At 65.9% G+C, this 115,343-nt stretch carries 89 protein-coding genes, 3 tRNA genes and 15 pseudogenes (1 of these 107 running past the window's edge); 57 read left to right on the top strand and 50 right to left on the bottom strand.

Going from position 1 to position 115,343, the window contains the following annotated elements:
• From PWF70_RS00510 to PWF70_RS00500, 4 genes and pseudogenes are all read right to left on the bottom strand, one after another.
• Positions 1 to 1,423 carry the beginning of a non-ribosomal peptide synthetase gene (locus PWF70_RS00510; protein ID WP_286352805.1) on the bottom strand. Its footprint begins 3,407 nt before the window's first position, so the window shows 1,423 of its 4,830 coding nt (coding positions 1–1,423); its start codon is at positions 1,421 to 1,423; the stop codon falls past the left edge of the window.
• Positions 1,424 to 1,561: 138 nt separating this feature from the next.
• Positions 1,562 to 1,723: pseudogene (locus PWF70_RS00505) on the bottom strand (hypothetical protein); the annotation flags it as partial.
• 157 nt (positions 1,724 to 1,880) lie between these two features.
• Positions 1,881 to 4,850, bottom strand: a pseudogene (locus tag PWF70_RS24080) (AMP-binding protein); the annotation flags it as partial.
• Positions 4,851 to 4,930: 80 nt separating this feature from the next.
• Positions 4,931 to 14,044: a non-ribosomal peptide synthetase gene (locus PWF70_RS00500; protein WP_331271841.1), complete on the bottom strand. Its 9,114-nt coding sequence runs from the start codon at positions 14,042 to 14,044 to the stop codon at positions 4,931 to 4,933.
• 305 nt (positions 14,045 to 14,349) lie between these two features.
• On the opposite strand from PWF70_RS00500, the gene PWF70_RS00495 reads away from it, so the two are divergent.
• The 3 genes from PWF70_RS00495 to PWF70_RS00485 are packed head-to-tail and all read left to right on the top strand — an operon-like array spanning position 14,350 to position 17,020.
• The gene (locus PWF70_RS00495; RefSeq protein WP_006360570.1) at positions 14,350 to 15,318 is read left to right on the top strand and encodes a daunorubicin resistance protein DrrA family ABC transporter ATP-binding protein; all 969 of its coding nucleotides are present in this window, start codon (positions 14,350 to 14,352) and stop codon (positions 15,316 to 15,318) included.
• A complete protein-coding gene (locus tag PWF70_RS00490; RefSeq protein WP_035755435.1) occupies positions 15,315 to 16,169 on the top strand; it encodes an ABC transporter permease in 855 nt (284 codons plus the stop codon). Before PWF70_RS00495 ends, PWF70_RS00490 begins: the two co-directional genes overlap by 4 nt.
• Entirely contained in the window at positions 16,166 to 17,020 is an 855-nt protein-coding gene (locus PWF70_RS00485; protein ID WP_042377894.1) for an ABC transporter permease, read from the top strand. Before PWF70_RS00490 ends, PWF70_RS00485 begins: the two co-directional genes overlap by 4 nt.
• Here PWF70_RS00485 and PWF70_RS00480 read toward each other — a convergent pair whose 3' ends face one another.
• Both PWF70_RS00480 and PWF70_RS00475 read right to left on the bottom strand, forming a co-directional pair.
• Positions 17,021 to 18,913, bottom strand: coding sequence for a glycosyltransferase family 2 protein (locus PWF70_RS00480; protein ID WP_006360573.1), 1,893 nt, complete (start codon positions 18,911 to 18,913; stop codon positions 17,021 to 17,023).
• Positions 18,910 to 21,471, bottom strand: coding sequence for an alpha/beta fold hydrolase (locus PWF70_RS00475; protein ID WP_035755436.1), 2,562 nt, complete (start codon positions 21,469 to 21,471; stop codon positions 18,910 to 18,912). Before PWF70_RS00475 ends, PWF70_RS00480 begins: the two co-directional genes overlap by 4 nt.
• A gap of 229 nt (positions 21,472 to 21,700) precedes the next feature.
• Here PWF70_RS00475 and PWF70_RS00470 point away from each other — a divergent pair, with 229 nt between their 5' ends.
• Entirely contained in the window at positions 21,701 to 23,068 is a 1,368-nt protein-coding gene (locus tag PWF70_RS00470; RefSeq protein WP_286352804.1) for an FAD/NAD(P)-binding protein, read from the top strand.
• Positions 23,069 to 23,107: 39 nt separating this feature from the next.
• Here the strand turns inward: PWF70_RS00470 and PWF70_RS00465 are convergent, their stop codons facing one another.
• The 4 genes from PWF70_RS00465 to PWF70_RS00450 form a co-directional block, all read right to left on the bottom strand.
• Complete coding sequence (locus PWF70_RS00465; protein ID WP_006357324.1) at positions 23,108 to 23,542, bottom strand: hypothetical protein; 435 nt, start codon at positions 23,540 to 23,542, stop codon at positions 23,108 to 23,110.
• Positions 23,539 to 24,720 carry a globin domain-containing protein gene (locus PWF70_RS00460; RefSeq protein ID WP_006357323.1) on the bottom strand — a complete coding sequence of 394 codons (1,182 nt, stop codon included), beginning with the start codon at positions 24,718 to 24,720 and terminating at the stop codon, positions 23,539 to 23,541. The genes PWF70_RS00465 and PWF70_RS00460 overlap by 4 nt, the downstream gene beginning before the upstream one ends.
• A gap of 74 nt (positions 24,721 to 24,794) precedes the next feature.
• Positions 24,795 to 25,307, bottom strand: coding sequence for an RrF2 family transcriptional regulator (locus PWF70_RS00455; protein WP_006357322.1), 513 nt, complete (start codon positions 25,305 to 25,307; stop codon positions 24,795 to 24,797).
• Between the two features lie 106 nt (positions 25,308 to 25,413).
• The gene (locus tag PWF70_RS00450; RefSeq protein ID WP_279958298.1) at positions 25,414 to 26,130 is read right to left on the bottom strand and encodes a DUF72 domain-containing protein; all 717 of its coding nucleotides are present in this window, start codon (positions 26,128 to 26,130) and stop codon (positions 25,414 to 25,416) included.
• Positions 26,131 to 26,256: 126 nt separating this feature from the next.
• On the opposite strand from PWF70_RS00450, the gene PWF70_RS00445 reads away from it, so the two are divergent.
• Positions 26,257 to 26,856 (top strand): flavodoxin family protein, encoded by a 600-nt coding sequence (locus tag PWF70_RS00445; protein WP_006357320.1) that lies wholly within the window; start codon positions 26,257 to 26,259, stop codon positions 26,854 to 26,856.
• Between the two features lie 239 nt (positions 26,857 to 27,095).
• Positions 27,096 to 27,590: an FBP domain-containing protein gene (locus tag PWF70_RS00440; protein ID WP_006357319.1), complete on the top strand. Its 495-nt coding sequence runs from the start codon at positions 27,096 to 27,098 to the stop codon at positions 27,588 to 27,590.
• Positions 27,591 to 27,681: 91 nt separating this feature from the next.
• Here the strand turns inward: PWF70_RS00440 and PWF70_RS00435 are convergent, their stop codons facing one another.
• Positions 27,682 to 27,915: a hypothetical protein gene (locus tag PWF70_RS00435; RefSeq protein WP_230461872.1), complete on the bottom strand. Its 234-nt coding sequence runs from the start codon at positions 27,913 to 27,915 to the stop codon at positions 27,682 to 27,684.
• Between the two features lie 764 nt (positions 27,916 to 28,679).
• Between PWF70_RS00435 and PWF70_RS00430 the strand changes: the two are divergent.
• Both PWF70_RS00430 and PWF70_RS00425 read left to right on the top strand, forming a co-directional pair.
• Positions 28,680 to 29,004: pseudogene (locus PWF70_RS00430) on the top strand (arsenate reductase/protein-tyrosine-phosphatase family protein); the annotation flags it as partial.
• 64 nt (positions 29,005 to 29,068) lie between these two features.
• Positions 29,069 to 29,393: pseudogene (locus tag PWF70_RS00425) on the top strand (low molecular weight phosphatase family protein).
• Between the two features lie 8 nt (positions 29,394 to 29,401).
• Here the strand turns inward: PWF70_RS00425 and PWF70_RS00420 are convergent.
• Positions 29,402 to 30,067: a TetR/AcrR family transcriptional regulator gene (locus PWF70_RS00420; protein WP_035755443.1), complete on the bottom strand. Its 666-nt coding sequence runs from the start codon at positions 30,065 to 30,067 to the stop codon at positions 29,402 to 29,404.
• A gap of 121 nt (positions 30,068 to 30,188) precedes the next feature.
• On the opposite strand from PWF70_RS00420, the gene PWF70_RS00415 reads away from it, so the two are divergent.
• The 3 genes from PWF70_RS00415 (at position 30,189) to PWF70_RS00405 (ending at position 33,875) form a co-directional block, all read left to right on the top strand.
• Positions 30,189 to 31,760 carry an MFS transporter gene (locus PWF70_RS00415; RefSeq protein ID WP_006357313.1) on the top strand — a complete coding sequence of 524 codons (1,572 nt, stop codon included), beginning with the start codon at positions 30,189 to 30,191 and terminating at the stop codon, positions 31,758 to 31,760.
• A gap of 25 nt (positions 31,761 to 31,785) precedes the next feature.
• Positions 31,786 to 32,307: a PaaI family thioesterase gene (locus PWF70_RS00410; protein WP_006357312.1), complete on the top strand. Its 522-nt coding sequence runs from the start codon at positions 31,786 to 31,788 to the stop codon at positions 32,305 to 32,307.
• Between the two features lie 143 nt (positions 32,308 to 32,450).
• A complete protein-coding gene (locus PWF70_RS00405; protein WP_230461871.1) occupies positions 32,451 to 33,875 on the top strand; it encodes an adenylate/guanylate cyclase domain-containing protein in 1,425 nt (474 codons plus the stop codon).
• Positions 33,876 to 34,327: 452 nt separating this feature from the next.
• On the opposite strand, the pseudogene PWF70_RS24180 reads toward PWF70_RS00405, so the two are convergent.
• Positions 34,328 to 34,414: pseudogene (locus PWF70_RS24180) on the bottom strand (hypothetical protein); the annotation flags it as partial.
• 15 nt (positions 34,415 to 34,429) lie between these two features.
• Between PWF70_RS24180 and PWF70_RS24175 the strand changes: the two are divergent.
• Positions 34,430 to 34,510: pseudogene (locus PWF70_RS24175) on the top strand (hypothetical protein); the annotation flags it as partial.
• 26 nt (positions 34,511 to 34,536) lie between these two features.
• Here the strand turns inward: PWF70_RS24175 and PWF70_RS00400 are convergent.
• From PWF70_RS00400 to PWF70_RS00355, 10 genes and pseudogenes are all read right to left on the bottom strand, one after another.
• Positions 34,537 to 35,675, bottom strand: a protein-coding gene (locus tag PWF70_RS00400; RefSeq protein WP_085950464.1) for an IS3 family transposase whose coding sequence is annotated in 2 segments (ribosomal slippage) — positions 34,537 to 35,405 and positions 35,405 to 35,675 — 1,140 coding nt in all. Because the reading frame shifts where the segments join, the coding sequence is not laid out codon by codon here.
• Positions 35,676 to 35,873: 198 nt separating this feature from the next.
• Entirely contained in the window at positions 35,874 to 37,001 is a 1,128-nt protein-coding gene (locus PWF70_RS00395; protein WP_006357308.1) for a site-specific integrase, read from the bottom strand.
• 698 nt (positions 37,002 to 37,699) lie between these two features.
• A complete protein-coding gene (locus PWF70_RS00390) occupies positions 37,700 to 38,026 on the bottom strand; it encodes a helix-turn-helix domain-containing protein (protein ID WP_006357307.1) in 327 nt (108 codons plus the stop codon).
• Positions 38,023 to 39,069, bottom strand: coding sequence for a tyrosine-type recombinase/integrase (locus PWF70_RS00385; protein ID WP_006357306.1), 1,047 nt, complete (start codon positions 39,067 to 39,069; stop codon positions 38,023 to 38,025). Before PWF70_RS00385 ends, PWF70_RS00390 begins: the two co-directional genes overlap by 4 nt.
• 147 nt (positions 39,070 to 39,216) lie before the next feature.
• Positions 39,217 to 39,517, bottom strand: a pseudogene (gene nrdH / locus PWF70_RS00380) (glutaredoxin-like protein NrdH).
• Positions 39,518 to 39,648: 131 nt separating this feature from the next.
• Positions 39,649 to 39,846 carry a hypothetical protein gene (locus PWF70_RS00375; protein WP_006357305.1) on the bottom strand — a complete coding sequence of 66 codons (198 nt, stop codon included), beginning with the start codon at positions 39,844 to 39,846 and terminating at the stop codon, positions 39,649 to 39,651.
• Between the two features lie 195 nt (positions 39,847 to 40,041).
• A pseudogene (locus tag PWF70_RS00370) lies at positions 40,042 to 40,416 on the bottom strand (integrase core domain-containing protein); the annotation flags it as partial.
• Positions 40,417 to 40,690: 274 nt separating this feature from the next.
• Positions 40,691 to 41,146: a transposase gene (locus PWF70_RS00365; RefSeq protein ID WP_286352803.1), complete on the bottom strand. Its 456-nt coding sequence runs from the start codon at positions 41,144 to 41,146 to the stop codon at positions 40,691 to 40,693.
• On the bottom strand, positions 41,028 to 41,795 hold the full coding sequence (locus tag PWF70_RS00360; RefSeq protein ID WP_286352802.1) for an IS110 family transposase: 768 nt from the start codon (positions 41,793 to 41,795) through the stop codon (positions 41,028 to 41,030). The genes PWF70_RS00365 and PWF70_RS00360 overlap by 119 nt, the downstream gene beginning before the upstream one ends.
• A gap of 138 nt (positions 41,796 to 41,933) precedes the next feature.
• Positions 41,934 to 42,239 carry a transposase gene (locus tag PWF70_RS00355; protein ID WP_286352801.1) on the bottom strand — a complete coding sequence of 102 codons (306 nt, stop codon included), beginning with the start codon at positions 42,237 to 42,239 and terminating at the stop codon, positions 41,934 to 41,936.
• 59 nt (positions 42,240 to 42,298) lie between these two features.
• Here PWF70_RS00355 and PWF70_RS00350 point away from each other — a divergent pair, with 59 nt between their 5' ends.
• Both PWF70_RS00350 and istB read left to right on the top strand, forming a co-directional pair.
• Positions 42,299 to 42,634, top strand: a complete 336-nt coding sequence (locus PWF70_RS00350) for a Mu transposase domain-containing protein (RefSeq protein WP_040004363.1) — start codon at positions 42,299 to 42,301, stop codon at positions 42,632 to 42,634.
• 6 nt (positions 42,635 to 42,640) lie between these two features.
• Complete coding sequence (istB, locus tag PWF70_RS00345) at positions 42,641 to 43,384, top strand: IS21-like element helper ATPase IstB (RefSeq protein ID WP_155224889.1); 744 nt, start codon at positions 42,641 to 42,643, stop codon at positions 43,382 to 43,384.
• Between the two features lie 62 nt (positions 43,385 to 43,446).
• On the opposite strand, the gene PWF70_RS00340 is transcribed toward istB, so the two are convergent.
• Entirely contained in the window at positions 43,447 to 43,863 is a 417-nt protein-coding gene (locus PWF70_RS00340) for a hypothetical protein (RefSeq protein WP_035756068.1), read from the bottom strand.
• A gap of 265 nt (positions 43,864 to 44,128) precedes the next feature.
• On the opposite strand from PWF70_RS00340, the gene PWF70_RS00335 reads away from it, so the two are divergent.
• The 3 genes and pseudogenes from PWF70_RS00335 to PWF70_RS24170 all read left to right on the top strand — a co-directional run.
• Positions 44,129 to 44,848, top strand: a complete 720-nt coding sequence (locus PWF70_RS00335; RefSeq protein WP_286352800.1) for a Csf3-related protein — start codon at positions 44,129 to 44,131, stop codon at positions 44,846 to 44,848.
• Positions 44,849 to 44,897: 49 nt separating this feature from the next.
• Positions 44,898 to 45,263 (top strand): DUF302 domain-containing protein, encoded by a 366-nt coding sequence (locus PWF70_RS00330; protein ID WP_006358895.1) that lies wholly within the window; start codon positions 44,898 to 44,900, stop codon positions 45,261 to 45,263.
• 276 nt (positions 45,264 to 45,539) lie between these two features.
• Positions 45,540 to 45,872 (top strand): annotated as a pseudogene (locus tag PWF70_RS24170) (mycothiol-dependent nitroreductase Rv2466c family protein); the annotation flags it as partial.
• Here PWF70_RS24170 and PWF70_RS00325 read toward each other — a convergent pair.
• Entirely contained in the window at positions 45,828 to 46,706 is an 879-nt protein-coding gene (locus PWF70_RS00325; RefSeq protein WP_075863886.1) for an SDR family NAD(P)-dependent oxidoreductase, read from the bottom strand. The pseudogene PWF70_RS24170 and the gene PWF70_RS00325 overlap by 45 nt on opposite strands.
• A 404-nt stretch (positions 46,707 to 47,110) precedes the next feature.
• Positions 47,111 to 48,040 (bottom strand): IS3 family transposase, encoded by a 930-nt coding sequence (locus PWF70_RS00320; RefSeq protein WP_502876439.1) that lies wholly within the window; start codon positions 48,038 to 48,040, stop codon positions 47,111 to 47,113.
• A 23-nt stretch (positions 48,041 to 48,063) separates the two neighbouring features.
• Here PWF70_RS00320 and PWF70_RS00315 point away from each other — a divergent pair, with 23 nt between their 5' ends.
• The gene (locus PWF70_RS00315) at positions 48,064 to 49,371 is read left to right on the top strand and encodes an ISL3 family transposase (protein ID WP_155225270.1); all 1,308 of its coding nucleotides are present in this window, start codon (positions 48,064 to 48,066) and stop codon (positions 49,369 to 49,371) included.
• A gap of 14 nt (positions 49,372 to 49,385) precedes the next feature.
• On the opposite strand, the pseudogene PWF70_RS00310 reads toward PWF70_RS00315, so the two are convergent.
• Positions 49,386 to 49,729, bottom strand: a pseudogene (locus tag PWF70_RS00310) (transposase); the annotation flags it as partial.
• A 403-nt stretch (positions 49,730 to 50,132) separates the two neighbouring features.
• On the opposite strand from PWF70_RS00310, the gene PWF70_RS00305 reads away from it, so the two are divergent.
• From PWF70_RS00305 to PWF70_RS00255, 11 genes are read left to right on the top strand one after another with little or no spacing between them, the layout of a single operon-like run.
• Positions 50,133 to 50,840 (top strand): MlaE family ABC transporter permease, encoded by a 708-nt coding sequence (locus PWF70_RS00305; protein ID WP_006359633.1) that lies wholly within the window; start codon positions 50,133 to 50,135, stop codon positions 50,838 to 50,840.
• A gap of 10 nt (positions 50,841 to 50,850) precedes the next feature.
• A complete protein-coding gene (locus PWF70_RS00300) occupies positions 50,851 to 51,714 on the top strand; it encodes an ABC transporter permease (RefSeq protein ID WP_006359632.1) in 864 nt (287 codons plus the stop codon).
• Positions 51,715 to 51,722: 8 nt separating this feature from the next.
• On the top strand, positions 51,723 to 52,757 hold the full coding sequence (locus PWF70_RS00295) for an MlaD family protein (RefSeq protein WP_040004233.1): 1,035 nt from the start codon (positions 51,723 to 51,725) through the stop codon (positions 52,755 to 52,757).
• Positions 52,758 to 53,762 (top strand): MlaD family protein, encoded by a 1,005-nt coding sequence (locus PWF70_RS00290; RefSeq protein WP_155225536.1) that lies wholly within the window; start codon positions 52,758 to 52,760, stop codon positions 53,760 to 53,762.
• Positions 53,759 to 54,754, top strand: a complete 996-nt coding sequence (locus PWF70_RS00285; RefSeq protein WP_042378899.1) for an MlaD family protein — start codon at positions 53,759 to 53,761, stop codon at positions 54,752 to 54,754. The genes PWF70_RS00290 and PWF70_RS00285 overlap by 4 nt, the downstream gene beginning before the upstream one ends.
• Entirely contained in the window at positions 54,748 to 55,797 is a 1,050-nt protein-coding gene (locus PWF70_RS00280; RefSeq protein WP_006359628.1) for an MlaD family protein, read from the top strand. The genes PWF70_RS00285 and PWF70_RS00280 overlap by 7 nt, the downstream gene beginning before the upstream one ends.
• A 32-nt stretch (positions 55,798 to 55,829) precedes the next feature.
• Positions 55,830 to 56,192: an MlaD family protein gene (locus PWF70_RS00275; RefSeq protein WP_286352799.1), complete on the top strand. Its 363-nt coding sequence runs from the start codon at positions 55,830 to 55,832 to the stop codon at positions 56,190 to 56,192.
• Positions 56,189 to 56,833 carry a hypothetical protein gene (locus PWF70_RS00270; protein WP_286352798.1) on the top strand — a complete coding sequence of 215 codons (645 nt, stop codon included), beginning with the start codon at positions 56,189 to 56,191 and terminating at the stop codon, positions 56,831 to 56,833. The genes PWF70_RS00275 and PWF70_RS00270 overlap by 4 nt, the downstream gene beginning before the upstream one ends.
• Positions 56,834 to 56,859: 26 nt before the next feature.
• A complete protein-coding gene (locus PWF70_RS00265; protein WP_286352797.1) occupies positions 56,860 to 57,792 on the top strand; it encodes an MlaD family protein in 933 nt (310 codons plus the stop codon).
• Between the two features lie 49 nt (positions 57,793 to 57,841).
• A complete protein-coding gene (locus tag PWF70_RS00260; RefSeq protein WP_230461844.1) occupies positions 57,842 to 58,528 on the top strand; it encodes a hypothetical protein in 687 nt (228 codons plus the stop codon).
• Positions 58,529 to 58,555: 27 nt separating this feature from the next.
• The gene (locus PWF70_RS00255; RefSeq protein ID WP_006357955.1) at positions 58,556 to 60,199 is read left to right on the top strand and encodes a fatty acid--CoA ligase; all 1,644 of its coding nucleotides are present in this window, start codon (positions 58,556 to 58,558) and stop codon (positions 60,197 to 60,199) included.
• Between the two features lie 248 nt (positions 60,200 to 60,447).
• On the opposite strand, the pseudogene PWF70_RS00250 reads toward PWF70_RS00255, so the two are convergent.
• Both PWF70_RS00250 and PWF70_RS00245 read right to left on the bottom strand, forming a co-directional pair.
• Positions 60,448 to 63,557, bottom strand: a pseudogene (locus PWF70_RS00250) (MMPL/RND family transporter).
• A gap of 42 nt (positions 63,558 to 63,599) precedes the next feature.
• Entirely contained in the window at positions 63,600 to 63,941 is a 342-nt protein-coding gene (locus tag PWF70_RS00245; protein ID WP_006361213.1) for a DUF4873 domain-containing protein, read from the bottom strand.
• A gap of 133 nt (positions 63,942 to 64,074) precedes the next feature.
• Here PWF70_RS00245 and PWF70_RS00240 point away from each other — a divergent pair, with 133 nt between their 5' ends.
• From PWF70_RS00240 to PWF70_RS00215, 6 genes are all read left to right on the top strand, one after another.
• Positions 64,075 to 65,043 (top strand): AurF N-oxygenase family protein, encoded by a 969-nt coding sequence (locus PWF70_RS00240; protein WP_006361212.1) that lies wholly within the window; start codon positions 64,075 to 64,077, stop codon positions 65,041 to 65,043.
• A 213-nt stretch (positions 65,044 to 65,256) separates the two neighbouring features.
• Positions 65,257 to 66,723 carry a flavin-containing monooxygenase gene (locus PWF70_RS00235; RefSeq protein ID WP_286352993.1) on the top strand — a complete coding sequence of 489 codons (1,467 nt, stop codon included), beginning with the start codon at positions 65,257 to 65,259 and terminating at the stop codon, positions 66,721 to 66,723.
• A 39-nt stretch (positions 66,724 to 66,762) separates the two neighbouring features.
• A complete protein-coding gene (locus tag PWF70_RS00230) occupies positions 66,763 to 67,632 on the top strand; it encodes an SDR family NAD(P)-dependent oxidoreductase (protein WP_006361210.1) in 870 nt (289 codons plus the stop codon).
• Positions 67,629 to 68,699, top strand: coding sequence for a ferredoxin--NADP reductase (locus PWF70_RS00225; protein WP_035756060.1), 1,071 nt, complete (start codon positions 67,629 to 67,631; stop codon positions 68,697 to 68,699). The genes PWF70_RS00230 and PWF70_RS00225 overlap by 4 nt, the downstream gene beginning before the upstream one ends.
• Positions 68,700 to 68,703: 4 nt before the next feature.
• Positions 68,704 to 69,621 (top strand): alpha/beta fold hydrolase, encoded by a 918-nt coding sequence (locus tag PWF70_RS00220; protein WP_155225667.1) that lies wholly within the window; start codon positions 68,704 to 68,706, stop codon positions 69,619 to 69,621.
• Between the two features lie 78 nt (positions 69,622 to 69,699).
• The gene (locus tag PWF70_RS00215) at positions 69,700 to 70,452 is read left to right on the top strand and encodes a TetR/AcrR family transcriptional regulator (protein WP_035754026.1); all 753 of its coding nucleotides are present in this window, start codon (positions 69,700 to 69,702) and stop codon (positions 70,450 to 70,452) included.
• A 290-nt stretch (positions 70,453 to 70,742) separates the two neighbouring features.
• On the opposite strand, the pseudogene PWF70_RS00210 reads toward PWF70_RS00215, so the two are convergent.
• A pseudogene (locus tag PWF70_RS00210) lies at positions 70,743 to 71,138 on the bottom strand (ATP-binding protein); the annotation flags it as partial.
• A gap of 34 nt (positions 71,139 to 71,172) precedes the next feature.
• Between PWF70_RS00210 and PWF70_RS00205 the strand changes: the two are divergent.
• From PWF70_RS00205 to PWF70_RS00190, 5 genes and pseudogenes are all read left to right on the top strand, one after another.
• A pseudogene (locus PWF70_RS00205) lies at positions 71,173 to 71,469 on the top strand (transposase); the annotation flags it as partial.
• Between the two features lie 156 nt (positions 71,470 to 71,625).
• On the top strand, positions 71,626 to 72,189 hold the full coding sequence (locus tag PWF70_RS24075; RefSeq protein ID WP_353507326.1) for an IS110 family transposase: 564 nt from the start codon (positions 71,626 to 71,628) through the stop codon (positions 72,187 to 72,189).
• A gap of 84 nt (positions 72,190 to 72,273) precedes the next feature.
• The gene (locus tag PWF70_RS24070) at positions 72,274 to 72,729 is read left to right on the top strand and encodes a transposase (protein ID WP_286352803.1); all 456 of its coding nucleotides are present in this window, start codon (positions 72,274 to 72,276) and stop codon (positions 72,727 to 72,729) included.
• Between the two features lie 41 nt (positions 72,730 to 72,770).
• The gene (locus PWF70_RS00195; protein WP_286352796.1) at positions 72,771 to 73,733 is read left to right on the top strand and encodes an IS3 family transposase; all 963 of its coding nucleotides are present in this window, start codon (positions 72,771 to 72,773) and stop codon (positions 73,731 to 73,733) included.
• Positions 73,734 to 73,813: 80 nt separating this feature from the next.
• Positions 73,814 to 74,432: pseudogene (locus tag PWF70_RS00190) on the top strand (IS256 family transposase); the annotation flags it as partial.
• 327 nt (positions 74,433 to 74,759) lie between these two features.
• On the opposite strand, the pseudogene PWF70_RS00185 reads toward PWF70_RS00190, so the two are convergent.
• The 3 genes and pseudogenes from PWF70_RS00185 to PWF70_RS00175 all read right to left on the bottom strand — a co-directional run bounded on the left by PWF70_RS00185 (position 74,760) and on the right by PWF70_RS00175 (position 77,303).
• A pseudogene (locus tag PWF70_RS00185) lies at positions 74,760 to 75,403 on the bottom strand (DUF8020 domain-containing protein).
• Positions 75,404 to 75,638: 235 nt separating this feature from the next.
• Entirely contained in the window at positions 75,639 to 76,988 is a 1,350-nt protein-coding gene (locus PWF70_RS00180; RefSeq protein WP_155224887.1) for a lipase family protein, read from the bottom strand.
• A gap of 232 nt (positions 76,989 to 77,220) precedes the next feature.
• A tRNA-Leu gene (locus tag PWF70_RS00175) sits at positions 77,221 to 77,303 on the bottom strand.
• Positions 77,304 to 77,579: 276 nt separating this feature from the next.
• Between PWF70_RS00175 and PWF70_RS00170 the strand changes: the two genes are divergently transcribed.
• From PWF70_RS00170 to pknB, 7 genes are all read left to right on the top strand, one after another.
• A complete protein-coding gene (locus tag PWF70_RS00170) occupies positions 77,580 to 78,941 on the top strand; it encodes an FHA domain-containing protein (RefSeq protein WP_042378875.1) in 1,362 nt (453 codons plus the stop codon).
• Between the two features lie 252 nt (positions 78,942 to 79,193).
• Positions 79,194 to 79,658, top strand: a complete 465-nt coding sequence (locus tag PWF70_RS00165) for an FHA domain-containing protein FhaB/FipA (RefSeq protein ID WP_005200436.1) — start codon at positions 79,194 to 79,196, stop codon at positions 79,656 to 79,658.
• Positions 79,655 to 81,154 carry a PP2C family protein-serine/threonine phosphatase gene (locus PWF70_RS00160; protein ID WP_006361199.1) on the top strand — a complete coding sequence of 500 codons (1,500 nt, stop codon included), beginning with the start codon at positions 79,655 to 79,657 and terminating at the stop codon, positions 81,152 to 81,154. Before PWF70_RS00165 ends, PWF70_RS00160 begins: the two co-directional genes overlap by 4 nt.
• Positions 81,151 to 82,584 (top strand): FtsW/RodA/SpoVE family cell cycle protein, encoded by a 1,434-nt coding sequence (locus PWF70_RS00155; RefSeq protein ID WP_006361198.1) that lies wholly within the window; start codon positions 81,151 to 81,153, stop codon positions 82,582 to 82,584. The genes PWF70_RS00160 and PWF70_RS00155 overlap by 4 nt, the downstream gene beginning before the upstream one ends.
• On the top strand, positions 82,581 to 84,080 hold the full coding sequence (locus PWF70_RS00150; RefSeq protein ID WP_006361197.1) for a peptidoglycan D,D-transpeptidase FtsI family protein: 1,500 nt from the start codon (positions 82,581 to 82,583) through the stop codon (positions 84,078 to 84,080). The genes PWF70_RS00155 and PWF70_RS00150 overlap by 4 nt, the downstream gene beginning before the upstream one ends.
• A complete protein-coding gene (locus PWF70_RS00145; RefSeq protein ID WP_035753874.1) occupies positions 84,077 to 85,441 on the top strand; it encodes a protein kinase domain-containing protein in 1,365 nt (454 codons plus the stop codon). The genes PWF70_RS00150 and PWF70_RS00145 overlap by 4 nt, the downstream gene beginning before the upstream one ends.
• 69 nt (positions 85,442 to 85,510) lie before the next feature.
• On the top strand, positions 85,511 to 87,460 hold the full coding sequence (pknB, locus tag PWF70_RS00140) for a Stk1 family PASTA domain-containing Ser/Thr kinase (protein ID WP_006361195.1): 1,950 nt from the start codon (positions 85,511 to 85,513) through the stop codon (positions 87,458 to 87,460).
• Between the two features lie 69 nt (positions 87,461 to 87,529).
• Here the strand turns inward: pknB and PWF70_RS00135 are convergent, their stop codons facing one another.
• Positions 87,530 to 88,189 carry an aminodeoxychorismate/anthranilate synthase component II gene (locus tag PWF70_RS00135; RefSeq protein WP_006361194.1) on the bottom strand — a complete coding sequence of 220 codons (660 nt, stop codon included), beginning with the start codon at positions 88,187 to 88,189 and terminating at the stop codon, positions 87,530 to 87,532.
• Between the two features lie 160 nt (positions 88,190 to 88,349).
• Between PWF70_RS00135 and crgA the strand changes: the two genes are divergently transcribed.
• Both crgA and PWF70_RS00125 read left to right on the top strand, forming a co-directional pair.
• Complete coding sequence (gene crgA, locus PWF70_RS00130) at positions 88,350 to 88,640, top strand: cell division protein CrgA (protein ID WP_006361193.1); 291 nt, start codon at positions 88,350 to 88,352, stop codon at positions 88,638 to 88,640.
• Positions 88,641 to 88,757: 117 nt separating this feature from the next.
• Positions 88,758 to 89,264 (top strand): PH domain-containing protein, encoded by a 507-nt coding sequence (locus PWF70_RS00125; protein WP_035753877.1) that lies wholly within the window; start codon positions 88,758 to 88,760, stop codon positions 89,262 to 89,264.
• A gap of 27 nt (positions 89,265 to 89,291) precedes the next feature.
• On the opposite strand, the gene PWF70_RS00120 is transcribed toward PWF70_RS00125, so the two are convergent.
• Positions 89,292 to 90,008 (bottom strand): rhomboid family intramembrane serine protease, encoded by a 717-nt coding sequence (locus PWF70_RS00120; protein ID WP_035753878.1) that lies wholly within the window; start codon positions 90,006 to 90,008, stop codon positions 89,292 to 89,294.
• 215 nt (positions 90,009 to 90,223) lie between these two features.
• On the bottom strand, positions 90,224 to 90,745 hold the full coding sequence (locus PWF70_RS00115; protein WP_005200422.1) for a peptidylprolyl isomerase: 522 nt from the start codon (positions 90,743 to 90,745) through the stop codon (positions 90,224 to 90,226).
• 124 nt (positions 90,746 to 90,869) lie between these two features.
• On the opposite strand from PWF70_RS00115, the gene PWF70_RS00110 reads away from it, so the two are divergent.
• From PWF70_RS00110 to PWF70_RS00100, 3 genes are all read left to right on the top strand, one after another.
• Complete coding sequence (locus PWF70_RS00110) at positions 90,870 to 91,049, top strand: hypothetical protein (protein ID WP_035754030.1); 180 nt, start codon at positions 90,870 to 90,872, stop codon at positions 91,047 to 91,049.
• A gap of 543 nt (positions 91,050 to 91,592) precedes the next feature.
• Positions 91,593 to 92,219, top strand: coding sequence for a DUF4190 domain-containing protein (locus PWF70_RS00105; RefSeq protein WP_280073225.1), 627 nt, complete (start codon positions 91,593 to 91,595; stop codon positions 92,217 to 92,219).
• Positions 92,220 to 92,524: 305 nt separating this feature from the next.
• Positions 92,525 to 98,011: an ATP-binding protein gene (locus tag PWF70_RS00100; protein WP_006361187.1), complete on the top strand. Its 5,487-nt coding sequence runs from the start codon at positions 92,525 to 92,527 to the stop codon at positions 98,009 to 98,011.
• 67 nt (positions 98,012 to 98,078) lie between these two features.
• On the opposite strand, the gene rpsR is transcribed toward PWF70_RS00100, so the two are convergent.
• Genes rpsR through rpmB form a run of 4 tightly spaced genes read right to left on the bottom strand, consistent with a single transcriptional unit; the run spans position 98,079 to position 99,061 of the window.
• On the bottom strand, positions 98,079 to 98,333 hold the full coding sequence (gene rpsR, locus PWF70_RS00095; RefSeq protein WP_006361186.1) for a 30S ribosomal protein S18: 255 nt from the start codon (positions 98,331 to 98,333) through the stop codon (positions 98,079 to 98,081).
• A 22-nt stretch (positions 98,334 to 98,355) separates the two neighbouring features.
• Positions 98,356 to 98,661, bottom strand: a complete 306-nt coding sequence (rpsN, locus tag PWF70_RS00090; RefSeq protein WP_005200415.1) for a 30S ribosomal protein S14 — start codon at positions 98,659 to 98,661, stop codon at positions 98,356 to 98,358.
• Positions 98,661 to 98,825, bottom strand: coding sequence for a 50S ribosomal protein L33 (gene rpmG, locus PWF70_RS00085; RefSeq protein WP_005200413.1), 165 nt, complete (start codon positions 98,823 to 98,825; stop codon positions 98,661 to 98,663). The genes rpsN and rpmG overlap by 1 nt, the downstream gene beginning before the upstream one ends.
• A complete protein-coding gene (gene rpmB, locus PWF70_RS00080) occupies positions 98,825 to 99,061 on the bottom strand; it encodes a 50S ribosomal protein L28 (protein WP_035753882.1) in 237 nt (78 codons plus the stop codon). Before rpmB ends, rpmG begins: the two co-directional genes overlap by 1 nt.
• Positions 99,062 to 99,155: 94 nt before the next feature.
• Between rpmB and mrf the strand changes: the two genes are divergently transcribed.
• Genes mrf through PWF70_RS00060 form a run of 4 tightly spaced genes read left to right on the top strand, consistent with a single transcriptional unit; the run spans position 99,156 to position 102,393 of the window.
• Positions 99,156 to 100,535, top strand: a complete 1,380-nt coding sequence (gene mrf, locus PWF70_RS00075; protein ID WP_035753884.1) for a ribosome hibernation factor-recruiting GTPase MRF — start codon at positions 99,156 to 99,158, stop codon at positions 100,533 to 100,535.
• A gap of 31 nt (positions 100,536 to 100,566) precedes the next feature.
• Positions 100,567 to 100,815 carry a hypothetical protein gene (locus PWF70_RS00070; protein ID WP_006361183.1) on the top strand — a complete coding sequence of 83 codons (249 nt, stop codon included), beginning with the start codon at positions 100,567 to 100,569 and terminating at the stop codon, positions 100,813 to 100,815.
• Positions 100,805 to 101,638, top strand: a complete 834-nt coding sequence (locus PWF70_RS00065) for an SDR family NAD(P)-dependent oxidoreductase (protein WP_042378133.1) — start codon at positions 100,805 to 100,807, stop codon at positions 101,636 to 101,638. Before PWF70_RS00070 ends, PWF70_RS00065 begins: the two co-directional genes overlap by 11 nt.
• A 35-nt stretch (positions 101,639 to 101,673) precedes the next feature.
• On the top strand, positions 101,674 to 102,393 hold the full coding sequence (locus tag PWF70_RS00060) for a type 1 glutamine amidotransferase domain-containing protein (RefSeq protein ID WP_042378131.1): 720 nt from the start codon (positions 101,674 to 101,676) through the stop codon (positions 102,391 to 102,393).
• 6 nt (positions 102,394 to 102,399) lie between these two features.
• Here PWF70_RS00060 and PWF70_RS00055 read toward each other — a convergent pair whose 3' ends face one another.
• A complete protein-coding gene (locus PWF70_RS00055) occupies positions 102,400 to 102,969 on the bottom strand; it encodes a TetR/AcrR family transcriptional regulator (RefSeq protein ID WP_006361179.1) in 570 nt (189 codons plus the stop codon).
• Between the two features lie 76 nt (positions 102,970 to 103,045).
• Between PWF70_RS00055 and PWF70_RS00050 the strand changes: the two genes are divergently transcribed.
• Positions 103,046 to 103,612: a dihydrofolate reductase family protein gene (locus tag PWF70_RS00050; protein WP_006361178.1), complete on the top strand. Its 567-nt coding sequence runs from the start codon at positions 103,046 to 103,048 to the stop codon at positions 103,610 to 103,612.
• A gap of 68 nt (positions 103,613 to 103,680) precedes the next feature.
• Here the strand turns inward: PWF70_RS00050 and PWF70_RS00045 are convergent.
• The 9 genes from PWF70_RS00045 to dnaA form a co-directional block, all read right to left on the bottom strand.
• Positions 103,681 to 103,756, bottom strand: a tRNA-Ala gene (locus PWF70_RS00045).
• Between the two features lie 59 nt (positions 103,757 to 103,815).
• Positions 103,816 to 103,889, bottom strand: a tRNA-Ile gene (locus tag PWF70_RS00040).
• 67 nt (positions 103,890 to 103,956) lie between these two features.
• Positions 103,957 to 104,874, bottom strand: a complete 918-nt coding sequence (locus PWF70_RS00035) for a DUF3566 domain-containing protein (RefSeq protein ID WP_006361177.1) — start codon at positions 104,872 to 104,874, stop codon at positions 103,957 to 103,959.
• A gap of 103 nt (positions 104,875 to 104,977) precedes the next feature.
• Positions 104,978 to 107,467 carry a DNA gyrase subunit A gene (gene gyrA / locus PWF70_RS00030; RefSeq protein WP_006361176.1) on the bottom strand — a complete coding sequence of 830 codons (2,490 nt, stop codon included), beginning with the start codon at positions 107,465 to 107,467 and terminating at the stop codon, positions 104,978 to 104,980.
• 44 nt (positions 107,468 to 107,511) lie between these two features.
• Positions 107,512 to 109,575 carry a DNA topoisomerase (ATP-hydrolyzing) subunit B gene (gene gyrB, locus PWF70_RS00025; RefSeq protein WP_035753888.1) on the bottom strand — a complete coding sequence of 688 codons (2,064 nt, stop codon included), beginning with the start codon at positions 109,573 to 109,575 and terminating at the stop codon, positions 107,512 to 107,514.
• 345 nt (positions 109,576 to 109,920) lie between these two features.
• Entirely contained in the window at positions 109,921 to 110,508 is a 588-nt protein-coding gene (locus PWF70_RS00020; protein ID WP_006361174.1) for a DUF721 family protein, read from the bottom strand.
• A complete protein-coding gene (gene recF / locus PWF70_RS00015) occupies positions 110,501 to 111,715 on the bottom strand; it encodes a DNA replication/repair protein RecF (protein ID WP_006361173.1) in 1,215 nt (404 codons plus the stop codon). Before recF ends, PWF70_RS00020 begins: the two co-directional genes overlap by 8 nt.
• 37 nt (positions 111,716 to 111,752) lie before the next feature.
• The gene (gene dnaN, locus PWF70_RS00010; protein ID WP_006361172.1) at positions 111,753 to 112,922 is read right to left on the bottom strand and encodes a DNA polymerase III subunit beta; all 1,170 of its coding nucleotides are present in this window, start codon (positions 112,920 to 112,922) and stop codon (positions 111,753 to 111,755) included.
• Positions 112,923 to 113,710: 788 nt separating this feature from the next.
• Positions 113,711 to 115,243 (bottom strand): chromosomal replication initiator protein DnaA, encoded by a 1,533-nt coding sequence (gene dnaA, locus PWF70_RS00005; protein WP_006361171.1) that lies wholly within the window; start codon positions 115,241 to 115,243, stop codon positions 113,711 to 113,713.
• Between the last annotated feature and the right edge of the window lie 100 nt (positions 115,244 to 115,343).

The following is a 115,343-nucleotide window of genomic DNA, read 5'->3' as shown; positions in this document are numbered from 1 at the left end:
TCAGTCCGCGAGGTCGTCCGTGGGCGTCGAAGGTGTCCGCGAGCGTGAGGTGCAGGTCGAACTCGGCGACCTCGACGCCGTCGTCGATCACCTCGACCTCGAGGCCGGGCAGGGACAGATCCATCGAGCCGATGTTCTGGAACGACAGCGCCGTTTGGAAGACCGGGTGATGCGAGGTCGATCGCGGCAGGCCGAGTTCTCCCACGATACGGTCGAACGGCACCAGCGCGTTCGAGAATGCGTGCAGTGCAGACTCTTTGGATGCCGCCACCGCTTCCTCCACGGTCGCGGAGCCGTCGATGACCGTCCGTAGTGCGAGCATGTTCACGAACATGCCGGCAACCCGATCGAGGTGCTGTTCCCCGCGGCCCGCGATCGGGGTGCCGATGACGACGTCGCGGTTGTCCCCGAGCCGGCCGAGAAGGACGGCCAGTGCGGTGTGCGCAACCATGAACGGCGTGGCGTCGAGTCGGTTGGCCGCCTGGACGATCCGCGCGTGCAGGGCTGCGTCGATCGCGAAGTCGATCCTGGCTCCGTGACCGCTCGGGTGTGATGGCCGGGGCCGGTCGAGCGGCAGGTCGACGACCGGCGGCGCTCCCCGCAGTCGTTCCTGCCATCCGTGCAGCTGTGCGTTCGCGATCCCCTCGTCGAGGACGGCCCGTTGCCAGAGCGCGTAGTCGGCGTACTGCACCGACGGCGCGCCGATCGCCGGACCCACTCCGGCGTAGTCGCCGGCCAGCTCACCGGCCAGCATCACCATCGTCAGGCCGTCGGCGCAGATGTGATGGGCGACGAGGACGAAGACGTGCTCGTCGGGTCCCGCGCCTTCGACACGCAGCAGCACGGCCCGGATGGGCGGCTGTGCCGTGACGTCGAAGGTCGTGCGGGTGATGCCCCGGATGGCGCTGTCCAGGTCGTCACGACGGGCCGTGATCTTCTCGAGAACGGTCGGCGTCGAGTCGGCAGGCAGGACGACCTGATGCGGTCCGGCTGCGCTGTCGGGGTAGATCGTCCGGAAGACCTCATGCCGGGCCAGCAGCCCGTGCAGTGCGGCTTCGAAGGCCGGGACGTCGAGTTGCCCGGTCAGGCGCAGCACGATCGGGATGTTCTCGGTAAGTGCACCGGGATCGAACCGGTTGAGGAACCACATGCGCTGCTGGGCCGGTGACAGCGGGATCTGTTGGGGCCGGGGCAGTTCACCCAGTACCGGACCGGCGCGGCGCGGCGATGCGTCGAGTCGTTCGGCGAGCGCGTGGGCGGTCGGCGCGTCGAACAGATCGCGGACCGAGACTTCCCGTCCCGAACGCGCGCGGATGCGCGCGACGGCCTGCGCACCGATGAGCGAGTTGCCGCCGGCATCGAAGAAGTCGTCGGTGGCGCCCACCTGCTCGCGGCCGAGGAGTTCGGCGAACACCTCGGTCACCAGCAGTTCGTGGGCGGTGACGGGGGCGACCTGGGCGGTGACGGAGAACGACGCGGCCGGCAGCGCGCGCAGGTCGACCTTGCCCGCAGGGGTCAGTGGGATCGCGTCGAGTTCGACGATCGCCGCGGGGATCGCGTGGCCGGGCAGCGTTTCTCGTAGATGGTCGAGCAGAACGCGCGGGTCGACAGCGTCGATTGCCGGGACGATGTGCGCGACCAGGGTGGCGTTGCCGTCCGGTCCCGACTGTGGGGAGACGACAGCCGCCCGGACCTGCGGATGGGTGCGAAGGAGCGCCTCGATCTCGCCGGTCTCGATGCGATGCCCACGGATCTTGAGTTGCTGGTCGATACGTCCTCGGTGAACCAGTGCAGGACCGTCGGATTCGGCACCCGACCGCGACCTGCACGAAGTCGCCGGTGCGGTAGCGCCGCGATCCGGGCGGACCGTCGGGGTCGGCGACGAAGGTCGCCGCGGTCAGCGCCGCACGACCGTGATACCCGCGTGCCAATCCCGTTCCGGCCAGATAGAGTTCGCCGGCCACGCCAGGTGCGCAGGGCGCCAGCGTCGTGTCGAGGACCGCGATGCGGGTGCCGGTGATGCCGCGCCCGACCGACATCGGGTCGGTGTCGGCCTCGGTCATCGGGCCGGCGAGGGTTCCCATGATGGTCGACTCGGTGGGGCCGTAGGCGTTGAAGAACTGCACGCCATGGGCGATCCAGCGCTGCGCGGTCGCCGACGAGCATGCGTCACCGCCGACGACGACGGTCCGCAGGTGCGGGAGATCGTCGGGGTCGATGGTGTCGAGCACGCCCGGGGTGAGGAAGGCATGGGTGATGCGTTCGCGGCGAAGCAGGTCGGCGAGGTCGTCGGCTCCGTAGATGTCGGGGGGCGCGACGATGGTCGTGGCACCCGCGTCGGTCGCCATCAGCAACTCGAGCACGGCGGCGTCGAAGCTCGGTGACGCGAAGTGCAGGACGCGGCTGTCCCGGTCGACGCCGTAGCAGCGCTGTTCGGTGACGAACGACGCGACACCGCGGTGCGAGACCGCCACGGCCTTGGGTCGTCCGGTGGAGCCCGACGTGTAGATCAGGTAGGCCAGCTGATCGAGGTGGCGCGGTGCCCGCAGTTCGGCGTCGGCGATCGGATGGGATGGAAGCGCGGCGAGTTCGGCGACCGTGCGATGGTCGTCGAGAATCAGGAGCTCGGCACCCCGCCGGGCCATCTGTTCGCCGGAGCTCGCCGTGGTGACGATGATCGACGCGCCGGAATCGGCGAGCATGAACGAGATCCGGTCCGCCGGATAGGCCGGGTCGACGGGGACGAACGCGGCTCCCGCCACGGCGACCGCGCGCACCGCGACAACCGACCAGTAGGACCGCGGGAGGGTCAGCGCGACAACGGTTTCCGGACCGGCACCGCGAAGGATGAGGGCTCGGCCCAGCTGGTGGGCACGTCGTGCGACCTCGTCGGCGTCGAAGTGCCGCCACTCACCTGCCTCGTCATATCCGACCAGGCGGTAGTCCGGATGGCCGATCGCTTCGGCGAAGAAGACCGGTGCCGGGGCCTCGGGGCCCGACACCGCGGCCACCATGGTCCGCTCGCGATCATCGAGAAGATCCAGGTCGCGCAGAGGTGTTGCCGGCGTCGTCGTGACGGCTGTGATCGCGCGACCGAGTCGGGTGAGGAGGTCCGCGGCGGTCGAGTTCCGGTAGACGTCCGGCCGATGGATCAGCGCGAGGTCGAGGCCGTCGTCCGCGGTCGGGGTCGCGGTGAACTCCAGGTCGAACCGGGCGACCGGGATGTCGAGGCGTACCGCACGTGCCGACGACAGGGCGCTGTCGCGCGCGGCAGCAGGATGGTCGCCGTCGACGGTCAGGGTCGCCTGGATCAGCGGGTGGCGAGACCCGCTGCGTGACAAACCGAGGTGCTCGATGATCTCCTCGACATCGAGTTCGCCGTGATCGATCGCATCGACCACGACGTCACGCGACCGCGCGACCAGCGCGTCGAAACCGGTATGCGGGTCGACGTCCAGTCGCAGCGGGACCATCGTCACGAACATGCCGACCAGGTCTGCGACGTCCGCGTCGGATCGACCGGAGGCCGGCGTGCCGATGACGATGTCGCGACCTGGGCCGGACCGGCTGAGGGTGAGGGCGAGTGCCGCGTGCAGAACTCCGAAGACGGTACTGCCGGAACGATCTGCGAGGGTGCGGATTCGGTCGGCCTCGTCGGCTCCGAGCGTCAGGTGATGGACCTCGGGTGCGCTGCCGTCGGCGTCGGCTTCCGGTGCCGACAGCGCAGGCGCGTCCTCGAGCATCGACTTCCAGTGAGCGAGATGCGCTGCCAGCTGCGAGGCCGGGTCGTCGGCGGAGCCGAGCCGGGCCGCCCGGCGGACGACATGGTCGGCGTACTGGATGGGCAGCGGCGTCCACGCGGGGGCTCCACCGCTGAGGCGTGCGGTGAACGCCTCTTCCAGGTCACGGGCGAGGACGCGCAGCGACCAGCCGTCGGCCGCGACGTGGTGGATGGCGAGCACGACGACCGTCTCGTGCTCCAGTTCCCGGACAACGATCTTCAGGGGCAGATCTGCGGTGAGGTCGACGGCCGCGGACAGGGCGACGCGGACCGCGTCCGTCTCGGGCGAAAGACACTCGGCCACCGGGGTTTCGAGAATGGCGACCGCCTTGTCGAGGTCGTAATCGCCGGGCGCGAGGATCGTCTGCCGCGGGCCGTCAGAGCTCTCGGGGTAGACGGTCCGCAAGATCTCGTGACGCTCGATCACATCACCGACGCCCGCACGCAACGCATTCCGGTCGAGGGTCAGCGGGAGCCGGACCGGCGCGACGATGAGGTACTCCGACGACGTCGGGTCGATCCGGTTGTGCAGCCACATCTGCAGCTGTGCAGGTGCCAGCGGCAGAACATCGGGACGTTCGATCGCGGTCACCGGCGCCGCGGCGTTCTGGGTGGCGTCCGCGGTGGCGGCGATGGCGGCCGCGGTCCGGCCGTCGAACACCGCGCGTACCGGAACCCGGACGCCGAGTTTCTCGGCGATGCCGGCAACGACCCGCGTTGCGACCAGGGAGTTGCCACCCGCGGCGAAGAAGTCGTCGCCGACGCCGACATGGTCGCCGAGGATGTCGCGAATGAGGGTGAGCACAACGTCTTCGGCCGGTGTCCGGGCTTCGGTCTCACCGCCGAGCGCCGCGACCGGCGCCTCTGGTGCCGGCAGGGCGCGGCGATCGACCTTGCCACTCGTCGTCGTCGGCAGTGCGTCGGACACCAGGATGTGGGTCGGCACCATGTGTTCGGGCAGGTGCGTGGCGAGGTGAGCGCGAAGCTCGGCGGAGGTGGCCGACGCGTCGTCCTCCACCACCAAGTGCGCGACGAGCCGAGTGCCGACGCGCGGGTCGTCGTGGGTCACGACGACCGCTGCCCGGACCGCGGGATGCGCCGATGCGACGGCCTCGATCTCGCCGAGTTCGACGCGCTGACCACGGATCTTCACCTGGAAGTCGCTGCGACCGAGGTAATCCAGGACAGCCGCCGAGTCGTCGGCGGTACGACGCCGGCGCACCAGATCGCCGGTGCGGTAGAGGCGTTCGCCGTCGCCCCACGGGGCGGCGACGAATCGGGCCGCGGTGAGATCCGGCCGGGCGTGATAGCCGCGCGCGAGCTGCACCCCGCCGAGGTACAACTCGCCGTCACCCCGGCGGGCACGGGCCGCAGCCGGTGATCGAGGACGTGAACGGTGTTCCCGGCCATCGGGCGGCCGATCGGGATCGGGGTGCCGGCGGCGTTGTCGACCACCTCGACGGCCGTCACGTCGACGGCGGCCTCGGTGGGTCCGTACAGGTTGTGCAGCGCGGCGGTCGTTCGCGCGCGGACTGCTTGAGCCGTCGGAACCGACAGCGCCTCACCGCTGGTGAAGACCAGCCGTAGTGAACTCAGCACGGCCTCCACCGGCGCAGTGGCCAGGAAGGCATCGAGCATCGTCGGCACGAAGTGGATCACCGTCACCCCGTGCTCGGCGATCACCGCGGCGAGGGCTGCGGGGTCGCGGTGGGCATCTGGGTCGGCGAGGACGAGATCGGCGCCGCAGGCCAACGGCCAGAACAGTTCCCACACCGAGACGTCGAAGGTGATCGGTGTCTTCTGCAGGACGACGTCGCGGCCGTCGATCGGGTACTGCTGCTGCATCCACGCGAGTCGGTTGACGATGGCCTCGTGCGGAACGCTGACCGCTTTCGGGACACCCGTCGAGCCCGAGGTGAACAGGACGTAGGCCGGATGTCCGGTACGGAGAGGGCTGAGCCGGTCCGCATCGGTGATCGGGGTGTCACGGCGGTCGAGATGCAGGTCCGTCGGATCGAGGAGCCGATCGGCGAACGCGGCCGGCAAACGTTGCGCGACGTCCGGGGCGGCGAAGATCCGGACCGGATCGGTGGTCGCGAGCATTGCGGCGATACGCGGTGCGGGAGCCGCGGGGTCGATGGGTACATAGGCGCCACCGGCAGCGACGACGGCGTGGATCGCGACCAGCATGTCGATCGACCGCGGCACGGCGACTGCGACCGTCTGCTCCGGACCGACTCCGGCGTCGATCAGCGCGCGGGCGGTGCGAGCCACGCGATGCGCGAACTCGGCGGCCGAGATCGTCTGCTCGGCGTCGATGACCTGGCCGGCGGCGTCCCCGGCCAGTGCATCAGGAAGCGTGCGCACAGCGGGGTCGACGGGCGACGGTCCGCCGCTTCCCCACTGTTCGATGGCCCGGTCGAGTCGTGAAGCGTCGAGGAGCGTCAGATCGTGCACGCGCGAGTGTGGTCGCGTGACGAGCTGTTCCAGGATGTGCAGCAGGTCGTCGGCGAACCCGGCGACGGTGTCGCGGTCGAACAGATCGGTGACATAGGTCCAGCGCGCACGCACCGGCGCGTCCAGACCGTCGGTGACCGGCATGTCGACGGTCAGATGGAGGTCGAAGCGGGCCGTCGGCACGTCGATCGACAGCGGGGTCGCGGTGAGTTCGCCGCCGTCGATCGGTCCGGGGACCGGGTCTCCGAAGGCGAGCATCACCTGGAAGATCGGGTGATGCGCACCGCAGCGGTCGGATTCGTACTCGGCCGCGAGTTCGTCGAACGGGATCTCCGAATTTTCCAGTGCGGCAATGTCACCCGCACGAACCGTGTCGATCAGGGCCTCGACGGTGCGGTCCTCGTCGATCCGGGTGCGGAGTACCACGGTCTCGACGAACATGCCGACCAGGTCGTCGAGCAGTTCGCTGCCACGCCCCGACACGGGAGTTCCCACGACGATGTCCGAGGTACCCGAGAGTCGCGCGAGCAGAACGGCGAGGGCGGTGTGGATGATGTGGAACACGGTGGCGCGCCGGGTCTGTGCCACCACCGCGAGTTCCTTCGCCAGAGCGGGGTCGATACCGAACTCGACGGTGTCGCCGTGATGAGCCGGTTGCGCGGGTCGATTGCGGTCGACGGGCAGCGGGAGAGGTCCGGGCAGGTCCGTGAGCGTCTGCCGCCAATGGTCGCGCTGGCGGGTGATGCTCGGATGGGCGTCCCCCTCCCCGGTCTCGCCGAGAAGCGTCGACTGCCAGATCGTGAAGTCCGCGTACTGAGCCGGCAACGGTGCGCGGGTCGGCAGGATCCCCGCGGCGGCTGCGAGATAGCCGTCGAGCAGGTCGGCGACGAGCGGACCCATCGACCATCCGTCGGCGGCGATGTGGTGGACGACGATCACGATGACGTGCGACGCGGGTCCGGTGCGGAACACCGCGACACGGAACGGGATTCGACCGGCCAGGTCGAAGCCGCGATTGGCCACCTCGGCGATGTGCTCCTCGACGCCGCTGATCACCTCGGCATTCACGCCGTTGAGGTCGATCTCCGCGGTCTGCCGGGCCTCCTCGGTGGTCAAGACGTGCTGACGGGGTATCCCGGCCTCGGCGGGGTAGATCGTGCGGAGGACCTCGTGCCGGTCGACGACTCCGGTCACGGCGGTCCGGAGCGCATCGCCGTCGAGCGGACCGTCGACCTGAACGGCGAAGGGCAGGTTGTAGAGCGCGGTCCCGGGCGTGATCTGGTCGAGCAGCCACATCCGGCGCTGCGCCCGCGACAACGGCAGGACCGCGGGACGCGGCTGGACGGCCAGTCGGGGCCGTTCGGAGCACGCGGCCGAGTCGACGGCCTGCGCGAGGTCGGCGACCACGGGGAAGTCGAAGACGGCGCGAACGGGCAGGTCGATGCCGAGGACATCAGCGATCCGACCCGAGAGTCGCGCCGCGATCAGCGAATTGCCCCCGAGGTCGAAGTAGTCGTCGGTCGCGCCGATCACGCGATTCGCGTCGGCGGGCAGAAGGTCGTCGAGGATGCCGACGAGGATACGTTCGGTGGCGGTCCGCGGCGCGAGGTGCTCGCGCTCGACGCGCGGCGGTTCGGGCAGCGCAGTGCGGTCGACCTTGCCGTGGATGCCGCGTGGCAGTTCGTCGAGGACGATCGCGGAGACCGGGACCATGTAGGCGGGGATCCGGTTGCGCAGGTCGGCGAGAACCAAGGCCGGGTCGAGCACGTCCTGGTGGCCCGGTGCGGGAACGAGGTAGGCGGTGAGAGTGTCGCCGTGGTGGGCGGCCACCGCGGCCGCGGCGATCCGGCGATCGGCGGCGAGCGCCGACTCGATCTCTCCCAGTTCGATACGCAGGCCGCGGATCTTGACCTGGAAGTCGTTGCGGCCGTGGAACTCGAGCACGCCGTCGGGACGGATCCGCGCGAGGTCGCCGGTCCGGTACATCCGCTCGCCGGTACCTGCCGGGTCGGCGACGAAGCGGTCCGCGGTCAAGTCGGGGCGCCGCTCGTAGGCGGTCGCCAGCTGGACACCGCGCAGGTACAGTTCGCCGACGACGCCCAGCGGCGTCCGGTGCAGGCGCTTGTCGAGGACGACCGCGCCTGAATCGTCAACCGGCACACCGATGGCCACCGTTGGTGCCGGCGCGGTGTCGCACGCAACGGGGGTTGGCGTCCACTCGTGGTGGGTGATGCCGACCGCGGCCTCGGTGGGTCCGTAGAGATTGAGGACCCGCGCGCCGAGCACAGCGGCGGCACGCTCGGCCGTCGACGGTGCCAGCGCCTCACCGATGCACAGCAGCCGACCCACGGGATGCGCGGTTCCGCCCGTGTCGGCGATCGCGTCGAGGTGCGCGTCGAGCAGGGACGGCACGAAGTGTGCCGCGGTGACCGCGGTACGGCCAAAGAGATCGGCGATGTAGCGGGGATCGAGGTGACCGTGTGCGGTCGCGATGACCAGGCGAGCACCGTTGACGAGGGGCCAGAACAGTTCCCACACCGACAGGTCGAAGGTCAGGGCCGTCTTGAGGACGGTGGTGTCGTCGGGACCGAGTGGGAACGCCTCTGACTTCCATCGCAGTTGGGCCGCGATCGCCCGATGCGAGACCGCGACGCCCTTCGGCGTGCCGGTCGAGCCGGAGGTGTAGATGACGTAGGCCGTGTTCGCCGGTCGCAGCGGCGCGATCCGTTCACCGTCGGTGACCGGTGAGGTGTCGGCCGGCGGAGCTGCCGTCACGTCGATGACGGTGGCGGACTCCGGAATCGGGAATGTCGGCGGCCCGGCGGTCATCACGACCGCGGGCACGCAGGATTCGAGGACCAAGCGGGTCCGACGAGCCGGTGCGTCCGGGTCGACGGGAACGTAGGCGCCACCCGCGACCAGAACGGCGAGAACGGACTCGACAAGGGTCGCCGATCGTGGGATCGCGACCGTCACCCGCACCTCCGGACCGACCCCGGCATCGATCAGGATGCGGGCCAGTGAGTTCACGCGTGCCGACAGTTCCGCATAGGTCTGCGATGACCCGGTGGCGTCGTCGTGGAGGGCGACGGCCTGCGGGTTTCGTGCGACACCGCGTTCCAGTAGTCCGATCAGGGTGGCGTCGTCGCGGCCGCTCACCGGTCCGGTCAGCATCCCGGAGGCGGCGCCTGCGGCGAGGTCGCCGACCGGGATGTCCACGGCGTCGAGGGCAGCAGTCAGGAGCTCGACCCACAGCCGGTGCCACCGTTCGACGGTGCTGTGGTCGAACAGGTCCCGGTCGTAGTCCCACTGCACGCGCATCGGCGTCCGGCCCTGCGCGTCGCCGCGGTGAGCCAACCCGCCCTGCTCCACCACGGTCAGGTGCAGATCGGACTTCGCCACTCCCAGCGACGGTTCCAGGATCTCGGCGTCGACCCCGTCGAGGGTGAGCCGTGCCGGCGCGAGGTTCTGGTAGGAGAATCCGACCTGGAAGAGCGGGTGATGGGCTGCGGAGCGTCGTGGACGGACGGCGTCGACTAGACGGTCGAACGGCACGTCGGCGTGCTCGAACGCGTCGAGGTCGACGGTCCGCACCTGCGAAAGCAGTTCGGCGAAAGTCGAATCGGGGTCCAGGCGGGTCCGCAGCACGACGGTGCCGACGAACATGCCGACCAGGTCGGCCAGATCCCGGTGGTGGCGGCCGGCGACCGGGGTGCCGATGGCGATGTCGTCGGTTCCGCTGAGCCGCGACAGCAGGACCGCGAGGACGCTGTGGGCGACCATGAACGGCGTCGTCCCGGTGTTCCGTGCGACCGTGCGCATCCGGTCGACCAGTTGGGCGTCGATCTCGGTGTGTAGCTCACCGCCGCGCATCCGGGGGTGCGCCGGTCGCGGGCGGTCGGTCGGTAGTGCGAGGAGGTCGGGTAGGCCACTCAGATGCCGCTGCCAGTAGTCGAGTTGGACGGCGGCGACCGACGACGGGTCGGACTCCTCGCCCATCACGTCGAGATGCCACAGCGTGTAGTCCCGATAGGTCACCGGCAGCGGCGTCCACTCGGGTGCGGTTCCACCCCGGCGCGCCTCATAGGCGACGACGAGGTCCCGGGCCAGCGGTGCTGTCGACGAGCCGTCCGCGGCGATGTGGTGCACGACGGCCACGAGGACGTGGTCGTCAGTGCCGACGGCCAGCAGCCGGATCATCACCGGTACCCGCTGTGCGACGTCGAAACCGGTGGTCGCCAGCTCGGCCAGCCTGGCCTCGAGATGTTCGGTGACCTCCGGTTCGGTCAGGGTGGACAGGTCCACTGCGGTTGCCCGCTCGACCTGCTGGACCGGGCCGTGTGGACCGTCGGGGTAGACGGTGCGCAGGGTTTCGTGGCGTTCGAGGACGTCGAGGAGTGCGTCGTGCAGCGCCTGCCGGTCGAGGGTCCCGCGCAGGCGAAGAGCCAGCGGGATGTTGAAAACCGGTGAGACCGTGTCGAGCTGATTGACGGCCCACATCCGGCGCTGGGCGGGTGACAGCGGCACCGCTCCGTCTGAGGCAGCGTGTCCGGCCCGGAGTTCGGGGATTCGACGGGTCGCCGGGTCCGCGAGCCGCGCGGCGAGGTCGGCGACCGTCGGTGACTCGAAGACCCAGCGGACCGGGATGTCGGTGTCGAGTTGTCCCGATAGTGTCGACACCATCCTGGTGGCGGACAGGGAGTCGCCGCCGAGGGCGAAGAAGTCGTCGTCCCGGCCGACCTGCGCGGCGCCGGTGCACGCGGCGAAGGCACCGGCGACGGCACGTTCGGTGTCGGTCCGCGGCTCGGTGTAGGGCGCCGCCCGGATCGTGGGCACCGGCAGGGCCGCACGGTCGAGCTTTCCCGAGGTGGTGGTGGGGATCCGGTCGAGACGCAGGAGCGCGGTCGGCACCATGTGTCCGGGGAGGACCGCCCGCAACTGCTCGCGAATGGCCTCGATGTCGGCTGTTCCCGTGTAGTAACCGACGAGGAAAGTGTTTCCGGCAGAGGGGCTTCCGCCGACGACCTGCATCGTCTGCGGTTCGGTGACCGCGAGGTCGACGCCGGGGACGGCTCCGATCGCGGCGTCGATCTCGCCGAGTTCGATGCGGAATCCGCGGATCTTCACCTGCCGATCTGCTCGACCGAGGTAGTCGAGCCGGAAAGCAGCACCCTCGCCTCCGCCGGTTCGGCGCCAGCGGACCAGGTCGCCGGTTCGGTACATCCGTGCGCCTGCCGGGCCCCACGGATCCGCCACGAATCGGGACGCGGTGAGGGCTTGCCGCCGGTGGTAGCCGAGCGCGACGCCCGCACCGCCGAGGTAGAGCTCCCCCGTCGCGCCGGCCGGTACCGGTTGCAGGCGGTGGTCGAGGACGATCGCGGTCGTCCCGGTGATGGGCCCGCCGATGGTGACCGGCTCGGTGGGATCGAGAGGGCCGGCGAGGGTCGCCATGACCGTGGCCTCGGTGGGCCCGTACGCGTTGAACATGCGTCGGCGACCGGTTCCCCAGCGGGCGACGAGATCGGGCGGGCAGGCCTCGCCGCCGACGATGACGGTGTCCAGATCGTCGAGTCCGCCGGGACCGTGCGCGTCGGCGGGCAGGGTGGCCAGCGCGGCGGGGGTGAGGAAGGCGTGGGTGATGCGTTGTTCGCGAAGTAGCGCAGCCAGTTCTCCGCCGCCATAGATGTGCGGCGGGACGATCACCATCGTGGCACCCGACGCGAGGGCAAGGAGGGTTTCCAGCACTGCGGCGTCGAAACTCGGTGATGCGAAGTGGATGGTGCGCGAGCCCGATCGGACGCCGTAGCGGCGAATTTGCTCGTCGGCGAAGGAGGCCAGACCGCGATGGCTGACGACGACGCCCTTGGGGGCGCCGGTCGAGCCGGAGGTGTAGATGACGTAGGCCGGGTCGTCGACGTGCAACGGGCGGAGCCGGTCCGCGTCGGCGATGGGGTGTGCTGAGGCGTCCCGGTACGCGGCGACGACCAGGTCGTCGTCGAAGCCGATCCACTCGCACAGGCTGTTCAACCCGTCGAGCCGAGCGCGACCACCGGGGCCGACGATGCCGAGATCGACGGCGCTGTCGTCGAGGAGGTAGCTCAGCCGGTCGTCGGGCAGCGCCGGGTCGATCGGCACGTAGGCGCCGCCGGCGAGAAGAACCGCGAGTTGCGTTGCGACGGAGTATCTCCCGCGCGGTAACAGCAGTGCGACGGTGACGCCGGGTCCCACGCCGCGGTCGATGAGGATCCGTGCCAACCGGTGTGCCCGGAGGACGAGTTCGTCGTAGCGCAGCGTGCGTGCCCCGTCGACGATGGCGTCGGCGTGCGGATGTGCTGCCGCCGTGCGGGTCACGAGGTCGGCGAAGAGCACGGGCTCCGACGCGACGGGCCCGCGTGCCGGCACCAGAAGCGTCTGTTCGTCCTCGTCGAGGACGTAGAGTTCGGCGACCCGGGTGTCCGGTCCGGTGGCGACGATGTCCGCGAGGACACGGAGATAGCGGCGGCGGTGGGCGACGAGTTCGGGTTCGGGATAGGCGGCGGCGTTGGCCTCGAGGTCGATGCGGAGGTCCCCGGACCCGGCCCCGGTGTAGATGGTCACCGCGAGGTCCTCGGTGGGACCCGTGCTGAGGATGTGGCTGTAACCGATGCAATCGCCGAGGATCATCTCGCTGCGGAACATCATCACGTTGACGGCCGGACCGAAGAAGCCGCGTCCCACCGAAGAACCGGCTGCCGACCGCGCGGCCAGGTCGCGGCGCATGTCCTCGAAGCGATAACGCTGGTGGCGCAGGGCCCCGCTGAGTTCGGTGGTGATGCCGGCGATGAGGTCGCCGATCTCCATGCCGGGGGTGATACCGCTGCGGATGGGCACGACGTTGGACACCATGCCGCCCGAACGCCGGAGCATCGCGTTGGTCCGGGCCGAGACGGGCAGGCTGAGTACCACGTCGTCGGTACCGGCCACCCGGGCGACGTAGACCGCGAGCGCCGCACTCGCCAACGCCGCCACGGTGACCGAGTTGTCGTCGCACCAGCGTTCGACGTTCGCGATCAGGCCGGGGTCGAGTTCGCCTCCGACCGTGCGGGATTCGGCTCCCCCACCGATGACGGGGTCGGCGAGCCGGACCGGATCGGGCAGGTCGTTCAGGCGCTGCGCCCAGTGGTCGCGGTCGCGCCCGAAGCGGGTCGACGACCGGTAGGCCTCGTCGTCGGCATGAAAGTCCTCGAGGGAGCCGGACTTCGGGGGTGGGACCGGAAGGCCCTGTGCGCGTGCGGTGTACACGGCAGCCGCTCGTTCGGCGAAGGCCGATGCACCGTAGCCGTCGAGCAGCATGTGATGCACGCGGTTGTACCAGAAGTACCGGCGGTCATCGATGCGCAGCGTCGCCGATTCCATGAGGCGGTCGGCGAAGAGGTCGAGCGGACGGCGGAATTCCTCGTCCATCCACACCCTGGCGGCGGCCTCGGGATCGTCGTGGTCCCGGAAGTCCAGGTGCATCATCTCATCGCGCAGTTCCTCGTCGAGGTACTGCAGCGGGGCCTCGGTCGGATCGTCGGCGGGGACGAGCCGGACCATCGCGGTGCCGAACTCGCGGGCCACCTGCCGGCCGACGTCGGTCAGCAGTTCGGTGTCGAGATCGCCGAGCACCTCGATGTACTGCGCGATCGAGAACGGGGTCTGCGGGACGAGCTGCTGGGCGAACCACATGCTGCGCTGCGCAGCCGACAACGGGACCAGGCGCTCACCGAGGGCCGACGTGCTCGTCGATGCTGCGTCGTGCCGCTCGTGGACATCGTTGGTGGTCACTTCTAGTCGCTTCCGGGTGGGTCAGGGCATGCCGAAGAAGACCCGGTACCGCGAGGATGACCGGGCTGGGGTGGGGTGGTCGGGCGTTTAGAATCGCCTTGGTGAGACGGCTCGACGGCCGTGGTTCGTCGGCGTCACATGCGGACCGCCGGTGGTGAACCTCCCGAGTTCACGGCATGCGGCCCACGAGAACATGTGGGTTGCCCGTCGGGATTTAGCACAGGCTAACCTTAACACGGCCTGGTGCTGCCAACGAGACCCGCCGGACCTGCCGTACGCCGACGCCCGACGATTCAGGAGATGTGATGACCGAACCTGCCGTGCGGGTGGACGCCGTCACCAAATCCTTCGGTGACGTCCACGCGGTCCGCGGAATCTCCTTCGAGGTGCCGCGCGGCAGCGTCCTGGGCATCCTCGGACCCAACGGCGCAGGTAAGACCACACTCGTCGACATCCTCTGCACCCTGATCACCCCCGACTCCGGCTCGGCCACGGTCGCCGGCCAGGACGTCGTCCGGAACCCCGGCGGGGTCCGCGAGGCCATCTCGATGACCGGCCAGTACGCAGCGCTCGACGAGACGCTGGGCGGCCGGGACAACCTCATCTTCTTCGGCCGGATGCAAGGCCTACGACGCGGTGCCGCCCGCGAGCGCGCCGACCACCTGCTCGAGCAGTTCGATCTCGCCGAGTTCGGCAAGCGACCGGTGTTCTCGTACTCCGGCGGCATGCGACGACGCCTCGACATCGCCTGCGGACTGGTGATCCGGCCCGAGGTCGTGTTCCTCGACGAACCCACCACCGGACTCGACCCGCGCAGCCGCCAGGCGGTGTGGGCGCTGGTCGAAGCCCTCAAGGCCGACGGCATCACGACGCTCCTCACGACGCAGTACCTCGAGGAGGCCGATCGCCTCAGCGACAACATCATCGTGCTCGACAAGGGCCGAGTGGTCGCCGAGGGCACCGCCGAGCAGCTCAAGCGGAAGGTCGGCGGCGCCTACTGCGAGGTGGTCCTCGACGATCCGTCGCGGTCCGACGAGATGTGTGGGCTGCTGCGCACCCGACTCGGCGTCGACCCGAGGCAGACGGTCGCCGATGAGACGACGATCACCCTCCCCACCACCGACGGTGTCGAGACCATGGGTGCAGTCATCGCCATCGCCAAGGACGCGGAGATCCGGCTCACCGACGTCGGCTTGCGCAACCCCTCTCTCGACGACGTGTTCCTCACCCTCACCGGCTCGCCGAGCGGCACCACCGAGGATGCACCGCGATGACGACCACTCACCCCGCGGACCGGGAGACGCACGCCTTCTCCCGGATCGACTGGCCCGCCGACCGCGACCCGTCCGTCGTCTCACGGAGATGGCCCTTTCTCCGGCAGTGGTCGACGATGACCGACCGCGGCGTCCGGTCGGCGTGGGCCGAGGGCGAGTTCGCGGTCGCGGTGGTCATGCCGCTGGTCTTCGCGCTCGGCTTCTACCTACCGCTCCGTCTGGTGATGGCCGACCGGGGCATCGACTACGCACAGTTCCTGACGCCGATCATCGTGCTGCAGGCCGTCGCCTTCACCGCGATGGCCGCCGCCCAGCGCGCAACCCTCGACAAGCTCCGCGGGATGAACCGGCGACTCGCGTCGATGCCGGTGCGGGCCCTGGTGCCGCTTGCCTCGAGGATGACCGTCTCCTTGATCCGTTCGGTGGTCTCGATCACGGCAGCACTGGTCTTCGGTGCGCTGCTGGGCTTCTCGTTCGACGGCGGGATACTCGACACTCTTGCCTTCGTCGGATTCGCGCTCGCGGTCGCGGTGGTACTGGCGATCGGCGCGGATTCGCTCGGCCTGATCGCCCGGGATCCGGAGGCCACCTCCCAGTTGCTCCTGCTTCCGCAACTGGTACTCGGCCTGCTGTCGACCGGCTTCGTGCCGGAGTCGGGATTCCCCGAGTGGGCGCAACCGTTCGCCCGGAACCAGCCGATCTCCCACTTCGCCGCCACCATGCGGGAACTCGCCGACGGGAACCCGATGATGTCGACCGCCCTGCCGGCGCTGATCTGGCTCGGCGCGCTGGCCGTGGTCTTCGTCTTCCTCGCCCATCACACCCAGACCCACCGGCGGCTGTACCCATGACTCGTGTACCCGTGAGCCGAACTGCCGCCTATTCCCCGGACGTTCTGGGGTTCCCGCCGCGCCAGGAATGGACCGCCGAGTCCACCACGCGCGCGTTGGTCCGCGGCTCGACGATCCAGGCCGAACGGATCCTGGTGAAGTGGGCGACCGATCCGGTGACGCTCCTGCAGTCCCTGCTGTTCCCGGCGATCATGGTCCTGATGTTCTGGCTGGTACTGGACCGATCGGTCAGCGCCCACTCCGGGACGTCGAGCGTCTTCGGCATGGTCCCGATGGTGGCGCTGGTCGGTGCGATGTCCGGTGCGTCGATCAGCGGTCTCGGGCTCCGCAGGGAACGCACCTCGGGGCTGCTGACCAAGATGTGGGTTCTGCCCGTCCACCGCGCGTCGGCGATGGTCGGACGCCTGCTGGCCGAGGCGGTCCGCGTCGTCGTCACGGTCAGCGCTGTCCTCGCGGTCGGCACCATCATCGGCTTCCGGATCGAGTCAGGCGTTGTCGGCTATCTCGCGATCCTCGGGATCACCCTCGTCTTCGGGCTGTCCTTCTCGATCATGGTGACCGCCCTCGCCCTGCTCAGCCGGGACTCGCACATCGTCGAATGGGTGGCCATCGGCACCAACCTCGCGATGTTCTTCAACACGGGTTTCGTTCCCGCCGAGTCGTATCCGGGGTGGCTGCAGCCGATCGTCGAGTATCAGCCGCTCAGCTGCGCGGTCAACGCGATCCGCGGGTTGGCCGCCGGTGGACCGATCGCCGAACCGCTCCTGCTCACCGTCGCCTGGTCGGCCGCGCTGCTGCTGTTCTTCACGCGGCCGACGCTCGCCGGCTACCGGCGGGCGGCGGGACGATGATCAGCCGTAGTAGCAGCGGTACTTGATGCTGCCCTTGATCCGGCCGAGGAAGTTGCCGGCCGTGAACAGCCACCTGCCGGTCGGCACTCGGGTGATCACCGTGGGTAGCAACGGATTCCGGATCAAAATGAAGAGGAACATGTCGAGGGTCACGTACCACGGCCAGCGCGGCATCCCGTAGTGGCGATAGTCGGAATACAGCTGGACCGTGCCCATCCCGCACGTCACCGACTGTCGCCATAGGCCCGCGAGCGTATCCCGCAGACGGTAGGCGACGAGCGCCTTGGGAGCGAGACCGAGTGTCCCCCCGGACAACTGGACCCGGATCAGGAAATCGGAGTCCTCTGCGGCGTTCACATAGTCGACATCGAAGCCGCCCACCCGCTCGTACACGTCCCGCCAGACCCCGACATTGCAGGTCGGATGCACCTGCAGGAATCCCTGCAGGGCGTACGGTTCATCGGCCGGCAGCATCTGGCGCCAACTCTGGACCTCCGGCGAGTTGAGCGAATGGGTCTCGAGCCCGCCGCCCACCGCCGAATGACGCGTTGCGACCGCGGTCAATTCGGTGAGCCACTCCGGATACACGCGGTCGTCGGCGTCGCACAGCGCGATGAAGTCACCGTCGGCCGAGGCCACGCCGGCGTTCCGGGCGTACGAGATCCCTCGCACCGCGGAGGCGTCAACCCAGCGCATCCGGAGGCGCTCCCGCAATGAGTGGTGTTCGACGTGTTCCCGTAATCCGTCGGTGGATCCGTTGTCCGCGATGATGACCTCGAAGGGGCGTTCATAGGTCTGGGCCGCCAGTGCCTCGAGCTGGATGTCGATGACGTCGACGCAGTCGAGTGCCGAGATCACGACCGACACCAACTCGGGAAGCGGACGTTCGACGTCCTCGCAGCGTTCGGTCACCCGCGGTTTCTCCACTTCATTCTCTCGATCGCCTCCCGTCAGACCGTGGGCGCGGCCCAACGTCCGGTCGGGTATGCGGCCGGTCTCGCCGGCGGCGGCTGCGCGGAGGCCCGCACAGGTCAGGTAGACACGTGCGGGTCGGTCGGTGCCGATGAGCATCGCGCGCCCCCGGGCGATGACGTCCTTCGCGACCGACGCGGCACTCCAGAGGGGTTCGGTCCGCGAGTAGCGGCGGTACAGAACCGCTCGGTTGCGGGCGATGTAGTAGTGCCGGAACGGCGCATCCTCGGTGAACTCGACGGCGGCGCCCGCGCCCCGGCCACGGAGCAACCATCGAAGCGGCCGCGGCGGGGTCCATGTTGCGGCCCGTCCCAGTCGGTGCCGAATCCGGTTGCCCGGCACGATGAGTGCGTGGCCGCCGGCTGCGCGGGCGCGCAGGTAGAACTCGGTTTCCACGCAGTCGATGAACAGCGACTCGTCGAACAGACCGATCTTCTCGAAGAGGCTACGCGTGACGAGAAGGCCCGACTGCAAGGGCTCGAAAGCCAGGGTCAGCCCCTCGACGGCAAACCAGAACGGGGCCACGTCGTCGTTGATGTAGGCCGGCGATGCCATCACGTCCGACAGTCCGAGCGACTTGGCCAGTTCAAGGTGATCGACGGCCCGTCGGACGTAGTCCGGTTCGAGTGAGGTGTCCTGGTCGAGGGTGAGGACGGCGTCGGCATCTCGCGAAAGCGCCTCACGGACACCCTGGTTGAGAGCGTGTGCGATGCCCTGGTTCGATCCCGACTCGAGCACAGTCGCACCGGCCGCCGCGCAGTCGTCGAGGACGGTCCGCACGGCTCCCCGCGGGTCGGTCGTCAGCGACGGCGATCCGTCGTCGACGACGATCACCGAATCCACCTGCCGGAGAACATTCGCCACGGAATCGACGAGTTCTCGCGTCGGCTCGAAGGTGGGGATGACGGCGACCACGGTCATGACGGGGTTCCTTCGTTGTCGGTGAGATAGAGAGCGGCCGACACCGCGGCGGCCGTGGCGGTCACGTGCGGAGCACGCATCATCGCGTGATGGTCGGCGGCGACCGTGACGGTGCGCATGCGACCGGTCACCATCCGCGCCCAGGTGTCGGGATGGTCGGGGTTCTCAGCGGCGCGGATCAAGGTGATGTCACCCCGGTACGGCGTCGGCCGGTGGCGCCGGATCTGCTGACGACCGAGATCCCAGAAGACGTTCCACTGCAGGGTCGTCGGGAGGTTCCACCAGCCGGCGGTCACGACCAGGGCGCGCATCACCAGGCGTGTCCACCGGATCTGGAGCGACTGCGAGTTCGACGCACGTTCTGCATCGTCAGTGCCGGTGCGGTCGGGCAGTCTCGCGGGATCGTCGGCGCCCGTGTCATCGGTCATGCGGCCACCGATGCGCTCGACCAGCTCGGGCTCGAACCGGGAGTCGAGGATGATCACCGATTCGCAGCGCTCGTCGCGGCCGTCGAGGATCGTCGCGGCCTCGAGCATGACGAAGCCGCCGAGTGAGTACCCGACGAGGCGGTACGGGCCGTCGGCCTGAATCGACTCGATGTCCTTCACCGCGCGTCGTGCGGCGGCACGGATCGTCCGGTCCGCCCGACCGCGCTTCTCGAGTCCATGGGCCTGCAGGCCGTAAACCGGTGCATCCCCATCGATCTCACGGGCCAGTGGCAGCAGGCTGGCCGCAGGTGTTCCCGCGCCGGACATCACGAAGACGGGGGTGCCGGTCCCCTCGCGGAGCCGGATGATCGTGGCACCGGTGACCGAGCGGGCGCGGTCCCGATGAGCGGCGTCGAGGAGTTCGGACAGGCCGGCGATGGTCGGGGTGCCGGCGAAGTCCGCGGTCGAGATGTCGACGAGCCAGCGGTCGCGAAGTTCGGCGAGCATCTTCGCGGCGGCGAGCGAGTCACCGCCCAGCGAGACGAAATCCTCGTTGCGCCCGACGGTCTCGAGTCCGAGGATGTCGCACCAGATGTGCATGAGGGTCGACTCGGTCGGTCCGCGAACGGGTTCGGGTGTCCGCGGCGGTGCGGGCGGAAGGGCGGCGCGGTCGACCTTGCCGCGCTCGTTCCGGGGCAGCGAGGTCAGAACCACCACGTCACGCGGGATCATCCACGGTGCCAGCGTCTTCGCGAGCGCGGTCCGGATCTCGGCCGGCGACGGCGTCCACTTGTCCGGGGCGACGGCGACGTGCGCGATGAGCTGTGCGGTGTCCCGGTCGGCGGTGACCACCGCGTCGACGGTCCACGGCAGAGCTCGTAGAGCTGCCTCCACCTCGATGGGTTCGACGAGGTAGCCGCGAATCTTGACCGCGTCGTCGCGTCGCCCGAGCAGATGCAGCCGGCCCTCGCCGTCGAACCGACCGAGATCGCCCGTCCGGTAGCGGCGGCGCCCGTCGGGCAGGTTCTCGAACTTGGCTGCGGTCAGCGCGGGATTGTTGAAGTAGCCCGACGCGATGTACTCCGATTCGACGACGACCTCACCGGTCGACCCGGTCCGGACATCGTGGCCCGCCTCGTCGACGATGCGGACGGACTTCTTCGACGCGGGCGTGCCGACCGGGACCGCACCAGGGGGAACGGGCCGATCCGGCGGGAAGAGGTTGAACGCGAGATTGGCCGTCTCCGACGACCCCGACCAGCTGCAGAACACCCCGGCCGGTGAAATGGTCGCGCGGACGCGCTCGACGTCGCCGGAGTGGACCGGTTCGCCACAGGTCGACACCAGACGCACGCTCTCGATCACATCGCCGGGACCGAGGTCGGCGAGCCAGGACCTCAGGAGCGACGGCGTGCAGTGGACCGTCGTCGCCCGTTCCTGGCGCAGCCAGTCGCAGAGCCCCTCGGTGGTACGTCGGCGGACGTCCCAGAGCAGCAGCGTCGACCCGTTGAGCAACGACATCAGCAGACAGTCGACGCCCGCACCGAAGCTCAGCGGTAACAGCGCCGTCGCCTTGTCCTCGTCTTCGAAGCGCATGAAGGTCATGCCGTCGAGCGCCATCCCGAGGGCCCAACGATGAGGAAGCGTCACGCCCTTGGGCTTACCGGTGGAACCGGAGGTGAAGATCAGTACGGCCGGGGCGTCGGGCGCGGGCACCGCGAGCGGAGTGTCCGACGACGGAAGCGCAGCGATGTCGGCCGGGGACATCCGCTGAGCTCCGGAGAGTTCGAGGATGTGGTCTCGGCGGTCGTCGGGCAGAAAGGGGTCGACCAGGATCACCGGGTGTCCCGAGGTGAGCACCGCGAAGATCGCGAGAACGGAGTCGATGTCGGACTCGACGTCGACGGCGACCGGTCGTCCCGGCTCGGTCATCGCGGCGGCGATGGCGCGTCCGCGATCATCGGTGCGGTTCACCGCGTCGCGGTAGCTGATGGAGGCCTCGGGGGTCCGGACGGCGACCGCGTCGCCACATTGTGTCGCCGTGTTCCGCCACAGGGCGACGACACTCTCGTCGGAGTTCTCGGCCGTGGCCGGAATCGTCGCGGAGGTCGCCGGATCGATCCTGGTCATGGGGCGACTACCGGCCTAAGGGCGTGCATAGTTAGGTTAGGCTACCTAATCCGCTGTCCGTATTGTCGGCAGGGTCACCGACGTACGCCGCGTGATCGCCGACCCTGGCGACCGCTCCTCCTCAGGACGGATCGGCCGGCCTGCTGTAAGAAGTACCGGTGCTCGAAAAGCGTCCCCGTCCACGCAGCGGATCCGTCTTGTCCCGCGCCGTCGGCGCCGGGGTCGGCTGATGCGCGTGATCGTGGTCGGCGCGGGCGCCGCCGGTTCCCTGGTCGTGTTCCACCTGGCTCGCCTGGTCGCTGCGGGTGACCGGGCCGAAGCACTCGAGGTCGTCGTCGTGGACCCGACCGGCCAGGTCGCGGGTCCCGCGTTCGGCACCAAGGATCCCGCCCACCTGCTGAACGTCCCGGCCTCAGGGATGTCGGTGGACCCGGATGAGCGGTTCGACTTCGTGGACTGGTGCCGTGCCGAGGGGCTCGTCTCCGGCGACGAAGCGCACTACTTCTTCGCACCGCGCGCACAGTGGGCGCGCTATCTGCGGACCCGGTTGGCGGAGGCGTGCGAGCGCGCCGGCGGCCGGCTGAGTGTCCGGCACGTCCGGGAAAGCGCGGTCGGGGTCACCGCCGTCGGTCAGGGAGTTCGGGTGACTACCTCGGACGGAACCGTCGTCGACGGCGACCGGCTGGTGCTCGCGACCGGACTCCCGGGTGTCGGGGACGGCTGGGCACCCTGCGACCTGAGCGATCAACCCCGGTACGTCGCCAACCCGTGGCTGCCCGACGCCCTCGAACCAGTGGTGACCGACGACGGTGACGTCCTCGTGGTCGGCACCGGCCTCACGATGGTCGACGTGGCGATCAGCCTGCTCAAGTCGGGCGGCAACCGTTGCGTCGAGGCCATCTCACGCGGCGGCCGACTCCCCCGGCGGCATGCCGACACCTACCTCGGCGAAGTCGTCCCCGACACCTCGACCTGGGGTGACAGCCTCGACGAGATCCGTGCCGCGGTCGCCACCCATGTCGCGAGAATCGAACGCCTGCTGGGGAACTGGCGGCCCGGCGTCGACGGTGTGCGCTACCGCGTTGCCGAACTGTGGGCCCGGCTCGACGAGGCGGACCGCGGCACCTTCGTCCGCGAACTTGCCGGCGACTGGCTTGTGCGTCGGCACCGGATGCCCCCGTCGAGCGGCAAACTCGTCGACGAGGCCCGGCGATCGGGACGCCTCGTCGTGCGCTCTGGACGGATCAACCGCGTCGACGCGGTCCCCGGTGGTCTCACCGTCACGACCGGCGACGACGAACGCACCTATGCATGGATCGTGAACTGCACCGGTCCGCAGTCGGACGTGCGAGAACTCGGTAATCCCGTCCTGGACTCGGTTCTCGACGCCGGGATCGCGACCACCGATGCGCTCGGCCTGGGCCTGGTCACCGACGACGGGCACGTCCTCGACGCGGACGGCCACCCGGGTCCGATCTGGACTCTCGGCTCGCTGCGCCGCGGCGAGCTCTGGGAGACCACCGCCGTACCCGAGATCCGCACTCAAGCAGAGGACTTGGCCGCGTCGCTCATCGGTGACGTCACCAGCCACCGATGAGCGACGACCAACCGGGTTCGCTCCGTCGGGGCGCCCCGATCAGGACGCGCTCACCAATACTGCGGTGCCGAGCCAGATGAGCGCGGCCACCTTGATCACTTCGAAGGCCACGTAGACGAGATGAGCTGAGCTACGCGGACCCTCATATCCGGCCAGCACGGCGTCGGACCGCTTGGCGAGGGCCGGCCGTACTGCCACGAGCTGGATGACCAGGGCTGCGATCGCCACGCCTGCGGCAATCGGTGTGGCCACCCCGGGCCACGAACCGAGCACGACGGCGATCAGAATCGCGGCCGCCCAGACGACCTCGGCGGCATTCAGTGCGCGGAAGACCAGTCGCCCGATCCCCAGACCGATGGGCAGGGTCACGCCCGGCGCCCGGAACTTCAGCGGCGCCTCCAGGAACGAGATCGCGAAGACCATGCCGAGCCACACGAAGGTGAGCGCGGTGACGACCGCCGCGGAGGTGCTCATCGCGCGCTCGACCGCAGCAGTTCCGGGCCGAAGGTCTCGTAGTGGATCCGGCTCTCCGCGATGTCGCGGCCGAGGAACTCCTCGCGCATCGAGGACAGGAATCCGGTGGGGCCGCAGAGCATGACGTTGGATTCGGGGTGCACCTCGACATTGTCCAACGTCATGTGGCCGACTCGGACCGAATCGGAGACGATGTGCGGCGAGGTGTTCTCGTACCACTGGATCAGTCGGCCGGTGGGCAGCGAATCCACGAGCGCGGCAAGCATTCCGCGGTGCGGCTGGCGGTCGCGGGAACGGTCGGCGTGCAGGACCGTCACCGGCCGGGCATCGCCCTTCTCTGCCAGCGCGGTCAGGAGGCCGATCACCGGCGTGCACCCGATCCCGGCCGAGGCGAGCAGCAGCGGGGCATCGTCGTCGGGCAGGGTGAGGTCGCCGAACGGGGTGCTGACCCTCAGGGTGTCGCCTTCGAAGACGTGCTCGTGCAGGTGTGCCGAGACCTCGCCGGCGAGCTTCACGCTGAAACGCCACTCGGCATCGTCGGGCGAGCCCGTCAGACTGTACTGACGAATCTGCTGCGCGCCGTCGCTCAGCGGAACCTGGACCGAGATGTACTGTCCGGGGTGGAACTTCGGTAGTTCACCCTCAACCGGGGCCAGGGTCAGCGCAATGGTGTCGGGCGAAACCTGCACGCGGTCGCTGACCGTGACCTCACGCCACACCTGGCCGGGCTCGACACCCGCGGCGGCGTACAGGTCGGATTCCGAGGCGATGAGCAGGTCGGCCATGTCCCAGTACAGCTGGTCCCAGGCATCGGCGACCTCTGGCGTGACGGCTTCGCCGAGAACCTCGACGATCGCCGCGAACAGATGCTGGTGGACGACCTTGTACTGATCGGCGGTGACGCCCAGCGACGCGTGCTTGTGCGCGATCCGGTCCAGGATGAACCGCTGACGCCGGACGTCGGGTTCGAGCTGGAGGCGCACGAAGGCGGCGACCGAGCCGGCGAGGGCCTGCGGCTGTTCACCGGACTTCTGGTGAGTCCGGTTGAACATGTTGTCCAGCAGCGTCGGATGCGCGTCGAAGAGCCCGCGGTAGAACCGCGGGGTGATCTCCGGGAGTGCCCCCTCGACTGCGGGCAGGGTCGCCGCGAGAGTGGCGCGTTGGGTGTCGGACAGCATGAGAACTCCTTTGTTCACTTGCTCATCGGGATAGGAGTTCCGGCGTGTGGCCGGAAGTCTTTGTGGGCGTGTCGCTACCGCTCCGCCTGGAGCGGTCCATCCACTTGCGGTGGCCGCGTCGACAGCGAGAGCAGCACCGCGGTGGTCGGCTCGGCGGCGAGGTCGGCGACGGTCTCGGCGTCGAGGCTCTCGTAGAAGGCGGCGGCCGCACGGGCGAGCGCTCCCCGCAGACGGCATCCGCGCCGGAGCGGGCACGGCTGCGGGCCTTCGCAATCGACAACCTCCCCGTCACCCTCGAGGGATCGCGCGAGCCAGCCCACGCGCGCTTCGCGGCCGAGGTCGGTGATCGTCAGACCACCGGTACGGCCGCGGCGCGCGTGGACGACGCCCATCTCCGACAGCCTGCCGACGACTTTGGCGACATGCGTGTACGGGACGGCGAGCTCTGCCGCGAGATCCTTCGTGGTGAGAGGTGTTGCAGCCCCACGCTGTTCACCGGGCGATTGTTCACCGGCCGGTTGTTCACCAGCGACGGCGAGCCGCATCACGACCCGGAGGCCGATGTCGGTGAAGCGTGTCAGCTGCATGTCGCAAGTAGACCATAAATCGGCATCCCGAATACCAATTAAATGGGCGTGTTCTCGCTCACTCGGCGGACGCGTCGTCGATCGTCGCGACCGGTATCCCCAGGGTTCATGCTCGGCGAATCATGGTGCGTGCGTTGTCAATCGCGGCGCGCCCCGGATCGTTGTTGAAGTACACGTAGACGTCGCACTCGTCGTCGAACGTGTCCCATAATCGACGCAGCCAGCTGTCGATGGCGCGGGTTCCGTAACTCATCGGCCGCTTGGCGGGGCCATCGTGCAGGCGCAGGTATCCGAAGCCGGCCGTCCGCCACAGCGGGGTGAGGGATCGACTCTTCCGGTCGGCCCAGCACAGGGCGGCGTTGTGACGTTCGAGCACGTCGCGCACCTCGTCGGTCCACCAGGATTCGTGGCGAGGCTCGACGGCGACCTGGACGGTGTCCGGGAACAGCTTCAAGGTGGCGTCCAGGGAGTCGGGTTGCGCCTGCAAGTTGGGCGGGAGTTGTAGGAGGACGGGCCCGAGCTTGGTGCCGAGGCCGGCGGCACGGTCGAGGAAACGCTCGACGGGCTCGGCCGGCTCCTTCAACCGCTTCACGTGCGTCAGGTAGCGGCTCATCTTCGTAGCCATCCGGAAGTGGGCGGGCACCGTCGCGGCCCAGTTCTCGAACACAGTCTTCTCCGGCAGTCGGTAGAAGGTGTTGTTGACCTCGGCCGTCGTGAACCGCTCCGCGTAGTAGTTCAACCATTCCCGCTGCGGGAGCTTCTGTGGGTAGAACGCGCCGCGCCAGTCCTTGTATTGCCAGCCCGAGGTGCCGATGTGCAGCATCGCTCCACCTATCCGCCGGTCGACGGGTGACGAATCCCGTCGACGGCTTTTCGCGCGTGTGGGTGTCGCATCACCGAACACGGGTACCCGCCTACGGAAAGTCGCAACCACCGAGACAGGAGTGACATGACGAAACTGGCGATCATCTACTACTCGGCCACCGGACACGGCACGGCCATGGCTGACGAACTGAAGACCGCTGCCGAGGCGGCCGGAGCCGAGGTGCGGGTCCGCCACATCCAGGAGACCCGCGACCCGGCGAGCTTCGCGGAGAACCCTGCCTGGTCGGCGAACTACGAGGCGACCAAGGATCTACCGACCGCCACCGGCGACGACATCGTCTGGGCGGACGGCGTCATCTTCGGCTCCCCGACCCGATTCGGCAGTACAGCGTCGCAGTTCCAGACCTTCATCGACTCACTGGGCGGACTCTGGGCCGAGGGAAAGCTCGCCGACAAGGCCTATGCCGGTTACACCTCGAGCCAGACCGCACACGGCGGGCAGGAGACGACACTCGTCGGGCTGTACACCTCGCTCATGCATTTCGGCGGCATTCTCGTACCGCCCGGTTACACCGACGGACTGAAGTTCGCCGACGGGAACCCGTACGGCGTCTCACATGTCACCGGCCCGGAGAACAAGAACGACCTCGACGACCCGACCAAGGCCGCCCTCGCCCACCTGGCACAGCGAGTCGTGAAGGTCGCCGGTCTGTTGGCCGGATGACAAGGCCGGTCCTGCCCTCCCGATCGCTCGCGTTAATGCGTTGACAGAGCGGCGCACGCGCGCGAGCATCGGAACCATGCATTCCGTGTCGTCGCCCACCGGGCGTGAGGAGGTCGTCGGCGTCCTGCACGCCGGCGCTTGAGTGACCTGCCCCGACCGGCGTGAGTACCGCATCTGCGGACCGCGCCGGTCGACGCGTGCCCTCATTCCTCCCACGACACCCGAGGTGTTTCTCACTCATGCATGCCCTGACCGAATCCGAGATCCGTGGATCCTTCGTCAATGCGACCGTCCGCGAACGCAAGTCACTCGTCCTGCCGCCCGATTTCAAGGAACTGAACTGGGAGAGCAAGGATTTCGTCGGCTGGCGGGATCCCAAGCAGCCGATGATCGGCTACCTCGTCATCCCGACCGACGACGAGCCCGTCGGCATCATGCTCCGCCTGGGCGGACGCCAGCCGCGCAAACGACCGCTGTGTTCGTTCTGCGAGGACGTCCTGCTGCCCAACGACGTCGCCTTCTTCAGTGCCAAGTCCGCCGGCGCCGCCGGCCGGAAGGGCGACACCATCGGCACCCTGATCTGTTCGAACTTCGAATGCTCGAAGAACGTGCGGATGAAGCCCCCGCCGGTGTTCGGCGGGCATGACCCCGACGCGGTCCGGCAACAGCGAATCCAGTCGTTGCGCACACGCCTCGACGGTTTCGCCGGACGCGTGGTCGGCACGCCGACGTAGACGCCACTCCCAAGTCGGCACTATCGGCGACGGGGCGGCCGTGCCGGGATGAGGCGATCTCGAGCATGACGCTGCGGGTGCGGGTGGTGAGTCATCGATCGGCAAACCGCGCGTTGACCAGAACGGGTGTGGCGGGGCTACCTTCGTCGAGCAAGGCCACGGCGGTGTCGAACACGTTCTGATGCACGGCATTGAAGAACACCACTCTGCCAGCGGGAAGAACCGTGCTGGTGGTGCCGGCGTCGCGGTCGGCACGGGACCCGATCAACGCCCCGACCACCTGGCGGCCCCGGGCCGGCGGTGCCCACAACAACGCGGTGAGCATGTCCAGCTCCAGGGCGAGAGTGTTGTCGACCTCGGCGGTGTCGTCCCCGGTAGTGCCGGTGAGGGTGAGGTCGTCTCGGTTTACACCTCGCACAGCGGTTCGATCGCGGTCGCCAGCGGTTGCGGCGCATCAGAGGGTGCGACCTCGGGTTTGTCGGCCATGACGATCACCTGCTGTCTTCTTGTCCGTGTCGGTGGTTAGGCGACGTCGCTGCTGACGCCAGCGAGGTCGTCGTATGACCACTGTTCGCATTGGGCGGCCAGTGAGCGAGCTCGTCGCCATAGCGCGGATCACCTTCGGTGTAGGCCCGGTCGGACTTGGCCCAGTAGGCCACGGCCCGCTGCGCATAGTCGGTGGAAGGCATGCGTCTCGGCTTCTTTCCCGGTCACGCGGCCGTAGAGGCTGGTGGACGGTCAATATTTGAACCAGCATTATTCGACAAACACTCTCAGTCGCCATTCCCAGTAGCTCAAGTACAGCTCGAAATGCGTTGTATTGCAATCCTTTTCACCAGTCAGGTCTTACCGCCTCGCGTGATTGAGTCAAGGTTAATCTAGGGCTTCACGTCCGCAGTATTTTGCGTAAGGAGCTATGAAACCGAGTGGCCCAATCATTCGCAGCCGAACACTGTCGTTATCAAGTGATTTGGCGAACAATGCCACGTGCGTCGAAACGGGTTCGACCACGGGGCTAGCAAGAACGCCCGGGGTCCGGAGGGTGCGCACCCGGAGTGCGGGCGCGGGTGCCTTACGGCGACATCACTTCTCCGTACCCATAACGGCCACCGCCGTGTGCACGTGCGCTCGGCGGGGTCGGCACCGGTCAATGCCATCAACCCGATGGTCATCGAAGCGATGAGGGAGATCGGCCTGGATCTGGGCGCCGAATACCCGAAACCGCTGACCGATGATGTGTTGGCCGCCGCCGATGTGGTGGTCTCGATTGGCTGCGGCGATCCCTGCGCGATCTATCCCGGCAAGCGATACCTCCGACCGGACCCTCGACGATCCGCAGGCTCAAACTCTCGAGACGGTCCGCGCCATCCGCGACGGCCTGGACACCAGGGTCCAACGTTGTTGCGCGAGTTGACCACTCCCGTTCCTGCCTGATTTTCATCTGCTTCCTGTCCCTCCTGACGGAGGGATCTCAATTCATGTCCATCACCCCCAGCGAGTTGTTCGTCTGCGTGTACAACGCCGGACGCTCGCAGATGGCCGAGGTGGGCATCGACATCACGGCGCAGACACCGAAAATCCTCACCACCGATGCCGTGCAAGCCTCAAACGTGTGATCACCATGGGCTGCGGTGACAGCTGCCCCATCTTCCCCGAGCGAGAGCTACCAGGACTGGGTCCTTGACGATCCGGCCGGGCCAGGGCGTGGAAGCGTTTCGCCCGATCCGCGACGAGATTAAGACCCGCGTCGAGGCGCTGATCGCCGAATTGACGTCCCAGCCCGCCGCCTCGGGCGGGTGCTGAATCAGAGATCAGTCCGGGGTCACGGTCAGCGCGCGTTGCGCGGAGCGTGCAGCGAGGAAGTCGTCGACGAGTTGCTGGCGTTCAGCCGGGCCGATCGGCGGGAGTGCGGTGAGTCGGGTGAAGACGATGGGTCCGACGAGTTGGGTCAGGGCGAGATTGGTGTCGAAGCGACCGAGCTCCTGCTGGGCTCCGGGGCTGTCCAGGATCCGGTCGAACGGTTCGCGGTATTGGTTGAGCACCCGTGCGCGAAGCGAACTGACCGGGTTCCGGTCTTCTTCGGGATGCGGTGTCGCCCCGGCCGTGCCGGGTTGGGCGGACCCGAGGGCCAGCCACCCGAGCATCGTCAGTTGGGCGGGGGCTTCCTCGATGAGCTTGGCCTGACGGTCCAGCAGTTCGATCAACTGTTCACGGATCGTTCCGGACGCCGGCTGCGCGGTGACCGGGGGCAGCAGACGCTCGAACGCCGCGGCCAGGAGCTGGGTGCTGTCGGTGAAGTGCCGGTAGAGGGTAGTCCGCGCGACCTTGGACGCCCTGGTGACCGCGTCGATCGTGACGGCCTCGATACCGCCGGTCGAGAGCAGGGACGTCGCCGCGTCGAGCAGTCGTGCGCGTGAGCGTGCCTTCCGGGGATCCACGAGCCGGTCCTCGTCGTCGTCGGTGTTCTGGTTGATCATCTCTTCGCTCACCTCGTAATTGTGCCCTCGGATCAGTCGCAGGCACTATCCCCGCACCCCACATTGTGATACTCATAGTAGTGGAACGCTACCAGCTGTAGCGTTAAGTGGAGGTGGCTGCATGACCGCCGATGGTCGAGTGCTGCTGTCGCGGGCTCAGAAGTGGACGTTGGTGGTCTCGTGCCTGTCGGTGGCCCTGGTGGTCGCCTCAATGGCGGCCCTGTACACCGCGCTTCCGAACATTGCGGTGGCCACCGGGGCGACGCAAACCCAGCTCACCTGGGTGGTCGACGGGTACACGCTGGTGTTGGCGTGTCTGGTGTTGCCCGCCGGGGCCCTGGGTGACCGCTACGGCCGGCGGGCGGTGCTGATCGTGGGGTTGGCGCTGTTTTCGCTGGCCTCGGCGGTGCCACTGTTGGTATCGACACCGTGGTGGTTGATCGCGGCGCGGGCAGCGGCCGGGGTGGGGGCGGCGTTCATGATGCCGTCCACGCTGTCGATCCTGACTGCGGGATTCCCCGAGCAGCAGCGGGGGCGTGCGGTCGGGATCTGGGCTGGGGTCGCCGGGTCCGGGGGCCTGCTGGGGATTCTCGGGTCGGGGCTGCTGCTCGACTACTGGTCGTGGCAGTCGATCTTCGTCGGCCTGACCGCGGTGGGGGTGTTTCTGCTGTTGTGTGCCTTCACCATTCCCGAATCCCGCCAGGAAAATCCGCCGCTGATGGATGTGATCGGATCGGTCGCGGTGGTGTTCGCGGTCGGACTAGTGGTGCTCGCTATCATCGAAGCCCCAGTACGCGGCTGGTCGGATCCCGTGGTGGTCGCCGGGTTCGGGCTGGGGGTGGTGGCCGCAGTGGTGTTCGTGGCGTGGGAGTTGCGGGCGGATCATCCGCTGCTCGATGTGCGGTTCTTCGCCCGTCGGGGCTTCGGCAGCGGATCATTCTCCATCACCATCCAGTTCCTGGTGACGTTCGGTGTCTTCCTGGTCCTCGTCCAATACCTGCAGTTGATCTTTGGATACAGCCCGTTGGGTTCAGCGCTGGCCTTGGCGCCGATGATGGTGCCGTTGGTGCTCTTGTCGGCGGTCGCACCGTGGATGACGACCCGGCTGGGGTTGCGGTTGATGACGGTGACCGGGCTGCTCGCCATCGCCGCGGGGTTCTACTTCATCAGCCGGCTCGATTTGGACTCCACCTACGTCGACGTGATGTGGCCGACGCTGATCATGAGCGCGGGTCTGGGCCTGACCGCGGCGCCGGCGACGGCGGCTATTGTCGCGGACACCGCGGTCGACAAGCACGGGGTCGCCGCGGCGGTCAACGACGCCACCCGCGAGATCGGCGCGGCGATCGGCATCGCGGTCGCCGGCAGTGTCCTGGCCGCCGGGTACAGCCACAACATCGCCCCGGCGATCGCGCGGCTCCCACCGGAGGCGCGGGGCCCGGTCGCCGACTCACTCGCCGGTGCCCTCGAGGTCGCCGATCGGGCGGGACCGGCCGGCCAGCAACTCGCCGACTTCGCCAAGTCCGCGTTCCTGCACGGCGTCGAGCAGTCCGCGATCGTCCTCGCACTCATCGCGGCGGCGGGTGCCGCGATTCTGCTGGTCTGGGCACCCGGCCGCGCTTCCCCGGACGCAGGCGCATCGAGGAGCCCGGCTGAACCGGCCCAGCGCAGTCGATCCCGCGCCCGCCGCTAGCCAGCACCGTCGAGAAGGAACGCCCATGACCCAGCTACCGCTGCCGCCGCACTCGCCGACCTGCATGGGGTGCGGGCCAGACAATCCCGCCGGCCTGCAACTGGTGGTGTTCCGCTCCGGCGACGAGGTCTACACCGATGTGACGTTCGACGAACGTCACATCGGTGCGCCCGGCCTCGCGCACGGCGGGGCAGTGGCCGCCGCCTGCGACGACCTGTTCGGCTTCGGCCTCTGGATCGCCCGCACCCCGGCAGTGACCCGGAGCCTCACCGTCGACTACCTCGCCCCCGTCCCGCTGCACCGGCCCCTGCGCATCAGCGCCCACGTCCGGGAGATCGACGGCCGCAAACTGCACCTTAAGGCGACCGCCACCGCCGACGACGGCACCGCATTGTTCACCGCCCAGGCGGTGTTCATCGCCGTGTCGATCGAGCACTTCGCCCAACATGGCCCCCCCGGCGCCGTCCAAGACCTACTCGACCGCCTCACCTCCGCGCTCGACCACGACGGGCCGGACAGACCGTCACCGCACCCGCCGGACCGCTGACACGACCGAAAGAAGATGCATCGGTAATGCGGCACACCAGTGCCCGTCCTCACCCCGGCCGGCCACACCCACCAGAAGCCCACAATGCGGCCCGGCCAGTTCCGGTGCTGTTACGCACGAAGTGGGGTCTACCACTGCTGACCGTGGGCTCGAGCGTGGGCGGGGCCGTCGTCGTCGCGCTGCTGATCGTTCTGGGCGGCGCACCGCACCGATACGGCGCCCAGCTCGGAACGCTTCTGCAGATCCTGGCGGTCTACGTGGTCGTGGCTCTGCTCGCCGCAGTTCGAGGCGTCCTCGCCCTGCGTCGACGCAGCCTCGGGTGGCTGGACACCTCCTCTGCGCCGACACCCGACCACGCCCGCCACACCCTGCGATTGCCCACCGAGTCCACCGTCCTCATCGGATCTCTGTGGGCCGGGGGCATCCTCGCGATGTCCGGCTCGGCCTTCGCGCTCCTGCCCGTCTGGGAGGCCCTCGGCGGAACCCTACTCATGACATTGGGCGGACTTGCCACCGTCGGATACAACTACCTCTTCGTCGAACGTGCACTCCGTCCAGTGATGGCCACGATCCTGGCCGTCGACACCCCACACGCGCCACCACGAACGTCAGTCATCTCCCGGCTGATCCTGACCTGGGCGCTGACCTCCGCGCTGCCATTGGCCGCGGCCATCGCGCTCCTGCACTATCCAGATGCGGCACCGCCCGACCGCATCCACGCCGCGACCTACCTCGCCGCCCTCGGACTCGTATCCGGAGCCCTCGCGGAAACACTGCTGGCCCGCGCCGTCGCACAACCGATCCACCAGATGCGCGGTGCACTCCGCCGCATCGGGCAAGGCCGGCTCGACGTGCGTGTGCCCGTCGACGACAGCAGCGAAATCGGGGTACTGCAATCCACCGTGAACGACATGGTCCGCGGACTCCAGGAGCAGGACCGATTGCGCGACCTGTTCGGACGGCACGTCGGAAGAGACGTCGCGCAACGCGCACTCGACCGAGGAGCCGACCTGACCGGCGAAATCCGGGAGATAACAGCACTCTTCGTCGACGTAACCAACTCGACGGCACTCGCCCACCAGATCTCACCGCAAGAATTCGTCGACAAGCTCAACCGCCTCCTCGCAGAAGTGATCGCGGCAACCGAGAGCCACCACGGGCTGGTCAACAAATTCGAGGGAGACGCCGCGCTCTGCATCTTCGGGGCGCCCGTCGCCCGAGCCGATGCCGCTGACTCCGCACTCCACGCCGCACGGCAGATCCGCGACCGCGTCCTGGCTCACGGGGAACTCGACATCGGGATCGGACTCGCCACCGGCCCCGTCTTCGCCGGAAACCTCGGCACCGACCAGCGCCTGGAATACACCGTCATAGGCGACGCGGTAAATGAAGCATCACGCCTCACCGAACTCGCCAAACACACGCCGGGACGGATCCTCGCCAGCGACGCCGTCATCAGAGCCGCCAGCGAACCCGAACGCGAATACTGGACACCACACGGCGACTGCTCCCTCAGAGGACGAACCCTGCCGACACAAACCTGGGAAAGCATCCCACCAGGGAACTGACCGCAATCCCCCGCAACCTGCATCGAGACCGACAGCGCATGGAATTCTTGGTCGGGAAGTCGAAGCAAACCCTGGCGCCGGGTTTGCCATCACCACGGTCGCCAACCACAGCGCGACGCCTTCAACACCCGAACCTACGACGGTTCGATTTCCCCGGTATATGACTATGACGATGGAGACGATCAAGCCGGATTGAGCCCCACTGAGCACAGGGACCAACTCGAGCCGTCAGGTGGGCCACATCAAGGTTGCCTGGCATGTTTCGACCCGAGCGTCGTGGCATGAATGTGCACTACCGCGCCCACACTGACGTTCTGCAAGCGTTGCAGCACGTTCTTGACCCGTCCTGCTGCCGCTGAGCCGTGCCCATCGGGAGCAGTCCCGCGAGTTCCCGATAGCTGTGTTTAGTGCTCGGGGGAGTATCAGATTAACGGTGTAAGTGGCGTTTTCGGTTAGTTGTCCTCGCTGGCCGGCATGCGGTCGGCGAAGGTGATGGCGAATGCGTTGAGTGCTGGTTTCCACCGCATTGTCTGTCCATCGTTTCTGTCCGGTGCCGGTCGCTGGACCCGAAGGGTACCGGTCAGACGAAGTGGGCCGTACGCTGGAAGCCAGCGCTCAACGCCCTGGCCATCTGAGGGGGACCCATTCGATGGTCCAGTCGCTATGCGGCTTGAGGTTGGTGGGTCGTGGTCCACTGTAGGGCGAACTCGGCGGGGGTGAGTCCGTGGTGGGCCGAATGGGGTCGGTTGGCGTTGTAGTCGATCCTCCAGTCTTCGATGATGACCCGGGCTTCGCGCAGGGAGTCAAAGCGCCAGGAGTTGAGCAGCTCGTCGCGCAGGCGGCCGTTGAACGATTCGATCCAGGCGTTCTGCCACGGGGAGCCGGGGTCGATGAATAGTGATCCGGTGCCGTTGAATCGGCACCAGTCGTTGACGGCGTGAGCGACGAATTCCGGTCCGTTGTCGAACCGCACGTAGCACGGTGGACCATGTATCAGGGCCAGGCGGTCGAGAACGTCAACCACGCCATCGGCGTTGATGACGCGGTCGACGTGGATCACCAGGGCTTCGCGGGTGAACTCGTCGATCACGTTGAGCATTTTGATGGTTCGGCCGTCGGCGGTGGTGTCGAATTGGAAGTCCATCGCCCAGATCACGTTCGGCCGGATTGGGCACATCGCCCCAACCGCGGTCCCGATTCCGGTGAGCCGTTTCTTCCTGCGGCGCTGGGGAACTCGCAGCCCCTCCTCACGCCACAGGCGGCGGATGCGTTTGTTGTTGACCGTGAAGCCCGCTTTGCGCGCGGCGATCGCGGCGCGTCGCCAGCCCCAGCGGGGCCGGTCGGTGGAAAACCCACGTAGCCAGGACCGCAGCTCGGCTTCCTCCGCGGTGATCGGCGCTGGGTGCAGTCGCATCGTGGAGCGGTGGATGCCCACCACAGCACATGCTCGCCGCTCAGATACCCCGAACCGCTCACGCAGCATCGTCACGGCGCTGCGCTTGCGGTTCGGGGTCAGAAGTTTCCCGACGAAATCTCCTTGAGCATGTCGATATCGAGGGCCTGGTTGGCGACCAACTTCTTGAGCCGAGCGTTCTCAGCTTCGAGTTCTTTGAGGCGTTTGACGTCATTGGCCTTCATGCCCCCGTACTGGGCCACCCAGCGATGCCAGGTCGACTCTGTGACCTCCAGATGCCGGCACACCTCAGCCAACTCCTGCCCGGTCCCGAGGAGCTTGTTGCCCTCGGCCAGCTTGCGGATGATCTGATCCGGCGTATGCCGCCGGCGCTTGCTACCTGCCATGTCGTCGTCGATTCTTCCTGCCCAAACACTCGGGCAACAGAGTCGCACAACAACTGGACCACTACGAAGGGCCCACCTCACATCACGTTCGCCGATCGGATGCCCGCAGCCGAAGAACGCTGACCCGCCGAGCAATCGGAAACCGCCGCTTACACCGAATATCGGACAGACCCCGACAGTCCCACCGAATTACTTTGGTTACTCACGGCTGTGGAGGTAGGCGGTGTAGTCGCGTTGGGCGAGTTTGGCCCAGCCGGTAGTCGTTGCGGTGCTCAGTCCGAGTTGCGTCGCCAGAACCGCCGCGGGCAGGTCGGTGCCCAAAGCGAGGAGCGCGTGGTTTCGGCTGATTCGGCTGGGAACTCCAGCGGCGGTGAGCTTTCGACTCAGGGTGGTCGGGTGTAGCGGATGGTGTGCTCGGCTGCCGGGCAACAGGTAGTGTCCGCGGCCGTCTCTGGTGTACGCGTTCGGATTGTTGGTTGCTTGCCTCGCTAGTACGTCGATGAGATCGGCGAGGCGGTCGGGTAGTTCGATGGGATGGCGCGCCAGGGTGATGTAGCGGCGGGTCTTTCGGCGCTTCAGCGACGAGGTGGTCAAGTTTTGCAGTTGCGACAGTCGGGCGCCGTAGAGAAGAACTAACAGTCCGGCGACGCGGGTAGGCAGATCTGCCGGGGTGTCGCCCGAGAGTAGTGCTGCGATCGTTCGGTGGTGGTCGTGTTCGTCGCCGGTCTGCGACGGTGGCGGGTAGGTGTAGCGGGTGATTGATAGGTTCTGGGCCAGTCCGCGTTGAGTGAGCCAGCCGATGAAGCCGGCGATGTTGTTGGTGCGACGGCGTTGCCCGTCGGTCCAGGCGTCGAGCTTCGATTGAGTGAGATCGCTGATCGTCCATTCGTTCTCATCGAGATGGTCGAGCAGGGTGATTGCCGTGCGGATGCGGTTTCGGGCTGCGTCGGCGGCGGCGTGGGTGAATCGTCGCCGGCGGGATCTGCGGCGGGCACGTCGCAAGATGGCCCAATGCCCGTACGGTCCAATCAGGGCGCTCTGATGTGCTGGCAGAGCGGCGGCGGTTTCGGTGATCCAGGTCCCGAGTCGTTCTATCGGTTCGTCGCGCGCGGGCAGTAGTTCTGCATCGATGAGCACCTCGCGCAGGTGGTGCCGTCCCCACGAGGGTGGGCACTGATCGAGTGCGCTGTGGCTCAGTGGTTCGTCGATCAAGGCCAGACTGCCGAGCAGTGCCGAGGTGGTGGGTTTGCTCAGCCACCGCAGCGTCGATTGCGGTTGTCCTCGGTCCGCTAGATAGTCAGGTAGTGGCTCGAGGCCTGCAGGCACGGATGATCCGTGCGGACCGGTCAGCAGTTCACGTGTGAGCCGGATGATCGAACATCGGTGACAGGTCTGGGCGAAGTGGTGCGGTCCCCCTTTGCCACAGACCCTGCACTCGTAGCCAACCTTCGATCCGGCGCACGGGCCACATATTGGATCCGCCGCAGAGTTTTTCCCGATGAGTGCGCGATCGGTACTGCACTGCGCACATCGCCTCGGGTGGTTCACGGCCGCGCGGTAGCACCGCTGGCAGACCGGGCCCAGCGGCCAATGGGTATGGACTGGATGCGACTGCATGCAGATCCCGCACACCTTCTCCGGCGTGCTCGCGCACCGATGGCATAGATCGGTGGTGCCCGCGTGGGCCCGAATCGCGATCGGCGCGTCGGTGCCGCACTGCCCGCACCGCCGTTGAGGCGCGTTGTAGCAGCGCTGACACAGCTCACCTACATCGCTGGTGGCCTTGATGTGGTCGATGCGTCCGCATCCGGCACAACGCCGTTTGGGCCGTGCGCAATGCACACACAACGGCTCTCCCGTGGCGGTCCTCGTGGACGGTACCTTCTGCTTGCCGCAGCTACCGCACATCTCATGGCGGCGGGCGTTGTAGCAGCGGCGGCACAGCCCGCCTTCGGGTGTGCGTTTGACACGGACCATGATCCGCCCACAGTCAGAGCACGGGTGATGGGGCGGTGCGGCGGCGTTCATGATTCTGTGCGGGGTCGCCGGATCGTGGTGCGGCGCGCCGCAATAGGGGTGGCACCCGCGTCGCGACCCGCGGCCTTCTTCGCTGAAGTGTCAACGATGCGGGGCTCGATCAGATCGTTGGGGGTGCATTCGAGGATGTCGCACAGTGCGACCAGGGTGTGCATGCTCAGTCGTTGGGGCTGGCCGGTCACCAGCCGGTACACCTGTTCGCGTGACAAGGTGATCCCGCGGTCGCTCAGATGCGGTTGAAGGTCGGTCGTGGAGAACATGCCCTGCTCAGCCATTTTGGTGCGCAGGTGCCACAGGTAGTCGATCTGTTTCATGACGTCGTCCCGTGGTCGAAGTGGCGGCCGTAGCGGGCGTGGATCGATTGCATCAGCAGGCCGTTGCGATATTCGTTGCTGACCCCGACGTACACCGCAGTGGTTGAGGAAAACGCATGCCCTACCTGCTCTTGAATGAACCGTTCGGGGTAGTCGAACTCGACGAGATGGGTGACATAGGAGTGGCGTAGCGAATGCAGGTCCAGCTTCGGGTCCAGGCCGGCGGCATCGCGGGCAGTAGTGAATGCGGCATTGATGGCACGCACACCCAGGCGGCTACCACGTTCGGTTAGAAACAGGGCCGGGTGCTCGTTGTGGTCGAACTCGCTGCGGATCTCGGTGAGGTAGTGGTCGAGAATCTCGACGATCCAGCTCATTTCCGGGACTGTGAGCACGGTGCGCCGTTTTGGTGGTCCACCGCGAGAAGCCTTGCCGGACCGCACGGTCACCGCACCGAACCGCCCGAAGGCGGGGAACTTCGAGTTTCGGCGCAGATCAACAACATCGGACCGCGAGACCTCTCTGCGCCGCATGCCGTACGCGTAGCAGTACTTCAGCGCGACCGCGTCCCGCAGCGCCGGTAGCGCACCCTTGCGGCGGAGGGCCCTGATCTGGCTGACTCGCCCGTCAGCAGCGTCAAACAGCGCCTGGGTCTCGTCATACGTCAACGGCCGTCGGCCCTCATCACCCTCATAATCGGCGACGTGAATGACAGAGTTGTCTTCATGAAAAACCTGCAACGGCGGCTGGCCAAACCGGCTGGCGCACTCGGAGATCCACCCGTACCGGGGGTCGAGCAGATACGAGCAAAACAGACCGATCTCGACCTGGTAGCCACGCACCGTGGAAAACCGCAGAGGATTAGATCCCGAACGCAGGTCACTAACCCAGGCCTCGCCCTCTTCTGGGGTCCATTGCCACGGATACAACCCCGTGAACTCGGCAAACCGTTGGACCAACCGAACCCGTGGCCCGATCGTCGACTCACGCAAGAACCGTGCCCGTTGCTGCTGAGCCCATCCCTGCACCATTGCCTCGAACATAGACCGTTCAGGATCAAGCTCTACAACATTTGATGCCAGCGACTTTCGCGCACCGGCCGCATCTTCACCCGTCACACCACTGTTGTATCAGATGCAACATTGATGCACACAGACCCAATGGTCCTACCAGGACATTTGCGCGCGCATTCAGGAGCATCCGACGGTGAAGCCTGCTGGAAGAGCCAATTCCGTCACCCGGCCAATGATGCATTGGATGAACAATAAATCCCGTTCGCCGAGTGTCTTGATGCGGTCGAGGCCGAATCCTGACCAGTCGCCATCGCCGGCCACCACCACCGGAGCTTGCAGGTAGCCCAAGGGCCATCACGTAGTCACGCGCTGCGTCGTCGGCGCTGATGTCGATCACCCGATAGGTCAGGCCCTCCTTGTCAAGGGCTCTGTAGGCGGCGTAGCACTGCACGCACGCGGGCTTGGTGTAGACGGTGATCGTTTGTAGGTGCCGGGGGTGCTGGGTGTTGCGGTCATAGCGGTGGGCTTCCGCTGTGTCGAACAACGGTTGCGGCTCAGGGAGTTTCGGTTCCTGACGAGCCGCAACCGAAGTGCTGGGATTCGGCGTGGTCAGATCGGGAAGGCGTGGTCGGTGGCGGCTTCAGCCGTGACGTCACAGGGGTGTCGATCACCAATTGAGCGCACCACCCGGGTGTTGGCGGAATTGGCCAGCCAACGATCGAACTGGGCGGTGAAGTCGGCTGGCGAGGCGAAATGGCGGCCCGGCAGAAACGAGGTCTCGGAGAACCGGTTGTTGCGTTCGACCATGCCCCTGCATTCGGGATCGCACACAGATCCCATTGCGAGCACCCTCCGGGCTGATAGACCACCCGGTCAGCGGGATCCACCCCACGGAACTCCAGGCGAATCACCCGCACCCGATCCTTGAGGACCGTCAACGACCTCGACCACCCAATCCCCTGCGCGATCACCTGAATCGCCCCGGGTTTGCTGGAGGCTCGGTTAGTTGGTTCCAGCGTTTGCGGGGACCGGGTTCTCACGGTAGCTGGTGACGGTGTGGGTCGACCAGTAGGCGCTCTCGTACTCGACGGGTGGGACGTGTCCGATCTCGCCGTGCAGGCGGCGGTGGTTGAACCATTCGACGTACTCAGCGACGGCGATCTCGACCTCGCCCACACCTGCCCAGCCGCCTCGCGGGCGCATCACGGGGTTACGGATGCATTCGGCTTTGAACAGCGAGTTGAACGCCTCAGCCATCGCGTTGTCGTATGAATCCCCTTTGGAGCCAACAGATGTCACCGCTTCGGCTTCGGCCAGTCGTTCGGTGTAGCGGATGGCTCGGTATTGCACTCCGCGGTCGGAGTGGTGGATCAGCCCGGCCACGTCGTGGCCGGCACGCGACCGTGCCCAGGGATAGCGAGACTCAAGACACGCAAGACCACGCGCAGCGAGGGAGCTGAAACACCCCGGCCGGCTGACCGGGTCAACCGTCAGTTCACCGCGGCGGCACCGAACGCGTTGTGGGTGGCGGACCTGACCTACATCCCGCGCAATGCCGCACAGATCGGATCGACTCCGTGTTCATCGCGGTGAGCCGCGACGAACTCCACGATCAGCGCTGTGGGCGGTCGATCTCCGCGATGCTTCTATGTCAAGCCGCCACCGCGAACGGTCCTTTTGCGGTATTCCCGAGTTCGGATTCATCGGCACGCAGGACCTGGAACACGCGATCGGAGATACGGCGACGAAGCAGTCGTAGCGCCTCGCGTCGGGTCTTGCCCGCAGCCTGCAGTTTGGCCACATAGGCTTTGCCGAGGCCGCCGCGTGCGACCTGTGTGATGGCGATGGCGTGCAAGGCGGCGTTGACTGTACGGTTGCCACCGCGATTGAGACGCACCCGCTCCTGCGCCGACCACACCGGGATCGGGGCCGTACCGTTGAACTTTGCGTAGGCGTCTTTGGAGTGGAAGCGGTGCGCTCCGGCAGTCTCACCGATGATGACCGCCGCGGAAAGAACCCCACAGCCTGGAATTGCGAGCAACGACGGAGCCAGAACCCGGACGCGGTCGCGGATCTGGCGTTCGAGGTCGTTGATCTGGCGGGTCATCTGCCGGCATCGGCTGAGGAGTTCTCCAGCGATCTGGGCAACCACGCCGGTGAAATGCGTAAGCCGGTCGGCGAGGCTCGTCCATCACACGGTAATGCCGGATCCCTCGGAGAGGGACGTGAAGTTCGGGGTCGAGCTCGTGCAGGTGCCAGCGTAGCCTGCTGATGAGTTTTGTTCTCTCGCAGACCAAATCGTGCCGGTGATCGCTGAGCAGTTTGACTTCCCGGGCGGGGCCGTCCAAACGTGCGATCGGCAGGTTCGGCTCGCGCAGTGCAGCCATCGCGACGGCGTGTGCGTCGATCGGATCGGACTTGCCCGGCTCGCGGGCGCTGCGTCGGTGTAAAGCCATTAGTTGGGTCTTGACCCGGACCACAGCATGCCCGCGATTGAGCAGATCGGCCTCCAATCGGCGGGTGACGTGGCGGCAGTCTTCGAGCGCGAACTGGAGCTGAGGCCATTGTGTGGCCCACTCGATGGCGGACAAGTGCCCGTCGGTAGTGGCCTTTGCGGTCAGCTCTGCGAGCTTGCGTCCGACCTCGTCGACTGCGACAAAGGTATGAGTGGACTTGTGGGCGTCGACTCCGATAACGATCAACTGAGGACTCCGATCGATGGGGTGAACGAGGTACCGGCAGTCGTCGTTGGGCACGCCTCAATCGGGCACCAGCGGCACGCTTCTATCAAGCCACGCGGACGACCGTCCGGGACCCGGCAGGACCGCACATCGGGATAAGCCACCAACAGAAGCTGGGGCAGCAAAGAAACGAGCGAATCCCGCCGGGCCTACTCAGGATGGCATTGACGCAAAGAAAGCCGAAGCCTGCTTCAAGATCGTGTTCGCTCGCCGCAGTTCACGGTTCTCCCGCTCCAACGCCGCGATGCGGTCAGCGTCCTCACTCGTGGTGCCCGGGCGGACCGCGCCGTCGATCTCGGCCTGACGAACCCAATTGCGCAACGCCTCGGGATGGACTCCGAGCTGATCGGCGATCCGCTTGATCGCACCTCTCGACGAATCGGGATCTCGTCGCGCTTCACATGCCATCCGGGTGGCCCGGTCCTTGAGTTCCTCACTGTACTTGCGTGGTGCTGCCATGCTCTCCATCCTTCACAGGTTCGAGAGCCTCCGACAGACCCGGGGCGGTTCACCCCTCAGTGATCGGCCGGTTTGTCGACATCACCGCCGATCTACACCGGGTGCGGATCGCGTGCGGCGAGGTCACCGTCGCCGACCATGACCGCAGCTGGGCCAACCACGTCACCATCGCCGACGCACAGCACGTGCGGGCGGCTAAAGAATTGCGCCGCGACTACCGCAACCAACAGCTGCAGAACCGGGCCCGCAATGCCGCGCGCGTACGCACCCACCCCGACGGCCACGAGGTGCCCATCAGAGCGCTACCCGACTACGACGACCTGTTCGGGGTGCACTTCGCCACCCCGCCACCAGGCGGACTCACACCCACCGCATCCACTATCACTGAAGGATGAAACACCATGTCTGACAATTCGATCGGCAAACATATCGAGTTCGCCGCACGGGCGTTGAAGATGCCCACCATCCGCCGCTGCTGGGCCGAGCTGGCTGAGCGGGCACGCGCCGAGAACTGGACCCACGAGCAATACCTTTCCGCGATCCTCGATCGTCAAGTCAGTGAACGCGAAGCCAACGGCACCGCTCTACGGATCAGTGGCGCCCGGTTCCCGGCGATCAAAACCCTTGAGGACTTCACCTTCGACCACGTCCCCGGCCTGCGTCGTGACGTGATCGCCCACCTGGCCACCAGCACCTGGATCGCCAAGAGCGACAACGTCATCCTGCTCGGACCACCAGGAGTAGGCAAAACCCATCTCGCCATCGCGCTCGGCATCAAAGCTGCCCACAACGCCTACCCGGTACTCTTTGACACCGCCACCGGATGGGCCACCCGCCTCACCGAAGCACACGCCACCGGTCGCCTAGCCCACGAACTCAAACGGCTCCGCCGCTACCGACTGCTCATCATCGACGAAATCGGCTACCTGCCGTTCGACTCAGACACCGCGAACCTGTTCTTCCAACTCATCGCCAGCCGCTACGAACAAGGTTCGGTGCTGATCACCTCGAACATGCCCTTCGGTCGCTGGGGCGAAGTCTTCGCCGACGACGTTGTGGCCGCCGCGCTCATCGACCGACTCGTCCACCACGCCGAGGTCATCACCATCGACGGCGACTCCTACCGCACCAAAACCCGACGATAACTCGTCAACACCGACCAGTAACCACACCACAAGGGGGTCAAAATTCAACCGTCGATAAAGGGTCAGTTTTCAGCCGCCGTTGACAATGGCGCATCGAGACCGCGAAGCGATGGGTGCACGCACAGGTTTCGGTCTTCGCGGATGCGTTCCAGCGCACGTTTATCCACGCTGTCGATCAGTTCTAGGAGTTGAGCGCTATCGAGTAGCTTGTTCTCGATCCTCTGCATTGCGCTGGTGCCCTGGGGGGTTAGGCCGTGGTCCTGAGCCTTTTCAATTTCCTCTCGAAGGTCGATGGCGTCTCTGTCGCCGTCGTCTGCCAGGGACCCGATCTTGGCGATGAGATCGGTGGTCACGGCTGTCCACGTGATGGTGATGCTCGCGCGTACGGCGCCGCTGTTGTAGCACTGCCACGCCTCGGTGGCGAGTGTTCTGGTTTCTGGGTTCCATACCTCTTGGATCTGGGTATCGACCGCAATCACTCTCGTAACCCCTCGCAAAGAGACATATCCAGTATGCTGTGGGGAGTCTATCTGGGCGCTGATTTGGGCCTGTAGGTCGACGATGAGGCCGGTCAGCTCGTGCTGTGCTCGACTGACCCGGCGGGCGTTGGCATTCTGGGCGGGTGTGGACTTGGATTCGTATTGACCGCAACGCCCTCGGGGCGGGGTTGCACTTCGCCAACCGTCTGCCCGCTCGCTGTGTGCAGCACCTCAGCACGTGACCGCCAGGGGTCAGAGCGTGAAGATGCCGCTGAGAGTAACTGCCGAACTGCCGCACGGGGTGTGCTTCGGCACCCCGTGGGGCATCAGCCTCGACGGGCTGCTGGCCTCGGTGCTCTGGCACCGCCACAAAGCCGCGGCCGCCGCCCGCGGCGAGGTCCTCACCTACGACCCCCTCGCGGTGCCCGAAGACCTGGAGCTACCGCTGGCGCGCTGCGAGGCCGGGCAGCCGTGGCACTGGATGTGCACCTTCGCCCACACCGTCCCCACCACTCCATATCCCGAACCACGTATGCGGTCCAGCCGTACGGATCACGCTGATCTGCAACGCCTCTCACCCTCGGTACCCTCCACGGTCTCAGACGCCCGCGGGCACTACCGCAAACGCCTGATCCCCGCCGCCGCGACGATCACTGCGACCGCGACGTGGCGCGCGGTCGGCGACCCCGGGAAGATCGCCGAGCTGCTCGCCGAGGTCACCGATATCGGCAAGTACCGCACCAGCGGCGAAGGCCGCGTCACCGCCTGGACCATCGAACCGGCACCCGGCGACGACGTCTGGTCCGCTGGCCACGAACACCACCCCGGCGTCCTGGGCCGCAGCACCCCGGCACCGTGCGTCGCTGACCGCCCGGACATCGTCCACGGTGGGCGTTCCCGGATCGCGGTCCGGGCGCCGTACGCCCACCCCAGCCGCCACGCGGACGCGGCCTATCTGCCCGCACCCGACGAGGCGCAGCGGTGACCCGCGTGCGGGGCGGCCGAGCCACGACGCGCACTGCGGTGATCGCGGCGTGCGCGGTCCTCGCCGCCGGCGTGGCCGGCTGTGGGTCGGATCGATCCTCACCGAGATCAACGTCAAAGACACCCTGAGAACAAAGCTCGATGTGGACATGGAAAATTACCTGATCCTGGAGGCTTGTAATCCACCTTTGGCCCATCGCGCTCTGGGAGTCAATCGGCAGATCGGTCTGCTGTTGCCCTGCAATGTCGTGGTCCGCACCGACGCCACCAATCGATCAAACTCGATCGTCGAAGCGATGAATCCCGACCTGATGGTCGAGGTCTCCGGGGAAGCCGAACTTGCACCGGTGGCCACCGACGCGTCAGCCAAACTCTCGGCCGCTATCGCGGCATTGGAAGCCATAGCCTCCACGTGAGTAAACACGTCCAACAGTCCGCGACCGCAACGAGTACCGATGAGCGCAGGGACATTCCATCTTGACCCGGCATGCCCGTTCGCCTTGGCCGCCTCACGGTGGCTGCTCAACGCCGCGCGGCGCCGACATCGAGATTGATTGGCGGCAAATGAGTTTGGCAGTGCTCAACGAGGGCGCAGATGTTCCTGAGCACCAGCAACAGCACCACATAGCGGTCTCTCGCAGGCTGGGTTGTGTCCTGGCCGCTGCACATGACAGGACCGGCGACAGGCACTCGGACCGCTCTGCACCGCCCCGGGGCAGCGTGTGCACCACCAGAGCGCCGACGTCACCACAGCAATGGTGGCCGACGCGCTCTCCGAAAGCGGCCTCGATCCCCAGCTCGCCGACAATCTCCACGACTCCACCTACGTCAGCGCAGTGTGCGTCGCTCACCGGGAAAGCCAAGACGGTCTCGGCGGCTCCGGTGGATCGCACCGAATGAGTCAGCTATCCCGTGTCCACGCATATCGACCCCCGAGCAAGTTGATCAACTCGCCGGGGCCACTATCTGGGGCATACACGTCAGGGCGCATTGCGTTCTACAAGCCCGTCCGCGATTCTCGATGATGCCGCGCCGACTTGTCGGAGAAGCCGTGCCACTCGCGGCATGACCTCCAGATCGCGGTAGACAGCCGCGTGCACAAGCCAGGCCGCAGCTTCAGCCGCAGTGAGCGCGGGAGTGTGGTGGTATTCGTCGGTGGGCTCGATCATCGGTGTCCGGACGAGCGGGAAAAAGACTGTCGTCACAGAGACCCCTGTGCCGCGCAACTCCGACGCTATGCTGCGTCCGAAAGCGGTAATCGCGGCCTTCGATCCCGCGTATGCCGAGAACTTTGGCATGGCGCCCATCGGGATACCCCAGGTGGACACGTTGATGAAGTGACCGCTGCCGCGCTCCTTCATGGCAGGTAGGAACCCTAACGTCAGTTGCACGGGACCGAAGTAGTTGACCGCCATGGTGCGCTGATAATCGTGTAGCCGATCAGTCGAGTCGAGGACCTCGCGGCGAATCGACCGCCCGGCGTTGTTCACGACGATGTCCGGGCAGCCGTATTTATCGAGCACGTACTGGATCAAGCGAGCTGTGTCGTCGGTATCGGAGAGATCCCCCGGACAGGTGTCGGCATAGCCGCCCTCGGCCCGGATACGCGTGACGAGTTCGTCGAGGCTGTCGGCACGACGCGCCACCGTCAGGACGTGGGCTCCACGACGGGCGAACTCTTCAGCTGCCGCAGCACCGATGCCCGACGACGAGCCAGTGACGAGGACGGTCAAGTTTTGTAGCCGTTTAGCCGGCGATCTGGTGCGAAGTGTGTTGACGAGCTCGACCGGCGTGCGTGGTCGTTGTAAAGCAGTATGCGCGACTCGGGCTGGCACGTATTTCACGGCTACTGTCACCATGGGTGGAACCGTAGATCACGAGGCCCCGCAGCACCAGTGCCCGGCCGTCCGCTGGGGTGCAAACGCTGTCTGTCGGCGCGATCGCTGCCGCTGGCTTCACCAGCGAATCCAGCGCAGCCGGAACCGATTCCGCATCTTTTCCCCGAACAAAGTTGTGCTGCAGGCGATTACATCGCCTAACGGAACAACGTGTCGATCTCTGTACGTCAGGCGAGCGCTGGCGATCAAAGAATGTAAACGTGGACCGCTGTGGCCACAGGTCCCAGCTTGCAACGAGGGGACCTGAAAAGTCGAACTCAGAACCGGCGAGCGACCTTACGTTACGCGCTGCTCGTACGAACACGCGTGCATCCGATGCTTTAGGTCAGCCCGGTCTGAGGGGGACCCATTCGATGGTCCAGTCGCTATGCGGCTTGAGGTTGGTGGGTCGTGGTCCACTGTAGGGCGAACTCGGCGGGGGTGAGTCCGTGGTGGGCCGAATGGGGTCGGTTGGCGTTGTAGTCGATCCTCCAGTCTTCGATGATGACCCGGGCTTCGCGCAGGGAGTCAAAGCGCCAGGAGTTGAGCAGCTCGTCGCGCAGGCGGCCGTTGAACGATTCGATCCAGGCGTTCTGCCACGGGGAGCCGGGGTCGATGAATAGTGATCCGGTGCCGTTGAATCGGCACCAGTCGTTGACGGCGTGAGCGACGAATTCCGGTCCGTTGTCGAACCGCACGTAGCACGGTGGACCATGTATCAGGGCCAGGCGGTCGAGAACGTCAACCACGCCATCGGCGTTGATGACGCGGTCGACGTGGATCACCAGGGCTTCGCGGGTGAACTCGTCGATCACGTTGAGCATTTTGATGGTTCGGCCGTCGGCGGTGGTGTCGAATTGGAAGTCCATCGCCCAGATCACGTTCGGCCGGATTGGGCACATCGCCCCAACCGCGGTCCCGATTCCGGTGAGCCGTTTCTTCCTGCGGCGCTGGGGAACTCGCAGCCCCTCCTCACGCCACAGGCGGCGGATGCGTTTGTTGTTGACCGTGAAGCCCGCTTTGCGCGCGGCGATCGCGGCGCGTCGCCAGCCCCAGCGGGGCCGGTCGGTGGAAAACCCACGTAGCCAGGACCGCAGCTCGGCTTCCTCCGCGGTGATCGGCGCTGGGTGCAGTCGCATCGTGGAGCGGTGGATGCCCACCACAGCACATGCTCGCCGCTCAGATACCGGCTCTTCCTGATTGACGGTGCGTAGAACGGGTTCTACCGGGCACAAGATGTAGGTCGGGTTCGGCGGCGGCGAGCCGGGGATGCGGGCGGGTCCTGTGGTGTGAAGATGAAAGCCCCTACACCTCATCACTCACACCGACAGGACCCTCGTTGCAGCGTAGCGCCATTGCCGACACGATTTGCCGCACGATCGAACTCGGGGTGACGATCACCGATGCCGCTCTCGACGGCGAGGATCGCACACACCTGTTCTGCGAGGTCTTGGCCCCGAAGAGTAGCTGCCCGAGGTGCGAGCGGGCGGGTCGGTTGCGTGATCATGTCGATCGTGAGGTGGCAGATCTACCGATCGTGGGCCATCCGACCCGGTTGCATCTGAGGGTGCCGCGCTACGCCTGCGAGAACGGCGCGTGTGGTCAGGGCATCTTTCGCGCCGACATCTCGGCGATCGTCGCGCCGCGCGCGGCGGTGACGCGCCGCACGATCGCGTGGATTCTTCGGCGGATGATTCTGGACAAGATGAGCGTCTCTGCGGTCGCCGCGTCGGTCGGGTTGGGCTGGAACACCGTGAATGCCCTCGCGTTGCAGGCGGCGCGTACGGTGGCTTCGGCGCCTGGCCGACTCGACGGTGTCAGGGTTCTCGGTGTTGATGAGCACAAGTGGAAACATGTTCGCGGCAATGGTGATTCGAGTTTCGTGACCGTGCTGGTCGACCTCACACCGATTGTGGATGGGACCGGGTCGGCGCGCTTGCTGGATATGGTGGGCGGCCGGTCCAAAGCGGCGTTGAAGGACTGGCTCGATGCCCGCGATGACTCCTTTCGGGACCGGATCCGGGTGGTCACCATGGACGGATTCACCGGGTATCGCACCGCGACCGCCGAGGCATTGGATAAGGCGCGGGCGGTGATGGACCCGTTCCACGTGGTCCATCTGGCCGCCGAGAAGCTCACAGTGTGTCGTCAACGCGTGCAACACGATACGTGTGGGCACCGCGGCCGCACGGGTGATCCGCTCTACGGTATCCGCCGACCACTGCTGACCCGGATCGCGTTGCTGACAGACAAGCAGAAGGCCCGGCTACGTAGCGGGTTGGAGGCTCACGAGGAGCACGTGGCCGTCTCGGTCACCTACACGATCTACCAAGAGCTGATCAACGCCTACGGCCAGGAGAACAAGCGTGACGGCAAGATCGCGATGTACAAGCTGCTCAAACGGATTCATACCGGCGTTCCGTCCGGGCTGGCAGAGTTGGCCCAACTCGGCCGATCATTATGGGCGCGGCGTGCCGAGATCTTGGCCTACTTCGACACCGGCGCCTCCAACGGACCCGTCGAAGCGATCAACGGCCGCCTGGAACACCTCCGCGGGATCGCGTTGGGCTTCCGCAACCTCAACCACTACATCTTGCGGTCACTCATCCACTCCGGCGGCCTCGCACAACACCTCGACGCACTCTGAATCAGGAAGAGCCCAGATACCCCGAACCGCTCACGCAGCATCGTCACGGCGCTGCGCTTGCGGTTCGGGGTCAGAAGTTTCCCGACGAAATCTCCTTGAGCATGTCGATATCGAGGGCCTGGTTGGCGACCAACTTCTTGAGCCGAGCGTTCTCAGCTTCGAGTTCTTTGAGGCGTTTGACGTCATTGGCCTTCATGCCCCCGTACTGGGCCACCCAGCGATGCCAGGTCGACTCTGTGACCTCCAGATGCCGGCACACCTCAGCCAACTCCTGCCCGGTCCCGAGGAGCTTGTTGCCCTCGGCCAGCTTGCGGATGATCTGATCCGGCGTATGCCGCCGGCGCTTGCTACCTGCCATGTCGTCGTCGATTCTTCCTGCCCAAACACTCGGGCAACAGAGTCGCACAACAACTGGACCACTACGAAGGGCCCACCTCAGGTCGTCAACCGAAATAACGAACTCGGAGCAGACCTGCGAGCCCCGCAGAGCCACTGCCGCACATAGGGACGGGCCGGACACGTCATCGAGGGTCAACAGGGCCGGTGTTCCGTCGTGCCGGCTGGTCAATTCGGGCAGAAGTATCCAAACCGCGAATGGGGTACTGCAAGTACCTGGTACTGTGCGAACACCCATCGCGGAGGGCTGTTCAGCAAGGTGAAGGAGAATCAGTATCGCTACGGAACTTGCTGGTCGTGCGACAGACAGTCTTGCGACCTTCGGAAACACGATTGCCCTCGCCGGCCAGGCATTACGGTGGGCCGTGCACGACATTGTCACCGGACGGTTTCCTTTCCGGGAGGTCGTTGTACAGACCTGGTTCGTCATCACCGTCACGACGTTGCCGGCGATCCTGGTGGCGATTCCGTTCGGCGTTATCGTCTCGGTGCAGGTCGGAAGTCTGACCCAGCAGGTCGGGGCCACGTCCATCGCCGGCGCCGCTGGTGGACTCGGGATCATTCAGCAGGGGGCACCGATCGTCACAGCCCTTCTGCTCGGTGGTGCGGCAGGGTCAGCCATCGCCTCTGACCTCGGCGCACGCACCGTCCGTGAAGAAATCGATGCCATGGAAACTCTTGGACTCAACCCGACCCGTCGAGTCGTCGCACCGCGGTTCGTTGCGGTTCTCATCGTCGCTCCAATGTTGTGCATGCTGATCGTGTTTACCGGTCTCGTGGCCGGCTACATCCTGAGCGTCAACGTCCAGGGCATCACGCCCGGAAGTTACGTCGCCTCGTTCGCCTCGTTCGCCTCGTCGGCGGACATCCTGGTGGCACTGATCAAGTCATTGGTGTTCGGTCTCGTGGTCGTGGCGATCGCATGTCACCGGGGTCTGTCCACGAAAGGCGGCCCGAAGGGTGTGGCCCAATCTGTCAACGCCACCGTGGTCCTGGGGGTGGTGGCGTGCTTCGTCATCAACGTGGTCATCACCCAGCTGACAATCATGTTCGTCCCGCAGACCATCGGATGACGGAGAACACGTGACCGCAGTACCATCCACCCGTTTCACTTCGGTCACTCGTCCGATCGTGCGTTCTGTGACGCCCCTCGCCGAAGTCCCCGCACAACTCGGGCACATCACCACGTTCATCATCGACACCGTCGCAGGAATTCGTCACGTCGCGACCACCTATCGACGACAGACGCTCTTGTACATACAGGAGTTTGCCTGGGGACGAGGCGCTGTTCTGGTCGGCGGGGGTACCGCAGTCGTGCTGGTCATTCTCGGAATGGCTGTCGGGGCATCTATCGGCATCCAGGGTTACGCCTCGCTGGACCTGGTGGGGATGGGGTCTCTTACCGGGTTCATCTCGTCATACGCCAACACTCGGGAGTTGGCACCGATGATCGCTGCGATCGGCTTTGCGGCCCAGGCCGGCTGTCGCCTCACTGCGGAGATCGGTTCGATGCGCATCGCCGAAGAGATCGACGCACTCGAATCGATGGCGGTGCGGCCGATTCCATACGTCGTCAGCACACGCGTGGTCGCAGCGATCACCACCATCATCCCGCTCTACATCGTGACGCTGATACTAAGTTTCGCCGCGGCCAAGCTGGTCGTCATCCTGCTACACGGCCAGTCAGGTGGCACCTACGACTTCTATTTCAATGCGTTCCTCAAACCGCAGGATCTGGCGTTCTCAGTCATCAAGGTCCTGATTTTCGTAGTTTCGGTCGTCATCATCCACAGCTACCAGGGTTTCTACGCCACCGGTGGAGCAGAAGGCGTCGGCCGCGCGTCTGGTCGAGCGATCCGCAGCAGTCTCATCGTCATTGTTGTGGAGGACATGATCTTGACCCTGCTGATGTGGGGCTTCGATTCGGGCGTCAGGATTTCGGGCTAGGGGTTGAAGTGGCTGTTTATAAAGATCCGTCAGGGCGCGCGCCCTCAATAACAAATTTGACACTGCGTGGGATTGGGGTCCTCGTCGTAGTGGTGGTTGCGGCCTATTTTCTGGTGTCAAACGCAACCGGAAAATTTGAAGATAACAAGACAGTGACGATCACCACCGACGCGATTGGTGACGGGTTGAAGGGCGGATCGGAGGTGAAGTATCGGGGCCTCACGGTGGGCAAGGTGTCCTCGGTGTCGGTGCGCGACCAAAGCACGTCTGTGAAAATTGAGCTCACCGGAGCGAACGACGACATCCGGTTGCGTCAGGGCTTGGCGGTGAATTACACGTCCGCCAGCGCGCTGGGGCCGACGGCACTGGATATTGTCGACCCCGGGCAGGGAGCGCTCATCCGTGATGGCGGCAGTGTCTATGTGAGCAAGCAGCAGTCCGAACAAACGTCGGTCTCGACCCTGATTCGAAAACTTTCCAAGCTGGTCAATGCTCTCGATCAGCCGGCGTTCAATTCTGTGGTGAAGTTTGTCGTCGACGATTCCCAAACGTTTGCCGACGCCGGCAAACTCATGTTCCAGATCGCACAGCTCACTCGGGACGTTCAACAGCGGCCAGTGGGCCAGGATTTGGCGATCGCGGCAGACGTGTCCGAGGGTGTTGCCGACTTCATGAAGCCGTTCATTCCGGGCATCCTCATAAACGTCGACATCGCTGACTTCTTCGCCACCGACGAGGCCATCAAACAGACCAAGGGCAACCTCAACGACACCGGCGAGGTCCTGTTCGGCGCACTCGGAGGACTGTTGAACAAAAACTACCCGGCGTTGAGTTCACTACTGGACGTCGGCCTCGATCTGGCGAGGCCAGTCGCCAGATCGGCCTCGGGGCTCGCGCGGACCGTTTACACCATCCCGCAGATCCTGGACAGCATCGACAAGGCCACGCCGCAGGTCGGCGAGCGAGTACAACTTCAGGTCGCCCTGGTAGTGCAGACGTCACCTGCGCTGCAGAGCGCGCTTGCAGTAGGAGGACCGAGGTAGATGAAGCTCAAGTCGTTAACTCCCACCATCATCAAGATCGTCGCGTTCGCCGCAGTCATCGGCGTTCTCACCTACGTGATCATCGCCATCCTCCAACCCAGCTCGGATGGACCGAGTTCTGAACGATCAGCGGTCTTCTCCGATGCCTCCGGGCTCAAACCTCGCGACGGTGTGCGGCTGGCTGGAGTCAAGGTCGGTTATGTGACGGCGATCGACCTGAACGGGCCCACGGCGGTCGTTCATTTCCAACTGAACGACGACATCACGATCACATCGAAAACCACCGCCGCCGTGCGTTATCAGAATCTTCTCGGACAGCGATATGTCGAATTGATCGGTGCGGCACAGGGGAAGACACAGGGGGAACTCACACAGGTGGCGCTCGACAAGACCATTCCCTCATTTGATGTGTCCACCTTGTTCAACGGATTCAAGCCGGTGTTCGACACGCTTAATGCCGACGAGATCAATGAACTGCAGTCCAATTTATTGCGCGTTGCTCAAGGTGATGGAAGGGGCATATCGCCTGTTCTGAAGCAGATCGCCAACATCACCGCCTACGGGAACCAGCGGTCTGAGATCATCACGAATATTGTGACGAGTCTCGGCCAGGTCTCCGACCAGCTCGAAGGCCGCTCGGCGGAGATGGTCGAACTCGTCGACAAGCTGGGATCGATCGTCGACGCCTTCAGCCGCGTGAGTGACCGGCTGCGAGAGTCGCTACGCGAGGTCAACCGGTCCATGTCGAAGACGGTCCTCACCGGCGAGCAACTCGAGTCAACGTACGACCAGAGTTTCGCGGCGATCTATCAGCGTCTGGCGCGAGAACCCGGGGAGTTAGAGGGTCTACTCAACGGTGCGGTGCTGCTCAAGCCCCTTATGGACTCGCTCACCGCTGCGACGAACTCCACGCCGAGCGAGGCGCAATGTTCGAAAGGTCTCCTGCCCCTGCCGGATACAGCGCAGATTGCGCTTATGGGGCAACGATTGGTGGTGTGTAAGTGAGGTTGTTCAATCGAAATCGATCGCATCACCAGCCCGAACGCAGACGCGACCTCATCGTCGCCGGTGTGGTGGTGGTGACCGTGGTGGTCGGTCTGGTCATCGCCGGGGCCGTGTATATCGCACCGCCCGGTCAAAAGGTGTACTCGGCCCATCTGGTCAACACCGGCGGGCTGGAGTCGGGTGATCAGGTGCGTATAGCGGGGATAAGACAAGGGAGGGTGTCGTCGGTGGACCTCACGGGAACGGTTATCACAGTCAAATTTCGACTCGACGACTCGGTGTCAGTCCGTTCGGATGCTACCGCAGCGGTTCGCCTGATCACGCCGATCGGCGGGCGAGTTCTCGATCTGGACCCAGGGTCAGGACCGACCGCGCTGTCGGGGGCCATCCCCCTTGTTCAGACATCGAGTACCTACGACATCTCCAACACGCTCGAGACGACGACGCCGGTGTTCCGTGATGTGAACGGCGTCGATCTCCGTCAAACTGCGGCGCTGCTGCAGAATGCGTTCTCCGACGGCAACACAAACATTCCCGACGCACTGAGGAACACCAGCAGTCTGATGGACCTCCTAGAGCGACAGTACGGTCAGCTCGACAAAACGGTCGCTCTATCGGATGAATACGTCAAAGCTTTCGCCGACCAAAAACAGGTGCTAGTCGACTTTCTCCGTCAACTCAGCTTCCTGGCCAGGACGCTGGGACCTGATATCCAGAACGTCCGCGACGGGTTCGACTATCTCAGGCGTCTGTTCAAACTCCTGACGAGGCCGCTCGTGGCGTACCGCGATGGCATCGAACCGTCCGTGCAACAGTTCAAGACGCTCCTGGACAAGGTGTCGACAGAGATGCCGGGCTACTCCAATGCCCTGACACAGATCGATCAGATCACTCAGCGCCTCGGCGTCCTCCTCCAGGCGCCGGTCGGTGCGCCGGCCACCACAGAACCAGAGGTTCGTGTGTGCATTCCGAGTGGTGACGACAAATGCTGACCACCTGGGTCCGAAGACTGCTGCTCCTGATCGCCGTGGTGGTGGTGGTCATCGCTGGTATCGGGATAGGCCGGACAGCGTCCGACGACACGCGCGCCCTGTGCGCAGAGTTCACCGATGCATCGGGCCTCTTCGAAGGCAACGCAGTCGCCATGCTCGGCAAGAAGGTGGGCAGCGTCGTCGGGGTGCACCAGAATAAAGGTCAGTCCGGTGTAAGGATCGACATGCGGGTCGACAAGAGCGTGCCGCTGTCTGCCGACGTCGGCGCGACTCTGGTGTCGACATCCATCGTGACCGAACGTCAGATCGAGTTCACCAAGCCGTACTCCGGTGGAGCCCGATACGAGACGAATCAGTGCATTCCGTTGAGTAAGACGAGAACCCCGCTGGGAATCAGTCAGACGCTCGACTCGATCAGCGACTTGTCCGAGGACCTGGTCAAGGACAACGGCAGAAACACCGACGCCGTCCTGCAGTCCCTCAAGCTCGTTTCCCGCAATCTGGAAGGGACCCAGGGTGACGTGGCCGGGATCATCAAGGACTCTGCCACGCTCATCAACGACCCGGCCAAGCGGGATGGACAGGTTCGCAGGATCGTCGGGAACCTCGCAACACTGACGGGGGTGGCAACCGAGAACGACAAAGAGGTGACCGCCCTCTTCGACAACTTCGTGGGTGCCATCAATGTCATCGTCGCGTTCGGCCAGACGTTCGGCGCGGCAGTCGAGTACGCGGGGACGTTCGTACCGATCCTCTCGCGGCTCGCAACGGATTTCGGGCCCCCAATATTCGCGATCGGTGATGCTGCCGTTCCGCTCATCGCCGGCATGGGAGAGCAGCCGGACATGGTGGCAGCGGTCGCAGCCCGCACGGCAGACCTCATCATGAAACACCCCGATGCCAAGTCGATCGTGCAGGCGTTCGCAGTGTCGCTGCCTTTGCGAAGCCTCGTCAGTGGCTGCGCCGCGCCGGTGGCAAACGGCGTCTGCGGGCCCGGCGATGCATCAAGGACGATCGCCGGGATGATGGGGGGAGGGGCCTGATGATCTCAGTCAACCGGGCACGCCTCGGACCCATGGTGATCGCACTGATGGCAGCGATGGTGTTCGTGACGTCGTGTGGGATCAACGCTGACAATCCGCCGACCATAGGAACCTCTGACGGCAACGGCTACGACATCCAGATGGAGTTCACCAGCGCACTCAATCTGCCGGCCCTCGCAAAAGTCCTCTCAGAGGGGCTCAGCGTCGGAACCGTCGAGAATGTCACGTACGAGAACGGGCATGCGGTCGTCAAAGCTCGCATCGATAACAAGACTCAGCTGCCGGCCGAATCGCGAGCCGAGCTGCGTCAGGACACTCTCCTTGGTGAGATCTACGTTTCCATCCTTCCCCAGCCGAGCCGTCGACGGGTGCCTTGCTGCGGTCGGGTTCGGTGATCCCGCTGGCACGGACCGAGCCGGCAGCGAATGTCGAGGACGTCATGCGTGGGATGGCGAATGTTCTCGGCGGCGGTGAACTCGACAAGATCCACACCGCGATCTCGACATTGAACACCTCGTTCCCCAAGGATCCGCAGGAATTCGACGCCCTGTATCGGACAACGCTGGAGACCGTTTCGGAGGTCTCCTCGAACACTGACAAGCTCGACGTGGTGTTGAGGTCGGCTGATCGGACTCTGAAGGTGATTTTGGCTGATCCGTCGGGAATCGACCGGATGCTGACTAAGGGCGGAACCAACTTCTATGGCCTCGGCTACTCCCTGATCGACGTCGCGTTACTCATCGCCAACTTGCGTACATTTGCTACGGCCGCGGGCAGGATCGTGGATCCGGAGTACTCACGCATCAAGGAGTCGGTGGCCGCGATCGCCCCGGTGATCGCGTCGATCGCCAACTCCGACATTTACTCGAAGTCCGTCACGGAGCAGGCAACGCGCGTCATCCGCGACAAACTCATTCCATTCGTGGGGTCGCCTGACATCAACCTCTCGGACATCTCCATCGATGGTCGGGACCTGGCGCGGCGTGACGCCGAATCGTTCATTACCGTGTTGAAATCGATCGGAATGATGCCGTGAACCGCAGCAGCAGCACGCTCATATCGATGGTGGCTTTGGCCGTCGTGTTCGTCGCAGGGCTCGGCTACCTCGTCGTCGGCGTGGCACGCGTCAACCCCACCCGCTCCGAGTACTCGTTAACCGCCTTCATCGACAGCTCAGGCGGTCTACTGGACACGTCGCCGGTGATGGTGCGGGGGATACCCGTCGGAAAGGTGGCCTCCATCAACGTCGTGGATTCGGCACTTAAGGTCGAGATGGCGATCGATTCCGATCACAAGATCCCCCAGGACAGCGTGATGTCGATCCAGAATCTGTCGATCGCGGGGGAACAGTACATCAACTTCGTGCCCGGGGGCACGGCCACCGGCGGGTACTTTGACAACGGAGACGTGGTGCCCGCTGAGGCGGTGCACGTGTCGCAATCGGTGCCCCAGGTGTTGCCGAAGATGGCTGCGGTGGCAGATGGGCTCGACCCGGCTTCGATCGAGTCCATCAACAAGACCGTCGCCGAGGCCGTCGCAGGACGGCAGGGAGACCTCGACATGATCGGCGACATGATGCACCGTCTAGTCGATTTCGTCGGCAAAGATGGGTCCGTCCGGGTGACCGCGGACAACGCCGAGTTCCTGCTCGGCCTCATGTCCAATGTCGGGGACGTCCTCAGTACGGCAGCTGTGCGTACCCCTGACGCCGTGAACGGATTGGCGCGAATTCAGCGGGCGTTCATCGAGTTCACAACCACCTCGTACGACAAGTGGCCTCCCGTGTTGAAGCTTGTGGACAAGCTCAGTGGCTATATCCAGATCCTGCAGCCTGATCTGGTGACGATCACCCGGGCGGTGAAACCGGCGACAGAGAAGGTCGCGGACACATACGTCGACTTCGGATCGATCGGCGACCTCCTCGCCCGAACCTTCCCGACGTCGCGACCAGGTCGCGCCGAGGTCCCCATCACCGTGTCGCAATCACCAAGATGACGGCTTGTCCGCAAGCGACTGTCACCAGCAAGTACACAGAAGGCCCCAGATGACAAATGACGAGCAGACCAGACCGCCTACTGAGGCCACTGAGGTCGAGGGCGGCGCGGCAGCAGCGACGACGGATGGCGATCTGCTGGTGGACGAGAACGCCAAAACCGCTTCCGTAGCCGCGACGGGGGTTGACGACAGCGACGTCGACTCCCCCTCGCCGAGTGGGCGTCGCTGGTCAGTATGGCCGCGATCACGTGCTGCCGTGGTCGTTTCGGCCGTGATCGTGGTGCTCGCTGTGCTGGTCGGCGTGTTCGCCTACCTCTACCTCGAGGCCGACGACGCGAAGTCGGTATTGGAAAACGACGCCGCGCAACGGGCTGCGGCGGCGGAGGCCGCCTCGGATTACACGACCAAGTCCCTGACCTACAGCTATCAGAACACCGACGCCTTTTTTGCGGCGGTCAAGGAGAACGCAGGTGAGGCGCTCGTCAAGCGTTACGACGAGGTTCGACCGACGCTGACGCAGATCATGCAGCAGGCCCAGGTGCAGGCGTCGGGACGCGTGCTGGCCACCAGCGTCACTGGTGAAACCGACGGCGAGTACACGGTGATGGTCTTCGCGAGCCAGAAGACGCAGAACGTGCAGAACCCGCAACCGAGTGAACTGCCGACGTTGTTGAAGGTGGTCGTGTCGAAAACGGCTGGGGGCTGGCAGATCCAGGACTATGGCCCAGCAGAATAAGGCGGCTGTGCCGCAGAAGGAGTATTCATGAAGAGCACGATGCAGGACGTACCTTTGACGGTGTCGTCGATCCTTCGCCACGTCGCGACGAATCACGCCGGAAGGCAGGTGATCACCTACGGCGGCGCCGAACCGGCTCGAACCACGACTTACGGGCCCCTTGAGGAACGCTGCGGTCAGCTGGCCAATGCTCTGCGTCGTGCCGGTGTGGGCGACGATGACCGTGTAGCTACTTTGCTGTGGAACAATCAGGAGCACCTAGAGGCGTACGCTGCGGTTCCCGCCATGGGTGCCGTCCTGCATACCCTGAATCTGCGGTTGTCTGCGTCCCAACTGTCGTTCATCGCGAATCACGCTGAGGACCGGGTCATCATTACGGATAGTTCGCTGGTGCCGTTGTTGGCACCGGTGCTGCCGGGCCTGTCGACCGTACGTGTCGTGTTCGTCGCCGGCGGTGGGGAGGTGTCGGCGCTGGAGGGCAACGGCGTCGAAATCATTCGTTATGAGGACGCGCTCGCTGCGGAGTCCCCGGCCTTTCCGTGGGCAGAACCCGATGAGAGATCGGCGGCGGCTATATGCTACACCAGCGGAACCACGGGAGACCCCAAGGGGGTTGTCTACAGCCACCGTTCGATGTTCCTTCACTCGATGGCAGCCTGTACCGGCAATGCGCTCGCCGTGGAGGAGGGTGACCGAGTCCTGCCGGTGGTGCCGATGTTCCACGCCAGTGCCTGGGGTCTTCCCTATGCGGCCCTTATGGCGGGTGCCGACTTGCTTCTGCCCGACCGATTCCTGCAGGCGGCGCCTCTGGCGGACATGATTCAGACACATCGGCCCACGAAAGCGGGTGCCGTTCCGACCATCTGGAACGATCTGTTGCAGTTTGGGTCATCGCATCCCGATGTGGATCTGTCGTCGATCAGTCTGGTCGCCTGCGGGGGTGCGGCGGTGCCGCAGTCGTTGATCGAGGGATTCGCGGACAGGTTCGGCGTCCCGATTATCCAAGCGTGGGGGATGACGGAAACCTCGCCACTCGCCGCGGTGAGTCGACCACCGGCCGGTGTCGCACCGGAATCCGATATGACGTATCGCAAGCGTCAGGGCCGTGCCATCTGTGGCGTCGAGATGCGTCTCACCGACGAGGCCGGTATGCCGGTTCCACGTGACGACAGGTCCGTGGGGGAACTGGAAGTGAGGGGGCCGTGGATCACCGGTGGCTATTATAATATGGACGAAGACAGCGACAAGTTCCGTGACGGCTGGCTGCGGACTGGCGATGTTGGCCACATCAGCCCGGACGGCTATCTGACGCTCACCGATCGAACGAAGGACGTCATCAAGTCCGGTGGCGAGTGGGTCTCATCGGTGGAGCTCGAGAACACCATAATGGGCCATCCTCAGGTGGCCGAGGCTGCCGTGATCGCTATCCCCCACGAGCGATGGCAGGAGACGGCCCTAGCCGTGGTCGTCCGGACGCACGGCAGCGACGTTACCGCCGATCAACTCGGCCAGTGGTTCCTCGAGAATTGCCCCGCCGAGATCCCTCGTTGGTGGATTCCCAAGAACTGGGCGTTCGTGGACCAGGTGCCACGCACCAGCGTGGGCAAGTTCGACAAAAGAGCTTTGCGTGCCCAACATGCCGACGGGGATCTCGTCGTCGTGCCGAACTGAACACATTCTCGCTGACGGCGGCGGTTCGCTGAACCGCCGCCGTCTGGTGTTCACCGCCTCGGCTGATGCTCTCAGAAGTGCTCAGGCCAGGCAGTCCGCAGCGATGACTCACACTGCGACCGAGCATTACAGCACGGGGTGTAGCGAAAGCGTTAGCGCGAATGGGCAATTGATCGTGGGGCCGTTTCACAGCAGGAACCGAGAGTTCCTGTCAACCCTCGCGCGCCTGATGTAGATTCACCCCGCCATCAGCGATTAGACGTCGTCAAAGGTCCTCTGGCATAGGGTCCTACCTCGGTGGAATCCCGGCTCACGGCCGCGCGGTGCAGCCGCCCTGGCCACCAGCTCGCCTCACCGAGCAATGCTGCCAGCGCAGGGACGACAATCGTGCGGACGAGAAAGGTGTCCAGGAGTAACCCGATACCGATGATGAAGCCGATCTGCACCATCACGTCGATCGATCCCAGCATGAGTCCGAACATGCTCGCCGCGAAGATCAAACCGGCCGAGGTGATGACCGAGCCGGTGTATGCGACGGTGCGTAGAACTCCGAGCCGGATATTGGCCACCGATTCCTCTCTGAGCCGGGAAACCAACAGCATGTTGTAGTCGGCCCCCACTGCCACTAGAACGATGAAAGACACCAGCGGGACCGGCCAGGCAATTTCATTGCCGAAAATGTGTTGCAGAACTAGGACACCGATGCCCAGAGCGGCTGCGTAGTTGAGAACGACAGTGGCCAGTAGATAGATCGGTGCGACGATCGCCCTGAGTAAGAGCATTAGGATCAGGCCGACTATCAGGATCGTTCCGAATCCGAGTAACTTGAAATCGTACGCCAGAAGTCGTTGGATGTCGGCGTTGATCGCCGGGAACCCGGCGACAGATGCGCGCGCACCCTGCAGCGTGGTGTTCGGCATGGCGTCCTCGGCCACCTTCGACAGACTGTTCGCCAACGTCATGGCATCCGCGGTATACGGATCGTAGGCGGTCTGCACTACAAAGCGAGCAGTCTTGCCATCCGGCGAGATGAACTGGCGCGCCACTTGGCTGAACTGTTGATCCTTGAACGCGTCGGCGGGTAGGTAGAACCCCGTTGCCGAGTCAGTGTTGCCGATGTCCCGGGCGGGCGCGCGTAGCTGGGCGGCCACTTGAGACAGGCCCGCCAGCAGCTGTACGTTGCTGTCCACCAATGCGCTCACACCGCCGGACAGCTGTCGGGCCCCGTCGGCGAGCGCTCGGACGCCCGTCTGGAGCTGTGACAACCGACTGCCGAGGTCCTGGCCGTTGATCGTCTGCAGAGCGGAGTCGAGGACGTTCAATGAGCTCTGCAACTGCGCGAGGTCCGCCGTTCCCGGGCCCTCGACTCCACCGAGCTGGGTAGCGAAGTCCGCGATACGACCGAGGGACTGGTTGTCGGCCAATGCGCGGATGTCCGAGGTCTGTGTCTGCAAGGCCGAACACTGCGGGATCTGGACGCACCAGGGAGCATCGAGTGCACTCAACGCCGGTGCGACGGCGTCGGCAGCCGACTGTGCTTGTCGTGCCACTCGAGACAGCTCGGGAGCTTGTTGGGAGAATTCATCAAGTGCGGGCGCCGCAGCAGCCAGCTGATCGACGAGCGGACGATACTGGCTGAGCTGCTCGCCGGCCGACGAGGCCTGCTCGAGCAACCCCGACAGCGGCGCGAGGTTGGTGGTGACCTGCTCGTTCAGCAGAGCAAGACCGTCGGCGAGTTGTGATGACCCGGTCTTTAGTAGGTCCAGGTCGCCCTTCCGTGACTGTGCGTCATCGGTCTGTTCGGTGATACCACTACCGATCTGGTCGTTCTGCCATGACAACTCAGCCTGCTCGAGCTTCTCGCCCGTCGGGCGGGTCACCCCGATGACGCGGGTGACGCCGGGCGTCTGCGCGACGCGCGACGCCATCTGTTCAAGATCGGCCAGTCCCTGGCCGGTGCGCATGTCTTCGTTCGACTCCACCAGAAGGAATTCGGAGATGATGGTGTCTTTGGGAAAGTGCCGGTTCAGCAGCGCGTATCCCTCGTTGCTTCCGGTGTCCGGCGGCTGACCTTCCCGATCGTCATAGGTGATTGTCATGGTGGTCGCGATGAGGCCGAGAGCGATCAGTGCCACCAGGCTCACCGCGAGCAGCGGGACCGGCCGCCGGATCACCCCGTTCCCACCCGATGCCAGTACCGTCTGGTGAGGTCACGACGAGGTAGACCCGCGCCACGCTTTGCCGCGAACGACAGCACGGGGGGCAGCAAAGTGACGGTTGCCAGGAAGCCGAAGGCGATAGAGATCGCGCACGCCGGGCCGAGCGTGTTGAACACGCTGAGTTTGGCGAACGCCATCGCTAAGAAAGCAAAGGCAACTGTCGCTGCGGACGCGAGCACCACGCGACCGATCGTTGCGGTGGCGTTCGCAATGGCCACGTCAGGGGTATCGCCCGCCCGGATGCCCTCGTGATACCGGCTTATGAGGAATACGGAGTAGTCGACTCCGGCGCCGAAGATGATTACCGTCATGAACATCGAGGTGAATTGAGACACGGGCATGCCCAATTCGCCCAGACCCGAGAGCACCCCGCGGCCCACTGCCAGGCTCATGCCGACCACCAGCAGCGGCATGAGAGCGGTGAAGATCGATCGGTAGACGATCAGCAGGATCCCGGCGATCAACAGCACCGTGGCGAGCGTGATCACGACCAGATCGGTCTCACCCACCGCGAGCTGGTCGGTGAACGTGGCAGGTGGACCGGTCACCCGAACAATTGTGTCGGTACCACTGAAGATTTCGTTCGCGGTGTCACGGACCGCTTCCACGGCGTTGGCAGCGTCCGGTCCGCCCAACGTCCCGGTGACACCGATAGGCAGATACCACGCCTTCTTGTCTTTGCTCAGCGCCTGACTCTCCGTGAGCGGGTCGCCGAGCAGGTCGCGGACTGCGATGACGTGTTCCGTGTCCGCACGCAGTGCGGTCACCAATTCGTCATACCTGGCGCGGGTGGTGTCCGAGAAACCCCTGTCGTTCTCCATGGCGACGAAGACGGTGGTCTTGGCCCCCTTCTCATTGAACGCCTCACCCATCCGGTCGAGCGTCTGAAATGACGGTACGCCCGCGGGTATCGGGTCCACCGACTGCTGTCGGATCACGGACTCCAGCTGCGGGAATAGCACCGCTAAGCCGACCGCAACCACGACCCAGACCGACGCCACGAATCCCTTGCGCCGCAGCGTGAACCAGGCGACCTTTTCCAGTTGAGCGCTGTATTCACCGGTGCCGGCAGAACGCCTTGATGGACGGTTGTGAACGATCGACGACCTGGCCACGTACGAATTTCCTCTCGGACTCATTGGATTGGGGGAACGCCCCACAGGCGGCTCCGTGCGGGTCGGTCAGCTGTGATGTTCACTCTCTGCTATCGACTCCACGTCTTCGAGCGTGGTGGGGATGTGGTACGGCGGCCTGCTCGTGCCCGTAATGCGATAGCGGTCCCAGAAATCAGGATCGCCCACGACGCACTCGGCGCGGCCCTCTGGTGTCACGAAGACAGCAACCGTGCGCCTGCCCGCGAGGAGGGCGTCGAGCGCATCATTTTTGTCGATCCTGCCGTACCAGGTGTACAAGCCGTTGAGGGGCTGGAAATAGCCTTTGATTTTCACCCGGACAGCAATCTCCTTGCCGCGGCACACCAAGGTGCCCTCGCCGGAGTAGTCGAGATCGTGGTCGTCAGACACGTAAAGCTCACTTTCTTCACATCAAGCGTTGACAAAAGAACACACTGGCAGTGACACTAGCAGTATCGGGTACCCAGAGTATCGGGTATAGAGACGAGACTCAGCTCGGCCCGGAACACAACGGAGGTGTCACATGACCGTTCAGAATGTTGAGATCAAGCCCGACGTTTCGACGGAAGGGGTGTCGCGCGTCAGTGCCCGCAAGCCCGTCGACATGCAAAGGTCTGCCGGCCGACTCCTGCGGGCGGCGGCCGAAAAGTTCTACGACGCGGAGATCGACATCGATTGGGACTCGCCCTGGGAGGAGGGAAAGTACTTCCTGCCCGAGCATCGTGTCTCGCTCTACGGCACCAAGCTGTGGGAGAAAATGAGCGATGAGCAGAAGGTGGAACTCGGGCGCCATGAAATTGTCAGCATTCTCAGCTTCGGTATCTACGCAGAGAATCTGCTCAGCTCAGCGCTGCTCCGAATGTCTGCCAAAGGTGCCCTGACAGATCAAAGGGCCCTCTACGCCCTTAACGAGATCGGCGACGAGGCACGTCACTCGACGATGTTTGCCCGGTTGATCAACAAGACGGGACTGGCGCCGTACAAGTTGCCGAAGGGATTCTTGGGCTTCGCGAAGATTCTGCATTTTGTGCCTCTCGGCCCGTCTGTATCCGGCGCGACATTGCTCATCGAAGAGATACTCGACCGCGCTCAGCGTGAGGCGATGAATGACCCGAAAATGCAGCCGCAGCTGCGCCAGCTCATGAAGATCCACGTTCTCGAAGAGGCCCGCCACATCACCTTCGCGCGGCTGGAAATGGTGGAGGGGATGCAGCGTCGCGGACGCATCTCGCGCGCTTGGCATCGAGGCACGCTGGCGGTCATTGCGAACTTTGCGTACCCGTTGCTCATCAATCCGAAGGTGTACCCCGCTGTCGGAATCAACCGTCTGCGCGGGCTGTGGGCGCAGCAGACGAGCCCGAACTATCGCGTCAATTTGCAGTTCATGTCCGAGCCTATGATCCGGTTCTTCCACGAGGCCGGGATGATGGAGGGGAAATTCACGATGGCGATGTGGCGCGCAACGCGCAGCCTGCCCGACGATCTGCGCTAACACCCTCAGCCTGGCCCCCTCGGCCACTCGCCAACCCTCGACCCCACGTTCGGATGTCTCCGTTCGCGGGCTCGGGTGGATGACATTCTCACACCTGCGACGCGTTCCCGCGCCGTGCAGGTCCGTCTGCTGTATTTGATCAGGGAGCTTTTCACTCAATGCCGTCCTCCAACACCAAGCGCGCGGCGCGCCGCCACGGCGACAGACCCGGGAATAGCCGAGCCTATAATCACCAAGGTACTCATCATCGGCAGCGGATTTTCTGGGCTCGGTATGGCCGTGCAGCTCCGCCGGCGCGGGTATAGCGATTTCATCGTGCTGGAAAAGGCCGACTCTGTCGGTGGAACCTGGCGCGACAACACCTATCCAGGATGCGCATGCGACGTGCCGTCACTGATGTACTCCTACTCGTTCGAGAGCCGCGGTAGTTGGTCGAAGGTGTGGTCTTCGCAGCCCGAAATCGAGCAGTACCTGAAAGAGATCTCCGACAAGCGTGGTGTCACTCAGAAGATCCATTTTGGGCAGAAGTTGGTCTCCGGATACTGGAGCGAGTCCGAATCTCGGTGGCACCTGCGTACCGAGTCGGGCCGGGAGTACATCGCGCAGTACGTCGTGTCCGGTGTCGGCGCTCTGCACATCCCGAACTATCCGAACATCCCCGGAATCGATGAGTTCGCCGGCCAGGCATTCCATTCGGCAAAGTGGGACCACACGGTGGATCTCCAGGGCAAGCGGGTGGCCGTCATTGGCACCGGTGCCAGCGCGATTCAGTTCGTGCCATTCGTGCAGAAGGAGGCCGGCACACTCACGGTCTTCCAGCGAACCCCGGCTTGGGTACTTCCACGCAAGAACTTCGCGGTGCCGACGGCACTTCGGACCGTGCTCAGCAAGATCCCTATCACACGCCGCCTCGCTCGGTGGTCGGTCTACTGGGGCGCAGAGAGCCTGGCCTTCGGGCTCAACGGCCACTCCAACCTTATGCGACCAATCGAAAAAGTGGCGAAATGGAACATCGAGCGTTCTATCGCCGACCCTGAGCTACGCAGAAAGCTGATGCCGTCCTACCGCATCGGATGCAAACGCATCCTGGGATCGAACGACTACTACCCTGCACTCGCCGCGCCCAACACGACAGTGATCAGTGATCGGATTGAAAAGGTCACCGCGGATTCTATCGTCACCGCTGACGGCGTGTCACATCCTGTAGATGTGATCATTTACGCCACAGGGTTCCATGTCACAGACGGATTCGATCAACTCGCGCTCAAGGGCGCCCGGGGCGAAGACTTGCCGTCGCACTGGCACCGGACGGGCATCAACACCCACCTCGGCATCACCACCGAGGGCTTCCCGAACCTGTTCTTCCTGCTCGGGCCCAACACAGGTCTTGGACACAACTCTGTGGTGTTCATGATCGAGCAGCAGATCAAGTACATCATGAAGGCCATCGACGCCGTCGACAGTCGCGGAGCGCAGCGTGTAGATGTGCGGCCCGAGGTTCAAGAACACTTCAACAAGAACATTCAGCACAAGCTCGCCAAGGGGGTATGGACCAACGGCGGGTGTACGAGCTGGTATCTGGACTCGCAGGGTGTCAACCGTACGGTGTGGCCCGGGTTCACCTGGCAGTACTGGCGAGCGACGAAGGACTTCAAGCCCGCCGAGTACGAGATCGCCTGACAACCCAGCCGTAGGTCATCGAGAAGTGAGTATTCAACAGTGAGTAGTTCGACAACAGATAACTATGCGAACCAGGTCGCAGTCGTCACGGGAGCCGCCTCAGGGATCGGCCGGTCCCTTGCGCTTCAACTTGCCGCACGCGGGGCCAGCCTTTCCTTGTCCGACGTCGACGAGGTGCATCTCGCGGAGACGGCGGCTATGTGCCGTACCGCGCATCGGGCGAAAGTCGAGACCGCCGTGTTGGACGTGGCAGATCGTGCTGCCTTCCAGGATTACGCCGAAAGCGTCCAGTCATCTTTCGGGTGCGTGAACATGGTGTTCAACAACGCCGGCGTCGCCCTCGGCGCCGACGTTGTTGACATGTCTTGGGAGGACTTTGACTGGCTGATGGGTATCAATTTCGGCGGTGTCGTCAATGGGACGAAGGCCTTCCTGCCTTATCTGATCGCCTCCGGTGATGGTCATCTGGTGAATACCTCCAGCGTCTTCGGTCTGGTCGGTATTCCCAGTCAAAGTGCTTACAACGCCGCCAAGTTCGGTGTGCGTGGCTTCACCGAAGCGCTTCGCCAAGAGATGAAGATCAGTCGGCATCCGGTCACAGTGACATGCGTTCACCCCGGCGGCGTCAAGACAAATATCGTCAATAACGCTCGGGGTGTATCCGATATGGGGGCAGATACCGCCACCATTGCCACAATGTTCAACAGCATCGCCAGGACCACTCCGGAGAAAGCGGCGTCCACCATCCTCAAGGGAATGGACAAGAAGAAGCCCCGAGTGCTGATCGGCGCAGACGCACGGGGCTTCGACTTTGTCGCACGCGTTGTGGGTCCGCGCTACCAGGACATCTCTGCGCCTATCACCCGCGCGGGCTACGCCTTCGCTCGCAAGCGGGGAATCATCAAATGACCGTCGAGCAGGAGAATCGGCCGGGCACCACCGCGCGATCGCGGACGCTGACCGTGTCGGAGGTCGTGCAAGAGACCAAGGACTCGGTGAGCATCGCCTTCGAAGTGCCTGACGAGATCGTCGACGATTTCAAGCATCTACCCGGGCAGTTCATTACGCTGAAGATCCCGTCCGACCAGACGGGCCACGTCGCACGATGCTATTCGCTGAGCAGTTCACCTCATGTCGATGACTTCCGCCTCGAGATCGGGGTGAAGCGCACCGCTGGGGGATACGCGTCAAACTGGTTGTGCGACAACGTCTCCGTCGGCATGGAAATGACCGTACTGACGCCGTCGGGAAAGTTTACCGCTAAGAGCCTCGACGTCGACATGCTTTTCTTCGCCGGCGGAAGCGGCATCACGCCGATCCTGTCGCTGGTGAAGTCGGCACTGGTGTCGGGCAGTGGGGAAGTCGTCCTGTTCTACGCGAACCTTGACGCCGATTCGATCATGTACGAGCGCCAGCTTCAGCAGATCAGATCCGAATTCCCCGAGCGGTTCACTTTGGTCGACTGGCTTGAGTCGGAGAACGGGATCCCCACATCCGAGGCTGTCGAGAAGATTATTCGTGATCACAAGGGATCGGTGATCTTCACCTGCGGCCCTTCCCCCTTCATGGATCTGGTGGAAAGGTCTGCCACCGCGTGTGGAGTGGACCATTCGGATGTACATCGGGAGGTGTTCCAGTCGCTGGCGGGTGACCCGTTCGACACCGCCACACTGCGTCGACTCAGTGACGATGAGGGTGTAGCTACCGCCACGGTTTACCTCAACGGAGAGTGCATCACCACGGAGTGGCCACGTAACACGCCGCTGCTCGATGTGCTGCTCTCACGAGGGCACAACGCCCCGTACTCGTGTCGAGAGGGCGCATGCAGCGCGTGTGTGTGCAAGCTCATCGAGGGTGATGTCGACATGGTGCAGAACAACATCCTCGTCGACGATGACATTGAGGACGGTGAGCGACTCGCGTGCCAGGCACTTCCGCTCACCGACGCTGTGACGGTGAGCTTCGATGACCTCTGACTCGATGACCTCTGACTCTTCGGGAGCTGGCCTGTTGTCGCCGCGGTCGCGGGAGGTTCTCTCTAGTGACGGCACAAGGCTGTTCGTTGAGGAGTACGGGCTGGGTGATGATGCGCCGCTGTTGGTGTTCAGCCACGGGTGGGCTTGCCAGGGTCGGTTCTGGAGACCTCAGATCGAACACTTCGCCAACACACACCGTGTGGTGGTATATGACCAACGAGGACATGGCTGGAGTGACCGGGGTCGCGCCCCCTTCTCTTCGTCGTTGCTCGGCGACGATCTCGAGGCGGTCTTGCGCGCGGTCGTCACGTCGAGTCGTAAGGCCTTGGTGTCCGGTCACAGTATGGGCGGGATGTCCATCATGGGTTGGGCTGCCGAGCACCCGGAGTCGGTGCCCCTCCTAGCCCGTGGTGCCGTCTTGGCGAGCACTGGACCCTCCCAGTTGGTTAGCCGATCGACGTTAATAAGGTCGCCACGTCGATTCCGCGCCACACTGGAGCGAGCCTTCGCGGCTGGGCTCGCCATCGCGGGACCGGAGATGCTTGACACTCGTTTCAACCGACGGTTGGTAAAATACGGGACGATGGGTCCGCACGCGTCGGCCGACGTTATAGCGGAGTGTTCCGACATAGTGCTGCGTTGCCCACCTGCGGTGCGGGGAATGTGGGGAAAGGTCCTGGCCTCCATCGACGTCAGCAAAGGAGTCGACTCACTTGCGGTGCCGACGACGGTGATCGTGGGTTCTGCCGACAAGTTGACACCTGAGGTTCATTCCACTGATCTCGCCGAACGGCTGCAGCAGCGCGGTCGGTTGCACGATTTCGTGGTGTTGCCGCAGATCGGTCACATGATCAACATGGAGGCACCGAAAGATTTCAACGAAGCGGCGGCGCGATTGGACGCAGCGACCGTAGAACGTTGACAGCGAAGTATCGATGCCTACGGGGTCACGCACATGGCCGCTGATAACTTGCGGGCTTCCAGTAGGATAGTTTCCACAATGTCAGTCGTCCGCCGAGTTTCCTCCGCGCCATCTCAGGTACAGCGTCGGGTGCGTGATGCCCGCAGCACCCGGTGGGATGACCATCGCGTCGCAATACGAGCGGAGTTGGTCGATGCGGCCATACGGGCCATCGACCGCCATGGCGTAGGCGTGAGCATGGACGACATTGCTGCGGAGGCAGGCGTGTCTAAACCGAAGCTGTACCGCTACTTCGGCGACAAAGCGGGTCTAAACGGGGCAGTGGCGGCGAAGCTCGGTGCGTTGATGTGGGAGTCGGCGCAAGTCACAATCTTTGCTGAGCAAGATCATGCGTCTGTTGACGATATGATTCGCTCGTCGGTCCAGTCCTACGTCGCGCTGGTTGGGAAACACCCCGTGGTCATCAGGTTCCTTATGGCGAATCACTTGTTTCAGTACTCCGGATCGGGAAATGGTGGAGTTGCTGACCAGTTGAGGTCGGTGATGGAGGTCGTCGCCGATCGGTTCACTGAGAGTCTGCAACGTATTCACTCAGATGCCTCGATCATTCCCTTGGCAGTGGCGTCCATCCTGGGTGCTGGGCTATCTGCGACTCAGTGGTGGATTGACAGCGGTCGTGAGCAAGGGGTCAACGACAGCTATTTCGCCGCACACCTATCGGAGACGACGTGGGGAATTATCAACGGCGCAGGCGCAACAGTAGGCGTTGCCTTCTCACCTGATCTGCCGTTCAGCCATCCCGGTTTCGCGTCCCGCCTCGAAGTGAACTGACCGCGTTTGCAATCAGCCAATCGCCGAACTATCCGTAATCAGTGGCCGCGCGTCACGGGCCCGGGGTGATTGTTGTCAGTCGATCGTGCAGCCCAGGGACGGCGAGCGTTTGATACGACGAACAGCGTACCCGGCAGCATAGTGGACCCGGAGAGGCCGGCGGCGGGAATACAGAGCCAGCGGACACGCCGGGCCAACACCACATAGCAGACCCTCGCCCCGGTTGTCAACGGCCAGTTTGATGTCCCCGCTGGTGGCCAGGTGAAAGTCCCCACCCTGTGCGGGATGTTCTAGGTGGGTGGTACCTCCGTTCGGTGTGTCATGCGGTAGGAGTCGCCGTCGGTGATGACGATGGTGGCGTGGTGTAGGAGCCGGTCGAGGATGCTGGCGGCGGTGGTGTGTTCGGGTAGGAATCGTCCCCATTGTTCGAAGGGCCAGTGGCTGGCGATCGCGAGGGAGCGGCGTTCGTAGGCGCCGGCGACGAGTCGGAACAGTAGTTGGGTGCCGGTGTCGTCGAGTGGTGCGAATCCGATCTCGTCGAGGATGAGCAGATCTTGGCGTAGCAGGGTGTCGATGGTTTTGCCGACGGTGTTGTCGGCCAGGCCGCGATACAGGGTTTCCACGAGGTCGGCGGCGGTGAAGTACCGCACTTTGTGCCCGGCGTGCACTGCGGCGATTGAAACGCCCCGGGTTTGTCGGAGGCTCTCGAATCTGTGAAGGATGGAGAGCATGGCAGCACCACGGAAGTACAGCGTTGAGCTGAAGGAGCGGGCGACGCGGATGGCGGTGGAGGCCCGCAAGGACCCAGCCACGCGACCAGGGGCGCTCAAACGGATCGGCGATCAACTCGGTGTGCACCCGGAGGCGCTTCGCACCTGGGTCAAGCAGGCCGAGATCGATGGCGGGGACCGCCCGGGGACCACGACCAGCGAGGCTGAGCGGATCGCGCAGCTGGAACGGGAGAACCGGGAGTTGCGGCGGGCGAACACCATCTTGAAGCAGGCATCAGCTTTCTTTGCGTCAATGCCATCCTGAGTAGGCCCGGCGGGATTCGCTCGTTTCTTTGCTGCCCCAGCTTCTGTTGGTGGCTTATCCCGATGTGCGGTCCTGCCGGGTCCCGGACGGTCGTCCGCGTGGCTTGATAGAAGCGTGCCGCTGGTGCCCGATTGAGGCGTGCCCAACGACGACTGCCGGTACCTCGTTCACCCCATCGATCGGAGTCCTCAGTTGATCGTTATCGGAGTCGACGCCCACAAGTCCACTCATACCTTTGTCGCAGTCGACGAGGTCGGACGCAAGCTCGCAGAGCTGACCGCAAAGGCCACTACCGACGGGCACTTGTCCGCCATCGAGTGGGCCACACAATGGCCTCAGCTCCAGTTCGCGCTCGAAGACTGCCGCCACGTCACCCGCCGATTGGAGGCCGATCTGCTCAATCGCGGGCATGCTGTGGTCCGGGTCAAGACCCAACTAATGGCTTTACACCGACGCAGCGCCCGCGAGCCGGGCAAGTCCGATCCGATCGACGCACACGCCGTCGCGATGGCTGCACTGCGCGAGCCGAACCTGCCGATCGCACGTTTGGACGGCCCCGCCCGGGAAGTCAAACTGCTCAGCGATCACCGGCACGATTTGGTCTGCGAGAGAACAAAACTCATCAGCAGGCTACGCTGGCACCTGCACGAGCTCGACCCCGAACTTCACGTCCCTCTCCGAGGATCCGGCATTACCGTGTGATGGACGAGGCTCGCCGACCGGCTTACGCATTTCACCGGCGTGGTTGCCCAGATCGCTGGAGAACTCCTCAGCCGATGCCGGCAGATGACCCGCCAGATCAACGACCTCGAACGCCAGATCCGCGACCGCGTCCGGGTTCTGGCTCCGTCGTTGCTCGCAATTCCAGGCTGTGGGGTTCTTTCCGCGGCGGTCATCATCGGTGAGACTGCCGGAGCGCACCGCTTCCACTCCAAAGACGCCTACGCAAAGTTCAACGGTACGGCCCCGATCCCGGTGTGGTCGGCGCAGGAGCGGGTGCGTCTCAATCGCGGTGGCAACCGTACAGTCAACGCCGCCTTGCACGCCATCGCCATCACACAGGTCGCACGCGGCGGCCTCGGCAAAGCCTATGTGGCCAAACTGCAGGCTGCGGGCAAGACCCGACGCGAGGCGCTACGACTGCTTCGTCGCCGTATCTCCGATCGCGTGTTCCAGGTCCTGCGTGCCGATGAATCCGAACTCGGGAATACCGCAAAAGGACCGTTCGCGGTGGCGGCTTGACATAGAAGCATCGCGGAGATCGACCGCCCACAGCGTTGATCGTGGAGTTCGTCGCCGCTTTCCGCGACGAACACGGAGTCGATCCGATCTGCGCGGCCCTGCGCGACACGGCCGCCCAGATCGCTCCGTCCACAGTCCGAGCCCATCTGAGCTCTCGACGAGTCGAGGCGCCACGGGTGGTCCGTGACCGCGAGATCCTCGGTGAGATCCGCACCGTGCATGCCGACAATCTCGGCGTCTACGGTGCCCGCAAAGTCCACGCCGAACTACGCAGAAAGGGTATCGGCGTGGCCCGGTGCACCGTCGAGCGGTTGATGAAAGCTGATGGGCTGCAGGGGATAACGAGATCCAAGACGCGGAAGACCACGCACAGCGAGGGGGCCGAAACTCCGCAGCCGGCAGATCGTGTCGAACGGCAGTTCACCGCGGCGGCGCCCAACGCGCTGTGGGTGGCGGACCTGACCTACATCCGCACACACTCGGGGTGGGTGTATGCCGCGTTCATCCTCGACGTCTTCTCAAGGATGGTCGTGGGCTGGCAGGTCTCGACCACCATGCACACCGACCTCGCGCTCGACGCCTTGGATATGGGGTTGTGGGCGCGGTCGCGTGCCGGCCAGGGCGTGGCCGGGCTGATTCACCACTCCGACCGCGGAGTGCGGTATCGAGCCATCCGCTACACCGAACGTCTCGCCGAAGCAGACGCAGTGACTTCTGTTGGCTCCAAGGGTGATTCGTACGACAATGCGATGGCCGAGGCGTTCAACTCGTTGTTCAAGGCCGAGTGTATCCGTAACCCAGTCATGCGCCCTCGCGGTGGCTGGGGCGGTGTCGGCGAGGTCGAGATCGCCGTCGCCGAGTACATCGACTGGTTCAACCACCGCCGCCTGCACGGCGAGATCGGGCACGTCCCACCCGTCGAGTACGAGACCACCTACTGGTCGACCCACACAGTCACCAGCTACCGTGAGAACCCGGTCCCGGCAGTCGCTGGAACCAAGTAAACGAGCCCCCAGCAAACCCGGGGCGATTCAGTGTAAGTGGCCTTACCGCCCTCGGTGTGTCGGGGCAGGAAGGTCGCATCATGACCGACACTCTGGTGGCTGTGGAGCCATCTGATGAACACGATGACGGGATCGTCGAGGTGCCTGCGGACCGCAGCGTCGATGAACTCGAGGTAGCCCGCGAGCTGGTCCGCCAGGCCCGGGAGGCCGGGGTCCGCCTGACCGGTCTGCGATGGGTTGCTCAAAGCGATGACGAAAACGGTGCTCGAGACGGCGCTCGATGAAGAGATGTCGGAGCATCTCGGTTACGACAAGCACGACCAGCGTGGTCGTGGGAGTGGCAACTCGCGCAACGGGTCTCGGTCGAAGAACGTGCTGACTGATGCGTGTGGGCAGGTCGAGATCGATGTCCCCCGGGACCGGGCGGGCACCTTCGAGCCGCAGATCGTGAAGAAGCGCCAACGCCGCTTGACTGATGTGGATGAGGTGGTGTTGTCGTTGTATGCCCGTGGGCTCACCACCGGTGAAATCAGCGCCCATTTCGCCGACATCTACGGTGCTGCGGTTTCCAAAGACACGATCAGCCGGATCACCGACCGGGTGCTCGAAGAGATGGCCACCTGGCATGCCCGTCCGCTCGAACGCGTCTACGCCGCGGTGTTCATCGACGCCATCCATGTCACAATCCGCGATGGGCAGTGAGGTGGGTCCTTCGTAGTGGTCCACCTCATTACGGCCCAGGGTTCTCGGTGGCGTTTGACGTCTGCGGCCCGTCCGGGGTGTCGTCTCCCCCCGTGGTGGCGATGACGGTGATCGCGAGCACCGCTGCGGCAGCGACGCGACCCCAAGAGGCTTCCAGCGGCGCTGCGGGACCACTATTTGGGCTAGCTTGTTGACGAGGGTGCGGGGCTGGGTGAGTGCCGAGTCAGGGGGCTCCACCTGACGACGACAGAGGTGACTCGAGGACCCCACTCCGCATTTGCGGGATGGGGTCCTCGGTGTGAGAGTTCGAGCAGTCTGGAGAGGCTACTTCTTCTTCGGCGGGGCGTTGAGCAGCTGGATGAAGGGCTGGGCGTTGGCGATGGCCGAGCCGAGTCCGCCGATGGCCGTTCCGCCCAGCGACGCGGCCGAACCCAGCAGGATCGCGCCACCGATGCAGCCTGCGAGGGGGCCTGCTCCGAACAGCAAGGCCACCGGGGCGGAGACCACACCCGCAGCGACGGCGCCGAGCAGACACCCACCGACCAGTCCCGTCGCCGCGCCGAGGAAGCCACCCACACTCGCGGTCAGGCCGATGTTGTCCTTCACGCCGGCGACGGCGGCCTGGAGGTCGACGTTGTGGCGAACCGGGTGGCCAGTGGCGAGGTGTTCACCGTCAACGTGGCCGACCGTCCGTGCACATCGGCATTCACCGGATGGGTGAAGTCGTCGACGGCCAGGGTCAGCGGGATGGAGTCCACGTTGTGCCCGTTGCGGTCACGGAGGATGAGTTGGTCACCGGTCTTGACGAATGAACCGGTGTCGGTGGAGACGACGACGCTCGAGTCGTGCCGATCCACCTTCCACTGGGTACTGACCGGGCCTGCGGTGTCGGCATAGGCGGTGCCGGTGGCCACGCCCATGGACGCGATCACCATCGCTGCGGTGGCGAGGATCTTGTTGAACTTCATCGAGTGTGCTTTCTCTCTGTGCCCCAGCGCTTCCTGGGACCACCTTCGGACCGCATGACCGTAGGAGGCCCAGACGACCACTTCGGCGGACGGCAGCGGTCCGACAGGTGAATAGAATGAGAAATGCATTGCAGAACAAGACGAATCGCGTCATCCGGACGCCACCGAGGTGTCGCGTACCGGTCATTCCGGGCGTCGAGCAAAGTTCCTGGCCGCGCCGGACCTCAGCGAGAGATCACGCGGTCTGTTCCGACGCCGGGTCAGGTCCCGTGTCGTCTGGCGGAACCGCGGCTCGTCCGGTGGACGGGACCGGCTCGCGAGACCCATCCGCCGCGGGGCCACGCAACCTTCGCGTCAACTGTCGCAGTGCCCACGCGGGCGACGGCTGCCCGGCGAGCGTCGTCACCGTGCGGTCGGCCCCCGGATGGCCGGCGAGGCGGTTGGCCAGCCAGGACACGGCCATCGGGCCCGACAGCGGCAGCAGCGAGAGGTGCTCGCTGAGCTGATCCCGGACATATGTGACAGGCACGCCCTGCTCGCGATAGCGGCCGACCAGGCGGTCGACATCGGCGACCGCGATGATCGGATCACGCACCGACTGCACGACGAGCAACGGGATTTCCGGGCGACCCATGCCGAGCTGCACGTCGGTCATCATCTCGACGATCTCGCGCTGAGCGAGGACATCGGCCAGCGGGATGTCGAGGTACCGGTCGATGTCGTGGTTACGGAACCGGCGTACCGCGTGCAGCGTCGGCATCTCGGCGATCTCGTCGAGGTGACGACGTCCGGACTCGGTGGCGTGCTGCCGGATCACCTCATCCAGCTGTGGATAAACCCGACTCAGGCCCGCTATCACCATCACCGGCAGGCCGGCGTGCAGAGTCCCGTTGAGTCTCAGGAGCGCGGAGGCCATGTCACCGACCGGCGATCCGAGCACTGCCCCGACGAGTCGCAGTTCCGGTGCGTACTCCGGCGCCATCTCCGCAGCCCACGACGTCGCCATGCCGCCACCGGAGTAACCCCACAACCCGACCGGGGTGTCGTGGGAAAGTCCGTGATCGGTGAAGGCCAGCGCCGCGCGGATGCCGTCGAGGGTGCGGTATCCAGGCTCTCGCGGAGCTCCCCAGGCGCCGAGCATGCCCTCGTGGTCGGGGATCGACACCGCCCAGCCCTTCGCGAGCGCGCGGCGAACCACGAGGAATTCGAAGGGAGCGATGGTGTGCCCGGATCGAGCGCCCTTCCGCAGCGCATACGACGGGAAGCTCTGCGAGGTGACGGCGTCGATCGCGCACTGGAATGACAGCAGCTGGAAGTGTCCGGCACCCGCTCGTCGCCGCGGCAGTACAACCGTGGTGGCAGCCACCCCTGCGACGCCACGAAGGTCCGACGATCGATACAGCAATTGCCACGCATCGGTGCGGTGCTGTGAGGCCCAGTGATCCTTGAGCTCGACCTGCCGACAGCGGATGATCTCTCCGGGGCCGAGGGCAGCCACATCGGCGGGCTCGTCGTAGAACGGATCGCGGGAAGGAAGCAGCAGGTCAACAGGCTCGTACTGTCCTCGATGAACATCGGCGGTCATCGTCAACCTCGTCTCCCGAACGCTTCCGCGTCCTATACCGGATAGTCAACGGATTCGTCACCCACGGCATTCCGGGTGACCTTCGACTTCCCTTCTACGCGGTCCCGGCAGACCCGCCACTGATCGGCAGGATCACCACCCGCGAGGATGCTGGGTCTGGCGAAGATGGGTTGGCTTGCGCATACGAAAAGAGGCCGGACCGCATTTCCGCGATCCGACCTCGTTCACCGTGTGGGCGAAGGGGGACTTGAACCCCCACGTCCCGAAGGACACTGGCACCTGAAGCCAGCGCGTCTGCCATTCCGCCACTCGCCCGTGGCCGCCGGAGTTCCGGCGGGCATGTCGTCGAACTGAGTTCGTCCGGCGACTGGACGACGATAACAGCACCGCGCCCCTACTACAAAACTCGGGTGTCCGCGGGTATTCGACGGGCTGGTGACCTGCGGCACCGGTGACTGGCCAGACCCATGAGGCAGGTGTTACACACGATGCACCAGTTGTCGCGGTGGCACAGTTGTCCGTTCTTGTCGCTATCATCAAACAAGGCCATATGCACGGCGACACGCTCGAATGCCGCGAAAGGAGGTCTCGGTGGGGATCCTGCAACGAATTGAACGCAAGCTCGAAGGCGCTGTTGACGACGGTTTTGCGCGAGTTTTCGGTGGTCAGGTGGCTCCACAGGAGATCGAGAACGGCCTTCAGCGCGAAGCCGAGGAGTCGCTGGAAGATCTCGGCGACGGTACGGTCCTTGCGGCCAACAGCTACACACTGCTGTTGAGTCCGAGCGATCACGACCACATCGCTGCGGAATACGAACTGAACCGCAAGACTTTCTCGAAGCATTTGGAACACTTCATCAACGACAACGGGTGGCAGACCTACGGCAAGGTCGTCGTAGAGTTCGAGCAATCGCCATCCCTGCACACTGGGATCTTCCGTGCGCGCGGCACGGTGAACCCTGACGTGCGGCCCCGCCCGGTGCCGTCGCGTTCGGGACGACCAGACGGCGCACCATCGAAGGCCCCCCGCCCACCGGCCGGTCTCCCGGCCCCGAATCCTCGCCCGGCCGCACAAGCTCTTCCCGCCGACGCACCCGACCAAGGAGCCCCCAAGATGACTCAGAACCCCGGATACGACCAGCGCAGGGGCGCCGATCCCGAGTACGACCAGCAGGCCTACGAGCAGCAGGGCTACGGCCAGCAGGCGTATGGACAGCAGGGTTACGACCAGTACGGCCAGCAGTCCGGCTACGAGCAGGGTTACGACCAGCAGGCCTACGGTCAGCAGCCCGCCGGCTACGAGCAGCAGGGTTACGGCCAGCAGCCCGGCTACGGACAGGGTTACGGCCAGCCCGGTTACGACCACCAGGGCTACGGCCAACAGGGCTATGCACAGCCCGGCTACGAACAGCAGGGCTACAGCCAGCAGCCCGGCGGCTACGACCAGGGCTACGGCCAGCCCGGTTACGACCAGCAGGGCTACGGCCAACAGGGCTATGCACAGCCCGGCTACGAACAGCAGGGCTACAGCCAGCAGCCCGGCGGCTACGACCAGGGCTACGGCCAGCAGGGCTACGGCCAGCAGCCCCCGGCCGCCTACGACTACCAGGGTGGCTACGACCAGGGCCAGGCTTACGGTGCGGGACGTCCCGCCGCCGGCTACGCGCCGGCGTCGATCACCCTCCTCCTCGAGGACGGCAGCAACCGCACCTTCCAGCTACACGAGGGTTCCAACGTGATCGGCCGCGGCCAGGACGCGCAGTTCCGCCTGCCCGACACCGGTGTCTCGCGTCGCCATGTGGAGATCCGCTGGGACGGCACCACCGCGATGCTCACCGACCTCAACTCGACCAACGGCACCACCGTCAACGACCTGCAGGTCAACACCTGGGAACTGGCCGACGGCGACCGCATCCGCGTGGGACATTCCGACATCACCGTCCGGTTCCAGTAGTCCCGGAGAACGCCGTTCAGCGCCCGCCGAACACGGGCGGCGGTGGTCGCTGATCGAAGTGATCCGGGCGACTCCGCGGGGGCGGTTGATACTGAACTGTCATATGTGAATGAACGGGTTCCGCTCAACTGCCCATAAGATGCACACGGGGTCCGCCGGTTGCCATCGGCAGTCGAGATCGACACCCGCCCGGTACGGCTTACCGAGTACGACCGATCCGAGATGCGACGGCGCTGGAGGTGAACGCAAGACATGCAGGGCTTGGTGCTGCAACTGACCCGTATCGGGTTCCTGCTGTTGTTGTGGTTGTTCGTCTTTGCTGTGATCCGGACTCTTCGTGCCGACATCGCCTCGGCCGGCGGCATGCGCATCCCGCGTTACTCGGGAGGCGCGGAGAAGCGTCGACGCAGTGGCGGGGTCCGAGGCGCGGCGCGCTATCTGGTCGTCACGCACGGCGCGCTGGCCAACACCCGGATCAGCCTCGGCCAGCAGCCGGTACTGCTCGGTCGCGCCGACGACTCGACCCTGGTCCTCACCGACGACTACGCCTCGGAACGTCACGCGCGACTCTCCAGACGCGGTGACGACTGGTACGTGGAAGACCTCGGCTCCACCAACGGCACCTATCTCGACCGGTCCAAGGTGACGACCGCCGTCAAGGTCCCGCTGAACACGCCGATCCGCATCGGCAAGACCGTGATCGAGTTGCGCCCGTGACACTCGTGTTGCGCTACATCGCGCGCAGCGACCGCGGTCTCGTCCGGTCCAACAACGAGGACTCCTTCTACGCCGGCCCGCGCCTGCTCGCGCTCGCCGACGGCATGGGCGGACACGCGGCCGGTGAGGTCGCGAGTCAACTCGTCATCCGCGCCCTGTCCGAACTCGACGAGGACGAGCCCGGCGGAGACCTGCTGAGCCATCTCAGTCGTGCCACCCGTGCGGGCAACGAGGCCATCGCCGCACAGGTCCACGAGGCCCCCGACCTCGACGGCATGGGCACCACGCTCACCGCCATCCTCTTCGCCGGCAGCCGAATCGGACTGTGCCACATCGGCGATTCACGCGGCTACATGTTCCGCGACGGCGCCCTCACCCAGATCACCCGCGACGACACCTTCGTTCAGACCCTCGTCGACGAGGGCCGGATCACCGCCGAACAGGCGCACACGCATCCGCAACGGTCGTTGATCATGCGTGCCCTGACCGGCTCCGAGGTCGAACCGACACTCACGATGCGCGAGGCACGTGCCGGAGACCGGTACATGCTCTGCAGCGACGGCTTGTCCGACGTCGTGAGCGAGGAGACCCTCGCCGAGACCCTCGGATCCATCGCCGATCCGAAGGAGTGCGCCGACCGACTCATCGAACTCGCGCTGCGCGGCGGCGGCCCGGACAACGTGACCGTCGTCCTCGCCGACGTCGTCGACACCGAGTACGGCGACTCCCGCCCGATCGTCGGCGGTGCCGCCGGGGGCAACGAGGAGTCCTACACCCCCGACCCGGCCACCGCGGCCGGACGCGCCGCCGCGCTGCGTCCGCCGCCCGCCGAGCCGCAGCGCCCCACCGTGCTGACCGAGGCGGAGGAACCGCCGAAGCACAAGAGCACGTGGCGCCGGTGGCTGGCCGTCGGTGTCGCCCTCGCGGTCATCGCGGCACTGGTCGCCGGATTCTTCGTGACGCGGTCCATCGTGCAGAGCAACTACTACGTGGCCGCCGACTCCGACGGCGACGTCGTGATCCACCAGGGTTCACCGGCCGACGTCCTCTTCGTGTCGATGAGCAAGCCCGTCACGCGCGTGTGCGTCGAGGATCTCGACCAGGAGAAGCCGACCTACACCTTCATCCCTTATGACGACACCTGCGAGATCCCGCTCAACGTCGACGATCTGGTGTCCGGACCGGCCCAGTCGGTGAAGAACGTGATGATCCGTGACCGCAGCGCCGAGGAGATCGAGGGCGTGGTGACCAAGGAGCTCACCTTCCGCTGCGACAACGCTCCCTCGGCGACTCCCCCACCGCCCCCGTCCTCGGCGACTCCCCCGCCCCCTGCGTCGAGCGCGCCGCCCGCTCCGCGCGCCACTGCTGCACCGTCCGGCATCCCGCAGCGAGGCGCCACCGAGTCGGTGGCCCCGCCCGCCCCGGACGCCGCACCCGCCGAGAAGCCCGCACCTCCAGAGGACGCCGGTACCAGCTGCCGGCAGCAGGTGAGATGACTCAAGCCGCGCCCGCCCCGCACGCCCCGCCTCGCGAGCCCGCGACGAGCACCGGCCGGAACGCCGAGCTGCTCCTGCTGGTGTTCGCCATCGGCCTGGTGACGGTCGCCCTGCTCATCGTCCAGGCCGCCCAGGGCCAGAACCTGACGTGGGACATCTTCAAGTACGTCGCCGCGTACACGGCGCTGTTCGGGATCGCCCACCTCGTCGTCCGACGCTATGCGCCGCACGCCGACCCAATCCTGCTGCCGGTCGTCGCCGTGCTCAACGGGCTGGGTCTGGTGCTGATCCACCGCCTCGACCTCGGGTCGGGCAACACCGGCGAGTCGATCAACCCCACCCAGGCGACGAACAACGCCGATCAGCAGCTGCTGTGGGCCGGCCTGGGCATCATCGCGTTCTCCGCGGTGCTGATCCTCATCCGCGATCACCGCACGCTGTCGCGGTACGCCTACACCCTCGGCCTCGGTGGACTGGTCTTCCTGATCATCCCGGCGATCCTGCCCAGCGCGTTCTCGGAGATCAACGGCTCCAAGAACTGGATCATCACGCCGTTCTTCTCGATCCAGCCGAGCGAGTTCTCGAAGATCCTGATCATCATCTTCGCCGCGGCGGTCCTGGTGTCGAAGCGCGATCTGTTCATCACCGCGGGCCCGCATGTCCTCGGCGTCGATCTCCCGCGCGCCCGTGACCTCGGTCCGCTGCTCGCCGCATGGGCGATCGCGATCGCGGTGATGGTCGTCCAGAAGGACCTCGGCACGTCGTTGCTGATCTTCGCGACGATCCTGACGATGCTCTACGTCGCCACCTCGCGGGTGGAATGGCTGGTGCTCGGCATCGGGCTGTTCGCAATCGGTGCGGTCGTCGCGTGGTCGATCTTCTCCCACCTGCAGACCCGTGTCTCGGTGTGGCTCAACCCCTTCGAGGACTTCGACGGCTCCGGCTACCAGATCGGTCAGAGTCTGTTCGGCCTGGCCACGGGCGGTCTGTTCGGCACCGGCCTCGGATCCGGACGACCCAACATCGTGCCGTTCGCCAACACCGACTTCATCATCTCGACCATCGGCGAGGAGCTCGGCCTCGCCGGCCTGACCGCGATCCTGCTGCTGTACATGGTGTTCATCCACCGCGGCCTGCGCACCGGCATCGCCGTGCGCGACAGCTTCGGCAAGCTCCTCGCGACGGGCCTGGCGTTCACCATCGCGATGCAGGTCTTCGTCGTCGTCGGCGGTGTCACCAAGCTGATCCCGCTGACCGGTCTGACGACGCCGTTCCTGTCGTACGGCGGCTCGTCGCTCCTGGCGAACTACATCCTCGTCGCGCTGCTGATCCGGATCTCGAACGCCGCCCGCGAACCCGATCCGGTCAAGAAGCGTCCGGCGGCCAAGCCGGTCGACGCGCTGCCCACCCAGGTGGTGAAGCGCAAATGAACAAGCCGATCCGCAATGTGTCGCTCGCGGTGATCGTGATGATCGTCGCGCTGCTGGCCAACGCCACCTACGTGCAGGTGTTCAAGGCCGATGCCCTGAAGACCGACCCGCGCAACAACCGGGTCCTGCTCGACGAGTACTCGCGCCAGCGTGGCCTGATCACGACCGCCGACGGCACCGTGATCGCGCTGTCGGTGCCCATCGACAGCCGGCTGAAGTTCCTGCGTCAGTACCCGCGGGAGGGTGCCGAGGCCTTCGCGGCGGTCACCGGTTACTACTCGTTCCAGTACCTCGCGAACCAGATCGAGCACTACGAGAACTCGATCCTCAACGGCTCCGACGACCGGCTGTTCGGTCAGCGGTTCATGGACATGTTCTCCGGCCGCGACCCGCGGGGCGGCAACGTCGTCACCACGATCAACCCGAAGGTGCAGCAGGCCGCTTACCGCGCCATGCTCAACGGGCCGTGCGACGGGCCGTGCCGCGGCGCGGTGGTGGCGCTGCAGCCCAACACCGGCAAGATCCTGGCGATGGTCTCGACCCCGAGCTACGACCCCAACAAGCTGGCCAGCCACGACCAAGATGTCCGCGAGAGCAGCTGGGAGGCGTGGAACCGTCCCGGCGACACCGCGCAGCCGATGCTCAACCGCGCGATCAGCCAGCTGTACCCGCCGGGATCGACCTTCAAGGTCGTCACCTCGGCGGCCGCCCTGCGGGACAACATCACCCCGGGCATCCGTCTCACCGCGGCGCCGAGCTTCCCGCTGCCGGGCACCAACGTGTCGCTGCCGAACTACGGCGGCGAGACCTGCCCCGGTTCCTCGGGCGGGACCGTGTCGCTGGAGACGGCGTTCAAGTACTCGTGCAACACCGCGTTCGCCGAGCTGGTGACCGAGAAGATGTCGGACGCGATCCCCAAGTTCACCGAGACCGCGAGCCTGTTCGGTCTCGATCAGCCCGGCCCGGACATCCCGATGCCGGTCGTCGACTCGACCGTGGGCCCGATCCCGTCGCTCGATGTCCTCGCACAGGCATCCATCGGACAGCGGGACGTGCGGCTGACGCCGCTGCAGAACGCCATGATCGCGGCGACCGTCGCCAACGGAGGGGTGCGAATGCAGCCGTACCTGGTCGATAAGCTTCAATCAGCTGATCTGCGCACGTTGCAGACCACACCGCCGACCACCGCCAACAAGCCCATCACGCCCGAACAGGCGGCTGAGCTGACCTCGATGATGATCGAGTCCGAGCGCTCCACCTCGGGTGCCGGCGGGCCGGTGACGATCGCGTCGAAGACCGGCACCGCCGAGAGCGGTTCCAGCACCGACACCCCGTACTCCTGGTACATCGCGTTCGGACCTTCGTCGAACGCGCAGATCGCGGTGGCCGTGGTGGTGGAGAATGGACAATTCGGTGCGGACTCGGTCGGTGGGACCGTGGCGGCGCCGATCGGACGAGAAGTGATCAATTCGCTGGTGGGAGGTGGCAGTCGATGACCCTGCAGAACGGCACCACCATCGGTGATCGTTACCGGCTCATCCGTCTGATCGCTACGGGCGGTATGGGCCAGGTGTGGGAAGCCCTCGACACGCGGCTCAACCGTCGTGTCGCGGTGAAGGTCCTCAAGGCCGAGTACACCAACGACCCGGAGTTCATCGCACGGTTCCGTGCGGAGGCCCAGACGACGGCGAAACTCAACAACCCGGGCATCGCCAACGTCTTCGACTACGGCGAGACCCCGGACTACAACGGCGGCGATCCGCTGGCCTATCTGGTGATGGAACTGGTCGACGGCGAGCCGTTGAACTCGGTGATCTCCCGACTCGGTCGGCTGTCGCTGACCAACACGCTCGACATGCTCGAGCAGACCGGCCGGGCGTTGCAGGCCGCGCACAGCCAGGGTCTGGTGCACCGCGACGTCAAGCCGGGCAACATCCTCATCACGCCGGCCGGCCAGGTCAAGATCACCGACTTCGGCATCGCCAAGGCCGTGGACTCCGCCCCGGTCACCAAGACCGGGATGGTGATGGGCACCGCCCAGTACATCTCTCCCGAGCAGGCCACCGGTGACGAGGCGACCGCCGCGTCGGACGTGTACTCGCTCGGCGTCGTCGGCTACGAGGCCCTCACCGGCCGCCGACCGTTCCTGGGCGACGGTGCGATCACCGTCGCGATGAAGCACATCCGTGAATCGCCGCCGCCGCTGCCGCCCAACCTGCCGTCGGGTGTCCGCGAGCTCATCGAGATCACGATGGCCAAGGATCCGCGCCAACGCTATGCGAACGGCGGCGAGTTCGCCGACGCGGTGGCCGCCGTCCGGGCAGGTCGCCGACCCCCGCGTCCGGGAGCCATCGCCGGTGCCGCAGCAGGTGCCGCCGGTGCCGCGGCGCTGGGCAACACCGTCGCGACCCGCGCCACCACGGCGCCGGGTACCGCATCACGTCCCGTGACCCCGCGTCCGACGTCCCGCACCGCGGTCGCACCTCCGCCGGACAACAGTTGGACCACCGGGCAGAAGGTTCTCGCCGGTGTCGCCGCAGCCCTGCTGGTCGGTGCGATCGGCCTGATCGGCTTCTACCTGGTCAGCAGCGGTGGCAACGATGCCTCCCCGACTGCACCGTCGACCTCGTCGGCGGTCACCCGGACCACCACCGTGGTCCCGACCCAGGAACCCGACGAGACCACGACCACGCGACGTCCGACCCGCACGACCACGAGCGAGGAGACGACGACCACCAGCGAGCAGACGACGGAGACCACCGCGCCCGGTCCGCCGACGACCACCGACGACACGACGGACACCGGTGCCGCCACCGGCACCCCGTGCTTCCCCGGCGTGCCGTTCCCCCTGTGTTAGGTCACCGCGCCATGCTGATACCACCCCCGACGACCCGCTGAGCCGAGATCCCAGGCTGACCCGAGGCAGATGACGACACCACACCACCTCTCCGACCGCTACGAACTCGGCGAAACGCTGGGTTTCGGTGGCATGTCCGAGGTGCACTATGCCCGCGACCTGGTGTTGCACCGGGACGTGGCGATCAAGGTGTTGCGCGCCGACCTCGCGCGCGATCCGTCGTTCTACCTGCGCTTCCGGCGTGAGGCCCAGAACGCGGCGAAGCTGAACCACCCGACGATCGTCCAGGTCTTCGACACCGGCGAGGCCGAGACCGAGGACGGTCCGCTGCCGTTCATCGTCATGGAGTACGTCGACGGCGACACCCTGCGAGACGTGTTGCGCGCCAACGGTCCGATCGCGCCGCGGCAGGCGATGACGTGGATGGCCGATGTCGCCGCCGCGATGGACTTCTCGCACCGCAACGGCATCGTGCACCGAGACATGAAGCCGGCGAACGTGATGATCGACAAGTCCGGCGCGGTGAAGGTGATGGACTTCGGCATCGCGCGCGCGATGAGCGACTCCACGTCGACGATGACGCAGACCTCCGCCGTCATGGGCACCGCCCAGTACCTGTCGCCCGAGCAGGCCCGCGGCATCAAGGTCGACCCGCGCAGCGACATCTACTCGATGGGCTGCGTGCTGTTCGAGCTGCTCACCGGGGAGCCGCCGTTCACCGGTGATTCGCCGGTCGCGGTCGCCCACCAGCACGTGCACGAGGACCCGCCGTGGCCGTCGCATGTGCGTCCCGACATCCCGCGCGAGCTCGACTCGATCGTGCTCAAGGCGATGAGCAAGAACAAGGACAACCGGTACCAGTCGGCCGCCGATCTGCGCGCCGACCTGATCCGGGTGCTCGCCGGCGGCAAGCCGTCGGCACCGATGCTGCTCACCGACGAGGAACGCACCGAGTTCATCGACACCGGCCCCCGACGCCCCGTCCGGTCGGAAACGACCGGACCGCGGCGCGCCATCCCCGCCCGTGCCGGTGGGAGCCACCGACGCGACGCCGACTACCGGTCCGACTCCGACGACGATCCGCCGCGTCGGCGGTCCCGCCGGCTGATGGCCGGCGCGATCGCCGCGGTCGTGCTGCTGGTCGGAACGCTCTTCCTGTGGTCTCCGTGGAGTTCGGGCTCCGATCCCGACGTCAGCGTGCCCGCGGTCGCCGGACTGAGTTCCGAGGATGCGCAGTCGGCCCTCGAACGAGCCGGTTTCGAGGTGCGTGTCCTCGAGGAACCCAGCCTCGACGTCGGGCCGGGTCTCGCAACCCGCTCGACGCCCGGCGAGGGTGTGCTGGCGGCCGAGGGCTCCGAGGTCGCGCTGTACATCTCGACCGGTCCGCAACGGCACCGGATACCGTCCGACCTGGTCGGCAAGACTCCGGCCGAAGCCCTGGATGCCCTCAAGGTGCTCGGGTTCACCAACGTCAAGACCGAACGTGTGGATTCGACCGTCGACATGAAGGACAAGGTCGTGTCGACCGCGCCGAAGATCGGCACCGAGGTGCCCGTCAACGGACCGGTGGTCCTCAACGTGGGCAACGGCCCCAGGGAGATCACGGTCCGCGACGTCATCGGCATGCCGGCCGACCGCGCCCGCGCGGTCCTCGAAGAGCTCGGCATGACGGTCGACGAGGTGGCGGTCGACTCCGACCAGCGCGCAGGCGAGGTCCTCTCCACCTCTCCCGGTCCCGGTTCGACGGCCGAGCAGGGAAGCACGGTGCAGATCTCGGTGTCTCGGGGCAACCTGTTCACCGTCCCGAGCCTGCGCGGTAAGACACCCGCCGAGGCCCAGGCATCCCTGGAACAGGCCGGCTGGGAACGGTCGACGCTGACGCGTCAGACGCGGAACGTGCCGCTGAACAGTCCCGACAACGGACGGGTCGTCGGACAGGAACCGCCGGCGGGCTCGAAGGCGCGCAAGAGCGGCGCGGTCACGATCATCATCGGCCAGGCCAGCCTGCTGCCGAACTAGAGCGGCCGCCGGCTCCCCGGGGTGCGAGCGAAGCGCCGCGCTCCTCGCACCTCAGACGTGGATCGGCGCTCAGCCGACCGCGCCGGCCATCTCCGCTTCGAGCGCCGCGACGCGCGCCTCGTCGATCTCGATGCCGCACGTCTTGAGCCAGTTGGCGAGCATCCGGTGCCCGCCCTGGGTCAGGACGCTCTCCGGGTGGAACTGGACGCCGTGGATCGGCAGCTCGCGGTGGGCCATCGCCATGACGATGCCCGACTCGGTGCGTCCGGTGACGACGAGTTCGTCCGGGATGGTCTCGGGCAGCACCGTCAGCGAGTGGTAGCGGGTCGCGGTGAACGGATCCGGCAGGCCCGCGAGCACACCCTTGTCGTCGTGGAAGACCAGCGACGTCTTGCCGTGCAGGAGTTCCGGTGCGCGGTCGACGGTTCCGCCGAACGCGGCACCGATCGCCTGATGACCCAGGCAGACACCCAGCAGCGGGAGTGCCTCGGCGGCGGCCACCTCGACCATCGGCATCGTCGCGCCCGCGCGCTGCGGGGTTCCGGGTCCGGGGCTGAGCAGCACCCCGTCGAATCCCGAGACCGCCTCACGCAGATGTTCGGCATCGAACGGGGTGAGCCGGGGGTCGTCGTTGCGCCACACGACGGCCTCGACGCCGAGCTGACCCAGGTATTGGACCAGGTTGTAGACGAAGCTGTCGTAGTTGTCGATGACCAGGATGCGACTCACGCAGAAAAGGCTACCGCCGAAAGCGGGTACCTCGGTCAGCGACCTGGTGAGATACCGTAGAAGTCGAGTGTTTCCGAACCCGGACCGATCGTCCACACGACGTTCGGACTCCCGGGCACGCGTACGACCGCTGCTGCGGTACAGCACAACAGAGGATGTCATGCCGAAGTCAAAAGTCCGGAAGAAGACCGACTACACGATCAACGCCGCGAGTAGGACTCCGGTCAAGGTCAAGGCCGGAGCTTCCAGCACCATCTACGTGAGCGTGATGCTCGGCCTGATGCTCCTCGGGCTCGCCTGGCTCGTCGTCTACTACCTCGCCGCCACCCCGACCGCGTACGGCGCCGAGGGTCAGGTCCTCCACTGGATGGCCGAGCTCAACTCCTGGAACTTCCTCATCGGGTTCTCCCTCATGGTGGCCGGCCTGTTGATGACCATGCGGTGGCGCTGATCCGATTCACGATCATTTTCGCGTGTCACGCTCTGAGCTGCGAAAACACATGTGTGTAAGTTGTCCACACTGTGGAAATAACATGTGTGTAAGTAGTCCCCACTGTGAGTAACTCCTGTGGATAACTCTGCCGACCCATCCACGCACGCATGGTCGACGCCGGTCGGTGCGGGTATCGCGGGCTGCATCGGCGGCGTGATTCTGCTCGGCGGCGCGGTCGTGGTGTCCAACGACCCCGCCGGATCAGTGCTCATGGGGATCGCCGGCGTGCTGCTGGTCGCGCTGGGCGTCTACACGCTTCTGGTCCGGCCGCGGCTCGAACTCTCCGCGGGACGCCCGGCGACGCTGACCGTGCGCGGTCTGACCGGACGACGCAGCTACACACCCGACCGCGTCGAACGCATCCGCCTGCTGTCGATGCGCCGCGTCGGGCGCCGGGTGGGACAGCTCGAGATCGACGTCCTGGACGACGACGCCGACACCTTTCGTCGGGATGACGGATCCGCGGGACCGCGCGCCGACACCCGGCTGCTCGTCTTCAGCCGCTGGGATCTCGGTACCGACCTCATGTCGGTGGTCGACGCACTCCGCGCAGCGGGATTCCACGTCGACGATGACCGCTGACCGGGCCGGCTCTCGACGCCTGGCCCGTCAGCGGATGTAGGTCAGTCCGTCGTAGGTGATCCCGCCGGCGACCCCCAGGCCGAGCGCGACGACGGCCAGCGCGGCGAGCGCGATCCAGCCGACCCGGCTGGCCGCCTCCGGGGTCCGACGCCTCTCCGGCAGGACCATTCCCGGGAGATAGACGATGGCGGCGGTGGCCGCGGCGCCGAAGGCGAGTCCACCGAGGTGCCCGAGGACCGAGATCCCGGGCAGCGAGAACGACAGCACCACGTTGAACCCGATGATCAACAGGACGGGCACCGGCGAGACGCGGGCCTTGAGGATGACCACCAGCATCGCGCCCATCAGGCCGTAGATGGCGCCCGAGGCGCCTGCGGTGAGGGCGCGATCGTTCTCGAAGAGCATGACGGCGGCACTGCCGCCCAACAGTGCGATCAGATAGACCGCGAGGTAGCGGGACATTCCCAGCGCGAGCTCGAGGTCGCGGCCCAGGATGTAGAGCGAGAGCATGTTGACGGCCACGTGCATCACGCTGAAGTGCAGGAAGCCGGACGTCAGCAGGCGCCAGTACTCACCGGCGGCGACGTCGCTCTTGAGGAGATCTCCGGAGCTGAATATGGTGGCGGCCCCGGGGTCGCCGAAGCTGCCCGCCTGAACGGCGCACAGCAGGAAGATCAGGATGTTGATCCCGATCAGGGTGTAGGTGACGTACGGCTTGCCCGCGGACAGGCGAGTGGTCGCCATCCGTCGCACTCCGCGGTCACCGAAGGCCGGCGTCTGTTGGAAGCCCCTCTGAACGCCACTGTCCCGAAGACATTCGAGACAGTGCTGGCCGACCGACGCCGGTCGAAGGCAGTCCGGACACGCCGGCCGCCCGCACCGGCTGCAGGACAGGCCGGTGGGGCGGTCGGGATGCCGGTAACACACCGCCCGTTGCGGGACGGTGTGTTCCGGAGAAGTCAGTTGACCTCGATCTTCTCGATGACGACGGCGTCGAGCGGACGATCCTGACGATCGGTCGACGTGGTCGCGATGGCGTCGACGACCTGCTGCGACTCGGGGTCGGTGACCTCGCCGAAGATGCTGTGGCGACGGTTGAGGTGCGGGGTCGGGCCGACGGTGATGAAGAACTGCGAGCCGTTGGTGCCCGGGCCGGCGTTGGCCATGGCCAGCAGGTACGGACGGTCGAACTGAAGCTCGGGGTGGAACTCGTCACCGAACTGGTAGCCGGGACCGCCCATGCCGGTGCCGGTCGGGTCGCCGCCCTGGATCATGAAGCCGGCGATCACACGGTGGAAGACCGAGCCGTCGTAGAACGGGCCGGAGTTGCCGCCGGATGCGTTCGGCTTGCTGTAATCCTTGCTTCCGTCGGCCAGGCCGACGAAGTTCTCGACGGTCTTGGGCGCGTGGTTCGGGAACAGGTCGACCTTGATGGCGCCGCGGTTGGTGTGGATGACTGCGGAGGTTTTCTGAGTGGTCACCCCTCCATCCAACCACTTGTGCAGTTTTCAATGGTCAAGACGTGGCTCTCGACCGCACATGCGCGCGCAGGGTCACATCGCCGGAGGTGGCATCGGCGGGGGCCGGGCTGGCACTCTGGTCGACATGCCGAAGAACTACCTCGTCGCCGCGTTGGCTGTGCTCGCAGCGGCGCTCACCGCCGGTGTCGGCGCTGTCATCCTGCGTCGTGCACGTCAGGATCCGCCGCCGGTCTCGCCGACCGTTCCCCGCGTCGAAGAGGTCCGTGAGGCCCTCGCGGAGAGCACGGAATCACAGGCCTCGTGACGACACCGCCGACGGTCGATCCGGGCGCCGGCGGCATCCACAGGTAATTTGAACACGTGACCTCAGACGACGAGCGCTCTCCGAACACGCCCACTTCCCTCGGTGGCGCGTCCGAGCGGGCACGCGAGCTGTGGTCGATGTCCGACGACGCGAAGCCCCGCGACCCCGAACCCGCCCGGCCCGGTCCGACCGGCCCCGGTTCTTCGGGCCCGGCTCCCACCGGTGGATCCCACGGCACCGCGCCCTGGGAGCGCGTACCGAGCGCGCCGATCAGCGCTCCCTCCCCGCCCCGCGGACGCGACCTGCCCGATTCGGGACGACCCGGCCCTCGCGGGCCCTTGCCGCCCGCGCCCGGTGGTCCGGCAGGCCCGGCATCGTCTCAGCGACCCGGTCCCCGCCCGGCGGTCCCCGTCCGCCCGGTCCGGGCGGCCCCGGTCAGCCCGCCGGCCCCGTCCGCAGCCTCCCCCGCGTCCGGCCGGCGCCTACACGACCGGCCCACGTCCGCGACCGGTTCCCGGCAGTTCGCCGGGCAACCCCGGACCGATGAATCCAGCCGGTCGCCCCCCGGCCGGACACCGCCCACCGCCGGGTACCAATCCTGTTGCGTCACAAGGGAATCTGCCACAGGGCAATCCGACGCAGAGGACCGGCGTTCCGGGACCCGACGCCCTCGGTGCCCGTCCGGGACCGGCACCGTCGCGGCCGGAACCTCCCCGGTCACGCCCTGCTGCGCTCGACGACGAGACCCGACGTTCCGACGCGGCCGACGCCACCATGTTCGTCAAGCCGCCGGCCGCTTCGGCAGCCCCCGCCAAGCAACACGACGACGAGACGCCCGGCTCCGACCACCACACGGTCTTCACACCCGTGTCCCAGGCCTACTCTGCAGACAACAACTCAGCATTCGAGGACGATCCGGAGGACAACGTGGCTCCCCAGTCCGGCCCACGCCTCAATCGCCTGGCCGTGTGGGCCCTGATCCTCTCGGGGCTCGGCATCACGTTCCCCATCGGACTCGTGCTCGGCTACCGCGCCCGTGGCCAGATCAGACGCACCCGGGGACAGTCCGGTCTGCCGTTCGCCGACGTCGCGATCTGGCTGGGCTGGGCGTACCTCGGCGTGTTGGTGTTCGGCCTGCTGATCTACAGCTGGATTCTCTTCGCCGCCTGACCCGCACCCGGCCGGTGCCGCAACCTTCGTGACCCCGGTCACAGTCGGTACGGCACGAATTCGCCGATCGGAGATCGCAGATCGGCACCGAATCGCAATCTGTTTCGGTAGGAAGATCTGATAGCCGAAAAGGGTCTCCACCCAGCACGTTCCCGGTCCAGGTGAGCCGCTGGGTCGCGACGACCCGATGCCGACGCGCGTGAACGTACTCGCGCGTAATGGCTTCGGTCCGCAACTATCGACCTGTTGAACCACCTCGCGTGTGCCGAACACATCCTCGGCACGACGAACCGAAGGAGTCGGTGATGTTCTCCCGAATCGCCATCGTCAACCGTGGCGAGGCCGCAATGCGCCTCATCCATGCCGTCCGTGGCCTGTCCGCCGAGACGGGGCAGCCGATCGAGGTCATTGCCCTGCACACCGATGTCGATGCCGCCGCCACGTTCGTGCGCGAGGCCGACATCGCGTACGACCTCGGTCCGGCGGCGTCGCGCCCGTACCTGAACATGAAGGTGCTCGAGCGCGCCCTCCTCGAGACCGGCGCCGACGCGGCGTGGGTCGGCTGGGGCTTCGTCGCCGAGGACCCGGTCTTCGCCGAACTCTGCGAGCGGATCGGCGTCACCTTCGTCGGCCCGTCGCCCGACGCGATGCGCAAGCTCGGCGACAAGATCGGCGCCAAGCTGATCGCCGAGGAGGTCGGCGTGCCGGTCGCTCCGTGGAGCCGCGGTGCCGTCGACACCATCGACGACGCGCTCGCCGCAGCCGCCGACATCAGCTACCCGCTGATGCTGAAGGCCACCGCCGGTGGTGGCGGACGCGGTATTCGCGTGGTCAACAACGACGAGGAACTGCGCGACGCCTACGAGCGCACCCGTGACGAGGCCGCCCGAGCCTTCGGCAGCGGCGTCGTCTTCCTCGAGCGCCTGGTCACCGGTGCGCGCCACGTCGAGGTGCAGGTCATCGCCGACGGTCAGGGCACCGCATGGGCGCTCGGCGTCCGCGACTGCTCGGTCCAGCGTCGTAACCAGAAGGTCGTCGAGGAGTCGGCGTCGCCCGTTCTCGGTGAGGAGCAGGTCGCCGAGCTGAAGGCTTCCGCCGAGCGCCTCGCCGTCGCCGTCGGTTACCGCGGTGCCGCCACGGTCGAGTTCCTCTACCACCCGGGCGAGAAGCTCTTCGCGTTCCTCGAGGTCAACACCCGCCTCCAGGTCGAGCACCCGATCACCGAGATCACCAACGGCTTCGACCTCGTGCGTGCCCAGCTGCACGTCGCCTCGGGCGGCAAGCTCGAGGGCGAGCCGCCGACCGAGCGCGGCCACGCCATCGAGGCCCGTCTCAACGCCGAGGATCCCGACCGCGACTTCGCTCCGGCGCCGGGACGCATCAACCTCCTCGAACTACCGGCCGGCCCTGGTATCCGCGTCGACACCGGCGTCAGCGAGGGCGACACCATCCCCGCCGACTTCGACTCGATGATCGCCAAGATCATCGCCTACGGCCGCGACCGCGACGAGGCACTCGGACGCCTCCGCCGCGCTGTGCGCGAGACGCGCGTGATCATCGCCGGCGGCTCGACCAACAAGTCCTTCGTGCTCGAGTTGCTCGACCAGCCCGAGGTCATCGACGGCAGCGCCGACACCGGCTGGATCGACCGGGTCCGTGCCGAGGGCGGCCTGGTCGCCAACCAGCATTCGGCGATCGCGCTCACCGCGGCGGCCATCGACGCCTACGAGGAAGAGGAGAAGGTCGAGCAGCAGCGCCTGATGTCGACCGCCTCGGGCGGCCGCCCGCAGGTCCAGCACGAGAGCGGCCGTCCCCTCGACCTGAAGCTGCGCGGCGCCAATTACCGCGTCCGCGTCGCCCGCATCGGCGCACACCGCTTCCGTGTGAGCATCGAGGCCGGCACCGAGACCCGCACCGCCGACGTCGAGCTCGAGCGCTTCGACGAACATGCCGCCCAGCTGGTGGTCAACCGTGAACGGTTCCGTCTCGTCACCGACACCCACGGACCCGTCCACCTCGTTGACGTCGACGGCATCACCCACCGCGTCAGCCGGGACGAGGGCGGCGTCGTCCGCTCGCCGGCACCCGCACTCGTGGTCGCCACTCCGCTGCAGGTCGGCGACGAGGTCGAGGCGGGCGCACCCGTGCTGGTCCTCGAATCGATGAAGATGGAGACCGTGCTGCGCGCACCGGTCCGCTCACGGCTCAAGGAGAGCCTGGTGTCGGTCGGCACCCAGGTCGAGACCGGCGCGACGCTGCTGCGTCTCGAGCCGCTGACCGAGGACGACGGCGACGAGGCCCCGGAGGAGGTCGCGGGCGTCGATCTCGACCTGCCCACCGAACCCGAGGTCGAGGCGCACGAGCGCACCACCCGCACCCAGGAGGACCTGCGTGCGCAGCTCCTCGGCTTCGACGTCGACTCGAACGAGGCCACCCGTCTGCTCGACGACTACCTCGCCGTGCGCCGTGCCGTGATGGCCAGCGGTCGCCGGCCTCTCGCCGACGAGCTCGAACTCATCACCGTGTTCGCCGACCTCGCCGAGCTGAGCCAGAACCGCCCGTCGAGCGACGAGCTCGGCGTCGAGCACGTGCACAGTGCCCGCGAGAACTTCCACACCTACCTGCAGAGCCTCGACGTGGAGCGCGACGGGCTCCCCGCCGCCTTCCACGACCAGCTCAGCCGGGCGCTGCGTCACTACGGCGTCACCGAGCTCGACCGGACCCCGGAGCTGGAAGCCGCGGTCTTCCGCATCTTCCTGGCCCTGCAGAACCCGGCCGGATCGGTCACCGTCATCACCACCCTGCTGCGGGAATGGCTGCAGGAGCCGACGCCGCGCGACGAACTGCGCGACGACGTGGGCCCCGCCCTCGACCGACTGATCGCCGCCACCCAGATGCGCTACCCGGCCATCGCCGACCTCGCCCGCGGTGTCGTCTACGCCTGGTATGGCCAGCCGCTGCTGCTCCGCGACCGTGCCCGCGTCTACAGCAACGTCCGCAAGCAGCTGCGCTACCTCGACGAGAACCCGAACGCCGCGGACCGCGACGAGCGAGTCGACAACATGGTGCGCAGCACCGAGCCACTCGTCCGCCTCCTCGGTCAGCGCATCGAACGCGGCACCACCGACAACCAGGTGATGCTCGAGGTCCTGACCCGTCGCTACTACGGCAACAAGGGTCTCTCCGACATCCGCAACCACGAGGCCGGTGGCACCACCTTCGTCGTCGCCGACCGTGACAGCGGCAGTCTGATGTCCGCGGCCGTCGGTTTCGCGGGCCTGCCGGCAGCGCTGAACGGTCTCGGCGAACTCGCCCGTGGCGCCGCCGCGGTCGACGCCGACATCTACCTCAGCTGGGAGCAGCAGCCGAGCGGCTTCGACGCCCTCGCCGAGACCCTGCACGAGACCATCTCGAACGCCGCACTCCCACCGCAGGTCCACCGGGTCACCATCACGGTGGCCGGCCGCGGCGACGCGCGAATGCATCATCACGTCACCTTCCGTCAGTCCGCGACCGGCATGGCGGAGGAACGCCTCATCCGCGGTCTGCACCCGCACATCGCGCAGCGGATGCGGATGGAGCGGCTGCGGAAGTTCGACCTCACCCGACTCCCGTCGGCCGACGACGAAGAGGTGTACCTCTTCCGTTGTGTCGCACGGGAAAACCCGTCCGACGAGCGACTCATCGCCTTCGCCCAGGTCCGCGACCTCACCGCGGTCCGAGAGCCCGGCGGACGTCTGCTGACGCTTCCCACCGCCGAGGCGACACTCGCCTCGTGTGCCGACTCGATCCGCCGCGCCCAGCGCGGGGCGGCCCGGCCGTCGAGCACCAACCGGATCGTCCTCTACGTCTGGCCGCCGATCGACGACGACGCGTCGATCCTCGACACGATCGCCGATCACATCAGCGGAGTCACACGCGGAATCGGCCTGGAAGAGGTCCAGGTGATCGCCCGTCGCCGCAATCCCGACTCCGGCGAGCTGACCAAGGTCTCGGTGCACTTCTCGCTCACCGCGACCGGCGAGTTCGAGGTGAAGGTCACCGCACCGACCGACGCGCCCATCGAGCCCGTCGACGAGTACCGCCAGAAGGTCAAGCGCGCCGCGGCACGCAACACCGTCTACCCGTACGAGCTGGCCGAGATCCTCGGTGACTTCACCGAATACGACCTCGACGCCGAGCATCGCCTGGTCCCGGTCGACCGGCCCAAGGGTCGTAACACGGCGGCGATGGTCGCCGGTGTCGTGACCACTCCGACCGAGAAGTTCCCGGAGGGCGTCACCCGCGTGGTCCTGCTCGGTGATCCGACGAAATCGCTTGGCGCACTGTCGGAACCGGAGTGCAGCCGCGTCATCGCCGCGCTCGATCTCGCCGAGCAGATGCAGGTGCCGCTCGAGTGGTACGCACTGTCCTCGGGTGCCCGGATCTCGATGGACTCCGGTACCGAGAACATGGACTGGGTCGCCCGCGCACTGAAGCGCGTCGTCGAGTACACCCAGGACGGCGGCGAGATCAACATCGTCGTGGCGGGTATCAACGTCGGTGCGCAGCCGTATTGGAACGCCGAGGCAACGATGCTCATGCACACCAAGGGCATCCTGGTGATGACCCCCGATTCGGCGATGGTCCTCACCGGCAAGCAGTCGCTGGACTTCTCCGGCGGCGTCTCGGCCGAGGACAACTTCGGCATCGGCGGCTTCGACCGCGTCATGGGCCCGAACGGCCAGGCACAGTATTGGGCGCCGAATCTCGGTGCGGCCCGCGACGTCCTGATGTCCCACTACGAGCACACGTACGTGCTGCCGGGCGAGGGCACCCCGCGCCGGGCGGACACGGCCGATCCGTCGGACCGCGACGTCTCGGACTACCCGCACGTCCTCGCGGGCAGCGACTTCACCACGGTGGGTCAGATCTTCTCGCGCGAGCACAACCCGGATCGCAAGAAGCCCTTCGACATCCGCACCGTCATACGCGCCGTCGCCGACCAGGACCACGTCGTCCTGGAACGCTGGGCGGGCATGGCCGACGCCGAGACGGCCGTCGTGTGCGACGTCCACCTGGGCGGCATCCCGGTGTGCATGCTGGGCATCGAGTCGCGTGAGGTCGCGCGTCGTGGCTACAAGCCGACCGACGGTCCGGACACCTACACCGCCGGCACGCTGTTCCCGCAGTCGTCGAAGAAGGCCGCCCGGGCGATCAACGTGGCCAGCGGGAATCGTCCGCTCGTCGTGCTCGCGAACCTGTCCGGCTTCGACGGTTCGCCGGAGTCGATGCGCAAGCTGCAGCTCGAGTACGGCGCCGAGATCGGTCGCGCGATCGTCAACTTCCGCGGCCCGATCGTGTTCTGCGTGATCTCGCGCTACCACGGCGGTGCGTTCGTGGTGTTCTCGAAGGCTCTGAACCCGAACATGACCGTGCTGGCCATCGACGGTTCGTTCGCCTCCGTGCTCGGTGGCGCGCCCGCCGCCGCAGTGGTGTTCGCCGGTGAGGTCGCCAAGCGCGTCGCCGCCGATCCGCGCGTCCGCGAGCTGGAGACGAGCGTCGCCGAGTCCTTCGGCACCGATCGCTCGAGCCTGAACGCCGAGCTCGCCGACATCCGGCAGTCGGTCCGTGCGGAGAAGATCAGCGAGATCGCCGCCGAGTTCGACAAGGTGCACAGCATCCAGCGCGCCGTCGAGGTCGGTTCGGTCGACGCCGTCATCCGCGCCGAGGAGCTGCGCCCGCGGATCATCGGTGCGATCGAGAACTCCCCGGCCTGGGGCAAGAAGGACTCGCACGCCGTGAGTTCTTGACACACAACGCAATTCGCCGCCCCCGGTTCGAATCCGAACCGGGGGCGGCGTTGTGCTGTGTCGGCACCTAGCGTGAGTTGTACGGCAGTAACGCCATCTCCCGGGCGTTGCGGATCGCGGTGGCGACCTGGCGCTGTTGCTGTGGTGTGAGGCCGGTCAGCCGTCGACTCCGGATCCGTCCCTTGTCACTGAGGAACTGTCGGAGAAGTTGAACGTCTTTGTAGTCCACCGGGTTCCGGCCGTCGGTCCGGATGCCGAGCGCGGACAGCTGATTCTTCTTGCGGGCCGGACGTTCGTCGTCGCGGCGTGGTCTGCGTTTCATGAACGCCTCCTGTTCGGGTCTTTCACCAGCTGGATTTGTGGATGCCGGGCAGCTCACCGCGATGCGCGAGTTCGCGGAACCGCACCCGCGACAACCCGGCCTTGCCGATGTAGCCGCGGGGCCGGCCGTCGATGGCGTCCCGGTTGCGCAGGCGCGTCGGGCTGGCGTCGCGTGGCAGGGCGTGCAGGCGACGCTGGGCCTCCGCCCGTTCGGCGCCGGTGGAGTCGGGTGCGACGATGGTCCGCTTGAGTTCCGCGCGGAGGTCGGCGTATCGGGCCACCACCTCGCGACGCTGTTCGTTGCGGACGATCTTGGACTTCTTCGCCATCAGCGGTCCTCCTTGAAGTCGACGTGGGCGCGGATGACCGGGTCGTACTTGCGGAGCACCATGCGATCCGGATCGTTGCGGCGGTTCTTCCGGGTGACGTAGGTGTAACCGGTGCCGGCCGTGGACCGGAGCTTGACGATGGGTCGGATCTCATTGCGCGCCATCAGATCTTCTCCCCTCGTGCACGCATGGTGCGCAGCACGGATTCGATCCCGTACCGGTCGATGGTCGAGATCCCCTTCGCACTGACCCGAAGGGTGATGTACCGCCCCTCGCTGGGTACGAAGTACCGCTTGCGCTGGATGTTCGGGTCCCAGCGACGAGACGTGCGTCGATGGGAATGCGAGACCTGCTTACCGAAGCCCGGTTCGCGCCCGGTGACTTGGCATCGTCGTGACATGCCGTCCTCCTTATTGACAATGATTGGCATTAGCGTCGTCGACACGTTACCGTCGACCAGACCTAAATGGAAATGATTCTCAATAGTCTGGAGTGTGGACGTGGCCGACCTGAATCCCGAGGACGGGCAGATGCGATTCCTCCCTGCCGACAACCGAACGCCCGTCATCCTGGTGACCGGCCTGGACCGACCCACATCTCGCCGGATCGGAGACGCGTTGACGTCCGATCCCGGCACGGTGCAGGTCCACCACGACCTCAGCGGAGTCGGGGACGGGCGCGTGATCCGGACCCTGACCTGGCGGGAATCCGACGGCCGCCGCCGTGAGGTGGTCACGGTGATCGAACTCGCTCACGGTTGTGTGTCGTGCACGCTGCGCGAGGATCTGCTGCCCCTGCTCAGACGGCTTCACCGGCGATCGTCGGTTCGACGCATCGTCCTCACCCTCGACCCGATCCTGGAACCGGAACGGATCGCGTGGTCCATCGAGCATGTGGTCGTCGACGACGAGCCCGACACGCCCGCGGCACCGGCGGCCCTCGACGTGCGGGTTGAATCGACGATTGTCTCTGTCGCAGAGGAACTGTGGCTGCACCATGCGACGGGCGATCTCGGGTTGTGCGAGGTGTTGCCCGTACCGCCCGACGACGAGCGCACCCTCGCACAGGTTGCGGTGGGTCAGGTGGCCTTCGCCGACGCCCTCGTCGTCGTCGGCAGCGATCCCGCCGCCCGGGACGCCTGGGAGTCCGCTCGCCTCATGGCGGTCCTCAAGCGGTTGTCACCGAGGGCGCCGATGATGTTCGAGTTGCCGGAGCGGCCGCTCACTCCCCTGCTCGTCGAGCAGCTGGTCGCCGCGATCCCGCCTTCGTCGCGGCGCGGGCGCATCGACGGGCCGCACGACCCGCTCCTGGTCGACCAGCCTTCCCTCGATCCCGACTGCGGTGTCACCTGGATGGAGTTCCACACCGACCGGCCCCTGCACCCGGGCCGCCTGCACGATGCGATCGACTCACTGTTGGACGGAGTGGTCTGCGCACGAGGACGCCTGTGGGTCGCGACCCAGCCGGACGAGGCGCTGTGGCTGGAGTCGGCCGGCGGCGGGCTACGCGTCGCGCCGGGTGGTCGGTGGCTCGCCGCGATGGACGACGACGAGCTCGCCCGGGTCTCACCCGAACGGAGAGCACTCGGGGCCTTGCGTTGGGACGACACGTTCGGGGATCGCCACTCTTCTCTGGTGGTGCTCGTCCACCGCGGCGACCCCGACGAGATCGACGAAGCGCTGCGTGCCGCCTGCCTGAACGAGGTGGAACTGGCCGCGGGACAGGATTTCTGGGACACCTTGGACGATCCGTTCGGCCGGTTTCACGCGGACCCGTGCGACGACGTCGACGTCGAGGCGCCGATGGTCGACGCCCCGGCCGCCGACCGCCGATCCGGCAACGGGCGAACCGAGGACCACCACGACGACCGGTGACGTTTCGCCGATCCTCAGGCATGGTGGAGGGATGGCCGACAACGAGCAGCCCGAGTGGACGACGACCGAGGACGACCTGAAGATCGACCCCGACATGCCCGAGCAGCCCGCGGAGCGTGATGGTCCGGACTCGGTGCTGCCCACGTCCGGCGACGCCCCCGTCGGTGAGACCAAGCGCATCGAGGAGGAGAGGGCTGCTTACGACGCGGCGCCGGCCGACACCGATGCTCCGAAGGATCACGCGGTCGGCGGATCGGAGGGCACGGCAGATGGCCAGTGAGAAGCGGACCATCGTCCTCACCGGTGCCAGCGACGGCATCGGTGCCATCGCGGCCCGCGCGCTGTCCGGACCGTCGACGAATCTGATCCTCGTCGGCCGGTCCCCGCAGAAACTCGCGCCCATCGCGGCCGAGACCGGCGCGACGTCGTTCACCGCCGACTTCGCCGACCTCGCCCAGGTGCGTGATCTGGCCGCGCAGATCTCCGGCAGCGTCGAGTCCATCGACGTCCTGATGAACAACGCGGGCGGCACCTTCGATCACAAGGACCGCACGGCGGACGGCCACGAGCCGAACTTCCAGATCAATCATCTCGCTCCGTTCCTGCTGACCCACCTGCTGCGCGACCGGCTGGCCGCGGCCGGCTCGTCACTGGTCCTGAACACGGCGAGCGTCGGCAATCTGGCCGGCAGCGTCGACTTCGACAATCTCGACTTCGAGAAGCGCCGAGCGCTGGCCCTCCGCCCCTACGGCACGGCGAAGTTGATGAACATCCTGTTCACCCGCGGCATCTCACAGCGGTGGTCCGACGACAAGATCTATTCCGCCGCAGTACATCCCGGTCCCGCCGCGACGAGCTTCGGACGCGACTCCCGGTTCGTCGGACTCGCCTATCGCTCACCGATCACCCGATTGGTGACCATCACTCCCGAGCAGGGCGCCGCACCGCTGATCGCCCTCGCCGAACGCGGTGCGGATCCGTCGGTCAACGGCGTGTACTTCAGCCGGCACAAGCCGAACGGGCTCGAGAACCGGCAGGCACACGACCAGAAGCTCATCGACGGACTGTGGGAGAAGTCAGCGGAACTCACCGGGCTCAACTGACCCGCCCCGGGTCACCCCAACCGAAGGAGCGCAAGATGACGCACAACATCCTCTTCGTCATGACCGGCGCCGACGCATGGACGCTGAACGACGGATCGAGTCACAAGACCGGCTTCTGGGCCGAGGAGGCGGTGGCACCACTCGAGGTGTTCCGGGAGGCCGGATACCCGGTCACCGTCGCGACCCCGGGCGGCGTGCGTCCCCCGGTCGACGAGGGCAGCCTCAGCCCGGATGCGGTCGGATCCGTGGAACGGGCCGAAGAGATCCGGAACGTGCTCGACACCGCCCCCGAACTGCAGAAACCGATCGCCCTGACCGACGTGAACGTCGCGGACTACGACGCGGTGTTCGTACCCGGCGGGCACGGGCCGATGGAGGACCTCGCGGTGGACGCTGACGCGGGTGCGCTCCTCATCGCCGCCGACCAGGCCAAGAGAACCATCGGCATCGTGTGCCACGGACCCGCGATCCTGTTGGCCGCCAAGGGCGAGGACGGCGTGAACGTGTTCTCCGGTCGTACGGTCACCTGCTTCGGCAACGCCGAGGAGCAGCAGGCCGGACTCGCCGACAAGGCGCCCTGGCTACTCGAGAACCGGCTCACCCATGAGGGTTTCAAGGTCACGCTCGGCCTGCCGTGGACGGTGCACACCCAGGCCGACGGCAACCTGCTGACCGGACAGAACCCGGCGTCGTCGGAGAAGCTGGCCCGCGAGGTCTTGCACCGCGTGAAGAAGGTCGCGGAGGAATCCGCGTAGCGGCCTCTAGGCCGGGAGCAGTCCGTCGACCAGCGCGTCGACGATGTCGTCGAGCGATTCCTCGGGCATCAGCGGTCCGGTCAGCCGGTCGAGGACCAGGCCGTCGACGGCGTAGTGGAAGAGCGCGATCTCGCGAGCGGACCCGGGCAGGCCCGCCTGCTCGTTGAACGCCACGTCGCCGGCGAAGCCCGTTCGACGCCATTCCCCGATGATCTCGGCGACCTCGGGTCGGCGGATGCCCTCGAGTCGTAATTCGATGAGGGCGATCGTCACCTCCCGGTTGGCGAGGAGTCGTTCGACGATGTTGCGAAGATACTCCGCGAACAGCTTCTGACTGGGCGACTGGCCTGCCCGTGCGGCGATGAACTCGTCGCTGGGCGCCAGTCGCTCACCGATGCGCTCCACGAGCCCCTGGAGCAACGCTGCGCGGTTGCGGAAGTAGTTCGTCGTCGTGCCCTGCGGAACGCCCGCCTCCCGGTCCACGGCGCGATGGGTGAGTCCGCGTGCGCCCGCTGTCGCGAGCACCGTCAGTCCCGCGTCGGCGAGGGCGCGGCGTCGTTCGTCGTTTCGGGCCATAGCGAAAACGATAGCGCCGACCACTGCAGCTGCTGTACATTCCTAACCACTACATCTGAAGTGATTGGAGTGAGCATTGCGAGAACTCGTGTACTACGTGGCGGTGAGCCTCGACGGGTACATCGCGGGGCCGAACGGCGAGTTCGACGCCTTTCTCGTCGAGGGCGACCACATGGTCGGCATCAACGAGCGCTTCGCCGACACGATCCCGACCGATTACGCGACGGCCCTCGGGATCGACCAGAGCGGCGGCGGCTTCGACACCGTCCTCATGGGCGCCGACACCTACGCGGTCGGCCTGCCGGAGGCGCCGAGTCCCTACCGGCATCTCGACCAGTACGTGTTCACCCACCGAAAGCCGGAACCGGTCGACGGCGTGACGTTCACCGACCGCGATCCCGTGGAACTCGTGCGGGAGCTGAAGTCCCGGAGCGGCAAGGACATCTGGCTCTGCGGGGGCGGGTCGCTGGCGACGCAGTTGATCGGCGAGATTGATCGCCTGGTGCTCAAACGGCAACCGCTGCTGTTCGGGGACGGGATCTCGCTGTTCGCGCCCGGAACGTACGCACCGGGACGGTTCGAACGGGTCAGCAACCGGGAGTTCGAGACCGGGGTGTCGTTCACCGAGTATGTCCGCGCCTGAGTGCGGAGAATATGCCCGAGAAGCAAAACGCACCACCGGGGTCCGGTGGTGCGTTGCGGTTCTTGCAGTGGTGGAGCCTAGGAGATTCGAACTCCTGACATCTGCCTTGCAAAGGCAGCGCTCTACCAACTGAGCTAAGGCCCCGTGCCGACCGGAATCGGTCGACGGGATGCGAATTGGGAGTCCGAAAACTTCCGTCGCAGTGGGCCTAGGAGGACTTGAACCTCCGACCTCTTCGTTATCAGCGAAGCGCTCTAACCGCCTGAGCTATAGGCCCTTGAACCGAGAAGTGAGGTTACCCGACGGATCCCCCACCAACCAAAACAGCTGGTCAGAGGCTCGATTCAGTCGAGATCCGCGAGCGTCACCTCGGCACCGCCGACGAGGTCGGCACAGATGTTGTAGATGTAGCTGCCGACCGTCGCGATCGCCGTCAACAGGATGGCGTTCACGGCCCCCAGAAGAGCCGCCACGCCGAAAACGGTACCCGCCCCGATGACATCCCCCGCGGTGCTCGATTCGTCCGCCACGAGCGTTCCGAAGCTGTTGTTCACCTGATCCCAGATGCCCATGCCGTCGAAGATCAGGTACAGCACCGCGACCGCGATCATCCAGATGAAGAATCCGACGAACGACAGCACCGCGGCGATCTTGAACGTCGCCCACGGATCGATCCGACGCAGCTGCACCGCGGCGCGCAGAGCCGAACCCGCCCCGACCTGACGCGGTGCCGACCGGGGCGCGACCTTCGACGGTGCCGCGGCCGGCGGCGCCTCCGGAGGACGCTTCAGATCAGCCGTGTGGTGGATCTGATCGAGATCCGGCAGATCGTGTCCGGGCAGGTTCTCCCGGTCGATGGTGCTCGTCGGCGACTCGACGAAACCGGGCTCCTCGGTCGCGACGGCGGAGCCCGGCCGACGCGGACTGTCGAGCTTGGTGACGGGAGCCTGCTGACCGCTCATGCTGGCCGCGGCCGTGCCGCTGTTGGTCACGATGCCCCGCGGCGGCGGGCCGCCCCGAGATTCCGGCGGCGGGCCGCCCCGAGACTCCGGCGGCAGGCCGCCGGGGTTGTCCTGCGCGTTCGGGCGCGAGTCGTCCTCACGCCCGAACGCCTCGGTCGGCGCGGAACCGGACGATTCCTCGACCGGTCCGCGCTGCCACGGCGGCACCAGCCCACCGGTCGGTGTCCCCGTTCCGGGACCGGACGGGTTCCCGGACGGGCGCCCGTTCTGCTCCTGGCTCGGCTCGTTCGGTGTGCTCACAGGCAATCCCTCACTCTGGCGTCACTGCCGATGGACATCGACGCGTCGGGTCACTTTCTACCGCCACCGACTGGTCGGCTGCACGTGTTCTCAACCCTAACGCCTACTCCGAGGCGTCCGTCTCCTCCGGCTCGTCGGCGTTGCGGGCGATCGCGATGACGGTGGTGCCCTCGTCGAGGTTCATCAGACGCACACCCTTGGTCTGGCGTCCCGCCTTGCGGACCTGCTTGGCCGCGGTGCGGATGACACCGCCGCCCGAGGTGATCGCGTACAGCTCCGAGTCGTCGTCGACGATGAGCGCGCCGATGAGTTCACCGCGCCGGCGATCGTGGGCGATGGTGAGCACGCCCTTGCCGCCGCGACCCTGGACCGGGTAGTCGTCCATGCCGGTGCGCTTGGCGTAGCCACCCGACGTCGCGACGAGCAGGTAGGTGTCCTCGCGAACCACGTTGAGCGACAACAGGGTGTCGTCGGCGTTGAACCGCATGCCCTGTACACCCGAGGTCTGCCGGCCCATGGGGCGCAGGGTCTCGTCGTCGGCGTGGAACCGGATCGACTGGCCCTTCTGCGACACCAGCAGCAGATCATCGTCTTTGCTGCACAGCTGGGCGCCGACGAGTTCGTCCTCGCCGCGCAGGTTGATCGCGGCGATACCGCCGGAGCGGTTGGAGTCGAAGTCGACGAGCTTGGACTTCTTCACCAGACCGTTGCGGGTGGCGAGTACCAGGTACGGGGCGTCCTCGTAGGTCTTGAGCTGGATGACCTGGGCGATGCGCTCCTCCGGCTGGAAGGCCAGGAGGTTGGCGACGTGCTGGCCACGCGCGGTGCGATTGGCCTCGGGCAGCTCGTAGGCCTTCGCCCGGTAGACCCGACCCTTGGTGGTGAAGAACAGGATCCAGTCGTGGGTCGAGCAGACGAAGAAGTGCTTGACGATGTCGTCCTGCTTGAGGCCCGCGCCCTGCACGCCCTTGCCGCCACGACGCTGACTGCGGTAGAGGTCGGTCTTGGTGCGCTTGGCGTAGCCGGTCTCGGTGATCGTGACCACGACGTCCTCGCGGGCGATCAGATCCTCGTCGCTGACGTCGCCGTCGGCCGCGATGATCTTGGTACGACGCGCGTCGCCGTACTTCTCCACGACCTCCTTGAGCTCGTCACGCACGATGGCGCGCTGACGCTCCGGCTTGTCGAGGATGTCCTTGTAATCGGCGATCTCGAGCTCGATCTCGGCCAGTTCGTCGACGATCTTCTGGCGTTCCAACGCCGACAGACGACGCAGCTGCATCGCCAGGATGGCGTCGGCCTGGATCTCGTCGATGTCGAGCAGCTCGATGAGGCCCGTGCGCGCGGTGTCGGTGTTGGCCGACCGGCGGATCAACGCGATCACTTCGTCAAGTGCGTCAAGGGCTTTCACCAGACCGCGCAGAATGTGCGCGCGTTCCTCGGCCTTGCGCAACCGGTACCGGGTGCGGCGCACGATGACGTCGATCTGATGCGCCACGTAGTAGCGGATCATCTGATCGAGACGCAGGGTGCGGGGCACGCCGTCGACGATGGACAGCATGTTGGCGCCGAAGCTGGTCTGGAGCTGGCTGTGCTTGTACAGGTTGTTCAGCACGACCTTGGCGACCGCGTCACGACGCAGCGTGACCACGATGCGCATGCCGACGCGGTCCGAGGACTGGTCCTCGATCCGGCTGATGCCCTTGAGCTTTCCTTCGTTGACCTGCTCGGCGATCGACTGGATCAAGTTGTCCGGGTTGACCTGGTAGGGCAACTCGGTGACCACCAGTGTGGTGGTTCCCTTGTTCTCCTCGATGTCGACGACGCTGCGCATGCGGATGCTGCCGCGGCCGGTGGTGTAGGCGTCCTTGATGCCCTGGCTACCGACGATCAGTGCAGCCGTGGGGAAGTCGGGTCCCTTGATGCATTCCATGCAGGCGGCGAGAGTCGTCTCGTCGTCGGCGTCGTGGTGCTCGAGCGCCCAGAACACCGCATCCGCAACCTCGTTGAGATTGTGCGGCGGCATGTTGGTGGCCATACCGACGGCGATACCGCCGGAGCCGTTGATCAGCAGGTTCGGGATCCGGGCCGGCAGTACCGTCGGTTCCTGGGTCTTGCCGTCGTAGTTCGGCGTGAAATCGACTGTCTCCTCGCCGATGTCACGGAGCATCTCCATCGCGAGCGGCGTGAGGCGGGCCTCCGTGTAACGCATGGCGGCCGCGCCGTCGTTACCGCGTGAACCGAAGTTGCCCTGTCCGTCGATGAGCGGGTAGCGCATCGACCACGGCTGTGCGAGGCGCACCAGGGCGTCGTAGATCGCGGTGTCGCCGTGGGGATGGTAGTTACCCATCGTTTCCGCAACGGGTTTCGCCGACTTGACGTAGCTGCGGTCGGGACGGAAACCGGCATCGAAGGATGCGTAGAGCAGGCGGCGGTGCACCGGCTTGAGACCGTCGCGCACCTCGGGGAGGGCGCGGCCCACGATCACGCTCATCGCGTAATCGATGTAGCTCTTCTGCATCTCCTGGCCGAGATCGACAGGTTCGATCCGGTCGCCTTCACCGTCGGCAGGCGGCAGGGTGGTGTCAGTCATTGTGTGTTCTTTCTCCGATCACTGCGAATCCATTCGATCCGTGATCAGACATCAAGGAAGCGAACGTCTTTCGCGTTACGGGCGATGAAGCTTCGACGTGCGGCGACGTCCTCACCCATGAGGATGGAGAACAGTTCGTCGGCGGCCGCGGCGTCGTCGAGCGTCACCTGACGCAGGACGCGCACCGCCGGGTCCATGGTGGTCTCCCACAGTTCCTTGGCGTTCATCTCGCCGAGACCCTTGTAGCGCTGGATACCGTCGTCGGTGTTGATCTTCTTGCCGGCGGCACGTCCCGCCTCGAGGAGACCGTCACGTTCGCGGTCGGAGTAGGCGAACTCCGGAGCCGACTTCTGCCACTTCAGCTTGTACAGCGGCGGCTGCGCCAGGAAGACGTGACCGTGCTCGATGAGCGGTCGCATGAAGCGGAACAGCAGCGTCAACAGCAGCGTCGAGATGTGCTGGCCGTCCACGTCGGCGTCGGCCATCAGCACGATCTTGTGATACCGCAATTTGGCGATGTCGAACTCGTCGTGGATGCCGGTACCGAAGGCCGTGATGATCGACTGGACCTCGGCGTTCTTGAGAACTCGGTCGATACGGGCCTTCTCGACGTTGATGATCTTGCCGCGCAGCGGAAGGATCGCCTGATACATCGAGTCGCGGCCGGACTTGGCGCTACCGCCGGCCGAGTCGCCCTCCACGATGTAGACCTCACACTTGGTGGGGTCGTTGCTGCGGCAGTCGGCGAGCTTGCCGGGGAGGCCGCCGATGTCGGTTGCGGTCTTGCGGCGCACCATCTCTCGCGCACGACGCGCGGCCATGCGGGCCTGGGCGGAGTCGGCGGCCTTCTTGATGATGATCTTGGCCTCGGCGGGGTTCGCCTCGAACCAGTGACCGAGGTGCTCGTTGCAGGTGCGCTGGACGAAGCCCTTGATCTCGGTGTTGCCGAGCTTGGTCTTGGTCTGGCCCTCGAACTGCGGGTCGGAGACCTTCGCCGAGATGACGGCGGCGAGACCCTCGCGGATGTCGTCGCCGGTGAGCTTGCCGTCCTTCTCCTTGATGAGCTTCTTCTCGAGGGCGTACTTGTTGACCGTGCTGGTCAGCGCCGCGCGGAAGCCCTCTTCGTGCGTGCCGCCCTCATGGGTGTTGATCGTGTTGGCGAAGGTGTGGACCGACTCCGAGTAACCCGCGTTCCACTGCATCGCGATCTCGACCTCGTGTCCCTCGCCCTTGGCGCTGAACCCGATGACCGTGTTGTGGATCGACTGCTTCGTGCGGTTGAGGTGCTTGATGTAGTCGACGAGCCCGTCCGGGTAGTGGTACGTCCGGGTCTTCGGCTTGGCTGCGGCCTGGGCCTTCTCGGTCTCCGACAGGACGACCTCGGCGACATCGGTCGTGGGTGCGTCCTCGTCGCCGTTGGGATCGCCGGGCGGCTCGACGGCCTGGGGGCGCTGATCGGTCAGCGTGATGGTCAGACCCTTGTTGAGGAAGGCCATCTCCTGCAGACGACGCGCCACGGTTTCGGCGTTGAATCTGGTGGTCTCGGTGAAGATGTCGGGATCCGGCCAGAACCGCACCGTCGTACCGGTCTTGCGAGTGGCATCGCCCTGCTCCAGGGCACCCGGCTTGGCGTAGGAATAGGTCTGTGTCCAGTTGTGACCGTCGCGCGCGATCTCCAGCTCGACCTTGGTCGAGAGGGCGTTCACCACGGAGATGCCGACGCCGTGCAGACCACCGGACACCGCATAGGAATCCGAGTCGAACTTGCCACCGGCGTGCAGCTGGGTCATGACGACCTCGACGGTGGGCACACCGGTCCGATGCTTCTCCACCGGGATGCCACGACCGTCGTCGACGACCTGGACTCCGCCGTCCTCGAGGAGGGTCACGTCGACGCGGCTCGCGAAGCCGGCCATCGCCTCGTCGACCGAGTTGTCGACGACCTCCCAGATCAGGTGGTGCAGGCCGCGTTCACCGGTGGAACCGATGTACATGCCGGGCCGTTTGCGGACGGCTTCCAGACCTTCGAGGATGTTGATCGAGTCCGCGCCGTACTCCGACGGCTTCTTCTTGCTCTTCTTGGGTCCGGTGTCGTTGGTGTCGGCCACGAGGTGCGTCCGCTCCTGTTCTGCTCATCGGCGGATCCCAGGTACCCGAGATCCGTCTTCGATCTACTCGACCAGGGGGCGGGCAGGTCGATGCGCACACAGGTATGCCCGGGACTTCCCGGGTTGCCTGAAGGCGGCGGTCGTTCTGCCGTTTGGTGGTCCCCTGTCGGGACAACACCTCACAGTGTACTGCCTGACTTGCCCAGGAACGTGCATCCGGGGCCGCTAACAGGCCCTCAGATCGATTTTCTTGGGACTAGCCCGGTTCGATCGTGGCTTGGGGAGGAAAGTCGGCTCACGGGGCACATCGACTAGTAATGTGCGGACGAGTCTGCTAAGCCCGGCCTAGCCGTAGGTGTCCCGCGGGCCTCTCCCCCGCACATGACGTTCGCCTTTACGCCACGACGGACCCTTGGGGCCGCTGATGCGCAGGGACTTCACCACGCCGTCTCCGACGGCCGCCGCGATCTTCGCCAGGATCTGCGACTGCACGTACCGCAGCTGCGTGGCCCATGCCGTGGACTCGGCCTGCACGTGAAGTACGTTGTCCCGCAACTCGATCGGCTTCGCGTGTGCGGCGATGTCGGCTCCCACGATCTGGTCCCACATGCCGAACAGGGTGCCTTCGCCGATCTTCTCCTGCCAGCCGCGGTCCTTCGCCAGACCGCCGACGAGACGACCGAAGGGCTGCGGATCCCGCGCATCGGGACCCGACCCTGACCATCGCTTACGTGTCTGGGCACCCCGCGGTGTGCGGCGCACGGGTGACGCGCGACCGCGTCCCACCGACTTCCCGGCCGCCCGCGCCGCGGCGCGGGCCTCCTCCAGAGCCTTCCGGGCACGTTCGTATCCGCCGAGTTCGCCCGGTTCGATCGGCCGGTTCGACGGCTCCCCGGCTGCGTCGGGACGCGACGAAGGTGCTTCGTCACTCATCGGAGACCCCGCTCACCGGTTCCCCGACGCGTTCGGGCGGTGAATCCGACTCGTCTCCGACGACCGTCGACCGGCGACCGTCTGCGTCCTCGACGACGTCGACGAGGATCCGACGGCCACCGATCTCGCCCGGGATGTCGTCGGCGACCGCTGCGGTGATCAGCAACTGCTCGGCGCCGGCGGTGAACTCCACCAGTTTCTCCCGACGCTTGGCGTCGAGTTCGGCGAAGACGTCGTCGAGCATGATGACCGGTTCGATCCCCTCGGCGCGCGTCAGTTCGACGGAGCCCAACCGCAGAGCGAGTGCGAGCGACCACGATTCACCGTGGGAGGCAAAGCCTTTCGCTACGTCGGTGCCGAGCACGATGTCGATGTCGTCACGGTGCGGACCGACCAGGCACATACCGCGATCGATCTCCTTGTCGCGCAAGTCGCTCAGACGAGCGGTGAGGATCTCGCTGATCGACTCGGCCGTGGCCGTCTCGACTTCGACGCCGCCGGCGGGCCGATAGCGCAGGGTCGCGGGCCGCGAATGCGGCGCGATCGACGCGTAGGAGCGGGTGAAATGTGGTTCCAGCTCGGCCAGGACCTGCAGCCGTGCCGCGGTCACCTGTCCGCCCAGATCGGCGAGCTGACCGTCCCATACATCGAGCGTGCTGATGACCGACTCGGCCTGGTCACCGCCGCGCCGCAGCGCCGCGGCCGCCGTCTTGAGCAGCGCCGACCGCTGTCGCAGCACCCGGTCGTAGTCGGCGCGAGCGGCCACCCACCGTGGACCGCGCTGGGCGACGAGTTCGTCGATGAAACGTCGCCGGTCGCCGGGATCCCCCCGGACGAGCGAGAGATCCTCGGGAGCGAACAGCACGGTCCGCAGGATCCCGAGCAGATCGCGGGATCGTCGGGCGGGACTGCGGTTGATCGACGCCTTGTTGGCACCTTCGGCGTTGATGCGCAGTTCCGCGGTCAGCTCCCGGCCCTCGTTCTCGACGGTGGCGGTGACCAGGGCCGACGCGGATCCGGAATGCACCAGCGGAGCATCGGAACTCACCCGGTGCGACCGCAGGGTCGCCAGGTAGAACAGCGCCTCGAGCAGGTTGGTCTTGCCGAAGCCGTTCCGGCCGGTGAAGACCGTCGGGCCGGGCCGCAGATCGAGGTCGACGGCCTGCCACGAGCGGAAATCCCTCAGGTGCAGCTCACGTACGAACACGGTCGGTTGCGGTGATCGGCTGGGTGCGCGGCGCGGGTCAGCCCGGCAGGCGGACCGGCATCAGCAGGTAGCTGAACGCGCTCTCGGGGGCCACGTAGGCGCCGGACTCGTCGGCGACCGGATCCTCGCCGCTGGCCGGACGCAGGACCGCCGGACGGCTCGGGGTGGTGAAACCGAAGTCGACGCTGTCGGCGTTGATCGCCGACAGACCGTCCTGCAGGTAGCCAGGGTTGAAGGCGATGGTCAGCGGCTCGCCGTGGAACGACACGGGCAGCTCTTCCTCGGCCTTGCCCGCCTCGTCGCCACCGGCGGTGAGGAGCACGGATCCCTCGGTGAACTCCATCCGGACCTGCGCACCGCGCTCGGCGACCAGAGCGACGCGGCGGATCGCCTCGATCAGCGGAGCGCTGTCGATGGTCGCGACCGCGGTGTGGCTGGCCGGCAGCAGCTGGCGGAACTTCGGGAACTCCGCGTCGAGCAGGCGGGTGGTGGTCTTCTTGGTCTCGCCGAGGATGCCCAGGATGCCGTCGGATCCGATGGCCGCACCGCTGCCGAAGGCCAGCGAGACGACGCCGGTGCCCTCGGCGCCCGCGGTCTTGGCGCTTTCGGAGAGCGTCTTGGCCGGGACCAGAACCGCCCCCTTGGTGTCGGGGTCCGAAGGCTCCCACTGCAATTCGCGCACAGCAAGGCGGAAACGGTCGGTGGCCGCGAGGACCACGGAGTTGCCCTCGATCTCGACGCGCACGCCGGTCAGCATCGGCAGGGTGTCGTCCTTGCCGGCGGCGACGGCGACCTGGGAGATCGCCTCGGCGAACAGCTGTGAGGGGATCGTGCCGGTGATGGCCGGGACGTCGGGCAGCTGCGGGTAGTCCTCGACCGGCATCGTCGGCAGGGAGAATTTGGCGCTACCGCAGGTGATCGCAACGCGGGAGCCGTCAAGGGTCACGTCGACGGGCTTGTTGGGCAGGGCCTTGGTGATGTCGGCCAGCAGGCGACCGGAGACCAGCACCTGGCCGGGCTCGGCCACCTCGGCACCCAGGTTCTCCTGGGCCGAGACCTCGTAGTCGAATCCCGAGACGGTCAGACCGGTCTCGCCGACGTTGAGCACCACACAGCCCAGAACCGGTACCGGCGGACGAGAGGGCAGGCTTCGAGCAACCCAGGCGACGGAATCAGCGAACTCGTCACGTGCGACACGGAACTTCATGCTGGGAGATTGCCCTTCTCTCTCGTGCGGATCGTCGGCATGCCGGAGCCGAAACGACGGCATGGTCGATCACGTCCCACATCCGGGAATCCCACTGTAGAACGCGACCGTCGATGCCGGGATGGTTGGGGCCAACTCGGTCCATCCGGGAGGACGGGCCTGCAGGGCCCGCGGATGGGTGTTTGTGCACAGTCCTTCTTACAAAAGATTTCTCTTTAGAGAGGGATCCATCTCAGTAATAGGAACTGTGGAATCTGTGGACAACTGTTACATCGGGCCAGTCGGACGGGGTGCGCGGGTGTGCATGACCGGTGGAGCGTCGTTGAGTCGAATCCCAAGAGTCTGTGGACAAAACTTGTTGTTCGCGCGGCGTCCACCGTCGGTGCACAGGTCTTCGGCTGTTATCCCACGCCGATCCACAGCCTCAGGGCCCGAAAATTGTCATTCCAGACGGCCGATCCGAGTGTGCGAGAACACAGAAGATCGACGTGTCAGTCTCGACCCGGGGAACAGAGTTGTGGTTCGGGCGGGCCGGATCCGACGGGATACGACGCCACCCTCACTCTTCGTTCAGGGCGCTGCGCCGCCCCTCGTTCTCCGTTGCGGGCGCCGCGACGCCTTTTACCGCTGCCTGAGGTGCGAGGAGCGCAGCGACGAGCCACGAAGGCCTGGTGAGACGACGCCGCTGACGTTGGCCCCTCCGGGAGCACCCAGATCGACCCCTGACACACGAAACACGCCTCCCGTGCAAGGCACGAGAGGCGCGTGGAGAGCAGAGAAGAGGAGTGTCAGCCCACCGCACGCTGCTTGATGCGGGCTGTCAGCTCCTGGACGTGGTCGTACACCTTGCGGCGCTCGGCCATCTCCTTGCGGATCTTGCGTTCGGCGTACATGACCGTGGTGTGGTCACGGTCGAACGTCTCGCCGATCTTCGGCAGCGACAGGTCGGTGAGCTCGCGGCACAGGTACATCGAGATCTGACGTGCCTGGGCGATGGATCGCGTCTTGCCGGGGCCCCGCAGTTCTTCGACCGAGATGTCGAAGTACTCGGCGGTGATCGCGAGGATGCTGGCGGCGCTGACCTCGAGGGTGCCCGAGTTGGGCAGCAGCGCCTGCAGCACGACGTCGGCAAGCGACTTGTCGAGGGCGGCGTCGTTGAGTGAGGCGAACGCCGTCACGCGGATCAGCGCACCTTCGAGCTCCCGGATGTTGCGCTCGATCTTCGACGCGATCAGCTCGAGGACGTCGTCGGGCACGGCGATGTTGTCCATCTGCGCCTTCTTGCGCAGGATGGCGATGCGGGTCTCCAGATCCGGCGGCTGGACGTCGGTGATCAGTCCCCACTCGAATCGCGTACGGAGCCGATCTTCAAGTGTTGCAAGCTGTTTCGGCGGGCGATCGGACGAGATGACGATCTGCTTGCTCGCGTTGTGAAGCGTGTTGAAAGTGTGGAAGAACTCTTCCTGGATACCCTCTTTACCCACGAGGAACTGGATGTCGTCGACCAGCAGCACGTCGACGTCGCGGTAGCGACGCTTGAACGCCACCCGCCGGTCGTCGCGCAGCGAGTTGATGAAGTCGTTGGTGAATTCCTCGGTCGAGACGTACTTGACGCGCATCCCGGGGAACAGGCGCTGGGCGTAGTGCCCGGCCGCGTGGAGCAGATGGGTCTTGCCCAGTCCCGACTCTCCCCAGATGAACAGCGGGTTGTATGCCCGTGCCGGAGCCTCGGACACCGCGACCGCCGACGCGTGCGCGAAGCGGTTCGACGCACCGATGACGAAAGTGTCAAAGGTGTACTTGGGGTTCAGGTTTGCGCCCGACGGCGACGGCGTACTGGTCGGCCGCTCGGCGAAATACGAGGCCCAGTCGCCCGACGGCCGGCCGGTGTCGCCACCCGGCGCGGGTCCGGCGCCCGGGGTCGCCGGGAAGCCGGCACCGATCGCCGCGCCCGGGACCGCGGAGTAGTCGACCGGCGCCGCGCCGTTGACCACGCGGGGTTCGGGCGCGGCCGGCTCGGGCATCGGCTCGTCGTTGCGGGGTGTCTGGATTCGGACGCCGAGATCGACCGGCTCGTTCAGGTGACGGCTCAGCACGGAACGGATCGTCTCGCGCAGATTCCGCTCGATCTGTTCCTGGACCAGAGCGGTCGGCACGGTGAGGAGGGCGAAACCCTCGGTCAGGGTGAGGGGTCGGACCAGTGACAGCCACGCCTTCTGCTGGCGGGTCAGTGGTTCGTGGTCACGTGCGGCTTCGTCGTCGTTGAGTTCGGCGACGACCTGTTGCCACACCTCACCGAATGTGTCGCGGTCTGAAGTCACGGGGCTGGCCTCCTGACCCGGAAAACTACCAGCGTTGACGCGGGCCGGGGCACCCCACGTCATCGACCGCATCTCTCCACAGAGTTATCCACACCTGTGT

Source organism: Gordonia sp. Swx-4 (genome assembly GCF_030316175.1).
GTDB classification, from domain to species: Bacteria; Actinomycetota; Actinomycetes; order Mycobacteriales; family Mycobacteriaceae; genus Gordonia; species Gordonia alkanivorans.
This window is presented reverse-complemented; position numbering and strand designations above follow the sequence as displayed.

What these genes read in the sequence shown, in the direction of transcription:
- PWF70_RS00495 (WP_006360570.1), top strand. Translation starts at nt 14,350, where the DNA reads ATGACCGAACCTGCCGTGCGGGTGGACGCCGTCACCAAATCCTTCGGT.
- PWF70_RS00490 (WP_035755435.1), top strand. Translation starts at nt 15,315, where the DNA reads ATGACGACCACTCACCCCGCGGACCGGGAGACGCACGCCTTCTCCCGG.
- PWF70_RS00485 (WP_042377894.1), top strand. Translation starts at nt 16,166, where the DNA reads ATGACTCGTGTACCCGTGAGCCGAACTGCCGCCTATTCCCCGGACGTT.
- PWF70_RS00480 (WP_006360573.1), bottom strand. Translation starts at nt 18,913, where the DNA reads ATGACCGTGGTCGCCGTCATCCCCACCTTCGAGCCGACGCGAGAACTC.
- PWF70_RS00475 (WP_035755436.1), bottom strand. Translation starts at nt 21,471, where the DNA reads ATGACCAGGATCGATCCGGCGACCTCCGCGACGATTCCGGCCACGGCC.
- PWF70_RS00470 (WP_286352804.1), top strand. Translation starts at nt 21,701, where the DNA reads ATGCGCGTGATCGTGGTCGGCGCGGGCGCCGCCGGTTCCCTGGTCGTG.
- PWF70_RS00465 (WP_006357324.1), bottom strand. Translation starts at nt 23,542, where the DNA reads ATGAGCACCTCCGCGGCGGTCGTCACCGCGCTCACCTTCGTGTGGCTC.
- PWF70_RS00460 (WP_006357323.1), bottom strand. Translation starts at nt 24,720, where the DNA reads ATGCTGTCCGACACCCAACGCGCCACTCTCGCGGCGACCCTGCCCGCA.
- PWF70_RS00455 (WP_006357322.1), bottom strand. Translation starts at nt 25,307, where the DNA reads ATGCAGCTGACACGCTTCACCGACATCGGCCTCCGGGTCGTGATGCGG.
- PWF70_RS00450 (WP_279958298.1), bottom strand. Translation starts at nt 26,130, where the DNA reads ATGCTGCACATCGGCACCTCGGGCTGGCAATACAAGGACTGGCGCGGC.
- PWF70_RS00445 (WP_006357320.1), top strand. Translation starts at nt 26,257, where the DNA reads ATGACGAAACTGGCGATCATCTACTACTCGGCCACCGGACACGGCACG.
- PWF70_RS00440 (WP_006357319.1), top strand. Translation starts at nt 27,096, where the DNA reads ATGCATGCCCTGACCGAATCCGAGATCCGTGGATCCTTCGTCAATGCG.
- PWF70_RS00435 (WP_230461872.1), bottom strand. Translation starts at nt 27,915, where the DNA reads ATGCTCACCGCGTTGTTGTGGGCACCGCCGGCCCGGGGCCGCCAGGTG.
- PWF70_RS00420 (WP_035755443.1), bottom strand. Translation starts at nt 30,067, where the DNA reads ATGATCAACCAGAACACCGACGACGACGAGGACCGGCTCGTGGATCCC.
- PWF70_RS00415 (WP_006357313.1), top strand. Translation starts at nt 30,189, where the DNA reads ATGACCGCCGATGGTCGAGTGCTGCTGTCGCGGGCTCAGAAGTGGACG.
- PWF70_RS00410 (WP_006357312.1), top strand. Translation starts at nt 31,786, where the DNA reads ATGACCCAGCTACCGCTGCCGCCGCACTCGCCGACCTGCATGGGGTGC.
- PWF70_RS00390 (WP_006357307.1), bottom strand. Translation starts at nt 38,026, where the DNA reads ATGAAACAGATCGACTACCTGTGGCACCTGCGCACCAAAATGGCTGAG.
- PWF70_RS00385 (WP_006357306.1), bottom strand. Translation starts at nt 39,069, where the DNA reads ATGTTCGAGGCAATGGTGCAGGGATGGGCTCAGCAGCAACGGGCACGG.
- PWF70_RS00375 (WP_006357305.1), bottom strand. Translation starts at nt 39,846, where the DNA reads ATGGTCGAACGCAACAACCGGTTCTCCGAGACCTCGTTTCTGCCGGGC.
- PWF70_RS00365 (WP_286352803.1), bottom strand. Translation starts at nt 41,146, where the DNA reads ATGACCCGCCAGATCAACGACCTCGAACGCCAGATCCGCGACCGCGTC.
- PWF70_RS00355 (WP_286352801.1), bottom strand. Translation starts at nt 42,239, where the DNA reads ATGGCAGCACCACGCAAGTACAGTGAGGAACTCAAGGACCGGGCCACC.
- istB (WP_155224889.1), top strand. Translation starts at nt 42,641, where the DNA reads ATGTCTGACAATTCGATCGGCAAACATATCGAGTTCGCCGCACGGGCG.
- PWF70_RS00335 (WP_286352800.1), top strand. Translation starts at nt 44,129, where the DNA reads ATGCCGCTGAGAGTAACTGCCGAACTGCCGCACGGGGTGTGCTTCGGC.
- PWF70_RS00325 (WP_075863886.1), bottom strand. Translation starts at nt 46,706, where the DNA reads ATGGTGACAGTAGCCGTGAAATACGTGCCAGCCCGAGTCGCGCATACT.
- PWF70_RS00320 (WP_502876439.1), bottom strand. Translation starts at nt 48,040, where the DNA reads ATGAGGTGTAGGGGCTTTCATCTTCACACCACAGGACCCGCCCGCATC.
- PWF70_RS00290 (WP_155225536.1), top strand. Translation starts at nt 52,758, where the DNA reads ATGAAGCTCAAGTCGTTAACTCCCACCATCATCAAGATCGTCGCGTTC.
- PWF70_RS00280 (WP_006359628.1), top strand. Translation starts at nt 54,748, where the DNA reads ATGCTGACCACCTGGGTCCGAAGACTGCTGCTCCTGATCGCCGTGGTG.
- PWF70_RS00275 (WP_286352799.1), top strand. Translation starts at nt 55,830, where the DNA reads ATGGTGATCGCACTGATGGCAGCGATGGTGTTCGTGACGTCGTGTGGG.
- PWF70_RS00265 (WP_286352797.1), top strand. Translation starts at nt 56,860, where the DNA reads ATGGTGGCTTTGGCCGTCGTGTTCGTCGCAGGGCTCGGCTACCTCGTC.
- PWF70_RS00260 (WP_230461844.1), top strand. Translation starts at nt 57,842, where the DNA reads ATGACAAATGACGAGCAGACCAGACCGCCTACTGAGGCCACTGAGGTC.
- PWF70_RS00255 (WP_006357955.1), top strand. Translation starts at nt 58,556, where the DNA reads ATGAAGAGCACGATGCAGGACGTACCTTTGACGGTGTCGTCGATCCTT.
- PWF70_RS00240 (WP_006361212.1), top strand. Translation starts at nt 64,075, where the DNA reads ATGACCGTTCAGAATGTTGAGATCAAGCCCGACGTTTCGACGGAAGGG.
- PWF70_RS00225 (WP_035756060.1), top strand. Translation starts at nt 67,629, where the DNA reads ATGACCGTCGAGCAGGAGAATCGGCCGGGCACCACCGCGCGATCGCGG.
- PWF70_RS00220 (WP_155225667.1), top strand. Translation starts at nt 68,704, where the DNA reads ATGACCTCTGACTCTTCGGGAGCTGGCCTGTTGTCGCCGCGGTCGCGG.
- PWF70_RS00215 (WP_035754026.1), top strand. Translation starts at nt 69,700, where the DNA reads ATGTCAGTCGTCCGCCGAGTTTCCTCCGCGCCATCTCAGGTACAGCGT.
- PWF70_RS24070 (WP_286352803.1), top strand. Translation starts at nt 72,274, where the DNA reads ATGACCCGCCAGATCAACGACCTCGAACGCCAGATCCGCGACCGCGTC.
- PWF70_RS00180 (WP_155224887.1), bottom strand. Translation starts at nt 76,988, where the DNA reads ATGACCGCCGATGTTCATCGAGGACAGTACGAGCCTGTTGACCTGCTG.
- PWF70_RS00165 (WP_005200436.1), top strand. Translation starts at nt 79,194, where the DNA reads ATGCAGGGCTTGGTGCTGCAACTGACCCGTATCGGGTTCCTGCTGTTG.
- PWF70_RS00155 (WP_006361198.1), top strand. Translation starts at nt 81,151, where the DNA reads ATGACTCAAGCCGCGCCCGCCCCGCACGCCCCGCCTCGCGAGCCCGCG.
- PWF70_RS00150 (WP_006361197.1), top strand. Translation starts at nt 82,581, where the DNA reads ATGAACAAGCCGATCCGCAATGTGTCGCTCGCGGTGATCGTGATGATC.
- PWF70_RS00145 (WP_035753874.1), top strand. Translation starts at nt 84,077, where the DNA reads ATGACCCTGCAGAACGGCACCACCATCGGTGATCGTTACCGGCTCATC.
- pknB (WP_006361195.1), top strand. Translation starts at nt 85,511, where the DNA reads ATGACGACACCACACCACCTCTCCGACCGCTACGAACTCGGCGAAACG.
- crgA (WP_006361193.1), top strand. Translation starts at nt 88,350, where the DNA reads ATGCCGAAGTCAAAAGTCCGGAAGAAGACCGACTACACGATCAACGCC.
- PWF70_RS00120 (WP_035753878.1), bottom strand. Translation starts at nt 90,008, where the DNA reads ATGGCGACCACTCGCCTGTCCGCGGGCAAGCCGTACGTCACCTACACC.
- PWF70_RS00110 (WP_035754030.1), top strand. Translation starts at nt 90,870, where the DNA reads ATGCCGAAGAACTACCTCGTCGCCGCGTTGGCTGTGCTCGCAGCGGCG.
- PWF70_RS00105 (WP_280073225.1), top strand. Translation starts at nt 91,593, where the DNA reads ATGAATCCAGCCGGTCGCCCCCCGGCCGGACACCGCCCACCGCCGGGT.
- PWF70_RS00100 (WP_006361187.1), top strand. Translation starts at nt 92,525, where the DNA reads ATGTTCTCCCGAATCGCCATCGTCAACCGTGGCGAGGCCGCAATGCGC.
- rpsR (WP_006361186.1), bottom strand. Translation starts at nt 98,333, where the DNA reads ATGAAACGCAGACCACGCCGCGACGACGAACGTCCGGCCCGCAAGAAG.
- rpsN (WP_005200415.1), bottom strand. Translation starts at nt 98,661, where the DNA reads ATGGCGAAGAAGTCCAAGATCGTCCGCAACGAACAGCGTCGCGAGGTG.
- rpmG (WP_005200413.1), bottom strand. Translation starts at nt 98,825, where the DNA reads ATGGCGCGCAATGAGATCCGACCCATCGTCAAGCTCCGGTCCACGGCC.
- rpmB (WP_035753882.1), bottom strand. Translation starts at nt 99,061, where the DNA reads ATGTCACGACGATGCCAAGTCACCGGGCGCGAACCGGGCTTCGGTAAG.
- PWF70_RS00070 (WP_006361183.1), top strand. Translation starts at nt 100,567, where the DNA reads ATGGCCGACAACGAGCAGCCCGAGTGGACGACGACCGAGGACGACCTG.
- PWF70_RS00065 (WP_042378133.1), top strand. Translation starts at nt 100,805, where the DNA reads ATGGCCAGTGAGAAGCGGACCATCGTCCTCACCGGTGCCAGCGACGGC.
- PWF70_RS00060 (WP_042378131.1), top strand. Translation starts at nt 101,674, where the DNA reads ATGACGCACAACATCCTCTTCGTCATGACCGGCGCCGACGCATGGACG.
- PWF70_RS00055 (WP_006361179.1), bottom strand. Translation starts at nt 102,969, where the DNA reads ATGGCCCGAAACGACGAACGACGCCGCGCCCTCGCCGACGCGGGACTG.
- gyrA (WP_006361176.1), bottom strand. Translation starts at nt 107,467, where the DNA reads ATGACTGACACCACCCTGCCGCCTGCCGACGGTGAAGGCGACCGGATC.
- PWF70_RS00020 (WP_006361174.1), bottom strand. Translation starts at nt 110,508, where the DNA reads ATGAGTGACGAAGCACCTTCGTCGCGTCCCGACGCAGCCGGGGAGCCG.
- dnaN (WP_006361172.1), bottom strand. Translation starts at nt 112,922, where the DNA reads ATGAAGTTCCGTGTCGCACGTGACGAGTTCGCTGATTCCGTCGCCTGG.